Genomic DNA, 114,616 nt, shown 5'->3' with positions numbered 1-114,616 from the left:
ACCGCGCATCGGTGCCGACGGCGACAAGTTCCCGGTCGGCGCGAAGAACGTGCTGACGGGTAGCGTCGAGTACGAGCGCTATTTCAACGACGCCTGGGGCGCGGCGGTGTTCGTCGACAGTGGCAGCGCGTTCAATGATTCGCCCGACTTCCGCACCGGCGTCGGCATTGGCCTGCGCTGGCGCTCGCCGGTGGGGCCGCTGCGCATCGACATCGCGCGCGGGTTGGATGACCCGGACTCGGGCTTCCATCTGTACCTCAACATCGGCCCGGAGCTGTGAGCATGCGCCTGCGTCGATCGCCCCGCGAGCAGCAGGACCTGACACCGGAAGCCCGCGAGGCGCGCATCGCCGAACTGCGTGCGCGTCGCCGCGCGCGCCTGCGCTGGTTGGCGGTCCGCAGCAGCCTGGTGGCGGGCGCGCTGGCGCTGGCGATGGCCACGCTGGTGTACTGGCTGCTCACCACCATTGGCGGACGCGATGCGTTGCTTCGGCAGATCGTGGCGCGCCTGCCCGCCGGCGCATCGCTGGCGTGGCGTTCGGCCGAAGGTCCGGCGGCGGGACCGCTGACCTTGCGCGGGGTGCGCTTCGTCTACACGCCCGCGTGCCCGCCGGAGGATGCCGACTGCACGCCCGGCGGACCGGTGGTGTTCAGCGCCGACACGGTGGTGCTCGACCCCGCCATCCGCCCGCTATTGGGCCGCCGCTTGCGGCTCGATGCCTTGCAGGTCACTGGCGCCACGCTCGACCTGCCCGAGAATGACGAGCCCTTCGAATTGCCGCGCTGGCCCGACGTGCTGCCGGACATCCGGCCGCCCTTGGCGCTGCAGGCCGACGATGTGCGCATCGACGGGCTGCGCGTGACCCGGGCCGGTGCGGCGCTGGTCAACATCACGCGTCTTCGCGGTGGCATCGATGCACAACCGGGCACGCTGCACGTTGAACGCCTCGCCGTGGACAGCGACCGCGGTCGATTTACCCTGCATGGCGACTACATTCCGCGCGACGATTTCCACGCCGACCTCAGGGCGACCGCCGTATTCCCCGCGTCCGCGGGCCGGACCGCGCCTCGGCTGGGGCTGGTTGCGCGGGGCGACCTGTCGCGGATGGACGTGGCGGTGGCCGGGCGCGCACCCGGCGCAGTGCGTGCGAGCGTGACCCTGCGCGGTCGCGAGCGGCCGCGTTGGCAATTGCGCAGCGCGGCCGAGGCCTTCGACTCCTCCCTGGTTGCGGGCGGCGACCCCAGCGCGCCGATGGCGTGGACGTTGACCGCTGACGGCGTCGAAGGCGCCGCCGACCTGCACGGCCAGGTGACCTGGGACGGGCAGACCGTCAGGGTGCTGCCATCCAAGGTGCGCCTGGACGAGCAGGTGCTGGACGTTCAGCCGCTCGCACTGGCGCTGCTGGACGGCACCGTGACCCTGCGCGGGCGTGCCGACCTGCGCGATCCCGAGCGCGGCGTGCTGCGCTTTGCGGTCAATGCGCGCCAATTGCACTGGGGCGGCGAGGCGGGTGCGCCGGCGATCATCGCCAACGGCGACTTCGGGCTGGCCGGCGCGTTGCAGGCGTGGGCGGCGATCGGCACCGCGCGGCTGGAGCGCGATGGGCAGGCCGCCGACGTGCGCTTCGACGCGCGCGGCAACACCGAGCGCGCGACATTGAAGACATTGCAGGCCCGCATGCCCACCGGCACGCTCGATGCGCGGGGCGAGGTGGTGTGGGCGCCGTCGTTGCAGTGGGCGCTCAATGCCGATCTTGCCGGCTTCGACCCCGGCTATTTCGCGCCGGCGTGGAAGGGCGCCGTGAACGGGGTGCTCGCCAGCCGCGGGCACACCCGCCCGGACCGCGGACTGGAAGCCACGCTCGACGTGCAACGCCTGGGCGGTCAGTTGCGTGGCCGTGCATTGGCCGGACAGGGCCGCTTCGCGCTGTATGGCGCGGCGCCCACCGGTGGCGACGACCGCTACGAAGGCGATCTCGCGCTGCGCCTCGGCGCCAGTCGCGTGCAGGCCAAGGGCACGGTCGGCCGCACGCTGGATGTCGATGCGCGCTTCGCGCCGCTGCACCTGGCCGACCTGCTGCCCAGCGGCCAGGGCACGCTGCAGGGCGAACTGCAGCTGCGCGGCCCGCGCACGGCACCCGACGTGGACGTCGACCTCGCCGGCCGCAGCCTGCAGTACGGCGACTACCGCGCTGACACCCTGCAGGCCCGCGGCCGCCTGCCCTGGCGCGGCCGCGACGGCGCGCTGGACGTGCGTGCCACCGGCCTGCAGGCCGGCGTACCGTTCCACACGCTTGATCTCACCGCACGCGGCGCGGTCGAGGCGCTGCAGCTGGAAGTGCGCGCGCGGGGCGATGTGGGCGCCGTGCAGCTGGCCGGCAACGCCGAGAAGCGCGGCAGCACCTGGCAAGGCACGCTGGCGACCCTCGCCTTCGACCCGGCCAAGGGTGTGCCGTGGCGTCTGCAGCAACCCGCGCGCTTCCGCTGGGACGGGCGCAATGGCGCCCTGAGCCAGGCCTGCCTGTCCGCCAGTGGCGGCGGCATCCTGTGTGCGAATGCCGACTGGCCGCGACGTGGCCTGGACATCGACGGCCGCGGCCTGCCACTGGCCCTGCTGCAACCGTACCTGCCCGAGCGCAGCGACCGCCGCCCGTGGCTGCTGCGCGGTGACATCGCGATCGACGCGCAGGTGCGTCCGGTCGGCAACGCCTGGCGCGGCACCGCCACCGTCACCTCGGCCGGCGGCGGCCTGAAGTTCAGCGAACGCGCGCGGCTGGAGCCGGTGCGTTACGGCAACCTGACCCTGCGCACCACCTTTGACCCGCAGCGCCTGACCGCCGAACTTGATGCCACGCTCAACGACGACGGCCAGATCGACGCGCGCATCGCCACCGGCTGGGACGACTACGCGCCGCTGATCGGCGAGATCGCGGTCAACACCGACGAACTGACGTGGATGGAGCTGTTCTCGCCGGACATCGTCGAGCCCACCGGCCGCCTCGCCGGCCGCATCCAGCTATCGGGCACGCGTGCGCAGCCGCTGCTCGGCGGCAACGCGCAGCTGAGCAACTTCGCCACCGAGCTGCCCGCGCTCGCCATCCAACTGCGCGACGGCGACGTGCGGATGGATGCGCAACCCGACGGCAGTGCGCGCATCACCGGCCGCGTGCGCTCCGGCGACGGCACGCTCACCCTGGATGGCACCCTCGGTTGGCAGGGCAACGACACCCCGCTGGTGCTCAACGTGCGCGGTGACAACGTGCTGGTGTCCGATACCCGCGACCTGCGCGCCGTCGCCAGCCCCGACGTGGTGGTGCGCTACACCGCCGGACAGCCGTTGCAGGTGACCGGCACCGTGACCGTGCCCTCGGCGCGCATCGACCTGGAGCGGCTGGACGAAGGCGTCTCCGCCTCCGATGACGTGGTCGTGCTCGATCCGGTCGATCCGGAGGACACCGGCACGCTGCCGCTGGACCTCGACCTGACCCTGGCGCTGGGCGACGACGTGCAACTCAATGGCTTCGGCCTGGACGGCACGCTCGGCGGCCGGCTGCGGGTGCGCGCCCGCCCCGGGCGCGAGATGACGGCCAACGGCCAGCTCGACGTCGACGGCCGCTACACCGCCTACGGGCAAAAGCTGACCATCACCCGTGGCCAGCTGGTGTGGTCCGGCGGACCGGTCGGCAATCCGATCCTCAACATTCGCGCCGAACGCGAAGTCGGCGAAGTCACCGCGGGTGTCGACATCCGCGGTCGCGCCAGCGCGCCGGAGGCCACGGTGTGGTCCAACCCCGCCAGTTCACAGTCGGAAGCGCTGGCCTATCTGGCGCTGGGCCGCCCGCTGTCGAGCGCCAGCCGCGACGAGAGCCGCCAGCTCAACGCCGCCAGTGCCGCGCTCACCGCCGGCGGCAGCCTGCTGGCTTCGCAGCTGGGGGCGCGCATCGGCCTGGACGACGCCGGCGTGATGGAAAGCCGCGCCTTGGGTGGCAGCGTGTTCGGCGTGGGCAAGTACCTTTCGCCCAAGCTGTACGTCAGCTACGGGGTCTCACTGCTCGGCACCGGCCAGGTGCTGACGCTGAAGTACCTGCTGCGCAAGGGCTTCGACATCGAGATCGAATCGAGCACGGTGGAGAACCGGGCCTCGGTCAACTGGCGCAAGGAAAAGTAGGGGCACTCGGCCTGGCTCGCCGCCTGCCGGCAACACGCGCAGCAACGCCGCGGTGGCGTCGAGCCGCGGGCCATCCGGTCAGCCGATCAGCAGTCCGCGCTCCTGCGCTATACGGGCTAGGTCGGCGGCATTGCGCGCGCCCAGCTTCTCCATCAGGTTGGCACGGTGGCGGTACAGCGTTTTCACACTGATGCCCAGGTCGATGGCCAACGCTTTCGGCGGTTGTTGCGACAGCAGGCCGCGCAGCGTCTCGCGCTCGCGCTGGCTCAAGCGGGTGGCGTCGGCGTGCGGGCGCATCGGGGCGATGTCGCTGCTGAGCACGCGCTCGCCGGCATGCACGCGGCGCAGCGCCGACAGCAGCTCCTGTGCCGCCGCCCCCTTGGTGATGTAGCCGTGCGCGCCGTTGTCCATGGCGCGCACCACGAGTGCCGGGTCCTCGTGCATGCTGACGACAACGGGCTTGAGCGTGGGCGCGATCGCCAGCAGCGCGGGCAGCAACTGCAGGCCACTCTGCTGGCCCAATGAGATGTCGACCAGCGCCACGTCCAACGAATGCAGGCGCACTGCGGCCATGGCTTCTTCCGCCGTGCCCGCCTCGGCGATGACCTGCAGGTCGGGCGCAGCCTCGCACAGGCGCTTGAAGCCCTCGCGCACGATGGCGTGGTCGTCGACCAGCAGGATCCGGATCATCGCGCCAGTGTGCCAGCGGCCTCGCCCGGCCCCGGCGAGAATGTTTCCCAATGACAACGCGCGCCATCCATGGCTGGACGGTCAGCCGCGTGCGGCAAAGCGTGCACCCTTGAGCCGGGGGCGACCGTCGACCACGTCGGTCCACACCACGTAGGCCCCGCCGTCGGCCAGCACCAGCTGCGGAAAGCCGGTGGCGCGACCGCGGCCCTGCAGGCGGGCCACCTCCAGCCGCTGCAGTTCTTGCGACAAGTCGGAGGCGTAGCGGGCCAGGTGCAGCGACTGGCCCTGGGCCGATTCACGCACCCACAGCACCCACACTGCGTCCCCGTCGAGCGCGACGTCAACCCGGCCCTGCACGGCTTCGCCGCGGTCGACCACTACTGGCGCGGCGAAGGCATTGGCGGCGTCGGCGCTGCGGGCCAGTTTCAGCGTCGGCACGTCACCGGCGGCGGTGTACCACCCGACGACGACCGCGTCCCCGCGCGCGGCCAGCGAGGGACCGTTGACCGGGCAGGCCGGCATCGTCCATGCATCCGCATGCACGCGCGTGGGCACCAACCAGCGCTGGCCGTCATGGCGGGCGATGAAAATGTCCCGCACCTCGGCCTCGGTACGGTCGCGATAGGCCAGCAGGGTGCGCCCGGCGGTGACCACCGCGTCGGTCTGGCAGCAGTCGCAGGTGGACAGGTCCAGGGGCTGTTCGTCGTGGCGGTGCAGCGCGCCGTCGAAGTGCGCGGTGCGCAGGGTCATCATCGGCACGGCCGGGGCCGGCAGCGGCGAGGGCGCCGCGTTCGTGCTGTCGGCGGCCGGCGCGGCCGCGCCCGCAGCGGGCGTGCCGGACGCGGCCACCGACGCGTGCCCGTCCGGCCCGCCATGGCCGTCATGCCCGCCGCCCGGTACCACTTGCTCCGCGTCGGCCGCGGTGTGGCGACCGTCCAGCCACGCCACGCCGATGCGGTCCGGCCCGGCGGCCCACAACGAAACGAAGCCATGCTCGGTGGCCGTGCCGTCGGTATTGACCAGCACCGGCTTCGACCAGTTTTGGCCGCCATCCCCCGAGCGCACCAGCGCCACGTCGTAGGCATAGGTGGCGGCCGCGGACTTCTGCAGCCAGTGGGTCCACAACGCGCCATCGGCCGTCATCGCCACGTGCGGGGTGTCCGCCCAGTTGACGAACCAGTCGCGGCCGCGGGCCACGGTCCGCGGCGCGCTCCAGGCCGTCGTGCCGGGTGCGCGGGTCGCCAGCCGCAGCGTGTGGGCCTGGTCGTTCTTCTCGATCCAGCTCAGCACCAGGGTGCCGTCCGGCCCGGCGAGCAGGTCAGGCTGCGCGGCGCGGTCCGTGGCGGGCAGCGGCCAGTCGCTTTGCACCACTGGCGCGGGATCGCGTGGCGGGGCTATCGCGCTGCCGGCACTGGCACGGGCGCCATCGGCGGCGGGAGTGGCGGTTGGCTGGCAGGCCGACAACGCCACAGTGAGGGCAACGAGGAGTGGAACGAAAGGGGTGCGCATGTCCCGAGCGTAACGGCCGGCGACGGCCGCGTCATGCTGCAAGGCGATGCCGTGCCACGGGATCGCTCAAGCCGACCGATGTCTCACGCGGCCCGATCGCTCACGCCGAGTGAGCGCTTACACCGACCGAGCGCTCACGCCGGCTGACCGCTAAGGGCGCTATCGCTTACGCCACCCGGCTGCGCTTCTGCCGCGTCAGATGCACCAGCAGCAGCGAGATCGCCGCCGGGGTCATCCCGGGGATGCGTTGCGCCTGTCCGATGGTCTGCGGCTGCACACGCTGCAGTTTCTGCTGCACCTCGGCCGACAGTCCGCGGACGGCGGCGTAGTCGAAGTCCGCCGGAATCGCGGTGTCCTCGTGGCGGCGCTGGCGCTCGATCTCCTCGCGCTGGCGATCCAGGTAACCGGCGTACTTGATGCCGATCTCCACCTGTTCGGCCACCGCGACGTCTTCCACCGCCGGACCGAGCGACGGCACCGCCATCAGCTTCGCGTAATCGAGTTCCGGGCGCTTGATCAGGTCGCGCGCGCTGGTCTCGCGCGAGACCTCGATGCCCAGCGTCGCGTGGATCTCGCGACCCAGCGCGTTGTTGGGCGCGGCCCAGATTGCGCCCAGCCGGGTGTTCTCGCGCTCGATCGCTTCGCGCTTGGCCTCGAACGCGGCAAAGCGCGCATCTTCGATCAGGCCCAGATCGCGTCCGACCGGCGTCAGGCGCAGGTCGGCGTTGTCCTCGCGCAGCTGCAACCGGTACTCGGCGCGGCTGGTGAACATGCGGTACGGCTCGCTGGTGCCGTGGGTGATCAGGTCGTCGACCAGAACGCCGAGGTAGGCCTCGTCGCGGCGCGGGCTCCAACCCTCCGCGCCGCGCACGAAGCGCGCCGCATTCACGCCGGCGAGCAGGCCCTGCGCGGCTGCTTCCTCGTAGCCGGTGGTGCCGTTGATCTGCCCCGCGAAAAACAGGCCCTGGACCGCCTTGGTTTCCAGCGTGGCCTTCAATCCGCGGGGATCGAAGAAGTCGTATTCGATGGCGTAGCCAGCGCGGGTGATGTGCGCCTGCTCGAAGCCGCGGATGCTGCGCACCAGCGCCAGCTGCACGTCGAACGGCAGCGAGGTGGAAATGCCGTTGGGGTAAATCTCGGCCACGTCCAGCCCCTCGGGCTCGACGAAGATCTGGTGGCTGTCCTTCTCGGCGAAGCGGACCACCTTGTCCTCGATCGAGGGGCAGTAGCGCGGGCCGATGCCTTCGATCTGGCCGGTGTACAGCGGGCTGCGGTCCAGCGCGCCGCGGATGATCTCGTGGGTGCGTTCGCTGGTGTGGGTGATCCAGCACGACACCTGGCGCGGGTGGTCGGCGGTGGAGCCCATGAACGACATCACCGGGCGCGGATCGTCGCCCGGCTGCTCCTCCATCACCGAGTAGTCGAGCGTGCGCCCGTCGATGCGCGGCGGCGTGCCGGTCTTGAGCCGGTCAACCACGAACGGCCCTTCGCGCAGCTTGGCCGCCAGTGCCACCGAGGGCGGATCGCCGGCGCGGCCGGCGGCATAGGTGGTCGGGCCGATGTGCACCTTGCCGGCCAGGAACGTGCCCGCGGTCAGCACCACCGCCGGTGCGTGGAAGGCCAGGCCGGTCTGGGTGACCACGCCGCGCACGTGGCCGCGGCCGGCATCGGCGCGGGCATCGCCACCCGAGGTGGCCCCGGCGAACAGGATGTCGTCCACCGCTGCCTGGAAGACGGTCAGGTTGGCCTGGGCTTCCACGGCGCGGCGGATGAAACCGCGGTACAGCGCGCGGTCGGCCTGGCAGCGGGTGGCGCGCACCGCAGGGCCCTTGCTTGCGTTGAGCCGGCGCCACTGGATGCCGGCGGCGTCGGCGGCGCGCGCCATGATCCCGCCGAGGGCGTCGATTTCCTTGACCAGATGGCCCTTGCCGATGCCGCCGATGGCCGGGTTGCAACTCATCGCGCCCACGGTCTCGACGTTGTGGGTCAGCAGCAGGGTGCGCGCGCCGGCCCGCGCCGACGCCAGCGCGGCCTCGGTCCCGGCATGGCCGCCCCCGACCACGATCACGTCGTACTGGAAAAAGTCGCTCATGGATGAAAGTCTACGCCGATCAATCGGTTGCGTCGCGTGGACGGGCGCCACCGACGCTCGACGGGAAAAGTTGGCACGTTTCCTGCGTATACCTTTTTGCACCCGGTAGGACAGGCGCTTCGCGCTGGCAGGCATTGGAACAGGGGCCCGCCACGTACTTGCAGGGGAAGCCCAGGGGGCCGCATGTCGGGGGACATCGGCCCCCATTCTTTTGCCCGGACGCATTTGGCCCGACGCCGTGGCCCTTGGCCGCCGTAAGGACGGGCCCGCTTGGCGGCCATCCGGTACACGCATCGCCCCGCAGCGCAGGTCGGTCGCTTCGGCCCGAAGGCCGGCGCCGGAACGGGCGCCGACGCCCGTCGAGGGCGGAACAGGGGGGATCCGTGGTTCCTCGGCGGGCGCCGACCTAGGCTCGTGCAGGCCGATTACGTCGCATTGCGACGCAATCTGTCAATAGCCTGCCCGAAGCGTCGCCCGACCTCAGGGCTCGTCGGTGCGGCGCCGCTCGCCTTCGCGCTGCTGCGCCTGCCGGATCACCTGCTCCATCCGCGAGCCGCGATTGCGCGGGGCGGGCGAGGGCTGCATCGGCCGCGGCGCGGCGGTGGCGGGACCAAACCCGTCCCCGGCCGGCGGGACGCCCTGCCCCTCGCGGCGACGGCGGATTTCGTCGTAATTGCGCCACGGCGCCGGCCGCTCGGTGTCCGGCCGGCCCTGATGCGGGGGCCTCGGGTACGTCGGATGGCCCGGGCGGTAGTAGTACGGATAGCGGTAGTACCCGCCGTATGGATACCCGTAATAGGGATAGCCATGGGCGCCATACGGGTACCGCCCGTAATACCCGTAGGGATACGGGCCGTACGGGTAGTAGCCGTCGCGGTAGCGGTACTCGGTGGAGGGCTGGCCGTAGTAGTAGTCGCCACGGCCACCGCGGTAGTCGTAGTCGGTCGTGACGCAGCCGGCGACCAGGGTGGCGGCGACGGCGGGCAGGAGCAATTTGCGCAACATGGTCGGATCCCCCGGGTACTTGCCGGCAATCTGCGGCCAAGCCATTGAACTATCGCTTAATCCAGCCCGGTCCGCGGGTTCGGCACGCGCGCCGTTGCCTGGCCTTCATGCGAGGCCGTACGCGAGGCGTTGGGCATCTGGAGTAGGCTTCCACGGATGACCGCCCCCACCCCCGCCCTACCCGGCTTCGAGGACGTCCTCCAGGCCGCCGCACGCATTGCCCCGCACGCCCACGCCACGCCCGTCCTGCGCTCGCACGGTCTGGATGCGATGGCCGGGTGCGAGCTGCACTTCAAGGCCGAACCGCTGCAACGGGCCGGCGCATTCAAGTTCCGCGGTGCCTGCAACGCCGTGTGGGCCATGGACGACGACGCCGCGTCGGCGGGCGTGGTCACCCATTCGTCCGGCAACCACGGTGCCGCCTTGGCGCTCGCCGCCCGGACCCGCGGCATCGCCTGCCACGTGGTGGTGCCCGAGGGCGCAGTGGCGACCAAGCTCGCCGCCATCCGCGGTTACGGCGCCACGCTGCACCCCTGTCCCGCCACCATCACCGCCCGGGAGGCCCGGTGCGCCGAGGTGCAGGCCGAGACCGGTGCGACCCTCGTGCACCCCTATGCCGACCCGCGGGTGATCGCCGGTCAGGGCACCGCGGCGCTGGAACTGCTCTCGACCGTGCCGGACCTGGACGTGCTGGTCGCCCCCGTCGGCGGCGGCGGGCTGATCGGCGGCACCGCCATCACCGCCTCGGCACGCGCACCGGGCTGCCGCGTCATCGGCGCCGAACCTGCGGGCGCGGCCGAAACCTTCGCGTCGCTGCAACGCGGCGAGCGCGTCACCGAATTCACGCCCGACACCGTCTGCGACGGCCTGCGCGGCACCTTGGGCGCGCCCAATTTCGCGTTGTTGCAGCAACACGGCGTGCAGGTGCTCACCGCCACCGACGCGCAGGTCGTCGCGGCGATGCGGCTGCTGTGGCAGCGCCTCAAGCTGCTGGTGGAACCCTCGTCGGCGGTGGCACTCGCCATCGTGCTGGCGCACCCCGATGTTTTCGCGGGACAGCGGGTGGGTATCATCCTGTCGGGTGGCAATGTCGACCTGGACGCGCTGCCCGCCCTGTTCGCCCGCGCCGAGGATGCCGCATGAAGATCGACGGGACCCGCAGCAACGACCGCGCCACCGAGGTGGTGCTGGACTACTACGCGGCATTCAACCGTGGCGACTGGGAAGGCATGCTGGCGTTGCTGGACGAGGACGTCGCGCACGACCTCAACCAGGGCCCGCGCGAAACCGGCAAGGCGGCGTTTGCGCGTTTCCTCGCGCGCATGGAGGCCAGCTACCGCGAACAGCTGCGCGACGTCGTGGTGATGACCTCGCCCGACGGCACGCGCGCCGCCGCGGAGTACGTCGTCCACGGCACCTACCTCGCGAGTGATCCCGGCCTGCCGGCGGCGCACGGCCAGACTTACGTGCTGCCCGGCGGTGCGTTCTTCGAGGTGCACGACGGCCGCATCCATCGCGTCACCAACTACTACAACCTCGAGGACTGGATCGCACAGGTCCGTTGAGTCCGCCGCCGGGGTCGTCCATATTGACACCGCCCACGCACGCCACCTCGCCCCAGCGACCCTCTTCCACCCCGGCCGGTTCCGGCCGAACCCGGAGCCGACACCGATGAACGCCCTGCCCCGCATCCGCTACAGCGCCGGCCTGCGCCACCTGCATTGGCTGGTCGCGGTGTTGATCCTGGCCGTGTACCTGTTCGTCGAGCAGCGCGGACTGTTCGAGCGCGGCACGCCCGAGCGCGCCGCCATGATGCAGGCGCATTTCTGGACGGGGCTGACGATCTTCGTGCTCGCGCTGTGGCGCGTGGCGCTGCGCCTGCAGGTCACGGCGCCGCCGATCACGCCGGCCGCCCCCGCGTGGCAGGCTCTGGCGTCGAAGCTGCTGCACCTGGCGCTGTACGCTTTCATCCTGCTGATGCCCCTGCTGGGCCTGGCCACGGCATGGGCGGACGAGAAGACGCTGTATCTCCCCTTCACCCAGGTGGCGCTGCCCGCGCTGATCGCGCCCAACGAGGACCTCGCGCACCAGCTCGAAGAGCTGCACCACGAGATCGGCGAGATCTTCTACTGGGTGATCGGCCTGCACGTGCTGGCGGCGCTCTACCACCATCTGGTACGCCGCGACGACACCCTGCGCCGCATGCTCTGAGCGGCGTCGAGCGCGTCGGTCAATAACCGGTCGCGGTTCTTCGGGTACAGTCCGCGCATTCGCTTGCACGGGCCGGCCATGCCACGACTGTCGCGTACCCCTGGATTCTGGATCTGTGTGCTGGCGTTGGTGCTGGCCTTCGGCTTCCTCGGCACTCGCGGCATCTGGGACCCGGACGAAGGGCGCTACACCAACGTCGCGCTGAACATGCTCGACAGCGGCGACTGGCTCAACCCGCGTCGCCACCACGAAGTCGGGCACTGGACCAAGCCGCCACTGACCTACTGGGCGATCGCCTCCAGCGTGGCGATGTTTGGCCACACTCCGTGGGCCGCCCGCCTACCGGCCGCGCTCGCCTACCTGCTGTCGGTGTGGCTGGTGTGGCGGCTCGCGCGACGGCTGCAGCCCGGCACCGAGCACCTGTCCGCCGTGGTCTACGCGACGATGCTGCTGCCGCTGGGCGCCTCGCAACTGATCACCACTGACTACCTGCTCGCCGCCTTCGAGACGCTGGCGCTGTATGCCTTCGTCGAGGCCATGTATCGCACCGGTGATGCCGCGCGCGGCAGCGGCGCCCTGCGCTGGATCGCGCTGATGTGGGCAGCCTTCGCACTGGCGTTCCTGACCAAGGGACCGCCGGCGCTGCTGCCGCTGGTGGTGGTGTTCACCTTCAACCTGCTGCTGCCGCGCGCGCAACGCAGGCGCACGCTGCACTGGTGGGGGCTGGCCTTGTTCGTGCTGCTGGCGTTGCCCTGGTACGTGGCAGTGGTGCTCAACCATCCCGGCCTGTTCGAGTACTTCGTCGGCGACGAGGTAGTGAACCGCGTCACCACCAACGAGTTCGGCCGGCACGGCGAGTGGTACGGCTGGCTGCAGGTGTATGCCCCGACCCTGCTGCTGGGCACGCTGCCGTGGACGGCGTCGCTGTGGCGCTGGATGCGCGTGCTGCCCACGCGGGTACGGCGCTGGTACCGCAACCCCGCCGCGCGTGGCGAGGACGCGCCGGCCCTGCTGCTGGCGCTGTGGATCCTGCTGCCCCTGCTGGTGTTCTGCCTGTCCAAATCGCGGATGCCGCTGTATGTGCTGCCGCTGTTCGTGCCGATGGCCTTGGCGGCCGCGTCACAGCGCCACGCCGAGGGCCGTGGCCTGCCGCGCTGGCCGTGGCTGGCCGCCTGGGCCGGCGCGCTGCTGGCGTTGAAGCTGGGCGCGGCGCTGTGGCCCACCCACAAGAACGCGGCGGATTGGGCCGACGCGATCCGTGCCCGCACGTCCGGGCCGGTGCAGGAAGTGGCCTTCCTCGAGGACATGGCGCGCTATGGCCTGCACCTGCACCTGGGCGCGGAGATCGAGAAGGTCTCGCTGGAGCCCGCTGCGCCGGTGCGCTTCAACCCGGTCAACGACACCGACCTGGCGCGCGAGTTGGGCGAGCACGAACCGCACGTGGTGTGGGTCTGCAAGCAGGCGCGCTGGGACGAATTCCGGGGCCGCATCGCGGCATTGGGCTACCGCGCCACGCCGCTCGGCGCGCCGTATCGCGATCGCATCATCTTCCGCGTGGAACCTGCACCGCACTGATCGCGTGGGCCAAGGCGCGCATGACCGCGCAGCACGGCCAAGCCCTTATGCGCCGTGATCGCCCTGCAGCGCCTCGGTTTCGCGCCGATGGCCGGCGGCGGCCCGCGCGGCCGCCACGCTGAAGGCGACGATGCCCACGATCACCACCACCGCGCCCCACAGCGCGCGGCCCTGCGGCACGGCTTCGCCGAGCCACAGCACGCCGATCACCGTGGCGAACAGCAGCTCGGCGGCCTGCATCGCCTCGGCGGCGGCCAGGGCGGTGGGGTCGTTCCGCACCATGCCGGTGGCCTGGAAGAACAGCACCGTGGCGATGATGCCCGCGCCCAGGGCCACGCCCGCGGCCAACCACACCTGCCCCATGGAAGGCACGCCCGCCTGCTGCCACGCGAACGCGGCCACCAGCAGCCACAGCGGCTGGCTGGCCAGGGTCATGCCAAACACCCGCTGGGTCGCGTTGAGTTCGATGCCCACGCGCTCCAGGTGCAGCAGCAGCCCGCGGTTGCCCAGCGGGTAGGCGAAGGCCGAGACCGCCACGCACAGCAGCGCGATCCAGCCGGCCAGGTCGAGGCCGCCGCCGTGCCCGACCTGCATCATCAGCACCCCGACCACGATCAATGCGCCCACCGCCAGCGCGGGCAATGGCACCTTCGCCCGCGCATCGCGGTAGAGGAAGGGCGCGCACAGCATTCCGGCGATTACGGTCAATTGGAACGTACCGGCCACCAGCCACGACGGTCCACTCGCCGCGGCGTAGCTGAGCAGTACGTAGAACCCGACGAAGCCCACCCCACTCCAGCCCAGCCACGGCCAAGCGTGCGCGCGCATCGCCCGCCACACCGGCCCGATGCCGCCCTGCCACGGCATCACCAGCAGCATCAGCGGCAAGGTGATCAGGTAACGCAGGCTCGCCGTCCACGCCCAATGGCCACCGCCGGTGGCCGCGGCGCGGTTGAGTACGTAGGTGCAGGTGAAGAACAGCGCTGACAGCAGCGCAATGGCGACGGCCCACAATGCGACCTGGCTGGCCTTACCCGCGCCGGCCTTCACCGCCCGCGCCTCGCTCGACGGCACGCTGCCGCACCCTGGCGACGGTACGTCGCTGCGTCGGAGCCGCATCCCTTCATTCGCGCTTTCTCACCTTGATGCTCGAGACCGGTACCTGCACCTCGTCCACGCCGCCGACGCGAATCGGCGCGCCGGGCGGTGGGCCCCACGCGTGGGCGTAGATCACCTCCCACGTGGCCGGCAACTTGCCGTCGTCGCCGCGCAGCTGTTCGTAGGCCTGCGCCGCGCGGGCAAAGCGCGCGCGACCGGTCAACGCGCGGCGCCGGTCCTGCATGGCGTTGGTCGCGCCCAGCGTGCGCAACTCACGCATCAGCAGCGCCATGTCGTCATGGCGCGCCGTGAATTCGTCGCGGTCCAACACCGGGTCCTTGAAGCCAGCGGCGATCAACGCATCGCCAAACTGCGCGATCGACGGGAACAGGCTGACGTGCGGCGCGGCATCGGCCTCGGAAAACGCACCGCGCAGCTCGAACAGCGTGTCGGGGCCGAAAGTGGACACCAGCAGCATGCCGCCCGGCTTGAGCACGCGACGAAAACCGGCGAACACCGCCGGCAGGTCGTCCAGCCACTGCAGGCAGAGGTTGGAGTACAGGATGTCGACGCTGGCATCGCGCAGCGGCAGCCGCGCGACATCGGCGCACACGGGCTCGGGGCGGCGGGTGAAATCCAGGAACGCCGGCAGGCGGCCGGCGGTGTTGGCGCGGGTCTGCCGCAGCATGCCCATCGCCAGGTCCAGCGCGATCACCTGCGCCTTGGGCCAGCGCTTCTGCATCGCGGCGGCAGCATGGCCCGGCCCGCACCCCAGGTCGACGATGACCTGCGGCGACGGCGCGTTGCGCGAAGCGTCTTCATAGTAGTCCAGCGATTCGGACAGGCGTGCACCGACTTCACGCTGCAACGCGGCGGCGGAGTCGTAGTGCTGTGCGGCACGCGAAAAACTCCGGCGCACCTGGCGATGGTCGAACAGTTCGGTCATGGCGTTCCTGCGGCGCGATCCTTCGCGCGGGCGGACGGTGCGGACGCACCGCGCGCCTTGGTCCGGGGAGGGGAGGCCGGCGCCTAGCCGGCGATCGGGCTATTGTCGCCCGGAAGCGCAGGCAGCGCCTGCATGAATTGGTCGATCTCGTCCGCCACCTGGGCGGTGGCGCTGAGGAACGGTGCGTGCCCGGCTTGGGCGATCACCACGCTGCGCGCGGCGTGCGCGAGCTTGGCGGCCGCGGGCATGGCCCCGGCCGGCACCAGCCGGTCGCGGCGGCCCGAGATCCACAGGCTGGGCACCTTCAGCCGGGTCAGATCCTCGCGCAGGTCAGCCTGGTCGAGCAGCCGCAGCCCCTCCTGCAACACGCGCGGGTCGGGTTCGCCGCGCTCGAAGGCGTGGCCTTTGAGGTTGCGCAGGTCTTCCTGCGCGGTGGCCGAGCCGAGCGATTCCAATGCAAGGAAGCCTTCCAGCGTGCCGCGGAAATCACGGCGCAGCGCAGCGCCGAAATCGCGGAACAGGTCGGGGCCGACCCCATGCGGCCAGTCTTCGCCGCTGACGAAACGCGGCGACGAGGCCACCATCACCACGCCGCGCACGGCCTCCGGATGATCCAGGGCGGCGCGCAGCGCGAACTGGCCGCCCAGCGACCAGCCCAGCCACACCGCATCGGGCACGCGCGCCACCAGTTCGTCCGACAATGCTTCGGGCAAGAGCGGCGCATCGCAGTCGCGCGAGAGGCCATGGCCGGGGAGGTCGACCAGGTGCAGGGTGTAACGATCGGCGAGGTGCGCGACCAGCGGCATGAACAGCCCGCCGTGCATGGCCCAGCCATGCACCAGGGCCAGCGAGGGCCCGTGGCCATGCGATTCGATATGCAGGTTCATCCAGGGATCTGACTACAGGAAACGCGGGGAAACCAGCGCCGGACGGCGCCAGGGAAGAATGGGGAAGGGACAGGCTAACCCGCGCGACGCGACGGGTGACGTACAGGCCCGGACGCCGATGTGTCGGGCCTCAAGCCACCGCCTCGTACCCACGTTCGACCGCCTCACGGGCCCACGCGAGCGCTTCCACCAGTGCATCGACGTCGGCCGGCGTATGCAGGGCCGACAGGGTGATGCGCAACCGGGCGCTGCCTTCGGGCACCGTCGGCGGGCGAATCGCCGCGACCCAGAAGCCCTGGGCCTCGAGCGCATGCGCCATGGCCAGCGCCACGCGTTCGTCGCCGCACACCAGGGGCTGGATCGGCGTCTCCGAGGGCAGCAGCTTGAAGCCGTGGGCATGGCTGCGCTCGCGCAGCCGCGTGGCCAATTCGCGCAGGCGCTCGCGCCGCCAATGCTCGGTGCGCGCCAGTTTCACCGCGGCCAAGGTCGCCGCGGCCTGCGCGGGCGGCAATGCGGTGGTGTAGATGTAGGGACGCGCGCTTTCGGCGAGGTGGTTGACCAGGTCCGCGTCGCCCACCACCGCCGCACCGTAGCCCCCCAGCGCCTTGCCCAGTGTCGCCAGTTGCAGCGGCACCTGCTCCACGCCCAGGCGCGCCGCCGCGACCGTGCCACGCCCGTCGGGGCCCAGCACGCCCACGCCGTGGGCATCGTCGACGTACATCAGGGCCTTCTGCATGCGCGCCGCCAAGGACAGTTCGCGCAGGGGCGCGGTGTCGCCGTCCATGCTGAAGACGCCATCGGTGACCAGCATCGCCATGCCATCGGGCACGCTGCGCAACTGGCGGATGGCGCCTTCGGCGTCGGCGTGCGGGTAACGGCGCAGGCGGCATCCGGCGAGGCGCGCGGCGTCGATCAGGCTGGCGTGGTTCAGGCGGTCCTGCACGCACACGTCGTCGTCGCCGAGCAGCGCCTGGACCACGGCGAGGTTGGCCAGGTAGCCGCTGCCGAACAGCAGCGCACGCGGCGCGCCGAGCCAGTCGGCCAGCTCGCGCTCCAGCGCCTCGTGCGCGGCATGGTGGCCGCACACCAGGTGCGAGGCGACGCCACCGGCGCCTTCGCGCGCCGAGACATCGCCCAGCGCGGTGGTGACCTTGAAGTGCTGCGAGAGGCCGAGGTAATCGTTGCCGCAGAAGTTGGTGAGCCAGCGGCCGTCCACCTCGCAGCGGGCGCCGTCGCGGTGGGTCACCGTGCGGCGTTCGCGCACCCGGTGCTGGGCCACCCGCTGGGCGCGGGCGGCGTGGATGCGGTCACGCCAGTTCGCGCGGGCCATGGCTCAGGCCGCGCAGGAACAGTGGCCACCGCAGCCGCCGGCACCCGCGCCGTACTGGTTCGATCCTTCGATGATGTCGGCGTGCATGGTGCCGGCCTTCGCCTCCACCGCAACCTGCATCGGGCGCAGGCCAAGGCGGGCGAACAGGGCCAGGTCCCGTTCGGTATCCGGGTTGCCGGTGGTCAAGAGCTTTTCCCCATAGAAGATCGAGTTGGCGCCGGCGAGGAAACAGAGCGCCTGCAACTCGTCGCTCATGGCCTCGCGTCCGGCCGACAACCGCACCATAGACTGCGGCATCAGCAGCCGCGCAACTGCGATGGTGCGCACGAATTCGAAGGGGTCCAGCTCGGTGGTGCCGGCCAGCGGCGTGCCTTCCACCTGCACCAGGCGGTTGATCGGCACCGAGTCCGGGTGCGCCGGCAGGTTGGCCAGGGTCTGCAGCAGGCCGGCGCGCTGCTCGCGGCTCTCGCCCATGCCCACGACGCCGCCGCAGCAGGTCTTCATGCCCGCGTCCCGCACGTGCGCCAGCGTGTCCAGGCGGTCCTGGAACTCGCGGGTGTGGATGATCTGGTTGTAGAACTCCGGCGCGGTGTCGAGGTTGTGGTTGTAGTAGTCCAGCCCCGCCTCGCGCAGCGCCTGCGCCTGCGAGCCGCTGAGCATGCCCAGCGTGGCGCAGGTCTCCAGCCCCAGCGCCTTGACCTCGCTGATCATGGCGGCGACCTTGGGGATATCGCGGTCGGCGGGCGAACGCCACGCCGCGCCCATGCAGAAACGGCTGGCGCCGGCGGCCTTGGCGGCCTTGGCCTTCTCCACCACGGCCTCGGTCGTCATCAGCTTGCTGGCGTCGACGCCGGTGTCGTAGCGCTGCGCCTGCGGGCAGTAGGCGCAGTCCTCGGGGCAGCCGCCGGTCTTGACCGACAGCAGGGTGCTGACCTGGACCTCAGTCGGGTCGAAGTGCTGGCGGTGCACGCCGGCGGCGCGGTGCAGCAGCTCCGGGATCGGCAGGTCGAAGAGGGCGCGGACCTCGGCGCGGGACCAGTCATGGCGGCGCGGCGCCAGGGGCGCGTCGGGGGTTTCACTGACAGCATGCATGGGCGGCGTCCGACAGACAGCTCGTGGGGAGGCGGGCAGTCTGGAAAGCATGACCCACCCTGTCAACCAAAATGCTCCGTTTGAAGTTGACAGCATCCTGCCGACAGGGGCCGGGCCCTGCCGAAACGCCGCGCGCGCACGCCCAGCCCCCGACGACGTCCTGCCGGCTCGACACGGGCTCATGGCGCTCGGCCGGTCGCTGGCCGCCTCGTTCGCGCCCCTGGCCCGAACCCTGTGGCCCGCGCGCTGCCTGCTGTGCGGCGATCCCGGCCAGGACGAACGCGACCTGTGCGGCCGCTGTGATCGACAGCTGCCGTGGAGCGGCCCGGCCTGCGACCTCTGTGCCCTGCCCCTGCCCGTCCCGGCCGGGAATGGCCCGACCCAGTGCACCCTGTGCGAGCACGAGCCCCCGCCGATGGCCGCCACCCGCGCCGTGTTCACCTACGCCGCACCGCTGGACCGGTTGCTGCCGCGCCTGAAATTCCACGGGGACCTGGCCGTCGGTCGACTGGTCGCGCGCCTGATGGCCGAGGCCCATGCCGACCTGCCGCCGCCGGACGCGTTGGTGCCGGTGCCGTTGCACCCCAAGCGCCTGCGCGAGCGCGGCTACAACCAGGCGCACGAAATCGCCGCGCCCTTGGCGCGGATGCTGGGCGTGCCCCTGCGTCCCGAACTGCTGAGGCGCGTGCGGCACACGCGACCGCAATCCACGCTCGATGCCGATGCCCGCCAGTCCAACCTGGACGACGCCTTCGCCGTCACCGCCCGCGACCCGCTGCCGGCGCATGTGGTGCTGGTGGACGATGTGATGACCACTGGCGCCACGCTGCAGGCCGCCGCATGGGCCCTGCGTGAGGCCGGGGTACGCCGGGTGGAGGCGTGGGTCTGTGCACGCGCACTGTGAATCCGCGTGCGATGTCGCCGCTGGACCCGCGGGGCGCGGCAAGGCGGATCACCCGCCTGCAACGCGTCAGTGCAACGCGCGATCCACCGCCAGGCCGGCGAAAATCGCGGCACCGACCCAGTGGTTGTGCAGGAACGCCTTGAAGCACGCCTCCCGGGCACGGCTGCGCGCGATGGCGAACTCATAAACCACCAGCCCCGCGGCGACGGCCAAGCCCAGCCACCAGTACAGCCCCAGCCCCGCACGCTGGCCCACCAGTGCGAACGCGGCGAAGGCGAGCGCATACAGCACGCCCTGCGCCACGAGGTCGAGGTCGCCGAACAGGATCGCGGTGGACTTGCTGCCGACCTTGAGGTCGTCGTCGCGATCGACCATCGCGTACCAGGTGTCGTACGCGGTGGTCCAGAAGATATTGGCCACGTACAGCAGCCACGCCACCGGCGGCACCGTGCCCTGCACCGCCGCAAATCCCATCGGGATGCTCCAGCCAAACGCGAGGCCGAGGTACACCTGCGGCAGGTAGGTGTAGCGTTTCAGGTAGGGATAGCTGGCGGCCAGGAACACGCCCACGACACTCAGCCACACGGTGAGGCGGTTCATGGTCAGGACCAGGGCGAAGGCGACCAGCATCAGCACCGCGAACACCGCCAGTGCTTCGCGACCGCGCACCGCGCCGGTGGCGAGCGGGCGCCCGCGCGTGCGTTCCACGTGCGGATCGAGCCATCGGTCCGCGTAGTCGTTGATCACGCAGCCGGCCGATCGCGTCAGCCACACGCCCGCGCTGAACACGAACAGTATCCACAGCGGCGGCACGCCATCGGCCGCCAGCCACAGCGCCCACCACGTCGGCCACAACAGCAGCAACCAACCGATCGGGCGGTCACCGCGCACCAGTTGCCAGTACAGCGCCAGCTTGTGGCGCCACGCCGGCGTGCTGGGCGGCGTGGGGAATTCAAAGCGTTCGTAGGCCATGCGGGCGAGGCACCGGCAGCATGTGGGAGGCGCACATTGTCGCGCAATCATCCCCGACAGGAGTCGTGCACTCGAACGAAGCCGGGAACGCGGCTGCGGGCCGTCCGAATTAGCGGGAATTCTTCGCGGTGGCCGCAGTCCCCACTTGCCGCTATCCTCGGGCGGGGACCATGGGGGCGGACCGCGTGGATATCGGCGATAAGGAAGTCAGGATCAGCGTGCGCGGATTGACCCGCGGCATGTTCGTCTCCCGACTGGACCGACCCTGGCTGGAAACCAGCTTTCCGCTGCAGGGGATGCGCCTGGACACTGACGACCAAGTGCTGGCACTGATGCGCATTTGCGCCCACGTGTGGGTCGATACCCACGCCGGCACCGTGCCCGAACTGCGACATATCGCGCCTCTGCCCGCCGTGCCCCGCAACCGCGAAGTGCGCGAATCGCCCGAGTTGAAGCGGCTGTATCGCCACGACTGGCAGCTCGAAGCGCCGGTTGAAGACGAGTTGCCGCGCGCCGAAACGGCGCATGTCGCGCTCAAGGCGCTTGTCACGGAAGTGGTGGGCGACCTGCGCAAGGGTCGCCGCCTGGACCTGGACCGATTGCGCGCCGGCGTGCAGGCCATGATCGATTCGGTGCTGCGCAACCCCGCGGCGCTGGCGTGGCTCAAGGAGCTCAAGCGGCGCGACGATTACACCTACCACCGCGCGATGGGCAGCTCGATCTGGGCGGCGAGCTTTGGCCGCCACCTGGGGCTGACCCGCGAGGAGTTGGAGGATCTCGCGCTGGGCGGGCTGTTGTGCGATGTGGGCAAGACCTGCCTGCCGCCCGAATTGCTGGCCAAGCAGACCCCACTCAACGCGGACGAAGCCATTCTGGTGCGCCGCCACGTTGAGCTCAGCCTGGACATCGTGTCGGGCACGCCGGGCGCATCGGCACGCGTGATCGAAATCGTCGCCACCCACCACGAGCGCCACGATGGCAGCGGGTACCCGCAGGGCCTTCGCGGCAACCAGATTCCAATCTTCGGGCGGATCATGGGCGTGGTGGACACCTACGATGCCATGACGTCGGTACGACCCTACGCGCGCGTGCTCTCGCCCCACCAGGCGGTCGCAGAGCTGTACGAGCAACGCGACCGGCAGTTCCAGGCCGAGATCGTCGAGCAGTTCATCCAGGCATGCGGCATCTATCCGACCGGCTCGCTGGTGGAGTTGACCAGTGGCGAAGTGGGCGTGGTGATCGAGGTGCACAGCCTGAAGCGCCTGCGCCCGCGCGTGATGCTGCTGCTGGACCGCGACAAGCAGCCGCTGCCGGAGTTCCGCATCGTCGACCTCGGGACACTCGACACCGGCGCACGCGAGACTGCACTGTCGGTCAAATGCGGCCTGCCGCTCGGCGCCTACGGCATCGACGGCAACGAACTGTTCCTGGGCTGAGGCCGGGATTGCCGCGAATGCGAGCGCGCGTCACTGGCGCCGGTGCGTCGCTGAGAATTTCCCCCACCCCGGCGCGGTGGTTTGCCGCCCCGATTCGAGCTAGGCTCGACCGGGTGCATGGGCAGGGGATGGCCAAAGGCTTGGACGTCAACACGCGCGAAGTGCGAATCAGCGTACGAGGGCTGACCTGCGGCATGTTCGTCAGCCGCCTGGATCGGCCGTGGCTGGAAACCTCGTTTCCGATGCAAGGCGTGCGCGTCGACAGCGAGGAGATGCTGGCCAACTTCAAGCGCATCTGCACCTACGTGTGGGTCGACAGCAGCGCCGGGTTCGCGCCCGATCCACGCTTCATCGTGCACGAAACCGTGCCGCCTCGGGTACAAGAAGCCCGCGACGCGCTGGAGATCAAGCGGCTGCGCAAGCAGGACTGGGAGGTGTCCACGGAGTTCCGCGCGGAACTGCCGATGGCCGAGGCGGCCCATGACTCACTGCGTGCGCGCATTGCCGAGGTGATGGATGACCTGCGCAACGGCCAGCGACTGGACCTGGACAAGCTCAAGCCCGGCGTCGATGCCATGGTCGATTCGGTGCTGCGCAATCCGGCCGCCTTCGGCTGGCTGAAGGAGCTCAAGCGTCGCGACGATTACTCCTACCAGCACGCGCTGGGGAACGCGATCTGGGCGGCAAGTTTCGGTCGCCACCTGGGGATGGCGCGCGAGGAACTTGAGCAGCTGGCTCTCGGCGGAATGCTGTGCGACATCGGCAAGACGCAATTGCCACCGGAGCTGCTGGCCAAGCACAGTCCGCTGAGCGAGAGCGACGCGGCGCTCGTCCGCCGCCACGTGCACCACAGCCTCGAGATCGTCGAGCGCACGCCGGGCATCCCCCCGCGAGTGATCGAGATTGTCGCCACCCACCATGAGCGCCACGATGGCAGTGGCTATCCTTACGGGCTGGTGGGCACCGCCATTCCCATCTTCGGGCGGATCATGGGCGTGGTCGACAGCTACGACGCGATGACCTGCGTGCGCCCTTACGCCCGCAGCCGCTCGCCGCATCAGGCAGTGGCGGAGCTTTACGAACAGCGCGGGCGGCAGTTCCAGGCCGAGCTGGTGGAACAGTTCATCCAGACCTGCGGCATCTACCCGACCGGTTCGCTGGTGGAACTGTCCACCGGCGAAGTCGGCGTCGTGGTGGAGGTCCACAGCCTCAAGCGCCTGCGCCCACGGGTAATGCTGCTGTTGGACCGCGACAAGCTGCCCTTGCCCGAGTTCCGTGAGCTGGACCTGGGCGTGGTCGCCACCGACGGCGAAGGCCAGCCGCTGACAGTCAAGTCGGGGCTGCCGGTGGGCGCATTTGGCATCAACAGCCATGAGCTGTTCCTGGACTGACCGGCGCCGCGAACGATGATCGAGGACGAACTCACCGGCCTGCACAACCGCCGCAGCTTCCTCGCGCTGCTCAAGCGCCATGTGCTGATGGCGGTCGAGCGGGAGGCGCTGCTGGCCGTGGTGGTCATCGACATCGACGACTTCGCGCGCATCAACACCACCCACGGCTACGAGTTCGGTGACGCCGCGCTGCGCCACGTGGCCGGCGAACTGCGCCAACTGATCCGGCCGCAGGACTACGCCGCGCGGCTGGGCAACGACCGCTTCGCGTTGATCCTGACCCGGCTGATGAACAAGGGGCACGCCGAATTGGCCGTGCAGAAGCTGTTCCGGCAGCTGGAACCGACCTTCACCTTTGCGGGCAACACCGTGCGCCTGCGTGCCACTGCCGGCGCCGCGGTGTGCCCGAGCCACGCCAGCCACGCCGACTTCCTGCTGCGTCAGGCCGAGAAGGCGCTTGCCATCGCCCGCGAGACCGGCCAGCCCTGGCTGTTCCCCGCAGGCGACGGGGCACCGGCCAGCGGGCTGTCGGAGTGGTGGGATCTGGAAATCGAGATGCAGGGGGCGATCGAACGCGGCGAGATGTTCCTGCGCTACCAGCCCAAGTTGGCGACTGACACGTTGCGCCCGGTGGGCGCCGAAGCGCTGATGCGCTGGCAGCACCGATCGCGCGGGCTGGTGCCCCCCGACCGGTTCATCCCTATCGCCGAGCAAACCGGTCAGATCCGTCCGATCACCGTCTGGGCCTTGAACAGCGCGTTGCGCCAGGCGGCCGACTGGCCCATCGAGACGACGCCGCTGTCGGTGGCGGTCAACGTCCCGGCGGAGATGGTCGCGCGCGAGGACCTGCCCGAACTGGTCGAGAACGCCCTACGGCTGTGGGGACGACCCAACACGCGGCTGACCCTGGAGATTACCGAGCGCTCGCTGATCGCCGACCCGGCGCGCAGTTTCCGGATCCTGTCGCAGGTGCGCGAACAGGGGGTCAAGGTGTCGATAGACGACTTTGGCACCGGCTATTCGTGCCTGGCGTACTTCAAGGACATCCCGGCCGACGAGTTGAAGATCGACAAGTCCTTCGTCGCGGGACTGTTGGACGACCCCGCTTGCGCCGACATCGCCGCACTGATCATCGACCTGGCGCACCGGTTCGGGCTGACCGTGGTCGCCGAGGGCGTGGAAGACGAAGCCACGTTGGCCGCGTTGCGCGCGCGCGGCTGCGACACGGTGCAGGGTCACCTGTTCGCCGAGGCGTTGCCGCAGGACACCTTCCGGGCCTGGCTGCGCGACCGCGCGCCGGCTGCCTGACGCCGCTGCCGCGCAAGCGCCGGGGATTCCGGCTAGAATGCCCCTCCCGCACGGCGTGATGCCGGCGGAGCGGCAACACCACGCGCCTGTAGCTCAGCCGGATAGAGTAGTGGCTTCCGAAGCCATTGGTCGGGGGTTCGAATCCCTCCAGGCGCGCCATCCTTTATTTGGCACTTTGCGGTGTCCCAGCCCCGCGCCGCGGCCTCAAGCGTTGGAAGTCACGCCCGGCGCCCCGGCCAGCAATCGCTCCACTAGCCCCCCTGCGCGCCGGATCGGCCGCGCCAGTGCGGCGGCCAGGCATTCCGGCGCGCCCCATACCTCCAGCTGCTGCTTCGCGCGCGACACGCCCGTGTACAACAGCTGCCGGGACAGGATGCGATGGCCGGCGTCAGGCGGCAGCACCACCGCCGCATGCGCGTATTCCGACCCCTGGCTTTTGTGGATGGTGACGGCGAAGGCGCTGTCGTGGGCGGGCAGCGCGTTGGGCGACAGGCCCCGCACCGAGGGCTGGCCATCGGCCCCCACGGTTTCGAACCACACGCGCAGGTGGCCGTCGGCATCGGCCAGGCACAGCCCGACGTCGCCGTTGAACAGGCGTTGGTCGTAGTCGTTGCGCGTGACCAGCACGGCCCGGCCGGGATACCACGTCGCGCCGTCGGCGACGTCCCATCGATGGCGGAGCCCACGTTCGATCGCGGCGTTGAGTGCTGCGGCGCCAAACGCATCCTCGCGCAGGGCGCACAGCAACTGGCGCTGCGACAAGGCGCGCAATGCACGGAGCACGGTCTCGGTGGCCTCGGCGCCCACCCCGGCCGTCATTCCACCGAGGTCCAGCGTGGGGCGCAGCCACGTGTCTTCGGCCAGGAGGTCGACCCAGCGACGCACTTCGACGGCCAACGCCCGTTCGTCACGCACCGCGCGATGCCGGGCCAGCGGCGCAGCATCGCGCAGGGCCGTGTCGAAGGCGTTGGCATCGCCCGCACGCACGGCCTGATTGATGGGCACGAGGTGCCGTTCGGCGCGGAAACTGTGCTCCAGGCGCACGACATCGTCCGCGCCGTCGCGCTCCATGACGGCCACCAGGTCCATCAGCACGGAACCGGCGCCCACCGAGGTGAGCTGATCCGCATCGCCGACCAGAATGAGCGTGGCGTCGGGGCGCACAGCGGCCATCAACGCGTGCAGCATGCCCAGGTCCACCATCGAGGCCTCGTCCACCACCACCACGTCGGCCGGCAGCGGGTCGCGCGGGCCACGGCGGAACACGCCGCGGTGCGGGTCGTAGCCGAGCAGACGATGCAGCGTCAGCGCCTCGGTGTCGGGCACCGCATCGCACAGCGGTTGCCAGTCCGGTGGCAACGCGCCGTCCGTCACCAGGCGCTCCTTGCCTTGGCGCAGCGATTGCACCAGCCGCTGGGCGGCCTTGCCGGTGGGCGCGGCCGCCGCGATCGACAAAGCGGCACCCCGTTGACGCTGCAGCATCAGCAGCATGCGCAGCACGGTGGTGGTCTTGCCGGTGCCGGGGCCACCGGTGAGCACGAACAGGCGGCGGCCGGGCACCTGCGCGACCGCGCGACGCTGGGCCTGCACCGCATCGCTGGCGTCGCCCTGGAACAGCCGATCGACGTCGGCCCCTGCCTCGGGCTTGGGCGCCGTCCCATGCGCATTCCGGCGCGCACGCACCTGCGCCGACACTTCGCATTCCTGGCGGAAGTTGCGCCACAGGTAGAAGCGCCCGGCGTCGTCGATCACGAACGGCGCGGCCGGTGCACCGTCGCCGGCGGCCAAGCGCGCCACGGCGGCATCGGCAGCTTGCACCAAGGGTTCCTGGCGCAGCGCCGCCACGGCCGGCTCGCTGGGCACTGGCATGCCATGGCGCCCCGCGGCCTCGCCCAACAAGGGCATGGCGGTGTCACCGTGCCCGTCCGCCAGACTGGTCCAGGCGGCCGCGTCGGCCAATGCGGCCGAGCCTCCATGGGCACGCACCCAGCGCCACAGCGCGCGATCCAGCGGTCGCCAGGCAACCTCGGCCAGTTCGCGCGGATCACGTTGGAAATGGAAACCGGAGCGGACGGCAGCCAGGCTCACGCAACCTCCAGGGCATCGCCGGCGAGCGCGGCGTCCACCGCCTCCACCAGCGCATCGTCAAAACGGTGAGACCAGACGCCGACACCAGGCGCCAAGCCGGCTGCGCGCACGAACAGATAGATCGCCTCGCCCAGGTGCAGCGTCGGACGGTAGTCCGGCAAGCGCTGCCGCAGGTAACGGTGCACCGCCACGGTGTAGAGCAGCGCCTGGAAGCGGTAGTGGTGCGCGTCCATCGCCGCGGGCAGCGCCGCGGGCGCGTAATCGGACAGGCGATCGCCCAACCAGTTGCCCTTGTAGTCCAGGACGTGGAAACGGCCCGCGTGCTCAAACACCAGGTCGATCTTGCCGGTCATCAGGCCGCGTAGCGTGGCCGGGGCCGTGCGTGGCACCAGTGCGGATTCGCCCAGACGGGCGCACGTCGCGCGCAGGCGTTGCAGGTCCACCTCGCCCAGGACGAAGTGGAATTCCATTTCCGCACGCATCGCACGGGCGGTGAGTGCGGCCAAGGACAACGCGGGATCGCGCTGCGGCAGCAACGACGCCTGCAGGCTGGCGTCCAGGCGCGCCGCGAGGTCGTCGACCCACGTGTCCTCATCGACATCACGCGTGCGCACGCCGGCGTCGCGCAGGCACTGGAGGATGAACGCCCGTTGCGCATGCATCGGCACGGCCAGTTGGCGGTGTTCGAACATCGCGTGCAGGGCATTGCCGAATTCGGTGCCGCGCACCGGACCCAACCGCAGCAACTCCGGGTGCGCTGGCTCCTCGATGCTGGGCACTTCGTCCAGGTCCACCGGACCATCCACGGCGCCGACTTCGGCCCCCGCCTCATCGGCGGCGGCCGGCTCTTCCAGCAGGCCATGACGTGACGACTTCACCAGCGTGGAAAAGCTGTGCTTGATCTCGGGCGGCAATACCGGCGGCTCGTTGCGCACGAGGCGCGACGATGCCTCTGCCGCAGCCGGGTCGCGGTACTCGGCGCGGGGCCAGGGCCAGCCCTCCGACCAAGCGATGTGCGCGCTGACATCCTGCAGGGTGCGAGCACCCAGTTGCGATTGCGCGCGTGCCAGCAGAGCATCCAGCGGGGAGCGTACCGGGTCGCTGGGTGGGTTCTTGCTGCGCGCGCTCGCGGGGCGATCGGTGGGCAGCGTGTACACGTGGCAGGCGTGCCGCGCGCGGGTCAGCGCCACGTACAGCACGCGGAACCGTTCGTCCTGCCCCTCGGCATCGAACAGCGCACGGGCCGCATCACCGAAGCCGGCCACGCGCTGTCCGCACAGCGGCTCGTTCAACACCGGATGACGGTCCTGCGAGCTGCGCTCGTGTCGCCACATCAACGGCAGCAGCACCACGTTGAACTCCAGGCCCTTGCTCGCGTGCAGAGTCATCAACTGCACCCGGTTGGCTTCCGATTCCAGGCGCAGCTGTTGTCCGCCGGCGGCATCGACCGCCTCGTCTCCGTCGCCCGCACGCTGGTCGCGCAACCACCCCAGCAGTGCTTCGGCGCCGGGCTGCTGCTCGCTGCGGGCCTGCAGCAATTCGCCCAGGTGGCGCAGGTCGGTAAGCGCGCGTTCGCGATCGGGGCGGGCGAAAAGGCGTGGGGTCGCATCGGCGATCACCGCCTGGATCACCGCCAACACGCCACGCCGTCGCCAACACTGGTGCCACGCGTCGAATCGCTCCAGCACCTGTTGCCAGGCCACCGGCTGGTCGCGCAAAGCGCGCAATGCGTCGAAGTCGTGGCCACCGAGCGTGGTAGCGAGCGCGGCCCGTACTGCAGCTTCGTCGCGCGGGTGCGCCACCGCGTGCAGCACCACCTGCAACTCGCGCGCCCAGTCCGAGCCGAACACGCTCGACTTGCCGCCGCCCACGCAGGGCACGCCGCGTGTCAGCAGCCGCGCGCGCAGGTCGACCACGTCGCCGTTGGTCGGCAGCAGCACGGCGATGTCACCCGCGCGCAATGGCGTGTCGCCCAGGGCATGCCGGCCCGAGAGCAGCTCCACGATGTGGTTGGCGCAGGCCTCCAGCGCGGCGCGGCGGCGCGCACCGGCATCCGGCGCGACATCGGAATGGGCGTGCAGTACCAGCGGACGCGTGCAGGGCACGCCATCCACCGTGTACGACGCGGCGTCACGCCCGCCGCTGGCGTGCACGGGTTCATAGCGGATGGGGGTGTCCGGCGCCACGCCCAGACCAGCGCCCGTGTGCAGGTAAAACTCGTTAAAGGCCTGCACCAGCGCCGTGGAGGACCGGAAGTTGGTGTCCAGGTGCAGGTGGCTGTCGGAATCACGGGCTGCGCGCAGATAGGCATGGATATCGCCGCCACGGAAGCGGTAGATGGCCTGCTTGGGGTCGCCGATCATCACCAGGCGACCGCGCGGGGCGCCATCGGGCGCGCGGAAGATGCGATCGAGGATCGCGTACTGCTGCGCGTCGGTGTCCTGGAACTCGTCCACCAACGCCACCGGCCACGTCGCGTGCAGGCGCTCGGCCAACGTACTGTCGCCGGCATGAAGGGCGCGGTGCACGCGCTCGATCAGATCGTCAAAACTCAACCGGCCCTGCTCGGCGAGCCGTGCCTCGCGCCACGCGCGCACGCGCGCCACCCATGCCTGCCACGCGTGAATCCGGGGCGCGGCATCACGATATTCGAGCAGACGCACGGCGTCGGCGATCTGAGCGAGCAGCGGATCCTCGCGCAGCGCGCACACGTGTTCGGGGGCGATCTGGTTTTGCAGATCCGGTTTGAGCAGGTGATCGATGGTGGTCTTGGTCAGCGGCGCGTCGCCGCCCTCGAGGCGGTCCGCCAGCGCTCGCCACGCCTTGGGCAGCGCCGACCTGCCCTTGGCGACCAAACCGGGACGCTCGGCCAACGCCCGCAGGTCGGCCGCCAGCGTGGGCGACAGGCGCGTGCGTTCCGCATCGGGCTCCGGCGTCCACAGCCCCACACCCGGCGCGAGGTAGGCCTTGAGCTGGTTTTGCAGCTTGGCCCGGGAGTCGACGCCCAGCGCTGCACCCAGGTCACCTTCATCGCCCTGGGCCAGCACGCGCCACGCGTCGGTGGCCAGCTCCTGCAGCAGCGCCTCGGCCGCGACCAGTTCGGCAGGTGCGAAGGTGCTGCCGCTTTCGAAGGGGAAATCCGCCAGCACGCGACGGCAGAGTCCGTGCAGCGTGGTGATGGGGGCCAGGTCCAGCTCTGCCAAGGCCAGGCGGAGGCGGGTCAGGTCGCGGCGCAGCGTGTCCGGGCTCCCACCCGCGTTCGCGCACCAGCGACTGCGCAGCCAAGCCTCATCGCTGCCGGCGACGGGGCCGCTGTCCGGTGATTGGTCGCCCTGACCGTCAATGATGACGTGCGCCAAGGCCTCGGCCTGCAATAGGCGCGCGCGCAGGCGCTCGCGCAGTTCCTGTGCTGCCGGATCGGTGAAGGTGGTGACCACGATCTGCGCCGGTGACACCGCGCGCTCCAGCAACAGGCGCAGGTACAGCACCGCGATCGTCCAGGTCTTGCCGGTGCCGGCGCTGGCTTCGATCAGGCTGCGGCCGCCGTCGTGCAGCGGCAGGTCGCGCCAGTCCGAGCAGCGATGGCCAGTCTCAGGCGCGTGCAGGGGCAGGCTCATGCAATGCCCTCCGCAACGGGCAGCGCCAGCACGTCGGCCAGCCAGTGCGCATCGTGTGCCAGATGCGTCAGGTCCACACTGCCGACAGCGAAGTCGCGGTCACCGGCCAGCAAGCGCGCGTAGCCCGGCGCGTAGTCGCGCTCGCCCACGCTCTGCGAGCCACCGGTCCACTGCTGCGATGCGGCGTCCGTGCCCGACTTCTGCACCGCGGCCCACGACGTCTTGGGGAAGTACCAGCGTGGCGCTTCGCGCGCGGCGGTCCAGTAGTCGAGCAGGCGACACACCCGGGACTGCAGGTCCGCGTGCATGCCGGCCGCCACGGTGGGCGCCTCGTCGCAGGCGCGACGCCATGCCGCGTCCCAGTCGTCCAGGTTCGCCGGCCACACGGCGACACCGGCGGCGGTCACCGCGCAGGCGCGCACCGCGTACGCCGGGTCGGGGTGCGCGAGGCGCAACAACGCCCATTCGAGGAACAGCTCAAGCCTCTCACGCAAACCCAACTCGTCCTCCTTGCCGCGGCGCGGATGCAGTCCCAACAGCCAGTGCGTGCCGTCGCGCACGTGCACGTGGCGCGCTTCGCCTTGCACCCGATAAGCACCCACGATCACGTCCAGCGGCTGCGGCGACGGCAGGGGCAAGCCGCCCATGAACAGCGGGTGGTCCGCCACCTTCTCAAGCAACTGCGCCACGGCGTCGCGCTCCGCCTGCCATGCCATCTCGCCGCTGCGCCCCAAGGGCATGAGCCCGGTCAGGCGCAGCCAGTCCGGGGGTGACTCGGGCAGGGCGGTGCCGGCGTGTGCGGCCTCGAGGAACAGGCGGCGACCGACGCCGTCCAGCACCTCGAAGCGGGGATCCATCGGTTCCTCATCGCGCAGGCGATCCTCGTCGAGCGCATCCAGCCGCAGGTTGAGGCCGGAGGCGAGCAACTGGCGTGCGGGGTTACGGAAATACGCCATCACTTCCTGCAAGGGCGCCACACGGGCGTCGGCCGTGGCGTCGAGGGACGGCACCGTTTCCGACGGATCGGCCACGAACGATGCACGGGCCGGCGCGGCGCGCGCGACCATGTCCGCAAAGCCCGCGTGATACGAGAACAGCCGCGGATCGCCGCCGTCGAAGTAGCGCGCGTCGAACGGCTGCAGCGGGTGGCGGACATGCCACGGGCGTTCTGCCGATTCATCGCCGCGCAGGCCGGCATGCTCGTCGAGCGCGGCCAGCAGTTCGGCCAGGGGCGCGGCCGGGTTGCGCGGCTTGCCGTCGTGCGCGCCTTCGCCAACGTAGCTGAGGTGCAGCACTTCGCGGGCGGACATGACGGTTTCCAGGAAGAGGTAGCGGTCGTCGCTGCGGACGTCACGGTCGCCGAGGCGGCGATCATGCGCCATCGGGTCGAGACCACTGCCACCGGGCGCACGCGGGAACTCGCCGTCGTTGAGGCCCAGCACTGCCACCACGCGGAACGGGATCGCGCGCTGCGGCACCATGCCGCAGAACGTCACGCCGCCCAGCAGGAAGCGTTGCCGTTCCGAGGCGGCGGACAGGCGCTCACGCAATACGTCGCGCACCACGGCGTAGTCGAGCTCCGGGTCCAATCCGCTTTCCGCCGGCTCGCTGGCCACCGCACGGACCATGCCCAGCAGCAGCGCGCGCGCGTCACGGCCGCGCACGTCATCGGATGCCAGTCGGAAGCACGCGTCGAGCTGGCGCTCCAGCCGCGCGGCCCACTCGCTGGCGCGCCGTGGCGTGCGTGCGGCCTCGCAGAAGGCGGCCACTTCCACCAGCAATGCATCCAGCGCCCCGAGCATGGCCGCCTGTGGGCCACCCAGCCCGGCCATCGGTGCAAGTTCACTGCCATCCGGCAAGCGCACGCCGACGTCGTCCGCGCCTTCGACGCCCGCGCCATACACGTAGCTGGCGAGCATCCGGTCCACGCCCCACGCGAACGTGTGTGCGTCCAGCGCCGGCAGCCCGCGCCGCGCACGCGCTTCCGCATCCAGCGCCCATGCCACGCGGCTGCGGCCCAGCCAGGCGATGAGCTGTTCGACGTCCGCCGGCTCCAGGCCGAAACGTCGGGCAATGTCGGGCACGCGCAACAGGTCCACCACCTCCGGTGCGGTCAACCGCGCGGTGGGAAGATCGAGGAACTGGTCGAAGGCCTGCAGCAGCGGGTGGGAACGCGCGACCGCGACATCGGCCAGGTGGTACGGCAATGGGCCTTGCATCACGCCCGGCTCACCGAAGACCGCCGGCAGCAGCGGCACGTAGGCCTGGATGTCCGGCGCCATCACCACGATGTCGCCCGGCTTGAGGTCAGGGCGCGCCTCGCGCTCGCGCAGCAGCGCGTCGCGCAGCACTTCCAGTTCGCGCAGGCGCGTGTGGCAGGCATGCACGCGCAACGAGCGGTCCTCGCGCTGTGCGGCCTGATTGGCCGTGGGCGCCATGGCGGTGGGATCGCCGTGGCGGATGCTTTCCTGCAGGTTGCGCAGCAGGCTGCCCGGCGGCGCCTCGTGCGGCGCGTCAGCTGCCGCCTCTTCGTCGCGCCAGTGGCGCACGTCCACCTGCAGGTCGCTGTCTTCCAGCGCCAGCACGAAGTGCTGGCCCATGCGCCCCCAGGCCGCCAGCAGGGGATGACCCTGCTCGAGGAACAGCGCTTCGGTGTCGTGCCCCGCGGCATCCGCACGGACGCGTTCGCGCAGCATGGCGCGGTCGCTGCGCAGGCCAGCCCAGTAGGCGCGGCAGGGGTCGGGGACATACAGCACCACGGGCCGATGCCGGGCCACCGCCCGAAGCACGGCCAACTCCGCCGGCGCCACGTGGCTGACGCCGAACAGGTGCAGGGGCTCGGTCTCCGCGGGAACCTCCGGCGCCAGGAGCGCGGCTTCCAGCCGGGCCAGCCATTCGCCGCGATGCGGCATGCCGACCTCGGTCCGCAGCAGGCGCCAGAGCGGGCCGATGAACCCGGCCGCGGGCCGCGTGTCCTGGCCCGCGGCCCACGCGCTCAGCCAATCGGGGCGATAGACCACGTACTGGCTGTACAACCGGGCCAGGCGGTCGGCGAGCTGGAAGCGGCGGCGGGCACCGTCCGCGCCCTGCAGGTAGTGCTGCACCTGCGGGGCGTCCAGCTCGGGCAGCCGCGCGTGGATGCGCCAGCGCAGGTGCGCCCGCTGGTACGGCTCCAGCGCCACGGCAGACGCCCCCAGTTGCCGGCGCGCGAGGGCGTCGAGCCATGCACTGGGCAGGACGATGTCGAGGTTGGCGGCAATGCCGCGCGGGCCGCGTCGCCGCGCCAACGCCGCGGTCAGCCAATGGCGCATGCCCGGGTGCGCCGCGATCACGGTCTGAGGCGCCAGCACGTGCGCGGGCGGATGCGCTTCCAGCAGGTGCAGAAACGGGTCCAACAACGCCTCCAGGCGGCTGGCGCGGTAGACGATGAGGCCTGCGCTGATGTCGTCCAAACCCGTCCTGTCTGCGAAGAATGCCGGGGCGGCATGTGGCGCACAGCGTAACCGGACCCGGTCTCAGCGGCTGATACCGAAGGGGACCTACGTGCGCGTTAGGCAGCAGCGGGCCTCCATCGCAGCCGCTTCCCCGAACGCGGCGACCTTGCAGGCGATCAGCACCGCGGCGCCTAGCAACCAAAGGCGATAACGGTGCACGCGGCACAACAGCCGGCCCGCCCTATTCGCTGCGTGCCGACACGACGCGCGGGGCGTGCACGTGGTACGAGACCAGCCCTGCACGGCGCGTGCGTCGACGGCGCGTTGCCAGCGCATCAGGCGGGACGCTACGCGTGCGCGCGCCTCGTCGAACAGCAGCAACCAAGCGGCCCGCGACACCACGACACCGCGACGAACAGCAGCGACACCAAGACAGCGATCAAGCGGCACCTTCCCTGGCGACGGCATTTGACGGTGGTGGCGGCGCATCCCAGAATGCGGCCGCATGTGACCCGGCACGGACCGGGTCGGAAAGGAGTCCACGTGGATCGGCACGATGCCAAACCACGGCGCCCCAGCCTGTTGGCGGGTGCCGATACGCAGCGCCTCGCGCCTGGCCCTTTGCCGGCGCGCATCCTAGCAGACACGGCACCGCTGCCCGCGCCACGACGGTCGCGCCGCCCGAGGCATCTTCGCGCGGCGCTTGCTGCCGTGCTGGCATTGGCGTCACTGGTCGCGTTGGCGTGGGCGACGTTGATGCCCGATGCGCCCGTGGCATCGTTCCCGGCGTCCGGACGCGCGCCCCTTGCGGCGCCCGCGCCCGTCGAACCGTCGACGGCGACATTGGTGGACGCGCCATCGCCCGGGCCCGGGACGATCCAGAACCCGTTTGATGCCCTAACCACGCACCCGGACCGGCCGGAAGGCGCGATCGCAAATGCCGGACCGGGACCCGATGCGCAATCGCTCACCACGCAGGCACGCAATCCCTTCAATGCGATCGGTACCACGGCCACACCCGTGCAGGACCGTGGCGTGGGTACCGAGCGCGCGCGGCAGACGGCGGCCTCAGTGGCGACGACAGACAAGGCGACCGCGGCAGGGGCATCCACGCCGGGACCGGCTCCGCGATCCACACCGGAGCGTGCGTCGGCATCGGCCCAGGCATTGGCGCCCGCGGCTGCCCGGCGGGCGAGCACGGCTGCGGCGGCGGGTCACGAGCCCGGTTTGCTGCAAGCCCTGTTGGACAACATCCAGCCGGCGGCGGCGCCGCGCGACACCGTGGCGCTGGACCAGCTGGCGCGCCAGTTGGATCGGGCGCCGATGCCCGCGGCGGCCGCGAAACCGGCGGCGCCTGCCACCTCGACACCGACGAACGCGGAACCGCCGTCATTGCGGGCCCAGTTGGACCAATGCCCCGCCGCGAGCCACCTGCAGGGGCTGCGCTGCCGGCGCCAGCTGTGCGAGCGCGCCGGCCTGGATCCACGCCGCTGCGCCCGCCACTGACGCCGCACCCACAAAAAAAGCCCGGCCTGCAGTGCGGCCGGGCTTTCGATCGAAGACGCCCGGGCAGCCTTCGCCGCCCGGCGCCGCGGTGTTTACCAGACGACCTCGGCCATCGAGCAGTTCAGGCCCGAGCCGATGCCCAGCAGCGCCACGCGGTCACCCTTCTTCAGGCGGCCCATTTCACGCAGCTTGCTCAGCACGATCGGCACCGAGGCCGGACCGATGTTGCCGTGCTCGTTAAAGATGGTCATGACCTTCTTCGGGTCGATGCCCATGGCCTTGGTGAAGGCGGCGGTGTGCACCTTGCTGACCTGGTGGATGACGAACTCGTCCAGTTCGGCGGCCACCCAGCCGAGCTTCTGCTTGGCGACTTCGAAGGTCTTGGTCGCCAGCTTGATGCCCTCGATCAGCAGCATGCGGGTGTCGGTGACCATGCCGTCGAGGTTGCCGCGGCACAGCTTGTTCCACTCGGTGGCCGCGCGGGTGACGCCGCCCTTGTAGCGCGGCGCGCCCGGCGCCAGTTCGCTGCGCGCCAGCACCATCGCCGCGGCGCCGGAGCCCAGCGTCAGCGTGGCCAGTTCGTTGCGGAAGTCCTCGTCGGTGACATCGGCGCGGGTCATGCGCTCGATGGTCTTCTCGTAGGCGAGGTCGGCGGTCTCGCCATCGACTACCAGCGCGTACTCGATTTCACCGCGCTCGATCATGCGGCTGGCGATGTCCATGCCGTTGATGAAGGCGAGGCAGGCGTTGGCCACGTCGAAGTTCTGGCAGGTGTCGGGCAGGCCGAGGTTGCCGCTGACGATCGAAGCGGTGGACGGCTCCAGGTAGTCGCGGCTGACCGAGGTGTTGACCAGCAGGCCCACGCGATCGGGTTCGATGCCGGCGTCGGCCAGTGCCTTCACCGCGGCCAGGGTCGCGGCATCGGACGCCTGCACGTCGCCGTCCCACAGGCGGCGGGCATGGATGCCGGCGATGTCGCCGAGCACGTCGGTCTTGATGCCGAGGCGATCCAGCGTCGGCTTGAGCCGGGCGTTGATCTCCTCCGAGCTCAGGCGGCGCGGCGCGTCGATGTGGGCCAGGCCGGCGATGGCGACGTGTTGGAACAGCATGGGCGGGCGAACCAAGTGGGCGTAGAACACGAAAGATTAACGCCTTCGCGGCCGCAGCGCACCCGCCCGATCCCGACGGAGGGCCCAAGACGACGAAAGTCGGACGTTGCCGGCACGATGGCGACCGATTCCCGGCGGAGTTCACCTAGCAGCCAGGTCCGCCGTGCGCCGTTTCCTGCAAGACCCCGTCGCAGGCGCGGGTAGGATGCCGAGCGCGCCGCGGTGACGGACCCCCGCGCCCGCGTCAGCGCCCGGCGCAGCGCCAGGCAGTGAAGCGCTGGGTGCCGTCGTGGGGCTCGGCGAGCGGCTGCACCGTGTTGGCGCCCAGGCCCGGGGCCTCGTTGCGGGCCAGGGTCTCCAGCTCCTCCCGCACGCGCAGGGTGTTGCGCTCGTATGGCCCGATGCGGTCCTTGACCGACACCTCGACCTCGCCGCGCTTTTCGCAACCCCCCGGGGCGGCGCCCGCACCGATGACGCTTACGCCACTGGCGCCCGGGGCCATGTGCACCCAGGTGCACCCGCCGGCAAGCAGGGTGGCGGCAATGGCAAGCGGCAACAGTCGGCGCATCGGATTCTCCCGGGTCGGAAAGAGACAACGCCCCGGATTGTCGCCCGGGGCGTCGAGGTTGAGAACCGCGGCCATGAATCGCGGGTGACTCGCACGCCTCCGGCCTTGGGCCGGCGGCGTGCGAGCGGACGCACGTCAGCGAATCACTTCGCCCGCTGGCCGTTGCCGGTCGCGGTGGGCGCCGCCGCAGCGGCCGCGGTCGCGGCCACCGGCTTGCCATCGGCGTCCAGCACCTGCACCGGACCCAGGTTCAGCGAGCGCACCGGGGCCTCGATCTGCTTCAGGTCACCCACCACTACCCAGGTCAGGGCGTTGGCGTCGATGGCCTTCGCTGCTTCGGCCACCTGCGCCGGCGTCAGCGCCGCGATCTCGGCGTTGCGGCGAGTGACGTAGTCGTCCGGACGGCCGTAGCGGACGATGCCGCCGATGGTGCCCATCACCGCGCTGGCGGTCTCGTACGCACCCGGCAGACTGCGGCTTTCGTTGGCCTGGATCTTGGCGATCTCGGCGGCGGTCGGCGGTGCCTTGCCGCTGACGTAGTCGGCGACCTCACGCTGCACTTCCTTCATCGACTCGACGGTCTTGTCGATCTGCACCGGCGCCACCGCCAGCCACGGGCGCGGGCCCAGGGCGTTGACCAGCTGGGTGCGGGCGCCGTAGGACCAGTGCTTGTCCTCGCGCAGGTTCATGTTCAGGCGCGCGGTGAACGAGCCACCGATGACGTCGTTGGCCACTTCCAGCTTGACCGCGCCCGGGTCCTTGGACGAGGGCATCAGCTGGCCGACGAAGAGGTTGGCCTGCACCGCGCCCGGCTGATCCACCAGGAACACGCGCGGCTGGGTCGGACGGGCCACGCCGGCCGGGCTGGCGGCCACCGGCGCCGCGCCCTCACCCTTCCAGTCACCCAGGTGCTTTTCCAGCAGCGGCACGACGTCCTTGAGCGTGGTGTCGCCCACCACGATCAGGGTCGAGCCTTCCGGACGCACCCAGGCCTTGTGGAACGCCACGAGGTCGTCGCGGGTCAGGCTGGCAATGGAGGCTTCGGTGCCGCTGCCGCTGAACGGAATGGCGTAGGCGTGGTCGTTGCCGTACAGCAGCGGCGGCAGCACGCGTAGCGCGGCCGAGGTCGGGCGCGCCTTCTCCTGCTTGATGCCGGCGATCCAGCTGGCCTTGATGCGGTCGACTTCCGCCTGGTCGAAGCGCGGGGCGCGCAGCATGTCGGCGAACAGGTCCAGCGACGGGTCCAGGTTCTCCTTCAGCGCCGAGAGGTAGACGCTGCTGCCGTCCAGCGAGGCGCTGGCGCCGAGGTTGGCACCCAGTGCTTCGGCGCGGTTGGCGAAGGCCAGCGTGCCCAGCTCGCCGGCACCCTCGTCCAGCATGCCCATGGCAAAGCTCGACGTGCCCAGCTTGGCGCCGTGGTCGGCGGTGTAGCCCCCGTTGAACTGGTAGCTCATCTGCACCACCGGGATGTCGTGGCGCTCGGCCAGGATCACCTGCGTGCCGTTGGACAGGGTCGCGCGCTGCAGCGCCGGGAAGGTCAGCTGCGGGAACTGGGTCGGCATCGGCACGCCGGCCTTGCGGTCAACGGTGCTGGCGGTGGTCTTGTACTTCTTGTCCACGGCCGGCAACTGGAAGGGCGCCGGGGTGCCGGCCGGGTCTTCCGGCAACGGGGTGCGCTCGCCCTTGGCCACCACGAGGGTGTGGTCGCCCTTGCCGAGCCATTGCGCGCCCACGGCCTTCAGGTCGGCGGCGGTGGCCGACTCGATGGTCTTCAGCGAGTCGCGGAAGCAGCCCGGGTTGCCGGTGTAGATCGCGCATTCGGCCAGGGCGTCGGCCTTGCCGCCGAAGCCGCCGATGCGCTCAATGCCGCGGATGAAGCTGGCGCGGGTGGCCGTCTTGGCCTGCGCCAGTTCGGCGGCCGTCGGGCCTTCGGCGATCAGCTTGCGCAGTTCCTCCTCGATGATGGCTTCGACCTTGGCCGGGTCGACGCCGTCCTTGAGCGTGGCCGAGATCATGAAGTTGGAGCCCAGCTGCGAGGCGTAGGCGCCGGCTTCGATGTTGTCGACCAGCTTGTCACCGTGCAGCAGGCGAGTATCCAGGCGCGAGCTCTTGCTGCCGCCCAGCACGAAGCCGAGCAGCTGCAGCTTGTCGATGTCGGCGGTGCCGACCTGGGCCACGTTCCAGGCGCGGTAGATGCGCACTGCCGGCACCTTGTCCTGCATCACCTCGCGGGTGGACTGGGCGCGCACGGCCACGTCGACCTTCGGTTGGGCCATGGTCGGCGACGCCGGGATGTGGCCGAAGTACTGGGTCACCTTCTCCCGGGCGGTCTTGACGTCGATGTCGCCGGCCAGCACCAGCACCGCGTTGTTCGGGCCGTACCAGGTGCGGAACCACTGCTTCACGTCATCCAGCGACGCGGCGTTGAGGTCGTTCATCGAGCCGATGACGGTGTGGCCGTACGGGTGGCTCTTCGGGTACAGCGCTTCGCCCAGCTTGGTCCAGACCTGGCCGTAGGGCTGGTTCTCGCCCTGCCGCTTTTCGTTCTGCACCACGCCGCGCTGCTCGTCCAGGGTCTTCTGGTCGATCGCGCCGAGCAGGTGGCCCATGCGGTCGGACTCCATCCACAGCGCGGTGTCGAGCGCGGTAGTCGGCACGTTCTGGAAGTAGTTGGTGCGGTCCTGGTTGGTGGTGCCGTTCATGTCGGTGGCGCCGATCATCTCGAACGGTTCGAAGTATTCGCCCGGGTGGTTTTCCGAGCCGTTGAACATCAGGTGCTCGAACAGGTGGGCGAAGCCGCTGCGACCCGCCGGCTCATCCTTGCTGCCCACGTGGTACCAGAGGTTGACCGCGACGATCGGCGCCTTGCGGTCGGTGTGCACGATCACCCGCAGGCCGTTGGGCAGGGTGAACTGGTCATAGGCGATGTCGACCTTGGCCGGGGCCTTGGCCAGCGCGGACGCCGGGGTAAAGGTCAGCCCGCCCATCGCGGTGGCGAGGGCAAGGGCGAGGGCGGCGGCACGCGGCCGGGCAAACACGGTCATTTCGACGCTCCATGTGAGGCAGGCACCCGGATCGGGCAACGGTCGATGGTAGCGGTGGGGTCCGACCGGGGCACTAGGCCACAAGTCCCGGTAGGGGGTTGCGGCACGCATTGCGTGGCCCGCCTGCCGTGCAGCGCCGGGCACGGCGGCGAGGGCGTGTACACACACGGAGGCGTCACCCACACGGTCGCGCCACCCCGGCCGGTTTCGGCGAAAATGCACCCCACGCCCCGGAGCCGCCGCCATGCCCACCCGCCCCTCCCTGCATTGCCTGGTCACCGGCGCCAACCGTGGCATCGGTCTGGAGTTCACCCGCCAGCTGCTCGAACGCGGCGACCGAGTGACCGCCACCTGCCGCCACCCGGGGCGCGCGACCGCGCTCAATGCGCTGGCTGCCGAGCACCCTGGCCACCTGCACGTGCTGCCCCTGGACGTGGCCGCGGCAAAGTCGCACGCCGAATTGGTACGGGAACTGCCGCTCGTGGGCGGTGCCGTCGACCTGCTGGTCAACAACGCAGGCGTGCTGCATTCGGGCGAGCGCTTCGGCCACCTGACCGCCGACAGTTTCGAGGACAGCTTCCGCACCAACGCGGTGGGTCCGCTGCTGCTGACCCAGGCGCTGGCGCCGCACTTGGCCGCGGGGGCGAAGGTGGTGAACCTGTCGTCGGTGCTGGGCTCGGTGGCGTCGGTGGACGGCTTCCACACCCCGTCCTACGCGGTGTCGAAGGCGGCCCTGAACATGGTCACCGCCCTGCTGGCGCAGGCCTTGGCCGAACGCGGCGTGACCGTGCTGGCCTTCCACCCGGGCTGGGTGATGACCGACATGGGCGGCAGTGGTGCCACCGTGGCCGCGCCCGAATCGGTGGCGTCGATGCTGCAGGTGGTCGAGGCCGCGACCCTGGCCGACAGCGGGCATTTCCTTGCCCGTGACGGCAAGCCGATGCCCTGGTGAACGCCGCCGCGATGTTTGACGTCATCCTGTTCCAGCCCGAGATCCCGCCCAACACCGGCAACGTGATCCGCCTGTGCGCCAACACCGGTGCGCGCCTGCACCTGGTCGCGCCACTGGGCTTCACGCTGGAAGACAAGCAACTCAAGCGCGCGGGGCTGGACTACCACGAGTACGCCACGCTGCAGGTGCACGACAGCCTGGCCGCGGCGCTCGCCGCCATCGCCGCGGACAACGGCACGCCGCCGCGGCTGTTCGCGCTGAGCACGCGCGGCAGCGTGCGCCATGACACGGTGGCCTACCGGCCGGGCGATGCCTTCCTGTTCGGTCCGGAGACACGGGGGTTGCCGGAGGACGTGCTGGCGCAGGTGCCAGCCGGGCAACGCATCCGGCTGCCGATGCGCCCGGACAACCGCAGCCTCAACTTGTCCAATGCGGTGGCGGTGGTGGTGTTCGAGGCGTGGCGTCAACAAGGGTTCGTGGGCGGCGCCTGAGCGGCGCGGCCCAGGACCGGCATCGGCCGGGGCCAGTCCGGCGCCAGTGGCCGGTCCGAGAACGGGCTGCCGCCCAGCCGGCTGACCAGCGGGCGCAACAGGCGCGTGGCGGTGAGCGCGGCGGTGCCGATCCGCGTGGTGGCCAGCACGCCGGCCACGACGGTTTCGGTGTGCGGCAACATCTGCGCGAGCCAGGATTTTTCCTGGGCATTGCTGTCGAACTTGGCGACCCCGGGCCAGGTGACTGATAGCGCTTCCAGCGCCGCCAGCTTGGTCAGGCAGCCGGGGCTGTGTTTGGCATAGTGCGGGTGCCAGCCGATCTTGAACGCACTGAACGTGCCGCCCACCAGGAAGTTGCAGGTGGAGCCGATCACCTGGTCGCCCAGCAGGACCTCCACGAACACGGCGGCGCCGACCTGACTGAACTGGGCGACCATCTCGAGGAAGAAGCCGGTGCCCGCCGGGGTGCACCACAGCGCGCTGCCTTTCGCCCCCTTCCAGCCACTGCGCTCCAACAGCAGGAAACGCTCGGCGACCGCCGGCGCCACCGCGTCGCCCTGGAGCACGCGGGTGCGCACGGGGCCGAGTTCCTCCAGGCGCCGGCGATGCCGCCGCAGGTTCTTCAACACCTTGCGCGGCACGGCCTGCGCCGCGTCCACCCCGTCGGGCACGTGCAGGACCGGCCGGGCGAAGCGACGCACTTCGTGCCAACTGCCGCCGTCGGCCAGGGCGACCCGCCGCAGCGCGGACAGGCCATCGTCATGTTCAAGCACGTTGCCAAACAGGATCGCGTGGCCGCGCGGGGCGCCCTCACCCCCCCGGATCGCGCCCAGCAACACTTCGGCCACCGCGTCGCCGTCGTCCGGCGAGACCAGCAACCCAGTCCGGAACGAGTGCCGGGTGCGGTAGCCGCGCCAGTGGGGGACGGGCAGGTACAGCCCCGGTGGGTCGGCGGTGAAACAGCCAACACCGACCAGCTCCCGCGGTCCGCGCCCGAGGCGTTCGAACAGGGCGATGCGCGGCGGGCGCCCCGGCGTCAGCCAGCGCGCCGCAGGGGCAATGAACTGCGGCAACAGGAACGGACTGGGGTGCCGCGCGCGCTGCCCCAGCTCGCTCCACGCCGCACGGGTGTGCGCGTCGAGGTTCCCCGGGCTGCACCAGCGGATGGCGATCGACATGGCAGCAGTCCCTCGGTGCGCGCACGGATTGTCGCGACACGGCATTCCCATCCGGAGCAACGTGTCACCCATTCGGGTACGGCCACGCCGGGCGGCGGCGGCGGGGCGCGGCCACTGCGGGCCGTGGGATCGGCGTCGATGCATCTCGGGGGCGCGTCCGTCCGCCGGACACGTCCGGGGACGCTGCGGACACCCCGGACACCGCCACTGATTCTTTTTGCATCAATCACTTAGTCATTGGCACGCGGATTGCAATCCTTCCTGTGAACACGGGCCATCCCGTCGGCCCAGACACAGGACTCCATGACCATCCGGGACACCTCCGCGCAGGACCACGCGATTGGCGCCGCCGCCACCGCGGCGTTGGCCAAACGCTCACGTCGTCGCACCCTGCTCATCGCCGGTGGCGGCGTCGCGTTGCTGTCGGCCGCGGTCTGGCTCGCCCAGGGCTGGAGTGCCGGATCGCGTTCGGTCGACGCGGGCCGACTGCGCATCGCCGAGGTCCGGCGCGGCGACCTGGTCCGCGACATCGCCGTCGACGGCCGCGTGATCGCGGCCAACAATCCGACCCTGTATGCCATCGCCGGCGGTACGGTCACGCTGCACGTGGTGGCCGGCGATGCGGTGAAGCGGGGCCAGGCGCTGGCCGAGATCGACAGCCCCGAACTGCGCAGCCTGCTGGCGCAGGAGCAGGCCACGCTCGCCAGTCTGGAAGCCGAAGCCAGCCGCGCGGCGCTGGACGCCGCGCTGGCCCGTTCCAACGCACGCAAGCTGTTCGACCAGGCCATGGTCGACCGCCAGGCGGCCGAACGCGCCCTGGAGCGCAACCAGCGCGGCTTCGACGGCGGCGCGGTGCCGCAGGTCGACGTGTTGCGTGCGCGCGATGAGTTGAAGAAGGCCGAGATCGGCCTGTCGCACGCCCGCCAGGACCTGCAGCTGCAGGGCCAGGGCGCGGGCCTGGACACGCGCAACAAACACCTGCTGGCCAACCGCCAGCGCGCGGTGGTGGCTGAAGTCCAGCGCCAGGTCGACGCGCTGACCCTGCGCGCCCCGTTTGACGGGCAAGTCGGCCAAGTGCTGGCCGCGCAACGCAGCAACGTGGCGCTCAACGCGCCGGTGTTGAGCGTGGTCGACCTGTCGGTGTTCGAAGTCGAGATCAAGGTGCCGGAAAGCTTCGCCCGTGACCTGGCCATCGGCATGCCGGCGCAGCTCAGCGGCCCGGGTGGCAACTACGCCGCCGCGGTCTCGGCGGTGTCGCCGGAAGTGGTCAATGGCGAAGTCACCGGTCGCCTGCGCTTCACCGGCAAGAGCCCGCCGGGGCTGCGCCAGAACCAGCGGCTGGGCGCACGCATCGTGCTCGACACCCGACGCAACGTGCTGATGGTCGACCGCGGTCCGTTCGTGGAACAGGGTGGCGGCCACAGCGCCTTCGTCATGAACGGCAGCACCGCGGTCAAGCGCGCCGTGCGCACCGGTGCCAGCAGCCTCAACGCCGTCGAGATCGTCGATGGCGCCCGTGCCGGCGACCGCATCGTCGTGGCCGGTACCGACCTGTTCGGCGATGCCGAACGCATCCGCGTCTCAGGAGAGTGACATGAACGCTTCGTCCCATTTCCCGGCAACGCTGCATTGGTCATCACACGAACTGGCCGCGGCCGTGCCGCTGCGCCTGTTCGAAATGCTCGATTTTGACGCACCCGACCACGGCGCCCATGCCGCCAACACCGTCGCCGCCCCACGCCGCACGCCGCGCGAAGGCTATGCGCGCAACGCCGCGCTGCCCGCCCACTTCCACGTCTATCGCTGAACCTGCCCCCAGGAGCCCGTCCATGTTGCACATGCAAGGTGTCACCAAGGTTTTCCGCACTGAACTGGTGGAGACGCACGCGCTCCGTTCGCTTGACCTGCACGTGCGCGAGGGCGAGTTCGTCGCGGTCACCGGGCCGTCGGGCTCCGGCAAGACCACCTTCCTCAACATCGCCGGCCTGCTCGAGGACTTCACCGGCGGCCGCTACCAACTCGACGGCGAGGACGTGAGCGGCTTGTCGGACGATGCGCGCTCGCGCCTGCGCAACCGCAAGATCGGCTTCATCTTCCAGGGCTTCAACCTGATCCCCGATCTCAACCTGTTCGACAACGTCGACGTGCCATTGCGCTACCGCGGCCTGCCCGCTGCCGACCGCCGCCAGCGCATCGAGCATGCGCTCGCGCAGGTGGGGCTCGCCTCGCGCATGAAGCACTACCCGGCCGAACTGTCGGGCGGCCAGCAGCAGCGCGCGGCGATCGCCCGCGCCCTCGCCGGCCAGCCGCGCCTGCTGCTGGCCGACGAACCCACTGGCAACCTCGACTCGCAGATGGCCCGTGGGGTGATGGAGTTGCTGGAGGAGATCAACGCCGCCGGCACCACCATCGTGATGGTGACCCATGACCCGGAGCTGGCCGCACGCGCGCAGCGCAACGTGCACATCGTCGATGGCATGGCCACCGACGTGGCGGTGGAGCCGAGCCTGGTGCGCGCGCGCCAGCTGGCCGCCGAGGCCGAGGCCCGCGCCGCGAACCCGATCGGTTGAGGAGGCGCCATGTTCGGCTATTACCTTGAGCTCGCCCTGCGCAGCTTCCGCCGCAACCGGGTGTTGACCGCGCTGATGGTGCTCGCGATCGCGCTCGGCATCGGCGCCAGCATGACCACGTTGACCGTATTCCACGTGTTGTCCGGCGACCCGATCCCGGCCAAGAGCGACACCCTGTTCTACCCGCGGCTGGATCCGCGCTCACGCAACGGCTTCACGCCGGGCGAGGACCCGGAGACGCAGATGACCCGCTTCGACGCCGAGGCGCTGCTGCGCGACAAGCGCGGCGACCGCCAGGCGTTGATGACCGGCGGCACGCTGGCCATCGAAGCGACGGACGGACGGATCGAGCCATTCCGTGTCGACTCGCGCTACACCACCGCCGATTTCTTCGCCATGTTCGACGTGCCGTTCCGCCACGGCAACGGCTGGAGCGGCACCGACGACGAGGCCCGGGCGCCGGTGGCGGTGATCTCCAGCGCGCTCAATGAAAAACTGTTCGGCGGCGCCAACAGCGTGGGCCAGACCCTGCTGGCCGGCGGGCAACGCCTGCGCATCATCGGCGTTATGGACGACTGGCGGCCGACGCCGCGGTTCTACGACGTCACCAACGACCTCTTCAGCGAAGTGGAGCAGGTGTTCGTGCCGTTCTGGACCTCGCGTGCGCTGAAGTTCCCGACGCAAGGCAACATGAATTGCTGGGGCGACACCGGCAGTGATCCCGAGGGCGCACAGGGCGCCAATGCACCGTGCGCCTGGTTGCAGTACTGGGTCGAACTGGGCACGCCCGCGAAGGTCGCCGCCTATCGCCAGTACCTGACCAACTATGCCGACCAGCAGCGGGCGGCCGGCCGCTTCGAGCGTCCGACCAACGTGCGCCTGCACAGCGTGATGGAGTGGCTGGACGATCGCGACGCGGTGCCCGGCGACGTGCGCCTGCAGCTGTGGCTCGCCTTGGGCTTCCTGGCCGTGTGCCTGCTCAACACCGTCGGACTGCTGCTGGCCAAGTTCCTCGGCCGCGCCTCGCAGATCGGCGTGCGGCGCGCGTTGGGCGCCACCCGCCGCGCGATCTTCGCCCAATGCCTGGTCGAGGCCGGCACCGTGGGCATGGCCGGCGGTCTGCTCGGCCTGGGGCTGGCGTGGCTGGGCCTGTGGGCCGTGCGCCAGCAGCCGGCCGACTATGCCGCCTTGGCGCACATGGACGGCACGATGCTGCTGGTCACCTTCGCGCTGGCCCTCGTCGCCAGCCTGCTCGCCGGGTTGTTGCCGGCCTGGCGCGCCTGCCAGGTCACACCCGCCATCCAGCTCAAGAGCCAGTAATTCCTGCGAGGACTGCCATGGACATCCGCCCCATCCTCTCCACCCTGCGCCGGCACAAGACCGCGGCCGCGCTGATCGTGCTGGAAGTCGCGCTCTCGTGCGCGATCATCTGCAACGCGGTCTTCCTGATCAGCACCCGCCTGCAGCGCATGGACCGCCCCACGGGGCTGGCCGACAGCGAGCTGGTGCGCATCAACCTCGCCGGCATTGGCGACGATGAAAAGGCCGCCGAGCTCAGCCAACGCGACGTCGCCGCGTTGCGCGCCCTGCCCGGGGTGAAGGCCGCGACCAGTCTCAACCACGTGCCGTTCGACAACTCCTCGTGGAACAGCTCGGTCAGCCTCAAGCCCGAGCAGGCCATGCCCAACCTCAACACCGCGGTGTACATGGGCGAGCACCTGATCGACACCCTGGGCCTGAAGCTGGTGGAAGGCCGCGACTTCACACCGGACGAATACGCCGACTGGGAAGCGCTCAGTGCACCGGACTCCAAGCTCACCCTGCCGACGGTGATCCTGACCCGCGCCGTCGCGCAGAAGCTGTTCCCCGGCGAAAGCGCGGTCGGCAAGCTGATCTACAGCTGGAACCGCGACGAGATCCCGCACCGCGTGGTCGGCGTCGTGGAGACCCTGATCCGACCCAACGACAACGGGGGCGCGGCCGAGAGCGGCTATTCGATTATTCTGCCGGTGCGCAACGTCACCTTTGGTCGTTTCGCTCTGCGCACCGATCCGGCACGCCGCGCCGAAGTGCAGGCCGCCGCGGTGGCGGCGCTGGAGCGCAACAGCGCGCGTCGCATCATCCTGCGCCAGGACCCGTTCACCGACGTGATTGCCAAGTATTACCGCCAGGACCGTTCGATGGCGTGGCTGCTGGTGGCGGTGTGCGTGTTGCTGCTGGTGGTGACCGCACTGGGCATCGTGGGTCTGGCGAGCTTCTGGGTGCAGCAGCGCACCAAGCAGATTGGCGTGCGCCGGGCCTTGGGTGCGACGCGTGCGCAGGTCCTGCGCTATTTCCAGACCGAGAACTTCCTGTTGGCCACGATCGGCATTGCACTGGGCATGCTGGGTGCCTACGGACTCAACCAGTTGCTGATGCAGCACTACGAGCTGCCCCGGTTGCCGCTGTTCTACTTGCCCGCTGGCGCAGCGGTGCTGTGGGGCCTGGGTCAGGCGGCCGTGCTTGGGCCGGCGCTGCGTGCCGCCGCGGTGCCGCCGGCAGTGGCGACGCGGACGGCGTGATGGCCATCCGGCAATCAGTTGTTGCACCCGGCCGCCGCGATGGAGCGCGCGCGGCCGCCGCAGCCCCTGCAGCTTAGGCAGCGGAGCAGGTATAACAACGCATGCCCACGATCCTGGTCATCGACGACAACCCCGCGGTCGCCACGGCGCTGGCGACGCTGTTCTCGCTGCACGACATCGACACGCGGGTGGCGGCATCGCCGGGCGCCGGCCTCGCGTTGCTGGCGCGCGAACCGGTCGACCTGGTGGTGCAGGACATGAACTTCCAGGCCGACACCACGTCGGGCGAGGAAGGCGTGGCGCTGTTCGAGCAGATCCGTGCGCGCCATCCGGACCTGCCGGTCATCCTGCTCACGGCGTGGACGCATCTGGAAAGCGCCGTTGACCTGGTCAAGGCCGGCGCGGCCGACTACCTGGCCAAGCCCTGGGACGATCGCAAGTTGCTGGCCACGGTCAGCAACCTGCTGGAGCTCTCGCAGGCGCGACGCGAACTCGCCCGCCACCGCGATGGCGAGCGCCGCCGCCGCAACGCCCTGGCGCGCGACCACGACCTGCGTGGTTATGTCTTCGCCGATGCCGCGACCGAGCGCGTGCTGGCGTTGGCCTGCCAGGTGGCGCGCTCGGAATTGCCTGTGCTGGTCACCGGCCCCAACGGCGCGGGCAAGGAAAAGATCGCCGAGATCGTGCATGCCAATTCGGCGGTGAAGGCCGGACCGTTCGTCGCGCTCAACTGCGGCGCCCTGCCTGCCGAATTGATCGAAGCCGAACTGTTCGGCGCCGAGGCCGGTGCCTACACCGGGGCACAGCGGGCGCGCGAAGGAAAGTTCGAGGCGGCCGATGGCGGCACCTTGTTCCTCGATGAGGTTGGCACCCTGCCGCCGGCCGGCCAGGTGAAACTGCTGCGGGTGCTGGAGACCGGCCGCTTCGAACGGCTGGGCAGCAACCGCGAGCGCCAGGTCAAAGTGCGCGTGGTCAGTGCCACCAACGCCGATCTGCCGGCCCTGATCCGCGGCGGGCAATTCCGCGAGGACCTGTACTACCGGCTCAACGCCATCGAGCTGGCGTTGCCGGCGCTCGCCGAACGCCCGGACGACATCCTGCCCCTGGCCCGGCATTTCCTGCCCGAGGGCAAACGCCTGGACACGGCGGCGGAGCGCGCGCTGTTGGCGCACCGGTGGCCGGGCAACGTGCGCGAACTGCGCAACACCATCCAGCGAGCGGCGCTGCTCGCGTCCGGCGTGGTGCTGGGCGTGGGCGATCTGGGCTTGCCCCTTGCAGCCCCCGTCGCGCCCATCGCCGCAGGCAACGGCCACGGCAGCGCCGACGAACCCGACCGCGCCGCGATCGAAGCTGCGCTGCAGCGCCACGGCGGCGTGCTGGCCCAGGCGGCCCACGAACTGGGCCTGTCGCGCCAGGCGCTGTACCGGCGACTGGAGCGGCTGGGCCTGCGTCGCGACGAGTCCACGCGACCGTGAGCAGCCCGTGATGCGCCTGCGCCAACGCCTGCCCCTGAGCCTGGTCTTCAGCGCCATCGCGTTGGGCTACATGGTGGCCGCCGTGGCGCTGGCGTGCTGGCTGGCGCGCTGGCTGGCCTCGCCCCTGTTGGCGGCCGGCGCGGCCGTGCTCCTGCTGGCCCCGCTGCTGGTCTACCACGTGCGTCGCGCCTTCGCGCCGATGCGGTCGTTGTTCCGCGCCCTCACGGGCACGGTGGGCAGCTATCGCGACGGCGACTACGGCTTCAGCCTGTCGTGGGCCGGCGGCGGCGAACTGGGCGAGCTGGTGGCCAGCCACAACGCCTTGGGCGACGCCCTGCGCGAACAGCGGCTGGCCCTGGTGCAGCGCGAACTGCTGCTGGACACCATCGTGCAGAACACGCCGGTGGCCTTGCTGCTGTTGGACCCGTCGCGGCGCATCGTGCTCGCCAATCTGGCCGCGCGCAAACTGCTGGGCGAAGGCCGTCGCATGGAGGGCCTCGACTTCCAGGCGTTGCTCGCCACCGCCCCGACGCCGATGCGCGAGGCCTTCGAGCGCGGCGGCGACGGCATGTTCAGCATCGGCGACGAGGATGACGAGGACATCTACCACCTCTCCCGCCGGCGCCTGCGCCTCAACGGCCGCGAACACGAGCTCGTGCTGCTGCGCCAGCTCACGGCCGAGCTACGTCGTCAGGAAGTGCACACCTGGAAGAAGGTGATCCGGGTGATCAGCCATGAGTTGAACAACTCGCTCGCGCCGATTGCCTCGCTGGCCCATTCCGGTGCGGAACTGCTGCGCCGCGGCCAACCCGAGCGCGTGCCCGCGGCGCTGGCCACGATCGAGGAGCGCGCCCGTCATCTCGAAGGCTTCATCCGCGGCTATGCGCGCTTCGCCAAGCTGCCGGCGCCGCGCACTGAGCCGGTCGACTGGCCGCGCTTCATCGCGCAGTTGCGTGACCAGGTGATGTTCTCGCTGGACGGCGCGGTGCCGGCCGGCAGCGTGCGCGTGGACGCCGCGCAGTTCGAGCAGGCACTGCTCAACCTGATCAAGAACGCACACGAATCCGGATCTCCCGCCGGCGACGTGCAGGTGGCGATCCGCCGGCTGCCGGAGGACTGGCGCATCGACGTGCTCGATCGCGGCCACGGCATGAACGATTCGGTGCTGGCCAACGCACTGCTGCCGTTCTACTCGACCAAGCGCAACGGCACGGGCCTCGGGCTGGCCTTGGCGCGCGAAATCGCAGAAGCCCACGGCGGCCGCATCGCGTTGCTCAATCGCGACGGCGGCGGACTGTGCGTGAGCCTGACCGTGCCGGCGTGACCGTCGCCTCGCGGGATAGTTCCTGCACCCTTCGGTTTTTTATTAAGGGAACGTTACAACGGGCTGCGGATACTGGCCCTCACCCGGTCCGCCCGACTCCCCCGACGGGCGTCCCCCGACCGGACCCAAACAAGAATGAGGCTTAGACCGTTATGAAGCGTTCCCTGTTCGCCCTGACCCTGCTGGCCGCCCTGCCGTTCGCCGCTTCGGCCGCCGATGGCGTGTCCTACAACTACGTCGAGGGTGGCTACACCGCGACCAACACCGATGCCGGCGACGCCGATGGTTGGGCGATCAAGGGCTCGGGCGCCGTTGCCCCGAACTTCCACATCTTCGGTGAGTTCGACAAGCAGGAAATCGAGAACACCAATTTCGACGTCGACCACTACCGCGTCGGCGTGGGTTACAACCGCGACATCACCGCCAACACCGACCTGCTGACCCGCGTTGCGTACGAGAAGTACGACGCCGGCCAGGGCATTGATTTCGACGGCTACAGCGTTGAAGCCGGTGTGCGCTCGGCGCTGGCCCCGAACTTCGAAGGCTACGCGCTGGCCGGTTACGAAGATGGCGATTCCTACGACGGCGAGTTCTACGGCCGCGTCGGTGGCCAGGTGAAGTTCAACCAGCAATGGGGCGTGTCGGGCGACGTGAAGTTCATCGACGGCGACACCCAGTACTTCGTCGGTCCGCGCGTCAGCTGGTAAGCCGCGCGCCGCAATACGCAGTACCTATCGCGACATCTCTCTCTCCCCCGAAACGTCGCGATATGAAGCCCGGCTCCGGCCGGGCTTCTTTTTTGCCCGCGAAAAACTCGCATTGTGATGTGGGTCACGCATCACTACGGTGGCGGCGCCGCGTCGCGGCGTGGAACGCGTCCGCGCATTCCGTGAATCCCTGGGGAAAGGACCCACACCATGTACAAGCGCCTCATTCTGGCCGCCGCGTTGGCGGCTGCACCGTTCGCCGCCTCCGCCGATGGCCTGAGCTACACCTACGTTGAAGGCGGCTACACCAAGCTGCACATCGACGAGGACGGACTCGACAGCCCCGAAGGCGACGGCGGCTACCTGCGCGGCTCCGTGGCGATCAGCCCCAGCTTTTACCTCTTTGGCAGCTACGCACGCGTCTCCACTGATTTCGACACCGGCGTGCCCGGCGTGGACGTGGACGTCTCGATCAACCAGTCGGAACTGGGCATCGGCTACCACCAGGCGATGAGCGACAGCGTCGACTTCATCACCGAACTGGCGTTCGTCCGCGAGGACGCCTCGGTCGACATGACCGGCGAAGGCGAAATCCTCGACGGCCAGGCCACCGGCGGCCGCATCAACGTCGGCGTGCGCGGCGCGATGGCCCCCCAGCTGGAAGGCTGGCTGAAGGCCGGCTACGCGGACGGCGGCGATTTCGATGGCACCTTCGCCGGCAACGCTGGCCTGCTGTACAAGTTCAACCCCACCTGGGGCATGGTCGGCGAAGTGGAAATCGTCGAAGAAACCACGCGCTACGTGGTCGGCGTGCGGGCCAGCTTCTAAGCCCGCCGCACGCGATGGCATGGGGGCGGCGTCTACGGGCGCCGCGCCACGCCCGCCATACAGAAAACCCGGCCTCGGCCGGGTTTTCTTCTTTTGGACAGGACCCAGGGCGGTTGCACGTGGCGGCCGCGTAGCCGCCACAGGAGCCGCTTCCCACTGCCAACCGGCCGACTAGTCGAACAGGTTGTCGGGGTATTCCGGCTTCTGCTCGCGCGCCAGCAGTCGCTGCAGGCCTTCCTTGGGCGTGGTCACGCCGTGCAGTACGTCGCGCACGCCACTGGAGATCGGCAGTTCGATGCCGTGCTTGTCGGCCTGGCGCATCACCTCGTCGGCGGTCTGCACCGACTCGACCACCTGACCGATTTCGCGCACCGCATCCTCGATGCTCTGGCCGCGACCCAGGGCCAGGCCCAGGCGCCGGTTGCGCGACAGGTCGCCGGTGCAGGTCAGCACCAGATCGCCGAGGCCGGCCAGACCCATCAGGGTTTCGGCCTTGCCGCCGATGGCGTGGTTGAGCCGCAACATCTCGTTGAGGCCGCGGGTGATCAGGCCGGCACGGGCGTTGAGGCCCAGTTGCATGCCGTCGGCCACGCCGGTGGCGACGGCCAGCACGTTCTTCATCGCCCCGCCCAGCTCGGCGCCGAGCATGTCGTCGCCGGTGTAGGCGCGGAACGCCGGGCCGTGCAGCACTTCGGCCACCTGTTGGGCGAAGTCGGCGTCGTCCGAATGCACGGTCAGCGCGGTCGGCAGGCCCTGCGCCACTTCCTTGGCGAACGACGGGCCGGTGACCACCGCCAACGGCACGCCCTCGCCCAGCACTTCGCCGGCAACCTCGTGCAGGAAGCGGCCGCTGCCGGGCTCGAAGCCCTTGGTGGCCCACGCCACGCCGGCATGCGCCGGGCGGTGCGGCGCGAGCGCGCGCAAGGTTTCGGCGAAGGCGTGCGACGGCACCACCACCAGCACCAGGTCCGCCGCTTGCAGCGCGGAGGGCAGGTCGGTGGTGGCGCGCAGCGTGTCCGGCAGGGCGATGCCCGGCAGGTAGCGCGGGTTCTCGTGGCGGCCGTCGATCGCGTCGATCGTGGCCGTATCACGGCCCCACAGCACGGTCGGATGACCGTGCCGGGCAATCAGGGCCGCGAGCGCCGTGCCCCATGAGCCGGCGCCCAGTACCGCAACGCGGGGAGCTTTCGCTTCCATCGCGGCGCGGGATCAGGCGTTGCCGGCGGTCTCGGCGTCAGCCAGGCCGGCCTGGCCCTGCTGCGCGGCGCGCTGGCGCAGGCCTTCGGCGTACAGCGCCTCGAAGTTGATCGGCTGCAGGAAGAACGGCGGGAAGCCGCCGGCCTGGATCAGGCTGCTGATCGTCTCGCGGGCATACGGGTACAGCACGTTCGGGCAATGCACGCCGAGCATGGCGTCCATGGTCTGGGCATCGAAGCCCGACAGGCCAAACACGCCGGCCTGCTTCACTTCGGCCAGGTACATCGGCTTGTCGCCGGCGTTGCAGGTCAGGGTCACGCCCAGCACCACTTCGAAGGCGTTGTCGTTCAGGCGCTGGACGCTCTGCTGCAGGTTCATCTGCAGCTGCGGCTGGGTCTGCTCGTTGAACACGGCCGGTGCGCCCGGCACTTCGAAGGAAACATCCTTCACGTAGATCTTTTCGACCGTGAACGCCGGACCGGTGGCGGATTCGTCAGCGGCGACGGCGCCGTTCAGGGTTTCTTCGGACATCGGAGCAACTCCAGCTTGTAAGCGTAAGGGTTCGATTATGGCACGCGCTCCCCGCGCGGCCTCGGGATCAGTCTGGGGGCGAATGGTGGCGGCGCAAGGGCCGCCACGTGACATTCCTGATACGGAACGCCGTCCCCGCGATGACGCACGCGCTCAGGCGGGCGCGCGCGTACCGCCGCCGTGTCGGCTCAGGCGCGGCCCTTCACCAACGGCAGGTCGGCCTGGCGCCAGGCGGCGACGCCGCCATCGAGCAGGTACACGTGCTCGAAGCCGGCCTTCTTCAAGCGCTTGGCCGCGCCCACGGCGGTGACGCCGGAGCGGCACACCACCACCACAGGCCGCGACTTGGCGGGGGCCAGCAGCTTGCTCTCCGGGTCGAACTGGCTCATCTGCACCGACTTGCTACCGGCGATGTGGCCCTTCTCGAAGTCACCGATGGGCGAGAGGTCGATGACCAGCGCCTCGTCGCGGTTGATCAGCCCCGTCAACTCGGCCGGACGCAGCACCTTGTAGCCGCGGAACAGGCCCGAGATCTCGGTGAAGATGATCGCGACGGTCAGGCCGACAAGGCCCATCGACAGGTAGGGGTGGCGGCCGGCAAAGGCCAGCAGTTCTTCGATGGTCACGGCATCAACACGGTAAGGCAGGGCCGGCGATTGTCGCCTACCCCCGCCGCGGGCGCAAAAATCGTCACACCGCCCTCCCCGCGCAGGAACGGACTGAGGCGTCGTGCCGTGCGGGTGGTGCGGAAAGCGGGCCATGGATGGCCCGCGGCGGCAACGCGGGGCAGGACTGCCTCGCCTTGCCGAGGAGCTCCGCCCCTACGGCGCGGCGCCCCGTCAGCAAACCCTTTACTGCCCCGCCCACAGATCCGGCAGGCCACTGGTCAGCCACCACACCTTTCCCTCCGCATCCCAGCGCCAGGTTTCGCGGTAGCGCACGGTGCGCTCGGCCATGGTGTGGCGGTTCATCACCCCGATGTCGATCTCGCGGACCGCGACACCCTTCTCGAGGTTGCGGTCCGAGCCGATGTCCCGGTACGACGTCACCTGGATGTGCTTCCAGCGTTCCAGTTCCAGATCGGTGACCGGGCGCTCGTCGCGGACCTTGGGGTCGATGAGGTTGGTCGCGCCTTCCACTTCGCCCCAGCGGATGGCACCGGACCACGCGTACTGCTGCTGGTCCAGCTTGTCGCCCTGCTGGCTGGTCGAGGCGCAACCTACCAGGGCCAGCAACAGGCCGCACACCATCAACATTCGGAACAGGCGCATCGTCACTCCTTGTGCGCGGGCGGGAGCCGCCCGTGTCGCCCCGATGGTAGCGGTTCGCCACCGATCAGGGACGGACGATGGCCACGTATCGCGCGGTGAAGTCGGTGGCGACCACGCCTTCGGGCGTCAGCACGCGGGCGACCAGCTGGGTGCGCGCGCGGCCGCGTTCGCGCAGCGTGGACAGGAAGGTGTCCAGGTCGGCGTCGGGACCGAGTTCGGCAGTGACGTCCAGGTCGGCATAGAGCGGCGCGAGGTAGCGCAGCTGGCTGTCGGCCACGTACACATCGGCGTCGATGCCGGCTTCGTGCAGCTTGAGCGACACCAGGCCCCACGATGCCAGGGTCATCATCGACGCGAGGCTGCCGCCGAATGCGCAGCCTTTGTCGTTGACGTGGTCGGCCAAGGCGGCGTGCAGGCGCAGGCGGGTGCCGTCGTAGCCGCCGATGGTGAGGTTCATTGCCGCGACCGGCGGCATGGATTGGTAGTGGTGCTCGAGTTGTTGCAGCAGTTCAGCGTGGGACATGGGACAACCGGGGGAGAGGGGGAGTGCGGCGGAGGTCGCGCCGAGGGGCGGCCGCGTGGATGGAAGCGGTGCCGGCCTGCCCGCCGCGGCGAGGCTGTGCGAAGCTGGTCGGATGCACGCACGCTCACTCCGCCCGCCGCCGCGATGGTACGTGATCTCGCTGCGGCCCCGCGGCCAGCACGACCAAATGCGTATGGCCGCGCGGCGGTTCGGCGCGGGCTGCATTGCCGCATCGCCGTGGGCGCTGCGGCCGCGCGACGATGTGGCCTCACGGGCGCGCCTGCACGACGCGTTGGGCCTGTCGCGGGTGATCGTCACCAGCCCCGCCGCGGCGCAGGCCGCCGCGGCGCTGCAGCCGCTGCGCCGGCGTCCGGGCCAGCAGTGGTTCGCGGTGGGGGCCGGGACGGCGGCCGCGCTGTCGCGCGTGGGCGTGGATCGGATCGAAGTGCCCGCACGGATGGATACCGAAGGCCTGCTCGACCTGCCCGGCCTGGCCTCGGTGGCCGGCGAACACATCGCCCTCGTCACCGCCCCGGGCGGGCGCGGTGAATTGGCGCCCGCGCTGGAGGCTCGCGGCGCGACGATCCTGCGCGCCGATGTGTACGAGCGCGTGCCGCTGCCCCCGGACCCGCGGGTCGTGCAGGCGGTGCGCGCCCTGACCGTGCCGGCGGTGGTCGCGCTGAGCAGCGGCGAAGCGCTCGCGCACCTGCGGGCCGCGTGGCCGGAGGATGTCGTGGCCCGGCTCCAGGGCTGTCCCGTCGTGGCCGCGAGCGACCGGTTGGCCGCCATCGCCCGCGACCACGGGTTTACCCGGGTCACGCGTGCGGCCGGCCCGCGGCCCGCCCAGCTGGTGGCCGCCGCCGGGCAGGCGGTGGGCCTTCCGGTAGCATGATCGGCACTCCCCCGTGCGACCCTGCCCACGTGTCCACGCCTTCGACTACTGCCACCCCTGCCACCCGCCGTTCCCACATGTGGGTATGGCTGCTGTTGGCGGCCCTGCTGGGCCTGTTGGGGTGGCGCGGCTGGGTCTGGTGGCGTGCGCAGGCGGCACATGAGGATGCGGCCGCCGCGGGCACCGCGGAGCGGTTGGATGCCCTGACCGGGCGCGTCGACGCGCTGCGCCGCGACCAGCGCGCGCAGTTGCAGCGCCTGCAGCAGGCCGATGCCACCAACCGGGTGTTGCGCGACGAACTGCTGGGTGTTGGCCAACGGGCGGGGCTGCTGGAAGAGAGCATCGCGCGCCTTGCCGATCCCGATCGCCATGGCGCGCAGGCCCTGCGCCTGGACGAGACCGAACTGCTGCTGGTGCTGGGCGAGCAACGCCTGCTGATTGCCGGCGACCTGGACGGCGCCCGTCGCGCCTATGCGCTCGCCAGTGGGGTGCTGGAAGGCGTGGACGACCCGGCCTACCTCAGCCTGCGCCAGGTGCTGGTGCAGGAGCGTGCCGCGCTGGATGCGCTGGGCAGCGAGCCGCGCGCGACCGCCCTCGCCCGCCTCGATGCGTTCGCCCAGCAACTGCGGACCCAGCCGCCGCCGAGCCCCGGCGAGCGCGCGGCGGCGAATGCGCCGTGGTGGCGGCGCGCGTTTGGCAGCCTGGTGCAGGTGCAGCCCAGCGACCGCGCCATCGCCCTGCACGGCAGTGACCGCCGACAGGCCGAACTGGGCCTGCAGGTGGAACTGTCGCTCGCCCGCGCCGCCGTCGAGCGCCGCGATGTGGACGGCTTCCGCCAAGCCATCGGCCGCGCCGACCTGTGGCTGACCCGGCTGTGGCCCGATTCACCGGCATTGCGCCAGCAACGCGACCGCCTGCAGGCACTGGCCGCACTGCCGCTTTCACTTTCGCTTCCAACCCTGGGCAGCACACTGCAGCAACTGCGCCAGTTGCGCGCCGCGCCCTGACCCGGAGGACCGATGGCCCTGTTCCGCAATCTGCTGTTCTGGCTCGTGCTGGCGCTGGCCGGCGCACTGGTGGCCCAGGTGCTGGTACAGGACCCCGGCTACGTGCTGGTGCGCTACCGCGGGATGGACTACAGCACCACGCTCGCGGTGGCGCTGCTGATCGGCGCGGCCACGCTGTCGGCGCTGTGGCTGCTGTGGAAGCTAGCCAGCCTGCCGTTTGCCGCCGTGCATCGCCGCCGCGAACGCTTGCTGCGCCAGCGCCTGGCCGAAGGCGTGGACGGGGTGCTGCAGGGCCATTGGAGCCAAGCGGAAAAGGCGCTGGCCCACGCCGCGCAGGATCCCGACCAGGCCGTGCTGGCGCATGCCGCCGCGGCACGCTCGGCGCATGCGCGCGCCGATGCGCCCGCGATGGCCACGTACCTGGCCGCCCTGGGTGCCGGTCACCCGGCCAGTGCCGCGGTGCTGACCGCTGAACTGGCGTTGGCCGATGGCCGCCCGGCGGAGGCGCTGGCCGCGTTGGACGCGCCCGCAGCCCAGCCGCTGCCGCCGCGCGGACTGGCCTTGCGCGCCCAAGCCCTGGCCGCGCTGGGCCGCGCCGGCGAGGCCTATGGCCTGCTCGGCGCGCTGCGCCAGCAGCAGGCGTTGCCCGCCGCGGAGCTGGCGCGGTGTGAGGCGCAGTGGGCGACCCACGGCCTGCGCGAAGCCGCCGACGCCAATGCCCTCGCCGACCGCTGGGATGCGCTGCCGGTGGCACTGCGCAGCGAGCCGGCGCCGGTCACCGCCTACGCCGAACGCGCGGCGGCGCTGCGCTGGGACGACGCGTCCGCCAGGGCCATCGAGCAGGCCTTGGACGCGCGCTGGGACGAGTCACTGGCCGCGCTGTACGGTCGCCTGCCGATCGGCCGCGTGGAGCATCGCCTGGCCAATGCCGAACACTGGTTGCAGGCGCATCCCGCCAGCCCCGGGCTGCTGCTGACGCTGGCGCGATTCCAGCGCGCGATGGGCCAATGGGCGCGTGCCGAAGACACCCTGCACCGCGCCATCGCCCAGGGCGCCGGCGCGGAAGCCTGGGAAGAACTCGGCCACGGCTTCACCCAGGCCCGCGACGATGCGCGGGCGCGCATGGCCTATGCGAATGCGCTAGCGGTGTCCCGTGGCGAGGTGCCGACCGAATTGCATGGCCGCGATCTGCAGCAGCGCATCGTCGATGCGGCGGCCATCGAGGAACGTGACGCGCACGGTCTGCCGCGTCTTCGCGGCGCGTGAGGGGGCGCGGGCGACAGGGCACAGGGGCGCCGCAAGTCGCGGCCCGTTATCCGCTTGGTTGCGTCGCCCCTGTGCCCTGTCCAGACAGGTCGTCGTAGTTTGGGGGACGTGCAGCCGCGGGAAGCAGCCACAGGTTGCACGGCTACGCCCGTGGATCGTTCCGCGAAAAACGATCCGCCGTGGGTACGGCTTTTGGCGTCTGACGCCCAACACCCTACGTCGAGTGATGGGTGCTTGGCAGTGGCTTCAAAATCTCCGGCCCACGTCTGGAGCGGGAGCGTGATGCCCCCGCAACCAAGCGGATAACGGGCCGCGACTTGCGGGGGCATCACGCTCCCGCCCCAACACCCATCACCGTTCGAGGATCGCCACCACGCCCATGCCGCCGGCGGTGCAGATGGAGATCAAGCAACGGCCACCGCCACGCTGCTTCAGCTCCTTCGCCGCCGCGGCGACGATGCGCGCCCCGGTCGCGGCGAACGGGTGGCCAGCGGCCAGTGACGAACCGTTCGGGTTGATCTTCGCGGGGTCGATGCGGCCCATCGCGGCGGACAGGCCGAGGCGGGTCTTGCAGTACTCCTCGCTCTCCCAGGCGCGCAGCGTGCACAGCACCTGCGCGGCAAACGCCTCGTGGATCTCGTAGAAGTCGAAGTCCTGCAGGGTGAGGTTGTTGCGCGCCAGCATCTCGGCCACGGCCACGGTCGGGGCCATCAGCAGGCCTTCACCGTGCACGAAGTCGACCGCGGCGACGTGCGCGTCGCGCAGGTGGCACAGCACTTCATGGCCGTGCGCGGCGGCCCACTCGTCCGTCGCCAGCAGGCACGCGGCGGCACCGTCGGTCAGCGGCGTGGAATTGGCGGCGGTCAGCGTGCCGCGGCCGGAGGTCTTGTCGAACGCCGGCTTCAGCGAGGCCAGCTTCTCCAGCGTGGAATCGGCACGCAGGATGTTGTCGCGCGACACGCCGCGGAAGCTCACCACCAGGTCGTCGAAGAAGCCGCGCTCGTAGGCCGCGGCCAGCTTCTGGTGCGAGGACAGCGCCCACTCGTCCTGCGAGTCGCGGGCGATGTTCCATTCCTTCGCCATGTCCTCGCAGTGCTCGCCCATCGACTTGCCGGTGCGCGGCTCGGCCACACCAGGGAAATCCGGCTTGAGCTCGGCCAGCTTGAAGCCCTTGAACGCGGCCAGCTTGTCCTTCGGCGTCTTGGCTGCAGCGGCGGCGAGCAGGCGGCGGCGCAGCTTCTGCCCGTACACGATCGGCACGTCGGAGGTGGTGTCCGAGCCGCCGCCGATGCCGGCCTCGATCTGGCCGACGGCGATCTTGTTGGCGATGTGGACGATCGTGTCGAGCGAGGTACCGCACGCGCGCTGCAGGGTGATGCCCGGGGTCAGCGGGGAGAGGCCCGACGACAGCGCGGCCTCGCGGCCTAGGTTCCAGTCGGAGGAATGCTTGATCACTGCGCCCATCGCCACTTCGCCCAGTTGCTGGCCGTGCAGGCCGAACTTCTCGACCAGGGCGCCGAGCGTGCGCACCGACATGCCGAGGTTGCCGACGTCCGCGTAGGCGGTGTTCTGGCGGCAGAACGGAATGCGGACGCCACCCAACACGGCGACGGGACGGACTGGACGCATCGGGAAACCTCGGCTGGCAGGAGTGGGGTGGGCGCCCGGGACCGGCCCGTGCCGGGGCCATCGTCGGCGTCGCCCGCGGCCATGGCGGCAAGCGGATGACGGGCGAGCGGGGCCGTCGGGGTGGGCGCGGCCGGCGTGAACGCAACGGGGCGGTCAGGCCGGACGGGCATAATGGCCGCAGTGTAGCGCCGCCCCGGCGGCTTTCCAAACGCCCCCGTATTGTTACCCAGGAAGCCCATGTCCGTTGCCTCCCAGCCCGCTCCGACCCCGACCCCGGCCCTGCACGTGCTGGGGGCGCTCGCGCTGGAACTGCGCGGTGACGCGCCCGTTGCCCGCGACCGCCTGGCCCCGACCGAGGTGGGCGCGCTGGCCGCGCTGTTGGCGCGCGACCTGGCCAAGTTTGCGCCCGAGGCGGCGACGCTGGAGCTGGTGACCGTGGGCGCGCACTTCGACCCGATCGAGCTGCTGCGGCCGGGCTGGCCGCTGCACCGTGAGCTGGACGAACTGGCCGCGCGCGCGCCGCGCGACCCCGCCGCACCGCTGGACGCCGGCCGGGTCATCGCCTTTGGCGCGCACGAGGAGCAGCTGCCGGGTGCGCTGTCACCGTCGGCGGATTTCGTCGGTGGGCCGCTGCGGCTGGTGCCGTTCGTGCTGTCCGGCAAGGCCGACGTGGTGGCGCGCGTGGGCGACACCTTCGAGCGCGAACTGCTGGAACGCGGCATGGCCGGCGCCGACACCGCGCTGGCGGCGCAGGACGCGTTCGGCCTGGCGGTGGAGCATGCGCGCTACCTGACCGTGCACGACCTGGCGGCGATGATGGCGATGCAATACGAGCACGCCGGGCTGGCGCCGCTGTGGCCGCTGCTGGAAACCGCGCTGCTGGAACCCGAGGGCGAGGCGTGGCTGGATGCGGGGCCGGAGCCGCTGGTGCGCTACGCGCAGGGCGAAGCGCGCATCGCGATGTTCACGCCGGCGGCGTGGCATGCGCGCTATGCGGCGGACATGCCCAACGACACCGAGGAAGGGCGGGAGCGGCAGTACCGGCAGCATCGGCATTTCGAGGCGAGGCAGCGGCAAATCGCGGCGGTGCTGGCGGCGCATGGCGTGGCCGTCAATTTCGTGCACTGCGATGATGCGGTGGGGGGGCGGGAAGCGCTGCTCTGAGGCGTTGTGGGGGCGAGAGGTGCATGCCCTCGCAAGTCGCGGCCCGTTATCCGCTTTGTTGCGAGGGCATGCACCTCTCGCTGGATAGGCTGAGGGTGTTTGCGCTTCGCGCGGGTGAGGGGAGAGTTGGCGGGCTTCGGTGGGCGTAACACGGTTTGACCGTTGCGCCTTCTTGCCGCTGACGGCGGCCTGTTGCGCTTTGCCACGGCGCCGAGGTGGCGCGATGGGCCGTGGCGCTTCCGATCAGAACTCCGCTTCGAGCAGGTTGTAGCCGGCGTCCTTCATGCCGAGTGATTCGTAGGTGCGGTGGGCGGTGGCGTTGTCACGCTCGACGTACAGGCGCAGGCCGACCACGCCGTCGGTGTCGCGGGCGAGTTGTTCGACGTGGCGGTAGAGCGCGGCGAAGACGCCTTGGCGGCGATGCGCCTCGGGCACGTACACGCTCTGGATCCACCACCAGTCGCCGTTGCGCCAGTCGCTCCATTCGCGCGTCAGCATCAACGTGCCGACGGGTTCGGCGATGGTCTCGTGACCAGCCACCTCGGCCTCGTGCATGGCGATGAAGTAGCGGGCCTTGGCCGGGTCGGCCACGCCGGCGCTGACCCCGGCATGCACGGTGCGCGCGTCCAGCCGCTTGTGCTCGGTTTCCCACGCCATGGCCTGCGCCCACTGCGCCAGCAGCTCAACGTCGGTGGCATGCGCTTCGCGAACCCGCAGTTTCATCGTCGAACGTTCCTTCTTCGTATCCAATGATTTTGCACCACTGGTGAATCACCGCCGCTGGCTGCCACGCAATCCGACAACCCAGCTCACGCCCCGGGGTTTCGCCCTGCACCCCGACCACGTTGCATGCGTGGGGGTGATGGCCCCGCAACCAAGCGGATAACGGGCCGCGACTTGCGGGGCCATCGCCCCCACGCCCCGCGACCTCAAAAAAATCAGGGCGAAACCTTGATGACTCCACACGCCACGCGCGCGCCGGCGTTGCCGGTCGGCTGGGTGGCGTAATCGTCGGCCGACGCGTGCACGATCACCGCACGGCCGATCACGTCATTGGCCGCGCCACCGCCCATCACCACGCCTTCGGCATGCACGTTAACCGTGGCCACGCCTTCGCCGTTGGCGACGATGTTGTCCATGTCGCCGCCGTGGTGGTCGCCATGCCCCACGCGGCCGTGCGCCTTCGCCGCGGGGTTGAAATGGCCGCCGGCGCTGGTGGCGTCGGCCGCGCTGCAATCGCCCTTCTCGTGGATGTGGATGGCGTGGGTGCTGCCCGGGGCGAGCCCTCCGATTTCACCGGTGAGGTGCACGCCGCTGCCCATCGCCATCAGGCTCAATTTGCCGCTGACCAGGCTGGCCGACGCCGGGGACAGCACGACGGACGCGCGGGCCACGGTCGAACTGGTCGCCATAACGGGGGCCGGTTGGCGCGCGGCGCCCTGCGGCGCGGTGCTGGCACAGGCGGCCAACAGGCTGGTGGCGAAGGCGGTGGCAAGGACGTGCTTCATTCGATGTCTCCTCGTGAGGGGGCGGGTCCGCGACGGCCCGGGCCGAGCTTGCGGGTCAGGGTGTTACGCCCCAGTCCAAGCCGGACCGCGGCTTCACCGCGGTGGCCGCCCGTGTGCTCCAACGCGGCAGCCAGCAGGGTGCGGTCCAGCAGCGCGGACGCGCGGGCGTGGATGGTGTCGGCGTGGGACGCGAGTTGGGTGCGGGCCCAGGCGGCCAGTGGGTCGAGCCATGCGGCGGCCTCGCCCGCGCCTTCTGTCGGGGACGCGGGCATGCCTCGCTCCGCCGCGGCGGAACGCTCCCCGGTGTGGACGCCCGCGCCCGCGTCGACAAACCCTGCGCCTCCGAACGCGGCGTCCACGTCGGCGCGGGTGATGGTTTCGCCTGGGGCCAAGGCGGACAGGCGCCAGCACACGTTTTCCAGCTCGCGCACGTTGCCCGGCCAGGCGTGCGCCATCAGCGCTGCGAGCGCCGGCTTGGCCAGGCGCTTGGCCGGTGCGTCGAACTTCGCCGCCGCCAGGGCGAGGAAGCGCTCGGCCAGCAGCGGAATGTCCTCGCGACGTTCGCGCAGGGGCGGCAGGCGCAGTCGCACCACGTCCAGACGATGCAGCAGGTCGGCGCGGAAGCGGCCGGCGGCGACCAGGGCTTCGAGGTCCTGGTGGGTGGCGGCGATCACACGCACGTCGACGCGGATCAGCTCGCGGCCGCCGACGCGGAAGAACTCGCCTTCGGCCAGCACGCGCAGCAGGCGGGTCTGCAGGGGCAGCGGCATGTCGCCGATTTCGTCGAGAAACAGCGTGCCGCGGTGCGCCTGTTCGAAGCGGCCGATGTGGCGCTTGTTCGCGCCCGTGAACGCGCCGGCCTCGTGGCCGAACAGCTCCGATTCCAGCAGCTCGGCGGGAATCGCGGCGGTGTTGAGCGCGACGTACGGGCCGTCGGCGCGCGGCGATTCGCGGTGCAGTGCACGCGCGACCAGTTCCTTGCCGGTGCCGGTTTCGCCGGTGATCAGCACCGACAACGGGGCCTGCGCGAGGCGGCCGATGGCGCGGAACAACGCGCGCATCGCCGGCGTGTGGCCGATCAGGGTGGTGGCCGCGTCGGGCGTGACTTCGGGTTCGACCGGCAGATCGGCGTCGGCGAGCTCGGCGCTTTCGTCGCGACGGACGATGGCCTGCGCGGCCAGCGCCACCGCTTCATCCAGGTCGAACGGCTTGGACAGGAATTCGTGTGCGCCGCCGCGGAACGCGCCGGCGGTGCTGGCGACGTCGGTGTAGGCGCTCATCACGACCACCGGCAGCTGCGGCAGGCGCGCCTTCAGCTTTTCCAGCAGCACCAGGCCGTCGTCGCCGGGCATGCGCACGTCGGTGAACAACAGGTCGGGGGCGTGGCGCGTGTCGAGCGCAGCCAAGGCATCACCGGCGGACTCGAAGGCCTCGACGTGGTAACCCGCATCGCGCAGCGCCGTGGCGAGCACGAGGCGCACGCCACGGTCGTCGTCGACCACCCAGATGCGGCCATGCGTGGCGGGGGTCATGGCTTGCGTCCTCCGCGCGGCGGCCGACTGGCGGGGGCGTCCGCGTCAGGGCCCGAGGACTCGGCGGGTGCGGCCATCGGGTTCTCGTCGCTGGAGCCGGAGGGCTCGGTCGCCTCCTCCAACGGCGTCGGCAGCTTCATCGGCAGGTGCAGGGTGAACACCGTGTGCCCGGGGCGCGAGCGATACACCAGGGTGCCACGGTGTTCGCGCGCGACCTGCTGCGCCAGGGCCAACCCCAGTCCGGTGCCTTCGGCGCGGCCAGTGACCAGCGGCAGGAACAGGCGTTCGGCCAGTTCTTCGGGCACGCCCCGGCCGTCGTCGCTGATTTCCAGGCGCAGGGCGACGGGGTGCACGTCGTCGCCGATGCGCAGGCCGTGTTCTGCGCGGGTGCGCAGGGTGACGTGGGTCGCGCCGGCCTCGATGGCATTGCGCACCAGGTTCCACACGGCCTGCTGCAGCCGATCGGCGTCGCCTTCGAACTCCGGCAGGCTGGGGTCGTAGTCGCGCACCAGCTGCACGGCCCAGCCGGCCTCGGCCTCGGCCAAGCGTAGGACCCGCTCGAGCACGGCGTGGATGTTGAGCGGGGCGTGCGCGCGCGGCGGCGCGGGGTTGAGCAGGCGGTCGAGCAATCCGGTCAAGCGCGCGACTTCGCCGTCGATCAGCGCAAGCAACTCGCGCTCGTCGTCGTCCGCGCGCGCGCCGGCGCGGCGGGCCAGCAGCTGCGCGGCCCCCTTCACCCCGGCGAGCGGGTTGCGGAGCTCGTGCGCCAGCCCTTTCAGGGCAGCCGACAATGCCGACGGCAGCAGCTGCGCGGGATCCTCGCCGGGGAACTCGTCCACCGGGTGCGCCTCAACCAAGGTGCCGCCATCGTCGCGGCGGCTCAGCCACAGGTCGGCGAAGCGCGGCGCGCCATCCGGAAAGCCCAGGCCCAGCCGGCGCACCCGCAGCGGCGCGCCCTCCTCGCCGGCCACGCGTGCCAGCGCGGACGCCAGGCGGTCGTCGCCGCCGTCCAGGCCCACCAGCGGCCATCCCACCAGCCGCCGCGCGCTGACGCCCAGCCAGCGCGCGAATGCCTGGTTGCAGCCGGCGATGACTCCCGCGGCGTCCAGCCACGCCAGCGGCGTGGTCAGGCTGTCCAGCTCGGGGAGGGGGGCGGTCATTGCACCAATATAGTGCAGGCCGTCCTGCCTCACACCAAGCTGGAAGTCCGGCGAGAGCCGGACCTCCCGAACAGGGGTAATGCAGTGAGAACGTTATTCCAGACCTTCGCCACCGGTCGGGCCACCAACCGACGCTTCGAGGTTGGCGCCCAAGTAGCCGGCCACCAAGTCGGTGACACGGCTGAGCATGTCATTGTCCGTGGCCCCCGCAGAGTACGCGCCGCCCCACGCGTTGGCGCGCTGGTAGAACTGCGGCTCGGCCACGACCGCACCGGTCGCCTTGTCGAGAAGCCGCACACGCATCAGCACCTGCGAGCTGCCTGCGAATGCGCCGGCCCAAATACGCGCGCCGGTGCCGATGAACTTGATCTTCTCGATCACCGGCTCGACCACCATCACCCTAGGCGTCGCGCCCTTCTGCGCCCGCGTGTTCATCGCCAGCACCCAGGCCGACAGCCGGTTGCCCATGTGCGTCTGGATCTTGTCGCGCGCCGCGATGTTGGCCTTGTGCTTGTCGAACGGTGCGGCAATCGTTACCGGGGACACCTCGACGCGGTCGAAGTTGGCCAGCGACTCGCTCGGGGCCGGATTGGGCATGACCGACGGCAGGTACTTTTCAGTGGCGGCCGCGGACGGCGATGCCAACACGGTGGCGAATGCCAGACAGGTGGCCACGGCGACGGAACTCAAGCGCATGCAGTATCTCCAAAAGGACGAGGCGCGGGGGTGCCGCAAGTGTAGAGATCGACCCCGTGCCGGTCATCGCCGCAAGAAGTTTTCCCACTGATCAAACCACGGTGAAGTCGATCACCACCGCCCCCGGCTCGCGTTGGCGGTACGCGATGCTCAGCCGCTCACCGAATTTCTCCTGCAACTGTCCCAGCAACGGCAGCGGGTCGTGGTCGTTGACGAAGCGCATCGTCTCGCCGGGATACAGCGCGCCCAGCGCGCCAAAGATGGCCGAGTGGCGGAAGCGGCGGGCCACGCCGCGGGCATCGAACAGGTGGGGCGTGTCTGGGCTGGCGGTGGCGCTGCTGCAGTTGGACATGGCGGATCCAGGGTTGGGAGGACGAGGTGTGACGCTACGTGCGCGGCGGTGTCCGCGCGCTGATCCAGGTCACGCGGGCGTCGTGGCCGCCGCATCCGCACGGCCGGCGATCCTTGGGGCCGTCGCTCGTCCGCCTCCACTAGGGCCGGCGGCAGGCGGATAGTCCCCCTCACCTTTGGGACGTGTGCGGCGCGCCGGCGTGGCGTGTATTGGTGTCCCCTCCTACGCCCCCTGCCCCATGTTCCGCTCGGCCCAGCCCGCTTCCCTGATCCTGCTCGCCACCGCCATGGCCACGGCGACGCCGCTGCGCGCGGCCCCCGCCGCTGGCACGCCCACCGCCGCGCATCCGGCCACGACGCCCGACCTGACAACGACCCACGCGGAAGTCATGGCCGCCGAACGGGCGTTCGCCAAAACCATGGCCGACCGCGACCATGCCGCCTTCGCCGGTTTCCTCGCGGAGGAGACGGTGTTCTTCTCCGGCGAGCAGGCCACGCGTGGGCGCAGCGCAGTGGCCGCCTCGTGGGCCCGCCTGTACGAAGGCCCGGACGCCCCGTTCTCGTGGGAACCCGATCAGGTGCAGGTGCTGGAGTCCGGCACCCTGGCACTTAGCACCGGCCCGGTGCGCGATCCGTCCGGCAAGGTCATCGCACGCTTCAACTCGATCTGGCGGCGCGAGGCGCCGGGCGTGTGGAAGGTGGTGTTCGACAAGGGCAGCCCGGTGTGCGCGCCCAAGGCGCCCTGAGGCACCCGCTTTCACGACGCGGTTGGCCGCGCCGTGAAGCCCTACGGGGCGGCGCGCGCGGAACTGCCCCCGGCCGCGGTATGGTGGCGCACCCCGACCGATCCGCCCCGGAGTGCGCGCCCGCCTGATGTCCAGCCCCGACCTGTCCGCGCCCGGTGCGCCCGCGTCTCCCTCGACGTCGACCGACACGCCGCTGCAGCACGCGCTCAAACCGCGGCAGCTGATCATGATGGGACTGGGCACGGCGATCGGCGCCGGCCTGTTCCTCGGCTCGGGCGTGGGCATCCAGGCAGCGGGGCCGGCGGTGCTGGTGTCGTACCTGATTGCCGGCGCGCTGGTGATCATCGTCATGCACGCGCTGGGCGAGATGGCCGCCGCGCATCCGGCCAGCGGCGCGTTCTCGGTGTATGCCGCCGACGCCTTCGGTCCGGTGGCCGGCGCCACGGTCGGCTGGTTGTGGTGGCTGCAGGTGGTGATCGTGGTCGCCGCCGAGTCGGTGGGCGCGGCGGGGTTGTTGGCGACGCTGTGGCCCGCGTTGCCGGTGCCGTGGCTGTCGCTGGGCTTCATGGTGGTCTTCACCGCCATCAACCTGCTGGGCGTGCGCAACTTCGGCGAGTTCGAATTCTGGTTCGCCATCGTCAAGGTGGTGGCGATCCTGGCCTTCATCGCCATCGGCATCGCCCTGCTGATGGGCTGGCTGCCGCAGGTGACGCCACCGGGTTGGACCCACTTCACCGCGCACGGCGGTTTCGCGCCGAAGGGCCTGGCCGGCATCGGCGCGGCGCTGTTGGTGGTGGTGTTCGCCTTTGGCGGCACCGAGATCGTGGCCATCGCCGCGGCCGAGTCCGAGCATCCCGGCCGCAGCTTGGCGCGTGCGATCCGCACCGTGGCGTGGCGCATCCTGGTGTTCTACCTCGGCTCGCTGGCAGTGATCATCGCGGTGGTGCCGTGGACCAGCGCGGCGCTGAAGTCGCCGTTCGCCGCGGTGCTGGAGGTCGCGCGCATTCCCGGCGCGGCCGCCGCGATCACGCTGGTGGCGGTGGTGGCACTGCTCTCGGCGCTCAACGCGAACCTGTACGGTGCCTCGCGGATGATCTACTCGCTGGCGCAGCGTGGCGATGCACCGCACGCACTGGCGCGGTTGAACACGCACCGCGTGCCGGTGCTGGCAGTGCTGGCCAGCGTCGCCTTCGGCTTTGCCGCCACGGCGCTGGAGCTGCGCTGGCCGGACAAGGTGTTGCCGGCGCTGCTCAACCTGGTCGGTTCCACCTGCCTGATGGTGTGGACGATCACGCTGGCCTCGCAGTGGGTGCTGCGCCGCCGCGCCGACCGCACGGGCGCGGCCCTGCCGTTCCGAATGGCCGGGTTTCCGCACCTGACCCTGGCCGGATTGGGCATCCTCGCATTGATCTTCGCGCTGACCCTGCTGTCGCCGGCCTCACGCACGCAACTGTTGTCGACGGTGGTTCTGACGCTGGCGATCGCCGGGCCGTGCCGGTGGGCACGGCGGTAACGGCCGGTTGTCGCGGCAACCGGTGCAGTGGACACTGGCTGCCATCCATCGTCTCGACACGGAGGTTGTGCATGCACCGCGCTTTGGTCTTTCTCGCCCTGTGCGCTTCGGTTGCCGCCGGTGGCGTCGCCCGCGCAGGCACGCCACTGCCCGACGGCCCCCATGTGGTGGTGTCGGGCGAAGGCAAAGTAACCGCGGTGCCGGACGTGGCGCGCATCACCCTGAGTGCGGTCCATCGCGACAGTGACCCGGCCGTGGCCAAGCGCCGCGTCGACCAGAGCGTGGAGGCCCTGCTGGCATTGCTGCCGGAATTTGGGGTGGGGCCGGAAGCCATCACCGCCGCCAGCCTGGACCTGTCCGACGACTCCGATTACGACGAGCCGTCGCGCAAGCCCATCCAGTACCGTGCCAGCCGGCGCATCGAACTCCGGTTCGACCAGCTTGCCCGGCTGGGGGCCTTCCTCGACGCCGCGATCAGCGCGGGGGTGCAGGAAGTCCAGGGGATCACCTTTGAATCCAGCCGAAAGGAGGCCTTGTTGCTGGAGGCCAGGACCAAGGCGGTTGCCGACGCCCGTGACGAAGCCGCCGGACTCGCGGGCGCCTTCGGAACCAGGCTGGGTCAGGTCTACAGCATCAACAGCGTCAATTCCGGCTTTGCCTCAGGGTATGGCGCGACGCTGGACCGGATCGAATTGACCGGCAGCCGCGTCGGCGGTCGCCACGCGAGCCGCTACCTGCAGCCCGAGGTGCACTACACCGAGCGCGTCGCCGTGGTGTTTGAACTGGCGCGCTGACCCCGGCCGGTCCGGCTCGACGTTGGTAGACACATCGCCCCATGTAACCGACTGGCCAGGAACCACCCCATGACCCGCCTCCTCGGCATCTCCGGCAGCCTGCGCAGCAAGTCCTACAACACCGCGCTGCTGCGCGCGGCGCAGCGGTTGGCCGGCGACGGCGTCACGCTGGAGATCGCCACGCTGCACGGCATCCCGTTGTACGACGGCGACGTCGAGGCGCGGGATGGCATCCCGCAGGCGGTGCAGGCGTTGAAGGCGCGCGTGCAGGCCTGTGACGGCCTGATGCTGGTAACGCCCGAGTACAACAACGGCATTCCCGGGGTGTTCAAGAACGCCATCGACTGGCTGTCGCGCCCGGCCAACGAGATACCGGCGCTGTTCGGCGGGCGGCCGGTGGCGGTGTTGGGAGCTTCGCCGGGCGGGTTCGGGACCATCCTCTCGCAGAACGCCTGGTTGCCGGTGTTGCGCACACTCGGTGCGCAGCATTGGACCGGCGGCCGCCTGATGGTGTCGCGCGCACACGAAGCCTTCGACGCCGAAGGCGCGCTGGTCAACGACCTGGTGCAGCGTCAATTGGCGGCATTCGTCAGCGGATTCGCCGCGTTCGTGGCGGACGGACAACGCGGCGACTGAACGACGCGCCGCCCTCGGCTCATGGCCTGCGGTAGAGCAGTGTCCGGCCGTGGGGGCGCGACGACGCCAGCAGCTCCTCGCGCCAGCCGGCGGTGTCCGGGAAGGCGGCCACCATGGCCGCATCCAACGCGGCGAACCCCGGCTGGGCCGCACGCACCGGCAGGCACTGACCGTGGGCCGCGAATTCCAGGACCACGCCTTCGTTCGGTCCGGCCTGCACGCGGCTGGCGTGGATCGTCGTTACCGCCTGCCACGGCACGAAGGTGGGCCCGATGCAGAACCCGAACGCGGTGACCGAAAGCGTGTCGGCGACTGGGCCGGTCTTCCGGGGGCGTCGTTGGTTCAGGTCGATGAGGGTACCCATGCAGGTCGGACCAGGCTCGGCCGCACGGAATGGCGACACTGGGGCAGCTTAACGCCCAAATCGCCGCGGACCGGCCAACGGCGACCTGTCCGCCCGGATCGCGAGGTCAACCCAAAGGTTGCGTGCAGCGGAAGTACAACGCGGTCGGCGCCATTGCGCCTTGGGGCCCGCGCGCGTAGCCGGGGATGGCGCCGGCGCGAACCCAGCCGCGCGCCTGGTACAGCTGCTCGGCCTCGGACCCTGCCTCGGTGTCGAGCACGAGCAGCGTGCGTGCCTCCGCTTCCGCACACGCATCGACCAGATCCAGCAGCCGCGAGCCGATGCCCTGGCGACGGTATCCCCCTAGCACCAGCAGCTTCTGCACTTCGGCACGGTGCCGCCCATTCTCGCGCTCGCACAGCGCCAGCTGCACGCTGCCGACGGCACGCGTGCCGTGCTGGGCCACCCACATGCGCTGGGCAGGTCCGAGGGTGCGCATCACGCCATGCCAGTACTCGGCGGCCGAGTGCAGGCGTACGGGATGCAGGAACCCCACCGAGGCACCGCGCGCGACGCTGTCCTGCAGCAGCAGGCACAAGTCCGCGATCAAGGCCGTGTCGTGGGGCAGTACTTCGCGGAAACTGATCACGGCGGCACTCCTTGGGCTACGCCCTCAACGCGTGCGACGACGCATGCCCACGCGCCACGCACGGATGGTGGAAAAAAACGGGGCCCGGGAAGCCCGGGCCCAAAGGCGAAAACGGGGGGAGGGTGAGCCCGTCTTCGTTGATCGATGCAGCCCTGGGTGGATCAGTTCTGATACGCGGATTCGCCGTGCGAGGTGATGTCCAGGCCTTCGCGTTCGGCCTCTTCCGGAACCCTCAGGCCCACCAGCACCTTGACGATGCCGAAGGCGAGCAACGACACCACGCCCGACCACACCACGGTGAGGCCGACGCCCAGCGCCTGCACGCCGACCTGGTGCGCGATGGAGAAGTCGGCTGCGCCGGTGCCACCCAGCGACGGCGCGGTGAACACGCCGGTCAGCAGCGCCCCCACGATCCCGCCCACGCCGTGCACACCGAATACGTCCAGCGAGTCGTCCGCGCTCAGCAGCCGCTTCAGTCCGGTCACGCCCCACACCCCGGCGATGCCGGCCACCGCGCCGATGGCAATCGCGCCCAGCGGCCCCACGGTGCCGCACGCCGGGGTGATGCCGACCAGGCCCGCGACCAAGCCCGAGGCCCCGCCGAGCATCGACGGCTTGCCCTTGTGCACCGCTTCCACCAGCGTCCACGCGATCGCCGCGGCGGCGGTGGCCACCAGCGTGTTGATGAAGGCCAGCGCCGCGCCCGAGGTCGCCTCAAGGTTGGAACCGGCGTTGAAGCCAAACCAGCCCACCCACAGCAGCGACGCGCCGATCATGGTGAAGGTCACGTTGTGCGGTTTGATCGCGTCACGCCCGTAGCCGGTGCGCTTGCCCACGAAGTACGCGCCGACCAGGCCGGCGATGCCAGCGTTGATGTGCACAACCGTGCCACCGGCGAAATCAATCGCGCCCTTGGCGAACAGGAACCCATCCGGCGCGTACCACACCATGTGCGCGATCGGCAGGTAGGCGAAGGTGAACCACAGCACCGAGAACAGCAGCACCGCGCGAAACTTGATGCGCTCGGCGAACGCGCCGACGATCAGCGCCCCGGTGATGCCGGCGAACGTCGCCTGGAACGCCACGAACACATACTCGGGGATCGACACGCCCGCGGTGAACGTCGCCGCCAGCGAATCCTTGGTGATGCCCAGCAGGAACACACGGTCCAGCGTGCCGATGAACGCGTTGCCGCCGGCGAACGCCAGCGAGTAGCCGTATGCCACCCACAGCAGCACGATCAACGAGAACACGGTCAGCACCTGCATCAGCACCGACAGCACGTTCTTGCTGCGGACCAGGCCGCCGTAGAACAGTGCCAAGCCCGGCACCACCATCATCAATACCAGCAGCGTGGAGGTCAGCATCCACGCCACGTCGCCCTTCTCCACCACCGGCGCGGCCGTGGAGGTGGCGGCCTGCGCCACCTCCACGGCGTCCTGCGCATGCGCCGGCAGCGATGCCGCCAGCGCACCCAGCACCGCCGCTCCCCAGACAGCGTGTGCCAGACGGTTGGTTGTTACGTGGCCGGCGGGCGTGGTTCGCACCACGGCCGGAGTCATTCTTTCGGTACTCGTCATCGTGCAATCCCCCGGTTCACAGCGCGTCTTCGTCGATCTCGCCCGTGCGGATGCGGATCGTGCGTTCGATGGAGGTGACAAAGATCTTGCCGTCACCGACCTTGCCGCTCTTCGCGGCGTTCTGTACCGCTTCCAGCGCCGCGTCGAGCATCGCGTCGGCGACCGCGCACTCCAGTTTCAGCTTGGGCAGGAAGTCGACGACGTACTCGGCGCCGCGGTACAGCTCGGTGTGGCCCTTCTGCCGGCCGAAGCCTTTGACTTCGGTGACGGTGATGCCGGACACGCCCACTTCGGCGAGTGCTTCGCGCACCTCGTCGAGCTTGAACGGCCGGATGATGGCGGTGATGAGCTTCATCGCTTGCCCCCTTGGAAGGTGTGGTCGAGTGCGTGGTACGTGGCCCTGTGCGCCCTGTCGACGGTTGCGTATGCCGGTGCCTGCGCCTCACGCAACCATGCGTGTGCGGTTGCGCATTGCTCGACTGGCCAGAGAAAGTGATCGCGAGTGCGCATGCGTCAGAACCCCTTGCTGACCGACAACGCCACCGTGCTGCCGGCGATGTCGTTGCCATAGGCGTTGGTGTAGAGCGCCTCGTTGGCATCGGTGTCGGTGTAGGCCAGGCCCAGCGCAAAACCGTTGTCGAAGGCCTTGCTCACGCCCAGCTTCCAGTCGGTGTACTCGTAGGCCTCGTTGCCTTCGATCCACTGCTTGCCGCCGTGCGCGGCCAGCGACCAGCCACCGCCCAGTGCGTAGGTTGCGTTGACGTCGAGGTAGCCGCTGCCGTCGGAGTCGACGTAGCCGAACAGGTCGGTGACCGCATGCGAATACTTGGCGCCCAGCGACAGCGCGTCGGTCGCGGCCACGGTCAGGCCGGCGTAGACCTCGCCGGTGTCGGGGCTGTTGAAGCCGGCCGGATAGTCGCCCGGATACCAGTAATACAGCGCGCCGACGTCATAGCTGACGCGTTCGCCCAGCTTGCCGCGGTAGCCGGCGTAGGCGTCCAGCTCCAGGCTGTTGGAGACGGAGACGCCGGCGGCGCTGTAGTCCGACAGCCAGCTGACGTTGCTGCCCCAGGTGCCGGCGTAGACGCCGCTGTCGGCGGCGTATTCCACGCCCGCCTGCACGGCCGGATCGCCGTTGGTCTGCGACACGCCGCGGAAGACGTAATCGCTGGTCAGCGCGGCCGAGCCGGACACACCGGCGTGCACGGGTGCCATCCCCATGGCAGCGAACACGATGGCGGCAACGCGAGTGGCACGGGCGTTCTTGCTGCCGAAGGCAGCGAGACGCGAACGGATGGAACGGGACGTCGTGTTGCGAGACTTCATGAACCAGGCTCCTCGGAAGGCCCTCCCTGGTTATGCACTCGGTGTGGCGTATTACGTTTTTCCGGCACGAGTCTCCCCGCGCCGCGCCCGTGCGCGCCTGCTCAGGCAGGTCGCGCCGGGGTGCAGCTTGTTGTGTGGTGCTGGGTGAAGCGGTGCCGCTGTCGCTACGGCGTGCGGCGTCCTGCCGCGCCGCGCCCCACGGGGAGGCGCGGCGTCAGTCGCGTCAGATCGTGTAGTACAGCTGGTATTCCAGCGGGTGCACCGCGGCGCGGAACTGCTGCACTTCCTTCATCTTCAGGCCGATGTAGGCATCGATGAAGTCGTTGGTGAACACGCCGCCGGCGGTGAGGAACTCGCGGTCCTTGTCCAGCGCGTCCAGCGCCTGGTCCAGCGAGTGGCACACGGTCGGGATGTTCTTCTCTTCTTCCGGCGGCAGGTCGTACAGGTCCTTGTCGCTCGGCGCACCCGGGTCGATCTGGTTACGGATGCCGTCCAGGCCGGCCATCATCAGCGCGGCAAAGGTCAGGTAGCCGGAGTTCACCGGATCCGGGAAGCGGAACTCGATGCGGCGTGCCTTCGGGTTGGCCACGTACGGGATGCGGCACGAGGCGGAGCGGTTGGAGGCCGAGTAGGCCAGCATCACCGGCGCTTCGTAGCCTGGCACCAGGCGCTTGTACGAGTTGGTGGCCGAGTTGGCGAACGCGTTGATCGCACGCGCATGCTTGAACACGCCGCCGATGTACCACAGCGCCATCTGCGACAGGCCGCCGTAGCCGTCACCGTTGAACAGGTTGACGCCGCCCTTGGCCAGCGACTGGTGCACGTGCATGCCGCTGCCGTTGTCGCCGACCAGCGGCTTGGGCATGAAGGTCGCGGTCTTGCCGTTGCGGTAGGCGACGTTCTTGACGATGTACTTGAGCATCTGCAGCTCGTCGGCCTTGCGGGTCAGCGAGCTGAACTTGGTGCCGATTTCGCACTGGCCGGCGTTGGCCACTTCGTGGTGGTGCACCTCGACCTCGATGCCGACAGCTTCGAGCGTCTTGCACATCTCGGCGCGGATGTCGTGCAGCGTGTCCAGCGGGGCCACCGGGAAGTAGCCGCCCTTCACGCCCGGACGGTAGCCGGTGTTGCCGCCTTCGTACTCACGGCCCGAGTTCCACGCCGCCTCTTCCGAGTCCACGTGGAAGAAGGTGTGGCCCATGTCGTTGGCGTAGCGCACGCTGTCGAAGATGAAGAACTCCGGCTCCGGGCCGAAGAACGCCTGCTCGGCGATGCCGCTGGACTTGAGGAACGACTCGGCGCGCTTGGCGATGCCGCGCGGGTCACGCTCGTAGGCCTGCATGGTGGTCGGGTCGAGCACGTCACAGGTCAGCACCAGCGTTGGGTCGGCGGTGAACGGGTCCAGGAACGCGGTGCCGGCGTCGGGCAGCAGCACCATGTCCGACTGGTGGATGCCGCGCCAGCCGCCGATCGAGCTGCCGTCGAACATCTTGCCGTCCTCGAACAGGCTCGGCTCCACCACCGACTTCGGGAAGGTCACGTGGTGCCACACACCGCGCATGTCGGTGAAACGCAGGTCGATGAATTCGACCTTGTGGTCCTTGATCAGCTTTTCGACGTTTTCGAACGACATGGGGTGGCCTCGGCTGGGGATCGGATGTCAGGGCCGCATTAGGCGGCTCACGTGGAATAGAGCAAGGGGCGTGCCAAACACTCCAAAAACGCAAGTCTTTGATTTTGCGTTATCGCTCGACTGCGCTGCAGGCAACGATGCACCACGGTGGCGCGACAAATGCCACTTGCACCAAGTTGGTGGCGCCGAACCGAGGCGCCCCGAGAGTGTAGGAGACGCGCAGGACCCCGATTCGGCCGTGCGTCGGACAAGCCGCTGGCAGACGCCCGAGGTCGCGACGAAGCCGTCTCAGCCACCCCAGGCGACTGCGGCCTGCACCAGCAGCCGCCCGCCCAGCAGCAGCACCGCGAACAGCACTGCCGCCAGCAGCAGCGGCCGGGGGCCGGCCTGGCGCACTGCGCCCAGGTGGGTGCGCAGGCCCAGGGCGGCCATCGCCATCGCCAGCAGGGCGGTGTCCAGCTCGACCAGGGCCGCCACCAGCGCGGGAGGCAGCCATTGCAGCGAGTTCAGCGCCGCCACCGCGATGAAGGCCACCGCGAACCACGGCGGCGCGAACCGCAGGCGCCCGCCTCCGCTCACGCCCGACTGCAGGCGCAGCGACAACAGCATCAGGAACGGCGCCAGCAGCATCACCCGCAGCATCTTTTCGATGACTGCCACGGCGGCGGCCTGCTCGCCGACCGCGCGCCCGGCGACCACGACCTGCGCCACCTCATGCACGGTCGCGCCGACATACAGCCCGTAATGGTGCGCATCCAGCCCCAGCCGCGGGTACAGCCACGGGTAGGCGAACATCGCGAGGGTGCCAAACACCACCACCGTGGCCACCGCCACGGAGACCTTGTGCGCCTGCGCGCGCACCACCGGTTCGGTGGCCAGCACTGCGGCCGCGCCGCAGATGGCACTGCCGGCGCCGATCAGCATGGAGGTCTCGCGGTCCAGGCGGAACACGCGCGTGCCCAGCCACGTGCCCAGCGTGAACACCGTGGCCACCACCACCACCGCCATCGCGATGCCCGGCCAGCCCACCGAGGCGATGTCCTGGAAGGTGACTCGGAAGCCGTACAGCACGATGCCCAGCCGCAACAGCGTGCTGCGGGCAAAGTCCACGCCGCTGGCGGTGTGCGGCGCCACTTTCGGAAATGCGGTATTGCCCAACGCGATGCCCAGCACGATCGCCAGCGTGAGCGCGCTCAGGCCCGCCCCCTGCAGCGCCGGCACGCGCGCCAGCCCCATCGCGAGCGCGGCGACCGCAGCGGCCAGCAGCAGGCCGGGCGCAAACCCCGGACGGCGCCAGAGCGGACCGGCATCGCCGCCATGCGCTGGCGTAGCGGCGGTCGGGGCCGATGTGGGTGTGGATCCGGCAGACGGGGCAACAGGCGGGAGGGTGGAGGACATGACCGGGGCGGGCGTCGGGACCGCCGCGCAGGCTAGGCCAGTCCGCCTTATGAATCCAATGCATATACTTCCAACGAATATGAATTTGACTCATGCATGGCGACGCACCTGAACCTGCACCTGCTGCGCCTGTTCGCGGGCGTGGTCGAACACCGCGGTTTCTCACGCGCGGCGGACGCGCTGTTCGTCACCCAGTCGGCGGTGTCCAAAGGCGTGCGCGAGCTGGAGCGCCAGCTGGACCTCGCCCTGCTCGACCGCAGCGGCACGGACGGCGGTCGCCGCGGCGTACGCCTGACCGATGCCGGCGAGGCGCTGTACCGGCACGCACGCGCGCTGTTCGCAATGGAGAAGGCGGCGCTGGAGGACGTGCGTGACCGCGTCGGCCTGCAGCGCGGCCGGCTGCGCATCGGGGCCAGCACCACGGTGGCGGGCTACTGGCTGCCGCCGGCCGTGGTGCGCTTTGCCGACGCGCACCCCGCGATCGCCCTGACCCTGCAGGTGGGCAACACCGCCGGCGTGGCGGAGGCGGTCGCCACGGGCACGCTGGACGTGGGGTTCGTGGAAGGGGTGGTGGACGACACCCGCTTGCGCACCGAGCGCTGGCGCGAGGAACCACTGCAGCTGGTCACGGCCGCCGACGACCCGTTGGCCGAGCTCAAGCGTCCAGGCTCCGCCACGCTGTCGGCGCGCACCTGGCTGCTGCGCGAGCCGGGTTCCGGCACGCGCCAGGTGGCGCAGGCCTGGTTGCAGGCTGAGGGCGTCACGCCGCGGCGCACGCTGGAGGTGGGCAGCAACGAGGCCATCGCCCGCGCGGTGGCCGAAGGCGCCGGGCTGGCCATCCTGCCCGCGGCGGTCGTCGCCGATCCGCTGGCCGCCGGGCGCCTGCGGGCGCTGGCCGCGCCGGGCAAGCGCACGTTGGTGCGGCCCCTGTTCCGGCTGGAGTTGGCGCAACGGCCGCGACCGCCGGCGTTGGAGGCATTCCTCACGCTGCTGTAGCGATTGCGCCTTGCAGCGGCGGAGCGCGGAACCTTGGGCACCGGCGTCTTGCGGCGCATCGGCTATGCTGGCCCACCCGTGTTTTCCCCCACCCGCATGACCGACCTGCTCGCCGCGCTGCTGCTCGGCATCATCGAAGGCATCACCGAGTTCCTGCCGATCTCCAGCACCGGCCACCTGCTCATCGCCCAACATTGGCTGGGCGCGCGCAGCGACCTGTTCAACATCGCGATCCAGGCCGGCGCGATCCTCGCGGTGGTGCTGATCTACTGGAAGCGGCTGTGGGGCATGGCGGTCGCCTTCGTGGGCTACGACGCGCCGGCGCCGTACGACCCGCTCGGCGTCACCTCCTCGCCGGCGCAATCGCGCGACTACGCCTTCAAGCTGCTCGCCGCCTTCGCGGTAACCGCGGTGGGCGGCCTGCTGGTGAAGAAGCTGGGTTGGCACCTACCCGACACCGTGCAACCCATCGCCTGGGCCCTGATCATCGGCGCGGTGTGGATGGTGCTGGCCGAACAGCTCGCCGCCAGGCGCGCCGAACGCGACGGCGAGCGCACATCCATCGCTTGGACCACCGCGATCCTGGTCGGCGTGGCCCAAGTGGTGGCCGGGGTGTTTCCGGGCACATCACGCTCGGCGGCCACCATCTTCGTCGCGCTGCTGGCGGGCACGACCAGCCGCGCGGCGGCCACCGAATTCGCGTTCGTGGTCGGCATTCCCACCATGTTCGCCGCCACGGGCTACGAGGTGCTGGCGATGATGCGCGATGGCGGCTTCGGCCAGGAGAACTGGACCGAACTCGGCGTGGCGTTCGTGGCGTCGGCGGTGACGGCGTTCGTGGCGGTGAAGTGGCTGCTGCACTACATCCAGTCGCACCGCTTCACCGCGTTCGCGGTGTACCGGGTGCTGCTGGGCGTGGCGCTGCTGGCCTTCCTCCCGGCCGGCGACTGAGGTAGCCCATCGCGCGCCGGCGTCGCGATCACAACGATGCTGCTGCGGAACGCGTTCTCCGGCGGCACGCGCCGCCGCGCGGCGGAATGACTGTCAGTCCTTGACCGCCGGGTTGAGCGAGTAGGTGCCGTAGATCGCGGCCTCCGCCAGCACGTGGCCGTGCATCGCCGCTTGCACGTCGTTGGCCGTGAAGCGGTCGGGCAACGGCAGCGTGGCCACGTCCAGCGCGAAGACGCGGAAGAAGTAGCGGTGCAGGCGCAGGTCGTTGGGCGGCGGGAACGGGCCGTCGTAGCCGCACCAGTCGCCGGCCATGTCGGCATCGCCGGCAAACCAGCCGGTGTAGTCGTTCAAACCCTGCCGGCTGCCGGCGGGGCCGGCCGGGCCGGCCTTGCCGTGCGGCACCACGCCGTCGCTGCAGGCACCGGCGGCAATCTCGCGCACTTCGGCGGGGATGTCCGCCATCACCCAGTGGACGAAGTCGCAGCGCGGCTGCTCGCTCGGGATCTGCACGTCCGCACGGCCGACCATCTCTGGCACCGTGGGCACGTCCGGATCGATGCACAGCAGCACGAACGAGCGCGTGCCGTCCGGCACTTCGTCCCACGCCAAGTGCGGATTGCGGTTGGGCGCGAAACCGAAGCCGTCGGCGGTGGGCTGCCCGGCGGCGAACTCGGCCGGCAGGCGCTGCCGGTGCTGGAAGCTGCTGCTGTGGATGCGCATCGTGGTCTCCAGGCGGAACGAGGATCGGAATCCGGCACGGGGGGCGTGGCCTCCGGGGAAGCCACGCCGCGCGGTGTTGCTCAGTCGGCGTAGCCCAGGCGCTTGGCCACCGGCGTCAGCAGTGCGAACGCCTCGGCCAGCGGCTCGGCATAGGTGCGCCAGTGGCCTGCGGCGAAATGCGCCGGCTGCAGCGCCGACACGGGCGGGACTCGGATCTGATTGTTCAGCGCGTCCGCCATCGCCTGGGCGAGGCCTTCGGCGTCCTCGGCAATCGCGTCGAGCTTGACCAGGCGGTGCGGGAACAGGTCCTGCTCGTGCAGGTAGGCCACCTGGCCCAGCACCTGCGCCAGCCAGCGGGCGCCCGCGACCGGCGAGTCGAGCCGGTACGGCACCGGCGCGCCGAACGCGAGCCAGTCCAGCAGCATGTCGCGCGGATCGCGCAGCGCCACCATCAGCAGGGCCTCGGGCATGTGCGGACGCAGTGCGGTCAACAGCGCGTTGTCCCACCACAGCAGCCAGTCGAAGGCGTTGCCGTCCTGCGCGCCACGGGCCGGAAGCAATTCACGCCATTGCGCGACCAGCGCCTCGGCCTGCGCATCGTCCTCACCCACCGCCAACTGCTCGATGGTCGGGTAACGCTGCAGGAAGTCGTTAGGCGGGTTCGCGCCCAGCCGGTCGCTCAGCAGCGGCGCGCCACTGAACTGGAAGGTCGCGGCCACGCGCTCCACGAGGCTGCCCGGGGCACCCCACAACAGCAGGACGGCCTTGGCATCCTCCGGAAGCGGTGCCAACTCCGGCCAATCGCTGCGCGACGGGCTCACCGGCGGGTACGGCAGGCGCTGCTCGTTCACCTCGGCATGCAGCTCCTCCCACGTCGCCACGGCGGCGGCGTGCTGACCGGCCGCGTCGTAGGCGCGACCCAGCAACTGGCGCAGGCCGCGCTTCACGTTCGGGTCGGGCGCGCGGACGATGAGGTTGTCCACGTGCGTGATCGCCGCCTCCGGGTCGGTGCGCAGCAGCGATTCGACCACGCGCAACTCGGCGCCGGTGTGGCCCGGGTCCAGTTCGGTGATGCGACGCGCGATGGCGTCGGCCTGCTCGGTGGCGCCCACCGCATCCTCAATGGCCCACTGCGCCATCAGCGGCGGCAGCGTGTCGGGCATGGCCTCCAGCCAGCGGGCGACCACCGCGCGCGCCTCGTCGCCGGCAAACGGTTCGAACACCAGGCGCGCGTGCCACAGCGCCGGCTCGGCCGGATGCGCCTGCAGCGCCGCGTCGAGCACGCTGCGTGCTTCCTCGGCCTGGTCCTCGCGGCGCCACACTTCCACCAGCGGCCCGATGTTGCCGCGGTCGGTGGGCGCCAAGTCGAAGGCACGGCGCAGCAGTTCGCGTGCGCGCTCGGCACGGCCGCCGTCGTATTCCAGCATGCCGACCGTGCGCAGCAGTGCGGCGGTGGGCTCGCCTTCCAGCAACGGGGCGAGCAGGTCGGCGGCATCGGCCGCACGGCCCTGGCGACGCGCCAGGTTGGCCACCAGCATGCGCGTGGCGCGCGATTCCGGACGCGCGTCGAGCAGCGAGCGGAACGCCTGTTCGGCGAATGCGAAGTGGCCCTTGGCCATGTAGGCAAAGCCCAGCGCATGGCGCACCTGCTGGTCCTCCGGCGCACGCTCGGCGGCACGGGCCAGCGTCGCCAGCGCACCGTCGGCATCGCCGCGACGCAGCGCCACGGTGCCCAGGATCGTCGCCACGTGCGGGTGCTCCGGCGCGATGCGCGCGGCCACGCGGGCCACGCGTTCGGCTTCGTCGAGGTCGCCGCGCGCGATGGCCAGCTGGCCCTGCACGATGTAGGCGGGGAACTGGTTGGGGTCCAGGCCGATGGTGCGCGCAAGCGCGGCCTGCGCCTCGTCGACCTGGCGCTCGTCCAGCAGCAGGCCGGCGTGCACCAGGTGCAGCTCGGCGTCGTCCGGGGCCAGCTCGATCGCGCGTTCGATCGCGGCGACGGCGGCGTCACGCTCACCGGCGCTGCGCAGCGCGGTCGCCAGCAGGCGCTGCGCGATGGCGTCCTGCGGATTGGCGGCTACGGCCTCGTGGGCGGCGGTCACGGCTGCCGCGGCGTCACCGCTGCGCAGGGCCTGGAGAATGGTTTCGTACATGGACGGCCTGGATACGGGGCAAACCCGCATTGTAGCCGCAGGCGCGGGGGCTGCCGTTCAGTCGCCCGACACCCCGGCCAGCAGCTGCGCGGCGATCCAGCGTTCGGCAAACCCTTCCAGCCGCCCGTCCTCGACGAACCCGCAATGCCCGCCCCACGGCGAGATCTCGATCCGCGCGCTGGCCGGCAATTGCAGCCGGTGGAAGTCGGCGACGGGGATCACCGGGTCGTCGGCGGCCATCAGGATCCGCGCCGGCACCGGCAGGCCGGCCAGGCGGTCGCCGGCGATGCAGTAGCCGTCAAAGTAGCGGTCCAGGTCGCCGAACTCGGTCTGGCGCTGCACCAGCCAGCCGGTCAGCGCGCGCATGTCCATGTGCAGCACGTCGTCACTGAAATCGTGCAACTGCGGGAACAGTTCGCGCTTGCGCGCCAGCGACGCCGTCCACTTGCGCTGAAAGTACCAGCGGTAGACCGGCAGGCCCTGCTCCATCCTGTCCATGGTGCGGGCCGGGTCCAGCACCGGGCACACCACCGCCACCCGCTGCAGCGGCACCCCGGCCGCATGCGCGCGCTGGGCCAGCCGCAGGGTGAAGTTGCCGCCCAGCGAATAGCCCGCCGCCACCATCGGCCGCGCCGGGAAGTGCCGCGCCAGCTCCGCCGCCGCGCGCACCACCTCGTCGATGCGGTTGGAGTGGAAGATGCCTTCGTTGAGGTGGTGGGTGCCGCCGTGGTCGCGGAAGTTGAGGCGAAATACCTCGAAGCCCGCCTCCAGCAGGTGGGCCGCCGTGTGGCGCATGTAGCTGGACTCGGCGCTGCCCTCCCAGCCGTGCAACAGCAGAGCCAGGCCGCGGGAGGCGCGCCCCGGCACCACGCTGTGCAGGCCCAGCAGGCGCACGCCGTCGCCGGCGTCGATCAGGTGTTCGCGGGTCTGCGCGCCGGTGGCCAGCAAGCGCTGCTCACCCAGCACCTGGCGCCAGCGGTTGGAGCCCAGCAGCGACTGTACGTGCCCGCTGCGGGCCCACCACACTGGACGGTAGTCCGCGGCCGACAGCATCGCTCAGCCCGCCATGGCCTCGACGATGCGCTGGCGCGCGGTCTCGGCGATGCGGCGGCGGCCTTCGGCTTCACCCGCGACGATCGGCTCGAGGAAGTGCACTTCGGCCACCCGCGCGGGTTCGCCCAGCAGGCGCAGGAAGTTGCCCATGAAGTGCTCGCGCGGCGCAAAGGCCACGGTGCGCTGCGCACTGCCGCCTTCGCCGTAGATCAGCGCCACCGGTTGCACCGGCGCGCCGGCCTCGACCGCGGCCAGGAAGATGCGCGCATGGAACGGGCCGATTTCGCCGCCGCCGCGGGTGCCGCCTTCGGGGAACACGCCCACTGCATGGCCGTCGCGCAGCCGCGCCAGCATCTCGTGCAGCACCCCGCCCAGCGACTCGGCGTTGCCGCGGTGGTGGAAGATGGTCTGCCCGCGCGCGGCCAGCCAGCCGACCACCGGCCAGCGCTCGATCTCGCGCTTGGCGACGAACCCCATCATGCGCTGGCTGTGCATGGTGATGATGTCGATCCAGCTGACGTGGTTGGCCACGAACATCACCCCCCCTCGCAGCGGCTCGCCCACTCGGCGCAGGCGAAAACCGAACACCCGCAGCAACCCGGCTGACCACCACCGCACGGCCAGATGGTCGATGCGTTGGCCGCGCAGCTCGACCGCACCAATGCCGGGCAGCATGGCCAGCAACGTGAGCGGCAGGTCAACGAACAGGTGCCACAGTAACAACGGCACGCGGTAGGCATAACGGACCGCGCGCGCCAGCGGCGCAGTGGGCGCCGGCGCGCCGATGGGGGAAGTCGGCGCATTCATCAGGGAAACGATACCGAAGCGCCGACGGCGTCACCAGCGGCGCCACGACACCGCACCGGCGCGTATGTCGCGGCGCGCGTGCTCAGGCGCGCGGCACCACGGCCAGCGTGAGGCGCGAGATGCAGACCGGGCGGCCCTGCTCGTCTTCGATGCGGATTTCCCACACCTGGGTGCTGCGGCCCACGTGCAACGGCCGCGCGGTGCCGGTCACGACGCCGTCGCGGGCGGCGCGCAGGTGGTTGGCGTTGATTTCGATGCCGACGCAGATGCGGTCGTCGGGCACGCACAGGTTGCCGGCACTGCTGCCCAGCGTCTCGGCCAGAAGCACGGAGGACCCGCCGTGCAACAGCCCATAGGGCTGGCGGGTGCGGGCGTCCACCGGCATGGTGGCGGTGATGTGGTCGGGGCCTGCGTCGGTGAAGACGATCCCCAGGGTTTCGATGGCCGTGCCGCGGGACAGCGCGTTGAGCGCGTCGAGGTCGGGCGGGCGGCGGAACGGCGAGGGCGGGAGGTGGTGGGGGCGATCCATGCCCCCACGATAACGGACCCCTTTCCCCTCAGGCGAGCCCGTGGTCAGGCAACGCGGAAGTGCGGCTGGTTCCAGGCCGGGGTGTAACGGCCCTGGGAGGCGTAGCCGCTGCTGTTGCCGTAGCCGACGCCGAAGTCGCGGGCGCGGTGCAGGTGGCGGATCGGGGTGACGTTGCTGGCGGCGACGTCGGCGGCCTCGCGGCGGTCGGCGGTGCGGCGCTCGGCTGACATGCGGCGTTCGACGAGGCGGCGTTCGGCGTTGCGGCGGTCTTCGGCGCGGCGGGCGGCGGCGGAGAGAGTGGCGTTCATGGCGGGGTCCTTTGGGCTGGGGTGTGCTCTGGTGTGTTGGTAAAGTACAACACCAGACCAATTCCGCCATGGGCCGGAAGTCACCCCACCGAAGACCTACTCGAAGGCGGGGGCGCACACTGCGGAATCAAGGACTTGGATCGCCCCAAGGGACGATTGGTTGCCATGACTGATGACAGGGGTAGGCCTCGGCGCGGGCCGGGGAGCCGCCTCGCCCACGACCGGTGAGGCCGGGCCCGGCCCGGCCCGGCCTGCGCCGACGCCGACGCCGACGCCGACGCCAGCCGCGAGTGCGGCCGCAAAGGGCCTTAAAGGATGGGCGCCAGCCCCGCGCCGAAGGCGGTGAAGATGCGGGTGGTCAGGCTCTTCAGGCCGGCATCCACCTCGGGGAAGTCGCCCACCGGGCGGTGGCATGCGCGGAACCCCGGCGCATCCGGCGGTAGCGGTTGCGGGCATGCTGGCCCGGGCACGAACTCGTAACTGGTGGCGTAGCGCACCGGCCAGAAGTCGAACACAGGCAGCTTCTCGAAGGCCTTGCCCAGTGAATAGTTGAGCCCGGACAGCACCGGCGGCCGGTCGCGCCGCGCGATCACCCACGCATTGGCCGGCGCGATGTCGCGGCGGATGCTGGCGGCCAGTGCCTGTGCGAATGCCGGGTCTTCGATCACCACGGCACTCTCGGTGTTGTAGTCGTCACCGCGCGGGTCGAAGTTGTGCGTGCCGATCACGCCGACCCGCCCATCGATCACCAGCGACTTCGCGTGCAGGCCGATGCGCACACCCGCGCGCTTCAGCGGCACCGGCTCGTTGGCGCCACGCGAACCGAAGCGCAAAGCCCCATGCTCGCGCGAAAGCGGCTCACGGTACCCCACCGGTGGTCGGCGCACGCTGCCGAAGTCACGCCGCGGGCGCACCCGCGGTGCCGGTGCCGGTGCCGGTGCCGGTGCCTGATCGGTCGCGCTGGCCGCGCCGCTGCTACCTGCGGCATCGGCACCGGTAGCATCCGTTCCTGCCCCGGGGGCGGGCGCCTGCAACGGCGGAACCACGGCGCCGGTGCTGGCGACATCGATCGGCGCATCGGCGGGGAACGGCTTGAACTCGTAGATGTTGAAGCCGAATTCGCGCAGGTAACGACGCTTGTACTTGTACGACAACGCGTAGGCGATGAACGCGTCGGTGGCCGCGAGGCTGTTGGTGGACACGATCACGCGCGGCGGATCGGTGCGCGCGCGCAGCTCGCGGAACATCTGCTGTGCGGGCTTGGACAACACCAGGTACGGCGTCTGCAGCATCACCTCCTCGCGCGCCGATTCGATCAACGCGCGCATCGATTGCGAGGCGCGGGCATACCCCGAGGCATCGCCCGCGTGCTTGGCCGGTGAGTCGGAGATATAGCCCACCGCCCCGACCGGTAGCGCAGGCGCCACCAGCCGCTGCTGGACCAGCGCGCTGTCACCGGCATCGGCGCGCATGCGCGCGGCGCGCTCGGGGCGGGCGAAGCGCGCCGGCGGCAGCTTCGGCACGCCTTGCGTCAACAACGCCTGGCCCACATCGATGAGGCGCTCGGCCGGCACGCTGCGCGCGTCATCCCAGAAGCGCACGAAATTGGCGTCCATCTCGCGTGCCACCGGCCCGGCCACCAGCACGTCGCGGTCCCGGAAGTTGTAGGTCGCATCCCAGTCGTAATAGTCGTCCTGGTAGTTGCGACCGCCGCTGATGCCCACCGCCCCGTCGACCAGTAGCAACTTGGTGTGCATGCGTTGGTTCAGCCGCTTCCAGCAGCAGGCCGCGGCCAATGCGTATTGCGGGTAGCTGATCCGCGCCCGCCCCAGCACCGGGTTGTACACGCGCACCTGCAGGTTGGTGTGGGCACCAGCCAGCGCCGCCAGCGTCTCCACCTTTTCCAGCGCCGCCAACTGGTCGAGCAGCAGGCGCACGCGCACGCCGCGGCGGGCGGCGGTCAGCAACTCGTCGATCACCAGCCGGCCGGCATCGTCCTCGTCGAAGATGTACGTCTGAAGGTCGATGGCCGTGGTGGCGCTGCGGATCAGGTTGACCCGCGCCAGCAGCGCATCCGGCCCGTGGTCCAGGATCAGCGCGTAATGACGGGGCGCGTCGGGCGTGGAGGCAGCGAAGGCCTCGCCCGCCAGGTGGCGCAGCGGCGACGGCTGCGCGCACGCGCTGGCCCGTGCGCAGTCCAGCGCGGTGCTGCGCGCCTGCGCTGCCACCGCGGCGGCCCGGTCGCGTTGTGCCGGCGACAGCGTCGCGCACGCCGACAGCCACAGGCCCAGCAAGGCGACCGCGATGGCACGCAAACCCGTCATTCGTCCTCGTTCTTCAGCCTGACCCGCATGGTGAACCGCACCCGGTCGGACAGCGCGAGCCGGAAACCGTTCAGGCCGTAGTCGGTGCGGTTGATGACACCGGTGGCGACCACGTCGCAATCCCATCCCGGCCGCGCGCACTCCGCAGGCTGCAGTATGAAGGACTCGGTGCGGCTCACGCCATGCAGCGTGAGCTTGCCGCGCAGGCGACCGCCGTCGTGCACCCGTTCCACGCGGTGCGGCTCGGACAGGAAATCAATGTACGGATAGCGCGCGGCGTCGAAGAACTGCGGGCCACGCGCGATCGCGGTGTAGTACTCCGAATCCCCCACTTCGATGGCCGCTGCCGACAACGACATTTGCACCTGCTGGCGACCGTCGGACAGCACGCTGACCTGGCCCTGGTGGCGCGTGAATTCGCCCTGCACCCGCTGGCCCCAGCGCGTGCGCAGCTCGAACTCCATGCGCGAGCGCGCCGCGTCGATCTCCTGCGCCCCGGCGGTGGCGCCCGTGCAGCAGGCGACGACCGCCAGCCACCGGCGCCACCCTGGGCTCACGGCCACCAGAACGCGGACAACTGGGCGATGCCCGGCTCCAGTGCAGTCTCCACGGGGACGTTGAGCACGGCGATGCCCGCCGGCGGCATGCCGCGGTAGTCGCCCGACTGGCCGCTGTGCAGCAGCGCCGCCAGCCGCTCCAGGCCGGGGTTGTGGCCCACCAGCATCAGCCGGCCGACCTCGACGTTGGCGTCGGCCAGGGCAATCAGCGTGCCCGGCGTGGCCTCGTAGATCGCCGGCTCGATGCGCTGGTCGATGTAACCGATCACGTCCAGCACCGCTTCCAGCGTCTCGCGCGTGCGCCGCGAGGGCGAGCACAACACGCAGTCGGGGATGAGGCGATGCTTGGCCAGCCAGCGGCCGGCGGCTTCGGCTTCGGCCAGGCCTTCGGCCGACAAGGGGCGGTCGAGGTCAGCCTGGCCCATGGCCGCCGTTTCGGCGTGGGCGTGGCGCAGCAGAATGAGTTCACGCATGCAGTCGGGGTTCCGGCAGGGTCAGGACTTGCGCAGCCACTTCAACAGCGGCTGCCAGTCGGACTGGTGGTCGCGCACCTGCGCGGAGTGGTAGTCGAACAGGCTCTTGCCCAGCCCGGTCATCACCACGTAGGCCTGGCTGTCGCGCAACTGCGCCACCACCGGGTAGGGCCACGCGCGCAGCAACTCGACGGCCTGCTGCGAGGCGTTGGTCCACGGCTTGAGCTTGTTGCCCACCAGCCCCACGCGCAGCGTGCCCTTGCGCACCCGCGGGTGCTGGGCAAGCGAATCGAGGAAGGGCACGGTGGCCTCGATGTCCAGCGTGGAGGGCTGCACCGGCACGATCAGCGCATCGACATGTTCGAGGAATGGCTCGAGGTCGTCGGCCATGGCGCCGGCGGGCGCATCGACCACCACCTGCTGGGTGTCGTCGGGCATCTGCTTGCGCCAAGCCTTGCGGCGCGTGCCATCCAGCGGCAGCACTGCGGTATCCAGGCCGGCGCGCTTTTCCGCCCAACGGGTGGAGGAGCGTTGCGGGTCGGCATCGACCAGCGCGGTGCGCAGGCCCTCGAGTGCCGCCTGCGCGGCAAGGTGGGTGGCGATCGTGGTCTTGCCCACGCCCCCCTTGGAGCTGGCCACCAGCACGGTTCTCATCAAGCCACCTTTGGCGCTTCCATCGGACCGGAACCGCAGCGTACACCGGGAGTGGCGGGGGCGGCCACCGCGACGGCACAGGGGTGGTGCGACTCACCCACGCCCGGACAGCAACTGGCGATAGCGAGCCTGCGCGGGCAGCCACCCGCTGGGGGGCAGCAGCGGCACGCCATGACGGCGCAGCATGGCGCGCATCATCTCCCATTCGCCAAGTTCGAGTTGGCGGCGCAGGTCTTCCACCTTCATCGCGGACTGCAGCGCGAAAAAGCGCTCCTGCACCCACGCGAACTCGCGCAGACGCTCGCGCCAGTGTGCACCCCCCGCAGTGCCCGCGGTCAGCGCTATCAGCCGGATCAGGCCCACGCTGCGCGCCAGCGTGGTGTCAGACGCGGCCATGCGTGCCAGCAGCGCCAGGCACGGCGCGCGACGCGCGGGCACTTGTTGCACGCTGTCCACGTGGCAGGTCTGCACCAGCGTCTGCAACGGTGGGATTCCCATCGCCATGCTGACACCCAGCGCCTGCACCAGGCGTGCGCCGTCTTCGTCCAGCGCGCCGCGCAAGCCCATCGCCAGAGCCAACTGCGCACGCACCGCGGCCGACGGGGTCGGCAACCGCCGCAGCGCCCGGTCCAGTTCGGCAGTCAGTTCGGCGTGGTACGTGTCGTACAGCGGGACCGCCGCCGCGTCGCGCAGGGCCCGGTCCAGTGCGGCGGGGTCGCCGGTCGTCGCGGCGGCGTGCAGCAGCCCCAGGTGGGCAAACAGGTTGTCCGGGTCGATCGCGGCCAACCGGCGGTAGGCCGCAGCGCAATCGCCGGTCCACATGCAGTTCTCGGCCTGCAAGAACGCGATCAGCGGGTGGGCCGGGGCCACGCGGGCCGCGGCAGCCAGCAGGCGCGCGCGCTCGGCCTGCTCCGCGCCGCAGTCATCGTGTCCGTCACAGACCAGCGGCAGCAGCAGCGCGGCATCCAACAGGCTCTCCACATCGCCACGCGCCGCCAGGTCGCGGACCAGGCGCCGGATGGCTTCACGCTGCGCGCGACTCCAGCCTTCCAGCAACTCAGACGAGGTGGCCACCGACGGCGCGTGCACCGCATCCGCGTCGGTCGCCTGACGGGACTTGTGCGCCTGCGTGCGCTTCGGCCCGAGAGCGTCAGCGATCGCCGCGCGGCGCGGGCCGTCCGATGCCGAGCGCCCGGCGCCGCTGTCGCGCACCGCACACGTCACCAGCGCCGCCATCAGCGCGAGCCCGGCGATCACGGCCGCCCATCCCTTCGCCCTCCGCGTCATGCGCCTCACCCGTCCCTGCGATGGGTTCCGATACTAGCCCAGCGGCACGTGCACCCACGCCGGCAGGGTCAGCAGCGACAGCAGCAGCCCGTAACCGACCATGGCTGCGGCCAGTCGCGGCGCGAGGTTGTGCGCGATCGCCAGCGCACCGGCGGTGACCATCGAGGGCATCGCCGCCTCCAGCACGGTGGTGCGGGCCATGTCGCCATGCAAACCGAGCAGGGGCACCAACGCCAACGCCAACGCGGGCATCACCAGCAGCTTCAGCGCCAGGCCGGCCGCCAGTGGCTTCACCTCGTCGCGCGGCAGCGCTAGGCGCACCGACAGGCCGATGGTCAGCATCGCCAGCGGCAGCAGCGCGTCAGACAGGCGCTGCAACCCGCCGGCGATCCACGTCGGCGGATCGGCCGGCATCACGGTAAAGCCGACCAGCAGCGCCCACAGCGGCGGGAAGCGCACGATGCGTCGGGCGATATCGGCGGTGGACGGCGTGTGCTCGCCGCCGTAGCGCGCCAGCACCCACAACCCAAACGTCGACATGATCAGGAACGCGCCGAACTGGTCGTAGATCACCGCGTACGGCAGGGCGTGTTCGCCGATCAATGCGCGCGTCAGCGGATACCCGAGGAAGCTGGTGTTGCCCAACGCCACCGTCAGCAGGAGCACGGCACGTTCGTCGTCGGCGAACTTCAGCCAGCGCGCAAACGCGCCCACCAGCACCACGGTCGCCCCCAGCAGCAGCCACGGCACCGCCACCACGCCCAGCAGCGCCGGCTCGAGCTGCAGGCGCGGCGCGTAGCGCAGCACCGCGGCCGGCAGGCACACGTACAGCACGACCAGATTGAGCGTTTGCGCCGCGTTGGGCGGCAGCACGCGCGTGCGCTGGAACAGGTACCCCAGCGCCAGCATCGCCAGCACCAGGGCGAAGGCGTCAAACGCCATCAGTACCCCGCCGCCTGCCCGTCCTTGCGCGACTCGCTGGCGCCGATGTAGCCACCGTGCGGGTTGACCATGATCGCCTGGTAGCCGCCGTACGGGCCGTCGGCGAAGCGCACGCTGTGGCCCTTGCGCATCAGCGCGCGCACGGTCTCGTACGGGAAGCCGCTTTCGAGATCCAGTTCACCGCCGTCGGCCATCGCCGTGGCCTGCCCGGCCGGTTCGGTGCTGCCGTCGTGCTGGATGCGCGGCGCATCACCGGCCTCCTGCAGGTTCATGCCGAAGTCGATCAGGTTGAGCAGGATCTGCACGTGGCCCTGCGGCTGCATCGCGCCGCCCATCACGCCGTAGCTGAGCCACGGCTTGCCGCCCTTGGTGACGAAGGCGGGGATGATGGTGTGGAACGGGCGCTTGCCCGGCGCGAAGCTGTTGGGATGGCCTTCCTTCAGCACGAACTGCTCGCCGCGGTCCTGGAAGATGAAGCCCAGCCCCGGGGGCGCCATGCCACTGCCCATGCCGCGGTAGTTGGACTGGATCAGCGAGACCATCATGCCGTCGGCGTCGGCGACGGTCATGTAGATCGTGTCGCCTTCGTTGAGCTCCGGGATCACGCCGGGCTCGGCGGCCTTCATGGCGCGGTCCATCGAGATCAGCTTGCCGCGCTCACGCGCATAGGGCTTGGAGATCAGCGTCGATACCGGCGACTTGTAGTAATCGGGGTCGGCGTACGACGCGGCGCGGTCGGCGAAGGCCAGTTTCTTGGCCTCGGTGAACAGGTGCACGTGCTCGGGGCTGCCAAAGCCGTAGCGCTTGAGGTCGTAGGGCTCGAGCAGGTTGAGGATCTGCAACGCGGCGATGCCCTGGCCGTTGGGCGGCAACTCCCAGACGTCGTAGCCGCGGTAATTGGTGCTCACCGGCTCGACCCATTCGCCGTGGTGCGCGGCAAGGTCGTCGTAGGCGAGGAAGCCGCCGTTGGCCTTGAAGTAGGCGTCGATGGTGCGCGCGATCTCGCCCTTGTAGAACGCATCGCGGCCGCCGCGCGCGATCTGCTCCAGGGTCGCGGCGAGATGCGGGTTCTTCCAGGTCTCGCCGGTGCGCGGACCACGACGACCCGCCACGCAGCCGGCGTCCTGCGCCGCGCACGGCACGGTGAACTGCTCACTGAAACCGGGCCACTTCGACAACGTCGGCACCGAGCGGCCCCAGTAGTACGCGATCACCTCGTGCACCGGATGGCCGTTGCGCGCATAGCCGATGGCGGGCGCGAGGTTGTTGGCCATCGCACGGCGGCCGAAGCGCTGGTGCAACGCAAACCACGCGTCGACGGTGCCGGGCACGGTCACCGGCAACGGGCCGTGCGCGGGAATGTCCTTCAGCCCGCGGCGCTGGAACTCGGCGAGCGTCAGCGCCTTGGGCGAGCGTCCGGACCCGTTGTAGCCGTGCAGCTTGCGGGTCTTCGGGTCCCAGACGATGGCGAACAGGTCACCGCCCATGCCGTTGCCCGTGGGCTCCATCAGGCCCAGCGCGGCGTTGGCGGCGATCGCCGCATCGACGGCGCTGCCGCCGGCCTTCATCACGTCCAGCGCGATCTGCGTGGCCAGCGGGTGAGAGGTCGCGGCGATGGCGTGCGGCGCGTAGACCTCGCTGCGCGTGGCGAAGGGCTTGCCGGTGATGCGATCGGCGGCCGGGCTGGCCAGCGGCAAGGTGAGCAGAAGTGCGGCGAGCAACGGGCGCATGCCGGTCTCCGGGGCATTGGCGAATGGGGACATGCTAGCGCGGTGCCCGACCGGTGGCGCTGCGACCTTTGGCAAGCGCCCCGCTCAGCCGGGGTAACGCTCGCGCACGAACAGGCGCAACCGCTGCACGGCGGTTTCGACATCGGCCGCCAGCACCCGGGCTTCGGCCCAGGCATCGCCGCGCCCGGCGTCTTCCAGTGCCGCCGCCGCGGCCGCCAGGTCCTCTGCCCCGACCAGTCGGGCCGCGCCCTTGAGCTTGTGGGCCTCGCGGGTGACCCCGACCAGGTCGCCGGCATCGCGCAGCGTGCGTAACGCGCCCAGGTCATGGTCCACGCTGGCCAGGTAGTCGAACAGCACGCTGCGGGCTTCGGCGTCGTCACCACCGGTGAGGTCGGCCAGCACCGCCGGGTCGAGGGCCGGCGGATGCTCCAGCTGCGTCAAGGGACGTGCATGTAAGGCGTCCGCGTCCGACGGGGCGGGGCCGGCGTCTTCCGCCCCCGGCTGGGCGTCGCCACGCAGGCTAGGCGCGGCCCCCTCTGAGCCCGGCGCCGTGTGCGGCAACCAGCGGTGCATGCACGCGGCCAGCACCGGCACGGTCACCGGCTTGGCCAGGTAATCGTCCATGCCCGCCGCGAGGCAGCGCTCGGCCTCGCCCTTCATTGCCGAGGCGGTCAGCGCGACGACCGGGACCCGTGGGCGGCCGTCGCGGGCTTCCTCGGCGCGGATCGCGCGGGCCAGCGCGTAGCCATCCATCTCCGGCATGTGCACGTCCGACAGCACCAGGCCGATGCCGCCCTCGCGCCAGCGCGCCAACCCCTGCCGCCCGTCTTCGGCGGCCTCGCTGGCGTAACCGGCCAAGGCCAGTTGCCGGGCGATGACCATGCGGTTGATCGGATGGTCGTCCACCAGCAGGACCAGCGAGCCCTCGCGCCGCGCCTCGTCCACCGTCGGCAACGGCCGCGGCCGGAAACCTTCGTGCGCGGCGGGCACGGCGTCCGCCGGCGGCAGGTCCTCGCTGCGCGCGCGCGGCAATGTCACCTGCAGCCGCATCGTGGTGCCCGCTCCCGGCACGCTCTGCATCGACACCGAACCGCCCATCAGCTCCGCCAAGCGCCGGCAGATGGCCAGCCCCAGGCCCGTGCCGCCAAAGCGGCGCGTGGTATCGCCCTCGGCCTGGCTGAAGGGTTCGAACAACCCCTGTTGCTGCTCGGCGCCCACGCCGATGCCGGTGTCGGTGACGCGCAGGCACAGCAGGTCGCGGCCCAAGCCGCCCCCCGAGGCGGGCAGGTCCGTGCCGACCCACTCCAGCGCCACATCCACCCGCCCGGTCTCGGTGAACTTGATCGCGTTGGAGAGGAAGTTGGCGAGGATTTGCCGCAGGCGCAGCGGGTCCGCGACGTACGCGGGGGCCACGCGCGGGTCGATCTGGCATTCCAGCGCCAGGCCCTTGCTCGACGCGGAGCCCAGGTAGTTGGCCACCGTGCTGCGCACCAGCGCCTGCAGGCTGGTCGGCTCCGGCGTCAGGGCCAGCCGCCCGGCCTCGATCTTGGAGAAATCCAGGATGTCGCCGATGATCCGCAGCAGCGACTGCGAGGACTCCTGGATCACGTTGAGCGCGCGCCGCTGGTCGGCGTCGAGCCGCGAGTGGGCCAGGATCTCGATCATGCCGGTCACGCCGATCATGGGCGTGCGAATCTCGTGGCTCATCGCGGCGAGGAACGACGATTTGGCCTCGTTGGCCTGCTCCGCGCGCGCCTGGCTGTCACGCAACTGCTGTTCCAGCCGTTTGAACGCGGTCAGGTCACTGGCGACCGCGATCACGCCCGCGGCGTGGCCGTGTTCGTCTTCCACCGGCGACAGCGCGATCAGCACCGGCACGGCATGGCCGTCGCGGTGGCGCAGCAGGCCTTCGCCCGGCGGCCGGCGCAGCGAGGCGAGCGCTTCGAGGGCCCGCCAGTCCGACGGCACGGTCCTGCCCAGGATCTTGCCCAGCCGCGCCACGGTGTCCTCGATCGCGCGCGGCGGCACCAGCAGCGGCGCATCGTCGGGCCGCGGCTCGCCGCCGTAGCGGACCACCTTGCCCAGGATCTCGTCGGCGCGCCAACCCAGCAGGCGCTCGGCGAAGGGGTTGAACACGATCCAGCGCCCGTCGCGGTCGATGGCCAGGATGGCGGTCTGCGCGGCTTCCAGCACGGAACTGAGGAAGCGCTCGCGGCGTGCCAGTTCGGCCTTGGTGCGCTCGGCCTGCAGCAGGTTGTCGGTGAGTTGGCGTTCGAACGCGACCACGTTCTGGCGCATCTCCATGAACGCATCCATCACCGTGGCCAGCTCGCCACTGGGCTGGTAGCGTGGCTGGGCCTCGAAATCATGCGAGCGCATGCGCCGGGCCATCCACGTCAGGCTCTCGACGCCGCGGTAGGCGTTGCGCAGCACGCGGCGCCCGATCAGCGCCACCGCGAGCAACGCCAGCAGCGAGACGCCGATGCGCAGCGCGCTGACGGTCTGGTTGCGGCGCAGATCGGCGGCGACCAGCGCTTCGGCGCGTTCCTGGGCCAGGTCCGACAGCGCCTTGATGCGGCGGGTCACCGGGTCGACCGCGGGGTACAGCTCGCTGTCGGCAAACCGGCCCAGCGCGAGGATGTCCTGGCGCGCCAGCAGTGCGCGCAGTTGCACCGCGGCCCGGTCCGCACGCACCCGTGCGGCCGCCACCTCGTCGAGCAGCGCACGCTCGCGCTCGGCGTGCGGCAACGCGCTCAAGGTCGCCCACTCGGCGTCGATGCGCCGGCGCGCGGAGTCCACCGTGGCCACGCCTTCGCTCCACGGGATCAGGTGGTTGCGCACGCGGAACGTCGTGTCGACGATGTCCAGGCCGTAGGCGTCGGAGACGCGCTTGAGCACGGCCATGCGCCGCAGCTGGTCGTCCTTCAAGACCAGCAGTGACTGCCGGGCGCGGTACTGCGCCACTTCATCGATGATCAGCACGGCCACGCCGGCCAGCAGGAACAGGCTGAACAACGCCCAGAGCTGGTGGCGGAAACTGAGGCGGGCGAAGAACCGAGCCACCGCGGGGATCAGGGCCCCGGCCGCCGCCAATGCGCGACCACGTCCGGCAGCGTCGCGGCCGGCACCGCGAGCGACACCAGCGACCCCTGCGCGATGCCACAGCCCAGGTCGGCGAGCATCTGCCAGTCATCCAGCGATTCGACGCCTTCGGCCACCACCTTGAGGTCCAGCTTGCGCGCCAGGTCGAGGCTGGCCTCCACCACGGCGCGCTTGCGCGGCTGCTTGTGCGCGCCCGTGACAAAGGTTTGGTCGATCTTCAACTCGGTGAAGGGCACCTGCGACAGCTGCGCCAACGACGACCAGCCGGTGCCGAAGTCGTCAATCGACAAGCCGAATCCCTTGAGCCGCAACCGCGCCATCACGCCCAGGCCGCGCGCCGCATCCGCCATCACCGAGCTTTCGGTGATCTCGAGGATCACGTCCGCCGGATCCACGTGCTCGGCCTCGACCAGGCGCTGGTAGCGATCGGCCGCGCTGTTGAGCGTCAGCGAGGTCGGCGACACGTTCACCGACAGGGTCAGGCGCAACCCCTGCTGGTCCCAGCGACGCTTGTCGCGACACGCCTGGGTCAGCATGTGGTCGGTAAGGGCCTCCAGCAGGCCCTCACGCTCAAGCACGGGAACGAAGTGGGACGGTGCGATCACGCGACCGTCGGCCTGCACCCAGCGCGCCAGGGCTTCCACCCCCACCACGTGGCCGTTGGCGAACTCCACCTGGGGCTGGTACCAGGGGCCGATGCGGCCGGCAGCGAGCGCTTCGCGAAGGCCGCTGGCGGTGATCTCGATGGGCTCATCGTCGGTGTCGTCGAGCAGGCCTTGGCCGTATCCCCCAAGCGCCTCGGCCAACTTGTCCAGGGTCAGAGGCTTTTCGACACTACCCAGCACGCGCAGCCCGTAGGCGCGGGCCATGGTCTGCACGGTATTCAACAGCGCCGGATCGAGCGCACTGACCACGATCACCGCCCGCGCCAGCCGACGCTGGGCGAGGTGGCCGATGAACTCGATGCCGTCCATCCCCGGCATGTCCAGGTCGACCAGCACCACGTCGGGGATGCTGGCCATGTCAACGAGCTGGCCCAGGGCGCCCACGCCGTCGGCGGCCTGGTGCACGTCGGCAATACCCAGTTCTGCCAGCAGGCGCAGCGCCATCCGGCGCTGGAAACCGTGGTCCTCGACCACCATGACGCTCAAGGCCGACAGGGACATCCGTTCCTCAGATGCTGGGTGAGCCAGCTCGACTGTAGCGTGCCGCCAGACGTTGCGCGAGATGCGACGCGGCCGGTCAGGGCACGCGACGCACCCCGGGGATCACGGCCAGGTCGGCGGGTTGGCGGCCCAGGCCGCCTGCACCTCGGCCAGGGTGGCGCGCTCAGACTCCTTCCACTCCGGCAGCAGCACCGCATGGCGTGCGCTGGTCCGCCATTGCTCGGGTTCGGTGCGCACCGCCGCCGCGTACCACTGCACCGCCTCGTCCTTGCGGCCCAGCGACCACAGTGCCATCGCCAGGGTCGGCGGGATCCAGCTGGCGGTGGAGTTGCGGGCGGACAGCAGGACCTGCCACTGCTTCAGCGCGCCCTCTGCGTCACCGGCGCGGTAGAGGTCCCAGCCGTAGTTCCACAGCACCGGCCGGTACAGGCTATCGCTGACGGTAATCCGCGCGAGCGTGTCGGCGTACAGCTCTTGCCCTAGTTCCACGCGACCGGCCTCCATCGCAATGTGGGCCAGTTGGGCGCGCTCGGCCACCGCGCGCGGGTTGCGCTGGATGGCCCGCAGCAGCTTCTGCGTCCCGGCTTCGCCGGTTTCGCGCACCGCCACGATCGGCTTCACGGCCAGAGCATCGGCTTCGAAATAGAACTCGACCGGCTTGGGCAGCGCCTGCGCCTGCACGCCAGCGGTTGCCAGCAGGCTGGCTGCCAGCAGTAAACCTCGGATTGACATAGCAAATTTCCCCCTGTGTTGCCCGACCCATCCTACCCGGTACGGCGCCGGGGGGGCCAATTCCGCCCGGATGCGACTTTCGTCGCTGGTACAATTGGCCAGTTATGCCCAGCCGGTCCGTTGCCGTCGCAGCGCCCCCGCCACCGCATTCCGCCGCCCCCGCAGCCACCCCGCCGGCCCCCCCGCCGCGCCCGGAGCCCCGCATGACCAGCACCGCCGAACTCAGCTCGCCGTCCTCGGCGAACACCGCCCTGACCAACAGTGTGGTCGACACCGACTACACGCTAGAGCACAAGTACAGCCGCGAAAAGGGCCGCATCTACCTGAGCGGCGTGCAGGCCCTGGTGCGCCTGCCGCTGATGCAGCGCCTGCGCGACGAGGCCAACGGCCTCAATACCGGCGGCTTCATCTCCGGCTACCGCGGCAGCCCGCTGGGCGGCTTCGATCTGGAGCTGTGGCGCGCCAAGAAGTACCTGGAGAAGGCCGGCGTGAAGTTCACCCCGGGCCTGAACGAGGATCTGGGCGCCACCATGGTCTGGGGCACCCAGCAGACCAACCTGTTCCCCGGCGCCAAGGTCGATGGCGTGTACGGCATGTGGTACGGCAAGGGCCCCGGCGTGGACCGCTGCGGCGACGTGTTCAAGCACGCCAACGCCGCCGGCACCGGCCGCTACGGCGGCGTGCTGGCGCTGGCCGCCGACGACCACGCCTGCCGCAGCTCCACCCTGCCGCACGGCAGCGAGGACGAATTCGTCAGCGCGATGATGCCGATCCTCAACCCGGCCGGCGTGCAGGACATCCTCGAGATGGGCCTGATCGGCTGGGAAATGAGCCGCTTCACCGGCCGCTGGGTGGGCTTCAAGACGATTGCCGAGACCGTCGAGTCCTCGGCCTCGGTCGAAGCCGACCCGATGGCGCTGCAGATCATCACCCCGGACGACTTCGAGATGCCGGAAGGCGGGCTCAACATCCGCTGGCCGGACCCGCCGATGAACCAGGAGATGCGCCTGCACAAGTACGCGGTCAAGGCCGCGCAGGCCTTCGCCCGCGCCAACAAGCTCGACCGCGTGGTGATCGACTCGTCGCGCGCGCGCCTGGGCATCGTCACCACCGGCAAGTCGTACCTGGACGTGCTGCAGGCGCTGGAATACCTCGGCCTGGACGAGCAGGCCTGCGCCGACCTCGGCATCCGCGTGTACAAGGTCGGCATGACCTGGCCGCTGGAGCCGGTGGGCCTGCGCGCCTTCGCCGAAGGCCTGCAGGACATCGTCGTGGTGGAGGAGAAGCGCGCCTTCATCGAGCGGCAGATGAAGGAGTACATGTTCAACTGGCCGGGCCAGCGCCCGAGCATCGTCGGCAAGTACGACGAGGCCGGCGAGTGGATCCTGCCGAGCACCGGCGAACTGACCCCGGCCACCATCGCCGGCGTCATCGGCCGCCGCATGCAGAAGCTGGGCCTGGTGGAAGGCAGCAACGCCGAGCGCATCGCGCAGGTGCTGCGCTGGATGGACGAGAAGGAGTCCGAGCTGGCCCTGCCGCGCGCGCAGTTCCCGCGCGTGCCGCACTACTGCTCCGGCTGCCCGCACAACACCAGCACCAAGGTGCCGGAGGGTTCGCGCGCGCTGGGCGGCATCGGCTGCCACTACATGGTCACGTGGATGGACCGCAACACCGACACCTTCACCCACATGGGCGGCGAAGGCGTGACGTGGGCGGGCCAGGCGGCGTTCACCGACACCCCGCACGTGTTCCAGAACCTGGGCGACGGTACCTACTTCCACAGTGGTTCGCTGGCCATCCGCCAGTCGATCGCGGCCGGCGTCAACATCACCTACAAGATCCTCTACAACGACGCGGTCGCGATGACCGGCGGCCAGCCGGTGGACGGCACCCTGACCGTGCCGCAGATCGCGCACCAGGTGCGCAGCGAAGGCGTGCACACCATCATCCTGGTGTCGGACGACATCAAGAAGTGGAGCAAGCGCGAGCTGTTCCCCTCCGACGTGGAGTTCCATGACCGCAGCGAACTGGACACCATCCAGAAGCGTCTGCGCGAAGTGAAGGGCACCTCGGTGCTGATCTACGACCAGACCTGCGCCACCGAGAAGCGCCGCCGCCGCAAGCGCGGCAAGATGGTCGACCCGCAGAAGCGCGTGGTGGTCAACTCGCTGGTGTGCGAAGGCTGCGGCGACTGCGGCAAGAAGTCGTTCTGCGTGTCGGTGCTGCCGAAGGAAACCGAGTTCGGCCGCAAGCGCGAGATCGACCAGTCCAACTGCAACAAGGACTACAGCTGCACCACCGGCTTCTGCCCCAGCTTCGTCACCGTCGAAGGCGGTGGCCTGCGCAAGAAGAAGGGCTCGGGTTCCAAGGACCGCCTCGCCAACCTGCCGTTGCCGCAGGTGGCCAGCGACCTGTCGCAGCCGTGGAACATCCTGCTGACCGGCGTCGGCGGCACCGGCGTGGTCACCATCGGCGCACTGCTGGGCATGGCCGGCCACCTGGAAGGCCGTGGCGCCACCGTGCTGGACCAGACCGGCCTGGCGCAGAAGGGCGGCGCGGTCACCACCCACATCCGCATCGCGAAGACCCCGGACGACATCCACGCCGTGCGCATCGCCGCCGGCGAGGCCGACCTGGTGCTGGGCTGCGACATGGTCGTGGTGAATGACTACTGGGTGCTGTCGAAGATCCGCAGCGGCCGCGCGCAGGTGGTGCTCAACACCTACGAAGCGATGCCGGGCACCTTCACCACCCGTCCGGACATGCAGTTCCCGGCCACCGACATCATGGCCGCGATCAGCAGCGCGCTCGGCGGCGAAGGCCTGCACGCGGTGGACGCCACCCAGCTGGCCACCGCGCTGATGGGCGATGCGATTGCCACCAACCTGTTCATCCTCGGCTACGCCTGGCAGAAGGGCCTGGTGCCGCTGTCGATGGACTCGCTGATGCGCGCCATCGAGCTCAACGGCGCCGCGGTCGAGATGAACAAGACCGCGTTCGCGTGGGGCCGCCTGGCGGTGATCGACCCGGCCGCGGTGATGGAAGCCGCCGGCCTGATCCGCAACGCGCAGACCGCCGCCGAAGCCACCCCGCACGCGCTGCCGATGCTCGGGGCCGCCGAGTGGGAAGGCCACGAGTGGGGCGCCAACGCCGCGCCGTTGAAGGCGGTGCGCAACGAGGACGACCTGCGCCACCTGCCCAGCAACGCCGGCGGCGACAACGTCGCGTTCCTGCCGCTGGACGACGAGCGCCTGTCGCGTTCGCTGGACGAGCTGATCGCGCGTCGCGTCAGCTTCCTCACCGAGTACCAGGACGCCGAGTACGCCAAGGGCTACGCCGCGTTCGTCACCCGCGTGCGCGACGCCGAGCAGTCCAAGGCGCCTGGCAGCACCGACCTGACCGAGGCGGTGGCGCGTTATGCGTTCAAGCTGATGGCGTACAAGGACGAGTACGAAGTGGCCCGCCTGTACACCAGCGGCGAGTTCCTGCACCGCGTGCAGCAGCAGTTCGATGGCGACTTCAAGCTGAAGTTCCACCTGGCGCCGCCGCTGCTGGCCAAGCGCAATGCCGATGGCCAGTTGATGAAGGCCGAGTACGGGCCGTGGGTGCTGACCGCGTTCAAGTGGCTGGCGAAGCTGCGCAAGCTGCGTGGCACCAAGCTCGACGTGTTTGGCTACACCGAGGAGCGCAAGATGGAGCGGCAGTTGATTGCCGACTACGTCCGCACCATCGAAGGGCTGCTGCCGAAGCTGGACCGCGGCAATGTGGATCTGGCGGCAGAGATTGCGTCGATTCCGGAGCACATCCGGGGCTACGGGCACGTCAAGGAAGAGCACCTGCACAAGGCGAAGCTGCGTGAGGCGGAGCTGTTGAAGGAGTGGGACAACCCGCTGCGGATCGTGAAGGTGGCGTAAGGGTTGTTTCACGGTGGGAGTCAGCACGATGGGGGTGTCGTTTCGACCCTCCGTCGCGGCAATCCTGCCGCGAGTCGGGCCGCGGGCCAGTCCGGCCCGGCGCAGCGCGCCGGGCGTTCGATCGGACCACGCGGCAGTGCCGCGTAAGCGGCCCGCTCTCACCCATGGCCCGCTCTACACGACACCCCCATCGCACTGCCTCCCACCTGATGACGGGTGGTGGAGTTGAAAAGCAGAAGCCCCGTCTTTGACGGGGCTTCTTTGTTTAGTTCGTCGGTTCGCACGAGTTCCGCTCGCGGCCAGAAGCTGCCCCTCCGAAGGCAGCGCCCCAGAGATTTAAATTGGAGTTGGCCAGTCCTAGTCGACTTTGGCGGCCTGCTGGTCCCGGCCACCCTGGTGCAGGACCAGTGCCTTGGGCTTGCCCGACGCATCCACGACGAACGTGATCTGCGCATCCACCGCTTCCAGGAAGAACCTGGTATCCGTTTCGGCGAATAGCGCGAACTGGGGCTGATCGCCCAACCGGAGCAGGAGCTGGTCATCGACGAGCGTGATGTCGAACTGCATGCCGGGCGCCAAGTCGTACTTGCCGACGTAACGGGCGAGGACCGCCGGAGCGACATCGACTTTCACCCGCTTGGTGGCGACGCGATCGAGCTGCGCGAACAGTCGCTCGATCCGGCCAGGCGACACCTGCCGACGGTCAGGCAGCGGCCAGTCGTACTCGCTCGCCACACTGGCGATGATCAACGATGCCAAGGCCTGGCCGGCCTCCGAATTCGTCATGATGACGATGCCTTGGCCGGTGTCGGCCAGCATCTCGAAATGCGCGAAGTAACCTGGGTTGCCTCCCGAGTGTGCGAAATAGCCGTGCGCGTCGTCTCCACGCACCACAAAACCCAGTCCCATCTCGTCCCGCTGCGGGGACAGCATCCGCCGTGCCGAGTCGCGGGAAAGCAGGCGGCCGCTGCCGTCACGCTTCGATTTCGCCACGTCGATGACCAGCTTCGCGAGGTCGGTGGGTGTGGTCCATAGGCCGGCCGCCGCCAACTCGGGATTCACCCGCCAGCCGTCCTCCAGCGCAGACCCGACACCAAGGTGGCCACGTGCAGCGCGGGCCACATCCGCTTCGGAAAGCACCTGCTCGAATGAGCTGTCGTCGAGCTCGAGAGGACGCAGCACAGTGTCCTGCAGGATCGATTCGAAGGATTGATCCAGGCGGTCCTCCAGCGCCAGCTGGAGCAGTGAATATCCGAGCCCGCTATAGGCGACCTCCGACCCGGGCTTGGCCACGACCCCTGCCGCGCTGTTGGTGGCAGGCGCCACTCCGTCCAGGACCTGCACGATCCGGGGCAGCGGTGCGTTGCGCGCGTATCCCGGGAATCCTCCGGGCGTAATGCCTCCCGTGTGGGCCAGCAGGTGGCGGATGGTGACAGTTTCTCCCTGCTGGAGTTCGCTGCCCGGCAGCTTCCACGACTGCAGGTACTCGTTGATATCGGTGTCCAGGTCGATGGTGCCGCGCTCGACCTGTTGCATTACGGCCAGCGCGGTCACGGGCTTGGCGATGGACGCGGCCTGGAAGATCGTGTCCGGCGTGACCGGTGATCCGTGCGACCCCGACGTGGTGGCACCGTACGCCTTGGCCCAGGCGAGGTGGTAGTCATCGATGACGGCAATGCTGACGCCGGGCACTGCCAAGGCATCCATCCATTGCGTCAGCGAGAGTTTCAGCGTCCTGTCGCCCTGCGTAACGGCAGGCAGTCCGGACTCGACGCGTGCGGCGCGCACGTCGGATTCCGGCTCGACGGCGCCGGTATCGGCCATCGATGACAGCGGCCATGCCAGGCAGGCGAGCAACGCGAAGTACGAAAGTCGCATTGGGATTCTCATGGGGGCCCCTAAAGGCCACCATCGCGAGGGAGCGGAGGGGCGACAGTAGGCCCGAAGGTTGCACGAGGAGATGCACGGGTCAATAAGACCGTCCGCCCGTGACGACTGGACGGTCGGCTTCCATGCCTTCTCGCTGCGGTGTCTCTTGTCGCTGATCTGGCTGTGCAACTGGCCATCGGGCGCAAGGAAGTTACCAGCGCGCGAGAAATTACCTCACACCCGGCACTGAAGTTTCATCGAATGCCGCCGTTAGGATTCAGGTAAGGGGTACTCCCCACCCTCCTGATCCTCCGATTCGACCATGCCGTCCGCCCACGCCGTACCGCTGCCGCCGATTGCCGACCTGGGCATCTCCCGCACGAGTGAACTGCTTGAGGTGCGCAGCGTGGGCGAGGGCATCGCCGTGGCGCAGCGGCTGGCCCGCGCCACGCCGGGCGTCGCGGACGCGCGCGTGCTGTTGCCGCCGTCGGGCAACGGCATCGCCGGCCTCCGCGACGACGACGTGACCGAATGCGTCGCGCGGCAGGCCTGGCACGAGCGGCGTCCCGCGCGCTCACCCGACGGGGAGTGGCTGGGCCTGCCGCTTCCCCACAGCGGTACCGTGCTGCTGCTTCGGCTGGAAGACCCCGACCGCTACCAGGCCGTGATTGCCGCACTGGGCGCGCTGCCCGGCGCCATCGACCACTGCCTGCGGGGCCTGCTCCGGGTCACGGAGTTGGAGAACTCGGTGGTCCGCCTGGAGCACTCCGAGCAGTTGCAGCGCGCGCTGTTCGCGATCTCCGACCTGGCCGGATCGGGTCACGAGATGCCCGAGCTGCTGCGCGGCATCCATGCCATCGTCGGCACGCTGATGTACGCCGAAAACCTGTTCATCGTCTTGTACGACGAAGGCAGCGACACGGCCCAATTGCTGTACTTCGTCGACCTCAAGGACATAGCGCCGGTCGAGCGGTTTGCGCTGGACGAACTGGAGCATTCGCTGACCTGGTACGTGATCCGCAAGGGCATGGCGCTGCGTGGCGACTCCGACCAGCTCGATCGCCTGATTGACGGCCCCGTGCGGCGGGTCGGCAGCGAGTCGGTGGACTGGCTGGGCGTGCCGCTGCTTGGCGATGGGCAGGTGCGCGGCGCGCTGGTCGTGCAGAGCTACGAGCCCGGCGTGTCCTACACCGCTGAGGACCAGGCCTTGCTGGAGTTCGTGGGCAGCCACGTGCTGACCGCGCTGGACCGGCGCCGCAGCACCGAGGCGCTGGAACACAACGTGCGCCTGCGCACCGCGGAGTTGGCCGAGGCCAACCGAGGCCTGCAACAGGAAATCGTCGAGCGCCAGCGCGCCGAGCGGCTGCAGGCCGCGCTGTTCCAGATCGCCGACCTGGCCAACGCCGACCTGGACGAACGCTCGTTCTACTACCGCATCCACGAGGTGGTGTGGCAGCTGATCGAAGCGCGCAACTTTTACATCGCGCTGCTGGACGACGAGCGGCGCACGCTGCAATTTGCCTATTTCGCTGACGAGCTGGACGTGGTCCCGGAACCGCGGATTCCGGGCCAGGGCCTGGCCGAGTACGTGATGCGCCAAGGCCGGCCGCAACTGCTGGCCACCAGCGACCTGTTCGACCTGCACCGAACCAAGCAACTCGATCTCAGCTTGATTGGCCCGGTGCCGGTGTCGTGGCTGGGCGTGCCGTTGCGGTTTGGCGACGAAATCGGCGGCGTGGTCGCGGTGCGCAGCTACGAAGGCACCGCTGGTTATGGGACCGCGGACCAGGAGTTGCTGGAATTCGTCGCCTCGCAGATCGCCAGCGTATTGAACCGCCGCCGCGCCACACGCATCCGCGAGCAGGCCTACGCGCAACTGGAAGACCGCGTGCTGGAACGCACCCGCGAGTTGCGCCGCGAGATCGGCGAACGCGAGCGCATCCAGCGCCAGTTGGAGCACGAGGTGCAGCACGACGCCCTCACGGGTCTGCCCAACCGCGGGGTATTGCAGCACCGGCTGGAGCTGGCGCTGGAGGACATGCAGGAGCGTGAGGGCCCGCGCTGCGCGCTGCTGTACCTGGACGTGGACCGCTTCAAGGTCATCAACGACAGCCTCGGTCACAGCGTCGGCGACGAATTCCTTCGTGAAGTGTCGCGTCGCATGGTGCGCTGCGTGCGCGAGCCGGACGTGGTTGCGCGCTTGGCCGGCGACGAGTTCGCCATCCTGCTGGTGGACATTGCGACTGTCGACGTGGCGGTGCGCGTGGCCAAGCGCCTGCTCGACCTGCTGTCGGAGCCGCTGCAGGTGGGCGGGAAGACCCTGTCGCCCTCGGCCAGCATCGGCATCGCGGTGGCCGGCGACGACTACCGCAGCGCCAGTGAGCTGTTGCGCGACGCGGACCTGGCGCTGTACCGCGCCAAGGCGCTGGGTCGCAAGCAGTACGCGCTGTTCGACGACTCGTTCAAGCAACGCACCACCGACGTGCTCACCGTCGAGGCGGAACTGCACGAGGCATTGCACAACGACCACTTCGAACCGTTCTTCCAGCCCATCGTGCGCCTGTCCACCGGCGAGGTCGTCGGCAACGAGGCGCTGCTGCGCTGGCGCCACCCCACGCGCGGCGTGCTGACGCCAGACACCTTCCTGTCAGTGGCCGAAGACAGCGGTGCGATCGATGCCATCGACTGGCGCATGTTCGAACTCAGCTGCCGGTTGGCCGCGCAGCAGCCCGGCAACACCTACCTCACCATCAACGTCTCGCCGCGGCACTTCCGCGACGCGGATTTCGACCGCCGCCTGCTCGACATCGTGGCGCGCACGGGGTTGCCGCCGGCGCGACTGCTCGCTGAAGTGACGGAAGGCTCGCTGCTGGACAACAGCGACCACGTGCGCGACATCCTGGCGCGACTGCAGGCCGCCGGGGTGCGCACCGCACTGGACGATTTCGGCACCGGCTATTCCGCGCTCAGCTACCTGCACACCTTCCCGCTGCGCGTGCTGAAGATCGACCGCAGCTTCGTCGCCGACCTGGGCCAGCCCGGCAAGGAAAACATCGCCTCGGTGATCGCGGCGGTGCTGGCGTTGGCCGGCGCGCTCGGCATGGATGTCATCGCCGAAGGCATCGAGACCGAAGCCCAGCGCCAAGCGCTGCTGGCGTTGGGCTGCGAGTTTGGCCAAGGCTACCTGTTGGGGCGTCCGGCAGCAGTCACGGTGGTGCAGGCCAGCGCGTCGTCGCCGGCCCCGGTGCTCAGCGCGACGACATGATCGCGCGTGCCACGGCCTCGGCCACGCGGATGCCATCCACGCCCGCCGACAGAATGCCGCCGGCATAGCCCGCGCCCTCGCCAGCGGGATACAAGCCGCGCGTGTTGAGGCTTTGCAGGTCGTCGCCACGGGTCATCCGCACCGGTGACGAGGTGCGGGTCTCCACGCCGGTCAGCACCGCATCGGCGCGGTCGAATCCCTTGATCTGCTTGCCGAACGCGGGCAGCGCTTCGCGGATCGCATCGATTGCATAGCGCGGCAATGCGGTGTCCAAATTGGTCAGGTGCACGCCCGGCTTGTACGACGGCTGCACGTCACCGAATTCCGTCGAGGCGCGGTTGGCGATGAAATCGCCCACCAGCTGGCCCGGCGCGTCGTACGTGCGCCCACCCAACTCGTAGGCCAGCGATTCGAAATGCCGCTGCAGCGCGACGCCCGCCAGCGGCGAGCCGCTGTTGTCGTACTCGGCGAAATCCGCCGGCTCGATGCCGACCACGATGCCGGCGTTGGCGTTGCGCTCGTTGCGCGAGTACTGGCTCATGCCGTTGGTGACCACGCGGCCAGGCTCGCTGGTCGCGGCCACCACCGTGCCGCCGGGGCACATGCAGAAGCTGTACACGGCGCGGCCGTTCTTGGCGTGGTGCACCAGCTTGTAGTCGGCCGCGCCGAGGATCGGGTGCCCGGCCTGCGGGCCGAAGCGCGCGCGGTCGATCAGCGACTGCGGGTGTTCGATGCGGAAGCCGACCGAGAACGGCTTGGCCTCCATGTGTACGCCGCGTGCGTGCAGCATCTCGAAGGTGTCGCGCGCGCTGTGGCCCAGCGCCATCACCACGTGGCCGCTGCGCAGCTCACTGCCGTCAGACAACTTCACGCCACGCACGTGGCGCACGCCCTCGGCATCGCTCTCCACCAGCAGGTCGTCCACGCGCGCGGAGAATCGGATCTCGCCGCCCAGGCGGAGGATCTCTTCGCGCATCGACTGGATCATCGACACCAGGCGGAAGGTGCCGATGTGCGGCTTGCTGACGTATTCGATCTCTTCCGGCGCGCCGGCCAGCACGAACTCGCGCAGCACCTTGCGGCCGCGGTGTTCCTTGTCGCTGATCTGGCTGTACAGCTTGCCGTCGGAGAAGGTGCCGGCGCCGCCTTCACCAAACTGCACGTTGGACTCGGGCGTCAGTTCGCGCTGGCGCCACAGGCCCCAAGTGTCCTTGGTCCGCTCGCGCACGGCCTTGCCGCGCTCCAGCACGATGGGGCGGAAGCCCATCTGCGCCAGCAGCAGCGCGGCGAACAGGCCGCAGGGGCCGAAGCCGACCACGAGCGGGCGCTCGGTCAGGCCTTCGGGGGCGCGGGCGACGAGCTTGTAGGTGGTATCGGGCGTGGGGCTGGGCTTGGGCTGGCCCTTGGCCGGCGCGCGGCCGGCGGCGGCGTCGGCCGCGGCCTGCTCACGTGCCAGCAGCTCGGCGGCGCGCGGGGTGTCCACGTCGAGGGTGTAGATCAGCTGGATGTCGCCGCGCTTGCGCGCGTCGTAGCCGCGGCGGAACACATGCACCACCATCGGCTCGTCGGCGCGCAGGCCCAGCCGTGCGCGCACTGCCGCGTCCAGCGCCTCGGGCGGGTGGTCGAGGGGCAGCTTGAGGTCGGTGATGCGGAGCATGTGGGGGGCGGCCGGGGGTGCGGTCCGCCATTTTACGGGTGAGGGCGGGTGCGGGGTGCCAAGGCTGCGTTGCGGGTGGGCACCGGGCGCAGGGGCATCGCGCGTCGCGGCCCGATACCCGGCTTTGGCGCGATGCCCCTGCGCCCCATGCCCCGACAGGGTGAGGTGGGCCCTGCGCCCCGATAGGGTGTGGAGCGGTCCGCGCCCCCATTGGGGGCGCGGAGTTCGGGCTTACTTGGCGCTGCGCTTGAAGGCGATCTGCTGGCCGTTCTGGTGCAGGGTGGCGGTGTCGGCCGTGCCGCTGGCGGGGCTGAACTCCAGCGTGGCGTCGACCACGGTGGGGTAGAAGCGGTCGGCGGATTCGGCCTGCAGCGGCAGCACCGGCTGGCTGCCGAGCTGGGCGTGCAACGCGCCATCGGCCACGCTGATCACCAGCGGCATGCCGTTGAACTCGTAGCGGCCCACCAGGCGCTGCAGTGCCGGTTCCGGCAACTGCACCGACGCGCGATCGGCCGGCAGTGGTTCGTTGCTCAGCGCCACCTCCGTGCCCGGGCCTTCGCCTTCGGGGAAGAAGCGCATCGCCGTGATCTTGCCGGTGGCATCGCGCAGCAGGTCGAAGCGGTTGAAGCCGTCTTCGTACAGGAAGGAATCCTTGCCAATCGGGATCAGCTGCGCGCGCTGGCCACCGGTGCGCTGGCCGGTGAGCTTGTCATCGACCACGCGCAAGGTGCGGGTGGTCTTGTCGTCGATTCGGTACACGCCTTCGTACTGCTTGAGCGTGGCCGGGTCGATGGCGACCGGCGTGGGCGTCGGGTACGGGTCGCCCAGGGCGAATGCGGCCAAGCGGCGGGCGAGCTGGTCGGGGCCTTCGTTGTCGCCGCGCGAGCCCTGGCCGTTCTGCAGCACCACCACGCCGATGTCGTCACCCGGCAGGTAGTTGAGCGTCGTGGAGAAACCGAAGATGCCGCCGCCGTGCGACAGCATCGGGCGACCGCGCAGCGTGCCGGTGGCGATGCCGTAGCCGTACTTGCTGTCGACCGCCTTGCCTTCGGGCGTGATCATCGCGGTGTAGGTGGCGTCCTTGAACAACCGCCCTTCGTGCAGCGCGCGGTTCCACTTGTGCAGGTCATCCACCGACGACACAAGCGCGCCGGCCGCGTGCGGCTGGGTCATGCTGATCTGCGGCGGATCGACCACCTTGTCGCCCTCCCACGCATAGCCATGCACTTGGCGCGCAACGACGGCGGGGTCGTGGCCGTAGCCGGTGTGGTCCATGCCCAGCGGCGCGAAGAACTGCTCATGCAGGAAGCGGTGCCACGGCATGCCGCTGGCCGCTTCGATCACCGCGCCCACCAGCACGTAGCCGGAGTTGTTGTATTTCCAGCCCTTGCCCGGGGCGAACTCGGGCTTCTCGTTCTTGAACACGTCGATCAGCTGCGCGGTGGTCACGTCCTTGCGGATCGGGCCGTCCATCATCCCGGGCATGTCGGTGTAGCTGCGGATGCCGGAGGTGTGGTTGAGCAACTGGCGCACGGTGACGGCGCCGCCGTTGGGGTAGCCGGGCACGTACTTGGTCAGCGGGTCGTCGAGGGCCGCCTTGCCCTGCTCCACCAGCCGCAGCACGCCGGCGGCGGCGAACTGCTTGCTGACCGAGGCGATGCGGAACATCGCGTCGGGCGTCAGCGGCGTGGCAGCGGTGACGTCGGCGCGGCCGATGGCACCGCGGTACAACACCTGGTCGCCGCGGGTCACCAGCACCGCCGCGCCGGGGCCGGCGGGGTCGTAGGTCTTGGCAAGCAGTTGCGAGGCGAAGTGCGCCACGGCGGCCGGGGTCGGTACACCGGGCTGGGCGGCAGACGCGGCGGGGGCGGCGTCGGGCTTCGTGGCCACGGCCGCGGGCGAAGCAGCAAGGGCCGTGCCGGCCACGGCGGCGGCCAGCGCGACGGTGAGCAGCGAGGTGGCAGGAGACAACAGGCGCATCGACGATCCTCCATGAGTGGATGGCCTCGCGCGATGCGCCGGAGTGGCACCCGCGGATGGCGTCGATGACAGCCTACGGAAATTCCAGACTGGAAACGGCCTGCCGGACGTCACGGGGCCGCATGGCACGGTGACCATGCGGCCCAGCGATTACCTGCAGGCATCCCGGGGCGCGAGGTGCGTGTGCGCTTACGCCCGGGTCGCCTGCGGCTTAGTCGTGCTTCTGCCCGCCGTGATGGCGACGGCCGTGGCCGCCCATCATTGGCGCCTTGGCCATTTCCTCGCGGCTGATCGCTCCGTCCTTGTTGGCGTCCATGCGCGCGAAACGCGCGTCGGCGTGCTGCTTGCGGCGGGCCTCCATTTCGGCGCGGCGCGCTTCGTGCGCGGCCTCGAGTTCGGCGCGGGTCAGCTTGCCGTCGCGGTTGGCGTCGGCCTTGGCGAACCAGGCCTCGCGACGTGCGGCGTGACGCGCCTGGCGGTCCTTCTGGTCAATGAATCCGTCCTTGTCGGCATCCATTTCGGTGAAGCGCTGCGCCAGGCCCGGCCGCGCCTCGGCTTCCTTGCGGCTGATGCGGCCGTCCTTGTCGGTGTCGAGCTGCTGCAGGCGTTCGCCGTGCATGCGGTGCCCGCCGGCGTCGCCGGTGTGGTTGTGGGCGATGGCCAGGCCGGACAACGTCGCGGCCGTCAGGGCCAGGGCAAGCAGGGTGGTGCGCTTCATGGGGCGGTCCTCGGTGAGGCCGGCGACATGCCGGACATGTACCGGTTAACGCCGCGCCACCACCGCGGTTGACGTCGCGCCGGCGCCGTTCAGCGCGCGGTCGGCATCAGCGCGCCTTGCGCCACACGCGACAGCGGTTGTTGGCGGGCATGGCGAGGTCTTCCTCCAGCACCAGGCCGACCGCAGCCGCCAGCGCATCGACGGCCTCCGCGTCGCGGATCGCCGAACGCGGATCCCGCGCTTGCAGCCAGGCATCGAAGGCGCGGTTGCTGTCGCTGGTGTAGGTACCGCCGTAGTTGAACGGGCCGTACACCACCAACACGCCACCCGGCGCGAGCACGCGCGCCACGCCTTCGAAAAAAACCTGCACGTCGGACCATCCCATGATGTGCAGCGTGTTGGCGCTGAACACCGCATCGAATACCTGCGCGGGCCACGGGCCGCAGGCGACGTCCAAGGCCAGCGGCGCGGGCGTGTTGCGCAGCGCGGCGTCATCCAGCCACATCGCAATGCCCGGCAGGTTCTCGGCGCGGTCGCTGCACTGCCACTGCAGCCACGGCATCGCCGCGGCGAAATGCACGGCGTGTTGTCCAGTGCCGCTGCCAATCTCCAGCACGTCACGACAGTCCGCGAGGCGAGGCTGCAATACGGCCAGGATCGGATCGCGGTTGCGCTCGCAGGCGGGGGCGTGGGGTTTGTCCATCGCAGGGGCGTTCCAGTACGTGAGGGTCGTGGGTCGGTCGCAACCGGTGCGACGGCGAGACCTTTACATGGCACTCACTGCCGTCCCCGCATTGTCACCCCAAGCCCCGTCGGAGTTCCCGCCATGGCATCACCCCGTACCGCTGACACCCGCCTGCCGTTGATCCCCTTGGCGGTCCTGCTCGCCTCGATGGTCGCCTGCAGCACCATGCCCGCCGAGCCGCCGATGGACGGCACGCCGGTCGGCGTGTGCAACGCGCAGGCCGCGAGCTGGGCGATCGGCCGCGCGCCCACCCAGGACGTGGTCGACCGTGCCACCCGCGACAGCGGCGCGAAGGTCTCGCGCGTGCTGCGCCCGGGTCAGGTGGTGACGATGGAATACCGCGCCGACCGCCTCAACATCGACGTCAACGAACGCGAGGCGATCACAGGGTTGCGGTGCGGGTGACCATGTTGGTGCCGGGCCGTCCGCCGCGCACGAGGGCGGCGGCCCCGTTACACCCCAGGAAGCGGGAGCCCTTCAACCACCGGTCGTTCTTCGCGTAGGCGAAGACCAGCTGGCCCTGCTTGAGCGTGTCGATCATCGGCTTGGCCACTTCCGGGCGCACCGCCGGGCAGCCGAAGCTACGGCCCAGACGGCCCTGCGCACGCGCCTGCAGCGGGTTCACGTACGGCGCACCGTGCATGACGATCAGGCGGTTGCGCGCGTTGTCGTTCCAGCCCGGCTCATGGCCGTCCATGCGCAACGAGTAGCCGTTGCCGCCGAAGTAGGTCTCGGCGGTGGTGAACAGGCCTAGGCTGGTCTGGTGGCTGCCGTCGGTGTTGGAGAATGAGGTCGCCATGTTCTCGCCACTGCCGCGGCCGTGTGCGACGTACTCGTCGTACAACAGGTTCGCATTGCGCAGATCGAACACCCACAGTCGGCGCTCGGTCGACGGCTTGGAGTAATCGATCACGGCCAGCCGGGTCGCATCGGCACCTGTGCCCTCGCGACCGGCGCAGGTGCGGGCCTCCAGCGCCAGCGCCAGTACTTCGGGATTGGCGTGCGGCGCGGCCTTGGCCAGGCGCTGCAGCAGCGTCGGCTCGTTCGGGAGGTTCGGCGTCGTGTCATGACGCGCGGGGGTTGCGGCGTCGGCATGGGCGACGGCCGCAGGGGCGGTGGACAAAGGCGGTGCGACGAGCGGATTGGCCGCGGCGTTGGACGTCCTTGCCGAAGGCGCGACACATCCCGCTGCCAGCACTGCCGTGAGCAGGGCCAGAGGGATTTTTGTCATGCAGTGAGGTTACATGAAGATCGCGTCAAGGGCGTTCAGCTTGCTGACCGTTCGGGTCAGGTTGAATCGGGGCGTCTTCCTCGTCGCTGTCATCGTCCTGGCCACGGATCACGGTCAGGCCGGCATTGGCTTCGCGCGGTTGCAGCGGCTCGTCGGTGACCACCATCGTCGCCCCCGGTGACAGCGACTCGTACACCAGCTGGCTGAACACGGGCGGCACCAGCAGCCGCTCACCGCGGACCGCCGCCTGCAGGTCCTGGTGCAAGTCGGGCGTGCCCCCCGGCACTTCCACCTGCAGCCAGCGCAGGGGCGGGCGTCCCGGGACCAGCGTATTGGGCCCGTTGCCCTGGCCGTCGAGCAGCACGTAGGCATGGGTGCCGCTCATCGGGTCACCGGTGAGGGTGACGGCCGCGCGGCCGATCTCGGTGCCTTCGCGCATCACCACCACCTCCTGGTCGTGGGTGCTGAACACGATGGTGATCGGGCCATCGGTGGCACGCTCGGGCGTCCAGCTGAACTGACCCTTGGGCAATGCTTTCGCCGGCGTCCGCGCGCGCCCGGTGGACGCGTCCACCGGCGCGAACAGGCCCGGGGAAACGACGTCCGGATCGTGCGACGCGGCGTTGGCCACCACCACGGTCATTCCGTGCGAGGTGACGTCGAACAGCTTCTTCGAGAATTCCAGCGGCAGCCGCACGCAGCCGTGCGACGCCGGGTAGCCGGGCACCCGGCCGGCATGCAGCGCGACGCCATCCCACGTCAGCCGCTGCATGTACGGCATCGGCGCATCGTCGTAGAGATTGGAGTAGTGCTCCTTGCGCTTCTGCAGGATGGTGAACACGCCGGTCGGCGTCTCGTAGCCCTTCTTGCCGCTGCTGACCGTGGACACGCCGATGCGCACACCGTTGCGGTACACGTAGGCCTGCTGCTCCGGCAGGCTGATCACGATCACCACCGGGCCTTGCGGCGCCAACTCCGGCGTCCACAGGTATTCCCCGGGTTTCAGCGCCAGCGGCGGCGGGGACAGCGCGGCCAACGGCGCAGCGGCGGTAAGCGGCGTGGGCACGGGCGCGGCCGTGCTGTCCGCCGGAGGCGCGAGGGTGGTCGCGGCCTGCGGTGTGGCGGTGGCGGGCGTCGACAGGCCGATCGCCACGGCGACCGCCAGCAGGCAGTGCAGGCGGCGTGCGGGCGCTCGGCGCGGGCGGGATGCGTTCATGGTGGGCATGGCCTTCCTAATTGCGCTAACGGTAACCGCACCGCGAGGGGGCAGCTTGATTGCGCTCAATGCCGCACCCGCTCCGTTGCCGTGGGTTTAGACTGCAGCCACACCGTTGCAGGGAGCA

The 114,616-nt window shown here is 70.2% G+C and carries 93 protein-coding genes, 1 tRNA gene and 1 pseudogene (1 of these 95 only partly in view); 36 read left to right on the top strand and 59 right to left on the bottom strand.

The genetic code is table 11. The annotated features are described in order from the left end of the window. Positions 1-280, top strand: partial view of an autotransporter assembly complex protein TamA gene (locus tag ACYVBS_RS04665; RefSeq protein ID WP_460822101.1) — the 3' portion only. 1,511 nt of this gene lie to the left of the window's left edge; the window shows 280 of its 1,791 coding nt (coding positions 1,512-1,791); its start codon lies beyond the left edge, outside the window; the stop codon is at positions 278-280. Positions 281-282: 2 nt separating this feature from the next. After that, positions 283-4,167, top strand: a complete 3,885-nt coding sequence (locus ACYVBS_RS04660; RefSeq protein WP_460822100.1) for a translocation/assembly module TamB domain-containing protein — start codon at positions 283-285, stop codon at positions 4,165-4,167. 78 nt (positions 4,168-4,245) lie between these two features. Here the strand turns inward: ACYVBS_RS04660 and ACYVBS_RS04655 are convergent, their stop codons facing one another. From ACYVBS_RS04655 to ACYVBS_RS04640, 4 genes are all read right to left on the bottom strand, one after another. Continuing rightward, complete coding sequence (locus ACYVBS_RS04655; RefSeq protein ID WP_460822098.1) at positions 4,246-4,857, bottom strand: response regulator; 612 nt, start codon at positions 4,855-4,857, stop codon at positions 4,246-4,248. An 81-nt stretch (positions 4,858-4,938) separates the two neighbouring features. Then, the gene (locus tag ACYVBS_RS04650; protein ID WP_460822097.1) at positions 4,939-6,366 is read right to left on the bottom strand and encodes a sialidase family protein; all 1,428 of its coding nucleotides are present in this window, start codon (positions 6,364-6,366) and stop codon (positions 4,939-4,941) included. Positions 6,367-6,532: 166 nt separating this feature from the next. Next, complete coding sequence (gene mnmG, locus ACYVBS_RS04645; protein WP_460822096.1) at positions 6,533-8,458, bottom strand: tRNA uridine-5-carboxymethylaminomethyl(34) synthesis enzyme MnmG; 1,926 nt, start codon at positions 8,456-8,458, stop codon at positions 6,533-6,535. Between the two features lie 480 nt (positions 8,459-8,938). Continuing rightward, positions 8,939-9,508 (bottom strand): hypothetical protein, encoded by a 570-nt coding sequence (locus ACYVBS_RS04640; RefSeq protein WP_460822095.1) that lies wholly within the window; start codon positions 9,506-9,508, stop codon positions 8,939-8,941. 111 nt (positions 9,509-9,619) lie between these two features. Here ACYVBS_RS04640 and ACYVBS_RS04635 point away from each other — a divergent pair, with 111 nt between their 5' ends. The 4 genes from ACYVBS_RS04635 to ACYVBS_RS04620 all read left to right on the top strand — a co-directional run bounded on the left by ACYVBS_RS04635 (position 9,620) and on the right by ACYVBS_RS04620 (position 13,249). Next, a complete protein-coding gene (locus ACYVBS_RS04635) occupies positions 9,620-10,606 on the top strand; it encodes a pyridoxal-phosphate dependent enzyme (protein WP_460822093.1) in 987 nt (328 codons plus the stop codon). After that, positions 10,603-11,028 carry a ketosteroid isomerase-related protein gene (locus tag ACYVBS_RS04630; RefSeq protein ID WP_460822092.1) on the top strand — a complete coding sequence of 142 codons (426 nt, stop codon included), beginning with the start codon at positions 10,603-10,605 and terminating at the stop codon, positions 11,026-11,028. Before ACYVBS_RS04635 ends, ACYVBS_RS04630 begins: the two co-directional genes overlap by 4 nt. Before the next feature lie 106 nt (positions 11,029-11,134). After that, positions 11,135-11,674: a cytochrome b gene (locus ACYVBS_RS04625; RefSeq protein ID WP_460822091.1), complete on the top strand. Its 540-nt coding sequence runs from the start codon at positions 11,135-11,137 to the stop codon at positions 11,672-11,674. A gap of 78 nt (positions 11,675-11,752) precedes the next feature. Then, a complete protein-coding gene (locus ACYVBS_RS04620; protein WP_460822090.1) occupies positions 11,753-13,249 on the top strand; it encodes an ArnT family glycosyltransferase in 1,497 nt (498 codons plus the stop codon). 45 nt (positions 13,250-13,294) lie between these two features. Here the strand turns inward: ACYVBS_RS04620 and ACYVBS_RS04615 are convergent, their stop codons facing one another. The 5 genes from ACYVBS_RS04615 to bioB form a co-directional block, all read right to left on the bottom strand. Beyond that, entirely contained in the window at positions 13,295-14,368 is a 1,074-nt protein-coding gene (locus ACYVBS_RS04615) for a multidrug resistance efflux transporter family protein (protein WP_460822089.1), read from the bottom strand. 4 nt (positions 14,369-14,372) lie between these two features. Further along, a complete protein-coding gene (bioC, locus tag ACYVBS_RS04610; protein ID WP_460822088.1) occupies positions 14,373-15,293 on the bottom strand; it encodes a malonyl-ACP O-methyltransferase BioC in 921 nt (306 codons plus the stop codon). Between the two features lie 83 nt (positions 15,294-15,376). After that, on the bottom strand, positions 15,377-16,174 hold the full coding sequence (gene bioH / locus ACYVBS_RS04605; RefSeq protein ID WP_460822182.1) for a pimeloyl-ACP methyl ester esterase BioH: 798 nt from the start codon (positions 16,172-16,174) through the stop codon (positions 15,377-15,379). Positions 16,175-16,310: 136 nt separating this feature from the next. After that, positions 16,311-17,510 (bottom strand): 8-amino-7-oxononanoate synthase, encoded by a 1,200-nt coding sequence (bioF, locus tag ACYVBS_RS04600; RefSeq protein WP_460822087.1) that lies wholly within the window; start codon positions 17,508-17,510, stop codon positions 16,311-16,313. A 3-nt stretch (positions 17,511-17,513) separates the two neighbouring features. Beyond that, entirely contained in the window at positions 17,514-18,602 is a 1,089-nt protein-coding gene (bioB, locus tag ACYVBS_RS04595) for a biotin synthase BioB (protein WP_460822086.1), read from the bottom strand. A 181-nt stretch (positions 18,603-18,783) separates the two neighbouring features. On the opposite strand from bioB, the gene ACYVBS_RS04590 reads away from it, so the two are divergent. Next, positions 18,784-19,506 carry a ComF family protein gene (locus ACYVBS_RS04590; protein ID WP_460822084.1) on the top strand — a complete coding sequence of 241 codons (723 nt, stop codon included), beginning with the start codon at positions 18,784-18,786 and terminating at the stop codon, positions 19,504-19,506. 66 nt (positions 19,507-19,572) lie between these two features. On the opposite strand, the gene ubiA is transcribed toward ACYVBS_RS04590, so the two are convergent. Further along, positions 19,573-20,478, bottom strand: coding sequence for a 4-hydroxybenzoate octaprenyltransferase (gene ubiA / locus ACYVBS_RS04585; RefSeq protein WP_460822082.1), 906 nt, complete (start codon positions 20,476-20,478; stop codon positions 19,573-19,575). A 185-nt stretch (positions 20,479-20,663) separates the two neighbouring features. Here ubiA and ACYVBS_RS04580 point away from each other — a divergent pair, with 185 nt between their 5' ends. The 4 genes from ACYVBS_RS04580 to ACYVBS_RS04565 all read left to right on the top strand — a co-directional run bounded on the left by ACYVBS_RS04580 (position 20,664) and on the right by ACYVBS_RS04565 (position 24,772). After that, complete coding sequence (locus tag ACYVBS_RS04580; RefSeq protein ID WP_460822081.1) at positions 20,664-21,914, top strand: HD-GYP domain-containing protein; 1,251 nt, start codon at positions 20,664-20,666, stop codon at positions 21,912-21,914. Between the two features lie 128 nt (positions 21,915-22,042). Continuing rightward, positions 22,043-23,305 (top strand): HD-GYP domain-containing protein, encoded by a 1,263-nt coding sequence (locus ACYVBS_RS04575; protein ID WP_460822080.1) that lies wholly within the window; start codon positions 22,043-22,045, stop codon positions 23,303-23,305. Between the two features lie 15 nt (positions 23,306-23,320). Then, positions 23,321-24,613, top strand: coding sequence for a putative bifunctional diguanylate cyclase/phosphodiesterase (locus tag ACYVBS_RS04570; RefSeq protein ID WP_460822079.1), 1,293 nt, complete (start codon positions 23,321-23,323; stop codon positions 24,611-24,613). An 82-nt stretch (positions 24,614-24,695) separates the two neighbouring features. Then, positions 24,696-24,772, top strand: a tRNA-Arg gene (locus tag ACYVBS_RS04565). 45 nt (positions 24,773-24,817) lie between these two features. Here the strand turns inward: ACYVBS_RS04565 and recD are convergent. From recD to recC, 3 genes are read right to left on the bottom strand one after another with little or no spacing between them, the layout of a single operon-like run. After that, positions 24,818-26,701, bottom strand: coding sequence for an exodeoxyribonuclease V subunit alpha (recD, locus tag ACYVBS_RS04560; RefSeq protein WP_460822078.1), 1,884 nt, complete (start codon positions 26,699-26,701; stop codon positions 24,818-24,820). Further along, a complete protein-coding gene (locus ACYVBS_RS04555) occupies positions 26,698-30,318 on the bottom strand; it encodes a UvrD-helicase domain-containing protein (protein WP_460822077.1) in 3,621 nt (1,206 codons plus the stop codon). The genes recD and ACYVBS_RS04555 overlap by 4 nt, the downstream gene beginning before the upstream one ends. Continuing rightward, positions 30,315-33,770 carry an exodeoxyribonuclease V subunit gamma gene (gene recC, locus ACYVBS_RS04550; RefSeq protein ID WP_460822075.1) on the bottom strand — a complete coding sequence of 1,152 codons (3,456 nt, stop codon included), beginning with the start codon at positions 33,768-33,770 and terminating at the stop codon, positions 30,315-30,317. Before recC ends, ACYVBS_RS04555 begins: the two co-directional genes overlap by 4 nt. 693 nt (positions 33,771-34,463) lie before the next feature. On the opposite strand from recC, the gene ACYVBS_RS04545 reads away from it, so the two are divergent. Further along, a complete protein-coding gene (locus ACYVBS_RS04545) occupies positions 34,464-35,258 on the top strand; it encodes a hypothetical protein (protein ID WP_460822073.1) in 795 nt (264 codons plus the stop codon). Positions 35,259-35,350: 92 nt separating this feature from the next. Here ACYVBS_RS04545 and ACYVBS_RS04540 read toward each other — a convergent pair whose 3' ends face one another. The 3 genes from ACYVBS_RS04540 to ACYVBS_RS04530 all read right to left on the bottom strand — a co-directional run bounded on the left by ACYVBS_RS04540 (position 35,351) and on the right by ACYVBS_RS04530 (position 39,979). Continuing rightward, positions 35,351-36,367: a 3-oxoacyl-ACP synthase III gene (locus tag ACYVBS_RS04540; protein ID WP_460822072.1), complete on the bottom strand. Its 1,017-nt coding sequence runs from the start codon at positions 36,365-36,367 to the stop codon at positions 35,351-35,353. Between the two features lie 244 nt (positions 36,368-36,611). Further along, positions 36,612-36,935: a DUF4156 domain-containing protein gene (locus ACYVBS_RS04535; protein WP_460822071.1), complete on the bottom strand. Its 324-nt coding sequence runs from the start codon at positions 36,933-36,935 to the stop codon at positions 36,612-36,614. Between the two features lie 143 nt (positions 36,936-37,078). Beyond that, a complete protein-coding gene (locus ACYVBS_RS04530) occupies positions 37,079-39,979 on the bottom strand; it encodes a M16 family metallopeptidase (protein ID WP_460822070.1) in 2,901 nt (966 codons plus the stop codon). Positions 39,980-40,223: 244 nt separating this feature from the next. Between ACYVBS_RS04530 and ACYVBS_RS04525 the strand changes: the two genes are divergently transcribed. Beyond that, positions 40,224-40,931 carry an SDR family oxidoreductase gene (locus tag ACYVBS_RS04525; protein ID WP_460822069.1) on the top strand — a complete coding sequence of 236 codons (708 nt, stop codon included), beginning with the start codon at positions 40,224-40,226 and terminating at the stop codon, positions 40,929-40,931. Further along, positions 40,928-41,422, top strand: coding sequence for a tRNA (cytidine(34)-2'-O)-methyltransferase (locus ACYVBS_RS04520; protein WP_460822068.1), 495 nt, complete (start codon positions 40,928-40,930; stop codon positions 41,420-41,422). Before ACYVBS_RS04525 ends, ACYVBS_RS04520 begins: the two co-directional genes overlap by 4 nt. Here the strand turns inward: ACYVBS_RS04520 and ACYVBS_RS04515 are convergent. After that, positions 41,395-42,600 (bottom strand): GNAT family N-acetyltransferase, encoded by a 1,206-nt coding sequence (locus ACYVBS_RS04515; RefSeq protein ID WP_460822067.1) that lies wholly within the window; start codon positions 42,598-42,600, stop codon positions 41,395-41,397. The genes ACYVBS_RS04520 and ACYVBS_RS04515 overlap by 28 nt on opposite strands. Positions 42,601-42,903: 303 nt before the next feature. Between ACYVBS_RS04515 and ACYVBS_RS04510 the strand changes: the two genes are divergently transcribed. The 9 genes from ACYVBS_RS04510 to ACYVBS_RS04470 all read left to right on the top strand — a co-directional run bounded on the left by ACYVBS_RS04510 (position 42,904) and on the right by ACYVBS_RS04470 (position 52,065). Beyond that, positions 42,904-44,193 carry an efflux RND transporter periplasmic adaptor subunit gene (locus ACYVBS_RS04510; protein ID WP_460822066.1) on the top strand — a complete coding sequence of 430 codons (1,290 nt, stop codon included), beginning with the start codon at positions 42,904-42,906 and terminating at the stop codon, positions 44,191-44,193. 1 nt (position 44,194) lies between these two features. Beyond that, positions 44,195-44,407, top strand: a complete 213-nt coding sequence (locus ACYVBS_RS04505) for a hypothetical protein (RefSeq protein WP_460822065.1) — start codon at positions 44,195-44,197, stop codon at positions 44,405-44,407. Between the two features lie 22 nt (positions 44,408-44,429). Further along, entirely contained in the window at positions 44,430-45,170 is a 741-nt protein-coding gene (locus ACYVBS_RS04500; protein WP_460822064.1) for an ABC transporter ATP-binding protein, read from the top strand. A gap of 9 nt (positions 45,171-45,179) precedes the next feature. Then, a complete protein-coding gene (locus tag ACYVBS_RS04495) occupies positions 45,180-46,490 on the top strand; it encodes an ABC transporter permease (RefSeq protein ID WP_460822063.1) in 1,311 nt (436 codons plus the stop codon). 17 nt (positions 46,491-46,507) lie between these two features. Next, positions 46,508-47,731 carry an ABC transporter permease gene (locus ACYVBS_RS04490; protein WP_460822062.1) on the top strand — a complete coding sequence of 408 codons (1,224 nt, stop codon included), beginning with the start codon at positions 46,508-46,510 and terminating at the stop codon, positions 47,729-47,731. Positions 47,732-47,832: 101 nt separating this feature from the next. Further along, entirely contained in the window at positions 47,833-49,206 is a 1,374-nt protein-coding gene (locus ACYVBS_RS04485; RefSeq protein WP_460822061.1) for a sigma-54-dependent transcriptional regulator, read from the top strand. 10 nt (positions 49,207-49,216) lie between these two features. After that, on the top strand, positions 49,217-50,530 hold the full coding sequence (locus tag ACYVBS_RS04480) for a sensor histidine kinase (protein ID WP_460822059.1): 1,314 nt from the start codon (positions 49,217-49,219) through the stop codon (positions 50,528-50,530). A 152-nt stretch (positions 50,531-50,682) separates the two neighbouring features. Next, positions 50,683-51,237: an OmpO family porin gene (locus ACYVBS_RS04475; RefSeq protein ID WP_460822057.1), complete on the top strand. Its 555-nt coding sequence runs from the start codon at positions 50,683-50,685 to the stop codon at positions 51,235-51,237. Positions 51,238-51,447: 210 nt separating this feature from the next. After that, complete coding sequence (locus tag ACYVBS_RS04470) at positions 51,448-52,065, top strand: outer membrane beta-barrel protein (protein ID WP_460822056.1); 618 nt, start codon at positions 51,448-51,450, stop codon at positions 52,063-52,065. Between the two features lie 171 nt (positions 52,066-52,236). On the opposite strand, the gene ACYVBS_RS04465 is transcribed toward ACYVBS_RS04470, so the two are convergent. From ACYVBS_RS04465 to ACYVBS_RS04445, 5 genes are all read right to left on the bottom strand, one after another. After that, positions 52,237-53,262: an NAD(P)H-dependent glycerol-3-phosphate dehydrogenase gene (locus ACYVBS_RS04465; RefSeq protein WP_460822054.1), complete on the bottom strand. Its 1,026-nt coding sequence runs from the start codon at positions 53,260-53,262 to the stop codon at positions 52,237-52,239. Between the two features lie 12 nt (positions 53,263-53,274). Then, positions 53,275-53,793, bottom strand: coding sequence for a protein-export chaperone SecB (secB, locus tag ACYVBS_RS04460; protein WP_460822052.1), 519 nt, complete (start codon positions 53,791-53,793; stop codon positions 53,275-53,277). 188 nt (positions 53,794-53,981) lie between these two features. Further along, positions 53,982-54,419 (bottom strand): rhodanese-like domain-containing protein, encoded by a 438-nt coding sequence (locus ACYVBS_RS04455; RefSeq protein ID WP_460822051.1) that lies wholly within the window; start codon positions 54,417-54,419, stop codon positions 53,982-53,984. Between the two features lie 225 nt (positions 54,420-54,644). Beyond that, on the bottom strand, positions 54,645-55,064 hold the full coding sequence (locus ACYVBS_RS04450) for a hypothetical protein (protein WP_460822049.1): 420 nt from the start codon (positions 55,062-55,064) through the stop codon (positions 54,645-54,647). Between the two features lie 64 nt (positions 55,065-55,128). Next, entirely contained in the window at positions 55,129-55,587 is a 459-nt protein-coding gene (locus ACYVBS_RS04445) for a YiiD C-terminal domain-containing protein (protein ID WP_460822048.1), read from the bottom strand. Positions 55,588-55,774: 187 nt separating this feature from the next. Between ACYVBS_RS04445 and ACYVBS_RS04440 the strand changes: the two genes are divergently transcribed. The 3 genes from ACYVBS_RS04440 to ACYVBS_RS04430 all read left to right on the top strand — a co-directional run bounded on the left by ACYVBS_RS04440 (position 55,775) and on the right by ACYVBS_RS04430 (position 58,752). Continuing rightward, entirely contained in the window at positions 55,775-56,479 is a 705-nt protein-coding gene (locus ACYVBS_RS04440) for a uroporphyrinogen-III synthase (protein WP_460822046.1), read from the top strand. 77 nt (positions 56,480-56,556) lie between these two features. Continuing rightward, the gene (locus ACYVBS_RS04435) at positions 56,557-57,486 is read left to right on the top strand and encodes a uroporphyrinogen-III C-methyltransferase (RefSeq protein WP_460822044.1); all 930 of its coding nucleotides are present in this window, start codon (positions 56,557-56,559) and stop codon (positions 57,484-57,486) included. Between the two features lie 12 nt (positions 57,487-57,498). Further along, the gene (locus ACYVBS_RS04430) at positions 57,499-58,752 is read left to right on the top strand and encodes a heme biosynthesis HemY N-terminal domain-containing protein (RefSeq protein ID WP_460822043.1); all 1,254 of its coding nucleotides are present in this window, start codon (positions 57,499-57,501) and stop codon (positions 58,750-58,752) included. A gap of 351 nt (positions 58,753-59,103) precedes the next feature. On the opposite strand, the gene ACYVBS_RS04425 is transcribed toward ACYVBS_RS04430, so the two are convergent. Next, positions 59,104-60,381, bottom strand: a complete 1,278-nt coding sequence (locus tag ACYVBS_RS04425; RefSeq protein ID WP_460822042.1) for an acetyl-CoA C-acetyltransferase — start codon at positions 60,379-60,381, stop codon at positions 59,104-59,106. 237 nt (positions 60,382-60,618) lie between these two features. Here ACYVBS_RS04425 and ACYVBS_RS04420 point away from each other — a divergent pair, with 237 nt between their 5' ends. Beyond that, positions 60,619-61,545, top strand: coding sequence for a hypothetical protein (locus tag ACYVBS_RS04420; protein ID WP_460822041.1), 927 nt, complete (start codon positions 60,619-60,621; stop codon positions 61,543-61,545). A 243-nt stretch (positions 61,546-61,788) separates the two neighbouring features. Here ACYVBS_RS04420 and ACYVBS_RS04415 read toward each other — a convergent pair whose 3' ends face one another. The 6 genes and pseudogenes from ACYVBS_RS04415 to ACYVBS_RS04390 form a co-directional block, all read right to left on the bottom strand. Further along, positions 61,789-62,268, bottom strand: coding sequence for a GNAT family N-acetyltransferase (locus ACYVBS_RS04415; protein WP_460822040.1), 480 nt, complete (start codon positions 62,266-62,268; stop codon positions 61,789-61,791). Positions 62,269-62,483: 215 nt separating this feature from the next. After that, positions 62,484-63,053 carry a superoxide dismutase family protein gene (locus ACYVBS_RS04410; protein ID WP_460822038.1) on the bottom strand — a complete coding sequence of 190 codons (570 nt, stop codon included), beginning with the start codon at positions 63,051-63,053 and terminating at the stop codon, positions 62,484-62,486. Next, on the bottom strand, positions 63,050-64,585 hold the full coding sequence (gene ntrC / locus ACYVBS_RS04405) for a nitrogen regulation protein NR(I) (protein WP_460822037.1): 1,536 nt from the start codon (positions 64,583-64,585) through the stop codon (positions 63,050-63,052). The genes ACYVBS_RS04410 and ntrC overlap by 4 nt, the downstream gene beginning before the upstream one ends. Positions 64,586-64,695: 110 nt before the next feature. Continuing rightward, positions 64,696-65,745: pseudogene (locus tag ACYVBS_RS04400) on the bottom strand (two-component system sensor histidine kinase NtrB); the annotation flags it as partial. A gap of 93 nt (positions 65,746-65,838) precedes the next feature. Then, positions 65,839-66,441, bottom strand: coding sequence for a hypothetical protein (locus ACYVBS_RS04395; RefSeq protein ID WP_460822035.1), 603 nt, complete (start codon positions 66,439-66,441; stop codon positions 65,839-65,841). 91 nt (positions 66,442-66,532) lie between these two features. After that, on the bottom strand, positions 66,533-66,793 hold the full coding sequence (locus ACYVBS_RS04390) for a DUF2249 domain-containing protein (protein WP_460822033.1): 261 nt from the start codon (positions 66,791-66,793) through the stop codon (positions 66,533-66,535). Between the two features lie 238 nt (positions 66,794-67,031). Here ACYVBS_RS04390 and ACYVBS_RS04385 point away from each other — a divergent pair, with 238 nt between their 5' ends. The 4 genes from ACYVBS_RS04385 (at position 67,032) to ACYVBS_RS04370 (ending at position 70,481) form a co-directional block, all read left to right on the top strand. Next, a complete protein-coding gene (locus tag ACYVBS_RS04385; protein WP_460822031.1) occupies positions 67,032-67,538 on the top strand; it encodes a YybH family protein in 507 nt (168 codons plus the stop codon). 127 nt (positions 67,539-67,665) lie between these two features. Beyond that, positions 67,666-69,051 carry an amino acid permease gene (locus tag ACYVBS_RS04380; protein ID WP_460822030.1) on the top strand — a complete coding sequence of 462 codons (1,386 nt, stop codon included), beginning with the start codon at positions 67,666-67,668 and terminating at the stop codon, positions 69,049-69,051. A 71-nt stretch (positions 69,052-69,122) separates the two neighbouring features. Continuing rightward, positions 69,123-69,845, top strand: coding sequence for an SIMPL domain-containing protein (locus ACYVBS_RS04375; protein WP_460822029.1), 723 nt, complete (start codon positions 69,123-69,125; stop codon positions 69,843-69,845). Between the two features lie 69 nt (positions 69,846-69,914). Then, positions 69,915-70,481: an NADPH-dependent FMN reductase gene (locus ACYVBS_RS04370; protein ID WP_460822028.1), complete on the top strand. Its 567-nt coding sequence runs from the start codon at positions 69,915-69,917 to the stop codon at positions 70,479-70,481. A 19-nt stretch (positions 70,482-70,500) separates the two neighbouring features. On the opposite strand, the gene ACYVBS_RS04365 is transcribed toward ACYVBS_RS04370, so the two are convergent. From ACYVBS_RS04365 to ACYVBS_RS04335, 7 genes are all read right to left on the bottom strand, one after another. Further along, positions 70,501-70,845: a hypothetical protein gene (locus tag ACYVBS_RS04365; protein WP_460822027.1), complete on the bottom strand. Its 345-nt coding sequence runs from the start codon at positions 70,843-70,845 to the stop codon at positions 70,501-70,503. Positions 70,846-70,951: 106 nt separating this feature from the next. Further along, the gene (locus ACYVBS_RS04360; protein ID WP_460822026.1) at positions 70,952-71,473 is read right to left on the bottom strand and encodes a GNAT family N-acetyltransferase; all 522 of its coding nucleotides are present in this window, start codon (positions 71,471-71,473) and stop codon (positions 70,952-70,954) included. A gap of 161 nt (positions 71,474-71,634) precedes the next feature. Then, positions 71,635-73,035 (bottom strand): ammonium transporter, encoded by a 1,401-nt coding sequence (locus ACYVBS_RS04355; protein WP_460822181.1) that lies wholly within the window; start codon positions 73,033-73,035, stop codon positions 71,635-71,637. A 34-nt stretch (positions 73,036-73,069) separates the two neighbouring features. Continuing rightward, on the bottom strand, positions 73,070-73,408 hold the full coding sequence (locus ACYVBS_RS04350; protein ID WP_036137985.1) for a P-II family nitrogen regulator: 339 nt from the start codon (positions 73,406-73,408) through the stop codon (positions 73,070-73,072). Positions 73,409-73,566: 158 nt separating this feature from the next. Next, positions 73,567-74,379 (bottom strand): TorF family putative porin, encoded by an 813-nt coding sequence (locus ACYVBS_RS04345; protein WP_460822025.1) that lies wholly within the window; start codon positions 74,377-74,379, stop codon positions 73,567-73,569. A 223-nt stretch (positions 74,380-74,602) separates the two neighbouring features. Beyond that, complete coding sequence (gene glnA, locus ACYVBS_RS04340) at positions 74,603-76,012, bottom strand: type I glutamate--ammonia ligase (RefSeq protein WP_460822024.1); 1,410 nt, start codon at positions 76,010-76,012, stop codon at positions 74,603-74,605. Between the two features lie 288 nt (positions 76,013-76,300). After that, positions 76,301-77,410 (bottom strand): YeiH family protein, encoded by a 1,110-nt coding sequence (locus ACYVBS_RS04335; RefSeq protein ID WP_460822023.1) that lies wholly within the window; start codon positions 77,408-77,410, stop codon positions 76,301-76,303. A 96-nt stretch (positions 77,411-77,506) separates the two neighbouring features. Between ACYVBS_RS04335 and ACYVBS_RS04330 the strand changes: the two genes are divergently transcribed. Both ACYVBS_RS04330 and ACYVBS_RS04325 read left to right on the top strand, forming a co-directional pair. Further along, the gene (locus ACYVBS_RS04330; RefSeq protein ID WP_460822021.1) at positions 77,507-78,406 is read left to right on the top strand and encodes a LysR substrate-binding domain-containing protein; all 900 of its coding nucleotides are present in this window, start codon (positions 77,507-77,509) and stop codon (positions 78,404-78,406) included. A 96-nt stretch (positions 78,407-78,502) separates the two neighbouring features. Continuing rightward, the gene (locus ACYVBS_RS04325) at positions 78,503-79,357 is read left to right on the top strand and encodes an undecaprenyl-diphosphate phosphatase (RefSeq protein WP_460822179.1); all 855 of its coding nucleotides are present in this window, start codon (positions 78,503-78,505) and stop codon (positions 79,355-79,357) included. 93 nt (positions 79,358-79,450) lie between these two features. Here the strand turns inward: ACYVBS_RS04325 and ACYVBS_RS04320 are convergent, their stop codons facing one another. The 16 genes from ACYVBS_RS04320 to ACYVBS_RS04245 all read right to left on the bottom strand — a co-directional run bounded on the left by ACYVBS_RS04320 (position 79,451) and on the right by ACYVBS_RS04245 (position 97,894). Next, complete coding sequence (locus ACYVBS_RS04320) at positions 79,451-80,077, bottom strand: YbhB/YbcL family Raf kinase inhibitor-like protein (RefSeq protein WP_460822019.1); 627 nt, start codon at positions 80,075-80,077, stop codon at positions 79,451-79,453. 80 nt (positions 80,078-80,157) lie between these two features. Beyond that, positions 80,158-82,230, bottom strand: a complete 2,073-nt coding sequence (locus ACYVBS_RS04315) for a tetratricopeptide repeat protein (RefSeq protein WP_460822018.1) — start codon at positions 82,228-82,230, stop codon at positions 80,158-80,160. Between the two features lie 57 nt (positions 82,231-82,287). Beyond that, positions 82,288-83,283 (bottom strand): YheT family hydrolase, encoded by a 996-nt coding sequence (locus ACYVBS_RS04310; protein WP_460822017.1) that lies wholly within the window; start codon positions 83,281-83,283, stop codon positions 82,288-82,290. A 3-nt stretch (positions 83,284-83,286) separates the two neighbouring features. After that, positions 83,287-84,090: a lysophospholipid acyltransferase family protein gene (locus tag ACYVBS_RS04305; RefSeq protein WP_460822016.1), complete on the bottom strand. Its 804-nt coding sequence runs from the start codon at positions 84,088-84,090 to the stop codon at positions 83,287-83,289. Between the two features lie 82 nt (positions 84,091-84,172). Continuing rightward, positions 84,173-84,619: a hotdog fold thioesterase gene (locus ACYVBS_RS04300; protein WP_460822014.1), complete on the bottom strand. Its 447-nt coding sequence runs from the start codon at positions 84,617-84,619 to the stop codon at positions 84,173-84,175. Between the two features lie 44 nt (positions 84,620-84,663). Next, positions 84,664-84,927: a hypothetical protein gene (locus ACYVBS_RS04295; RefSeq protein WP_460822013.1), complete on the bottom strand. Its 264-nt coding sequence runs from the start codon at positions 84,925-84,927 to the stop codon at positions 84,664-84,666. 308 nt (positions 84,928-85,235) lie between these two features. Then, the gene (locus ACYVBS_RS04290; RefSeq protein ID WP_460822011.1) at positions 85,236-87,251 is read right to left on the bottom strand and encodes a phospholipase D family protein; all 2,016 of its coding nucleotides are present in this window, start codon (positions 87,249-87,251) and stop codon (positions 85,236-85,238) included. Then, the gene (locus tag ACYVBS_RS04285) at positions 87,248-87,808 is read right to left on the bottom strand and encodes a YceI family protein (protein WP_460822010.1); all 561 of its coding nucleotides are present in this window, start codon (positions 87,806-87,808) and stop codon (positions 87,248-87,250) included. The genes ACYVBS_RS04290 and ACYVBS_RS04285 overlap by 4 nt, the downstream gene beginning before the upstream one ends. Then, positions 87,805-88,281: a SixA phosphatase family protein gene (locus ACYVBS_RS04280; protein ID WP_460822009.1), complete on the bottom strand. Its 477-nt coding sequence runs from the start codon at positions 88,279-88,281 to the stop codon at positions 87,805-87,807. Before ACYVBS_RS04280 ends, ACYVBS_RS04285 begins: the two co-directional genes overlap by 4 nt. Positions 88,282-88,302: 21 nt before the next feature. After that, complete coding sequence (locus tag ACYVBS_RS04275) at positions 88,303-88,935, bottom strand: nucleotide-binding protein (protein WP_460822008.1); 633 nt, start codon at positions 88,933-88,935, stop codon at positions 88,303-88,305. Between the two features lie 93 nt (positions 88,936-89,028). After that, a complete protein-coding gene (locus ACYVBS_RS04270) occupies positions 89,029-90,192 on the bottom strand; it encodes a hypothetical protein (protein WP_460822007.1) in 1,164 nt (387 codons plus the stop codon). Positions 90,193-90,255: 63 nt separating this feature from the next. Continuing rightward, positions 90,256-91,164, bottom strand: coding sequence for an AEC family transporter (locus ACYVBS_RS04265; RefSeq protein WP_460822006.1), 909 nt, complete (start codon positions 91,162-91,164; stop codon positions 90,256-90,258). Then, on the bottom strand, positions 91,164-92,927 hold the full coding sequence (gene ggt / locus ACYVBS_RS04260) for a gamma-glutamyltransferase (protein WP_460822005.1): 1,764 nt from the start codon (positions 92,925-92,927) through the stop codon (positions 91,164-91,166). Before ggt ends, ACYVBS_RS04265 begins: the two co-directional genes overlap by 1 nt. Before the next feature lie 51 nt (positions 92,928-92,978). Further along, on the bottom strand, positions 92,979-95,957 hold the full coding sequence (locus ACYVBS_RS04255; RefSeq protein ID WP_460822004.1) for an ATP-binding protein: 2,979 nt from the start codon (positions 95,955-95,957) through the stop codon (positions 92,979-92,981). An 8-nt stretch (positions 95,958-95,965) separates the two neighbouring features. Next, positions 95,966-97,162 carry an EAL domain-containing response regulator gene (locus ACYVBS_RS04250; protein ID WP_460822003.1) on the bottom strand — a complete coding sequence of 399 codons (1,197 nt, stop codon included), beginning with the start codon at positions 97,160-97,162 and terminating at the stop codon, positions 95,966-95,968. Positions 97,163-97,264: 102 nt separating this feature from the next. Then, on the bottom strand, positions 97,265-97,894 hold the full coding sequence (locus tag ACYVBS_RS04245; protein WP_460822002.1) for a tetratricopeptide repeat protein: 630 nt from the start codon (positions 97,892-97,894) through the stop codon (positions 97,265-97,267). A gap of 203 nt (positions 97,895-98,097) precedes the next feature. On the opposite strand from ACYVBS_RS04245, the gene ACYVBS_RS04240 reads away from it, so the two are divergent. Then, positions 98,098-101,808, top strand: a complete 3,711-nt coding sequence (locus ACYVBS_RS04240) for an indolepyruvate ferredoxin oxidoreductase family protein (RefSeq protein ID WP_460822000.1) — start codon at positions 98,098-98,100, stop codon at positions 101,806-101,808. Between the two features lie 357 nt (positions 101,809-102,165). Here ACYVBS_RS04240 and ACYVBS_RS04235 read toward each other — a convergent pair whose 3' ends face one another. Next, entirely contained in the window at positions 102,166-103,698 is a 1,533-nt protein-coding gene (locus ACYVBS_RS04235; RefSeq protein WP_460821999.1) for a serine hydrolase, read from the bottom strand. Between the two features lie 301 nt (positions 103,699-103,999). Here ACYVBS_RS04235 and ACYVBS_RS04230 point away from each other — a divergent pair, with 301 nt between their 5' ends. Beyond that, positions 104,000-106,942, top strand: coding sequence for a bifunctional diguanylate cyclase/phosphodiesterase (locus tag ACYVBS_RS04230; protein WP_460821998.1), 2,943 nt, complete (start codon positions 104,000-104,002; stop codon positions 106,940-106,942). Here the strand turns inward: ACYVBS_RS04230 and ACYVBS_RS04225 are convergent. From ACYVBS_RS04225 to ACYVBS_RS04210, 4 genes are all read right to left on the bottom strand, one after another. Further along, positions 106,926-108,599 carry an NAD(P)/FAD-dependent oxidoreductase gene (locus ACYVBS_RS04225; protein WP_460821996.1) on the bottom strand — a complete coding sequence of 558 codons (1,674 nt, stop codon included), beginning with the start codon at positions 108,597-108,599 and terminating at the stop codon, positions 106,926-106,928. The two genes, ACYVBS_RS04230 and ACYVBS_RS04225, sit on opposite strands and share 17 nt — an antisense overlap. A 231-nt stretch (positions 108,600-108,830) precedes the next feature. After that, positions 108,831-110,579, bottom strand: coding sequence for a serine hydrolase (locus ACYVBS_RS04220; protein ID WP_460821995.1), 1,749 nt, complete (start codon positions 110,577-110,579; stop codon positions 108,831-108,833). 211 nt (positions 110,580-110,790) lie between these two features. Beyond that, the gene (locus ACYVBS_RS04215; protein WP_460821994.1) at positions 110,791-111,297 is read right to left on the bottom strand and encodes an EF-hand domain-containing protein; all 507 of its coding nucleotides are present in this window, start codon (positions 111,295-111,297) and stop codon (positions 110,791-110,793) included. Between the two features lie 106 nt (positions 111,298-111,403). Continuing rightward, positions 111,404-112,000 carry a DUF938 domain-containing protein gene (locus ACYVBS_RS04210; protein ID WP_460821993.1) on the bottom strand — a complete coding sequence of 199 codons (597 nt, stop codon included), beginning with the start codon at positions 111,998-112,000 and terminating at the stop codon, positions 111,404-111,406. Between the two features lie 123 nt (positions 112,001-112,123). Between ACYVBS_RS04210 and ACYVBS_RS04205 the strand changes: the two genes are divergently transcribed. Continuing rightward, on the top strand, positions 112,124-112,447 hold the full coding sequence (locus tag ACYVBS_RS04205) for an I78 family peptidase inhibitor (RefSeq protein ID WP_460821992.1): 324 nt from the start codon (positions 112,124-112,126) through the stop codon (positions 112,445-112,447). On the opposite strand, the gene ACYVBS_RS04200 is transcribed toward ACYVBS_RS04205, so the two are convergent. Together ACYVBS_RS04200 and ACYVBS_RS04195 are read right to left on the bottom strand one after the other, a co-directional pair. Beyond that, a complete protein-coding gene (locus tag ACYVBS_RS04200; protein WP_460821991.1) occupies positions 112,425-113,273 on the bottom strand; it encodes a murein L,D-transpeptidase catalytic domain family protein in 849 nt (282 codons plus the stop codon). The genes ACYVBS_RS04205 and ACYVBS_RS04200 overlap by 23 nt on opposite strands. A 25-nt stretch (positions 113,274-113,298) precedes the next feature. Then, on the bottom strand, positions 113,299-114,489 hold the full coding sequence (locus ACYVBS_RS04195; RefSeq protein ID WP_460821990.1) for a L,D-transpeptidase: 1,191 nt from the start codon (positions 114,487-114,489) through the stop codon (positions 113,299-113,301). Positions 114,490-114,616: the final 127 nt, after the last annotated feature.

Source organism: Lysobacter olei (assembly GCF_054777355.1).
The sequence above is the reverse complement of the archived record's forward strand: the minus strand, read 5'-3'. Positions and strand labels throughout refer to the sequence as shown.

What these genes read in the sequence shown, in the direction of transcription:
- ACYVBS_RS04660 (WP_460822100.1), top strand. Translation starts at nt 283, where the DNA reads ATGCGCCTGCGTCGATCGCCCCGCGAGCAGCAGGACCTGACACCGGAA.
- ACYVBS_RS04655 (WP_460822098.1), bottom strand. Translation starts at nt 4,857, where the DNA reads ATGATCCGGATCCTGCTGGTCGACGACCACGCCATCGTGCGCGAGGGC.
- ACYVBS_RS04650 (WP_460822097.1), bottom strand. Translation starts at nt 6,366, where the DNA reads ATGCGCACCCCTTTCGTTCCACTCCTCGTTGCCCTCACTGTGGCGTTG.
- mnmG (WP_460822096.1), bottom strand. Translation starts at nt 8,458, where the DNA reads ATGAGCGACTTTTTCCAGTACGACGTGATCGTGGTCGGGGGCGGCCAT.
- ACYVBS_RS04640 (WP_460822095.1), bottom strand. Translation starts at nt 9,508, where the DNA reads ATGGCTTGGCCGCAGATTGCCGGCAAGTACCCGGGGGATCCGACCATG.
- ACYVBS_RS04635 (WP_460822093.1), top strand. Translation starts at nt 9,620, where the DNA reads ATGACCGCCCCCACCCCCGCCCTACCCGGCTTCGAGGACGTCCTCCAG.
- ACYVBS_RS04630 (WP_460822092.1), top strand. Translation starts at nt 10,603, where the DNA reads ATGAAGATCGACGGGACCCGCAGCAACGACCGCGCCACCGAGGTGGTG.
- ACYVBS_RS04625 (WP_460822091.1), top strand. Translation starts at nt 11,135, where the DNA reads ATGAACGCCCTGCCCCGCATCCGCTACAGCGCCGGCCTGCGCCACCTG.
- ACYVBS_RS04620 (WP_460822090.1), top strand. Translation starts at nt 11,753, where the DNA reads ATGCCACGACTGTCGCGTACCCCTGGATTCTGGATCTGTGTGCTGGCG.
- ACYVBS_RS04615 (WP_460822089.1), bottom strand. Translation starts at nt 14,368, where the DNA reads ATGCGGCTCCGACGCAGCGACGTACCGTCGCCAGGGTGCGGCAGCGTG.
- bioC (WP_460822088.1), bottom strand. Translation starts at nt 15,293, where the DNA reads ATGACCGAACTGTTCGACCATCGCCAGGTGCGCCGGAGTTTTTCGCGT.
- bioF (WP_460822087.1), bottom strand. Translation starts at nt 17,510, where the DNA reads ATGGCCCGCGCGAACTGGCGTGACCGCATCCACGCCGCCCGCGCCCAG.
- bioB (WP_460822086.1), bottom strand. Translation starts at nt 18,602, where the DNA reads ATGCATGCTGTCAGTGAAACCCCCGACGCGCCCCTGGCGCCGCGCCGC.
- ACYVBS_RS04590 (WP_460822084.1), top strand. Translation starts at nt 18,784, where the DNA reads ATGGCGCTCGGCCGGTCGCTGGCCGCCTCGTTCGCGCCCCTGGCCCGA.
- ubiA (WP_460822082.1), bottom strand. Translation starts at nt 20,478, where the DNA reads ATGGCCTACGAACGCTTTGAATTCCCCACGCCGCCCAGCACGCCGGCG.
- ACYVBS_RS04575 (WP_460822080.1), top strand. Translation starts at nt 22,043, where the DNA reads ATGGCCAAAGGCTTGGACGTCAACACGCGCGAAGTGCGAATCAGCGTA.
- ACYVBS_RS04570 (WP_460822079.1), top strand. Translation starts at nt 23,321, where the DNA reads ATGATCGAGGACGAACTCACCGGCCTGCACAACCGCCGCAGCTTCCTC.
- ACYVBS_RS04555 (WP_460822077.1), bottom strand. Translation starts at nt 30,318, where the DNA reads ATGAGCCTGCCCCTGCACGCGCCTGAGACTGGCCATCGCTGCTCGGAC.
- ACYVBS_RS04540 (WP_460822072.1), bottom strand. Translation starts at nt 36,367, where the DNA reads ATGCTGTTCCAACACGTCGCCATCGCCGGCCTGGCCCACATCGACGCG.
- ACYVBS_RS04535 (WP_460822071.1), bottom strand. Translation starts at nt 36,935, where the DNA reads ATGCGCCGACTGTTGCCGCTTGCCATTGCCGCCACCCTGCTTGCCGGC.
- ACYVBS_RS04530 (WP_460822070.1), bottom strand. Translation starts at nt 39,979, where the DNA reads ATGACCGTGTTTGCCCGGCCGCGTGCCGCCGCCCTCGCCCTTGCCCTC.
- ACYVBS_RS04525 (WP_460822069.1), top strand. Translation starts at nt 40,224, where the DNA reads ATGCCCACCCGCCCCTCCCTGCATTGCCTGGTCACCGGCGCCAACCGT.
- ACYVBS_RS04515 (WP_460822067.1), bottom strand. Translation starts at nt 42,600, where the DNA reads ATGTCGATCGCCATCCGCTGGTGCAGCCCGGGGAACCTCGACGCGCAC.
- ACYVBS_RS04510 (WP_460822066.1), top strand. Translation starts at nt 42,904, where the DNA reads ATGACCATCCGGGACACCTCCGCGCAGGACCACGCGATTGGCGCCGCC.
- ACYVBS_RS04505 (WP_460822065.1), top strand. Translation starts at nt 44,195, where the DNA reads ATGAACGCTTCGTCCCATTTCCCGGCAACGCTGCATTGGTCATCACAC.
- ACYVBS_RS04500 (WP_460822064.1), top strand. Translation starts at nt 44,430, where the DNA reads ATGTTGCACATGCAAGGTGTCACCAAGGTTTTCCGCACTGAACTGGTG.
- ACYVBS_RS04495 (WP_460822063.1), top strand. Translation starts at nt 45,180, where the DNA reads ATGTTCGGCTATTACCTTGAGCTCGCCCTGCGCAGCTTCCGCCGCAAC.
- ACYVBS_RS04490 (WP_460822062.1), top strand. Translation starts at nt 46,508, where the DNA reads ATGGACATCCGCCCCATCCTCTCCACCCTGCGCCGGCACAAGACCGCG.
- ACYVBS_RS04485 (WP_460822061.1), top strand. Translation starts at nt 47,833, where the DNA reads ATGCCCACGATCCTGGTCATCGACGACAACCCCGCGGTCGCCACGGCG.
- ACYVBS_RS04480 (WP_460822059.1), top strand. Translation starts at nt 49,217, where the DNA reads ATGCGCCTGCGCCAACGCCTGCCCCTGAGCCTGGTCTTCAGCGCCATC.
- ACYVBS_RS04475 (WP_460822057.1), top strand. Translation starts at nt 50,683, where the DNA reads ATGAAGCGTTCCCTGTTCGCCCTGACCCTGCTGGCCGCCCTGCCGTTC.
- ACYVBS_RS04470 (WP_460822056.1), top strand. Translation starts at nt 51,448, where the DNA reads ATGTACAAGCGCCTCATTCTGGCCGCCGCGTTGGCGGCTGCACCGTTC.
- ACYVBS_RS04465 (WP_460822054.1), bottom strand. Translation starts at nt 53,262, where the DNA reads ATGGAAGCGAAAGCTCCCCGCGTTGCGGTACTGGGCGCCGGCTCATGG.
- secB (WP_460822052.1), bottom strand. Translation starts at nt 53,793, where the DNA reads ATGTCCGAAGAAACCCTGAACGGCGCCGTCGCCGCTGACGAATCCGCC.
- ACYVBS_RS04450 (WP_460822049.1), bottom strand. Translation starts at nt 55,064, where the DNA reads ATGCGCCTGTTCCGAATGTTGATGGTGTGCGGCCTGTTGCTGGCCCTG.
- ACYVBS_RS04445 (WP_460822048.1), bottom strand. Translation starts at nt 55,587, where the DNA reads ATGTCCCACGCTGAACTGCTGCAACAACTCGAGCACCACTACCAATCC.
- ACYVBS_RS04440 (WP_460822046.1), top strand. Translation starts at nt 55,775, where the DNA reads ATGCGTATGGCCGCGCGGCGGTTCGGCGCGGGCTGCATTGCCGCATCG.
- ACYVBS_RS04435 (WP_460822044.1), top strand. Translation starts at nt 56,557, where the DNA reads ATGTGGGTATGGCTGCTGTTGGCGGCCCTGCTGGGCCTGTTGGGGTGG.
- ACYVBS_RS04430 (WP_460822043.1), top strand. Translation starts at nt 57,499, where the DNA reads ATGGCCCTGTTCCGCAATCTGCTGTTCTGGCTCGTGCTGGCGCTGGCC.
- ACYVBS_RS04425 (WP_460822042.1), bottom strand. Translation starts at nt 60,381, where the DNA reads ATGCGTCCAGTCCGTCCCGTCGCCGTGTTGGGTGGCGTCCGCATTCCG.
- ACYVBS_RS04420 (WP_460822041.1), top strand. Translation starts at nt 60,619, where the DNA reads ATGTCCGTTGCCTCCCAGCCCGCTCCGACCCCGACCCCGGCCCTGCAC.
- ACYVBS_RS04415 (WP_460822040.1), bottom strand. Translation starts at nt 62,268, where the DNA reads ATGAAACTGCGGGTTCGCGAAGCGCATGCCACCGACGTTGAGCTGCTG.
- ACYVBS_RS04410 (WP_460822038.1), bottom strand. Translation starts at nt 63,053, where the DNA reads ATGAAGCACGTCCTTGCCACCGCCTTCGCCACCAGCCTGTTGGCCGCC.
- ntrC (WP_460822037.1), bottom strand. Translation starts at nt 64,585, where the DNA reads ATGACCCCCGCCACGCATGGCCGCATCTGGGTGGTCGACGACGACCGT.
- ACYVBS_RS04395 (WP_460822035.1), bottom strand. Translation starts at nt 66,441, where the DNA reads ATGCGCTTGAGTTCCGTCGCCGTGGCCACCTGTCTGGCATTCGCCACC.
- ACYVBS_RS04390 (WP_460822033.1), bottom strand. Translation starts at nt 66,793, where the DNA reads ATGTCCAACTGCAGCAGCGCCACCGCCAGCCCAGACACGCCCCACCTG.
- ACYVBS_RS04385 (WP_460822031.1), top strand. Translation starts at nt 67,032, where the DNA reads ATGTTCCGCTCGGCCCAGCCCGCTTCCCTGATCCTGCTCGCCACCGCC.
- ACYVBS_RS04380 (WP_460822030.1), top strand. Translation starts at nt 67,666, where the DNA reads ATGTCCAGCCCCGACCTGTCCGCGCCCGGTGCGCCCGCGTCTCCCTCG.
- ACYVBS_RS04375 (WP_460822029.1), top strand. Translation starts at nt 69,123, where the DNA reads ATGCACCGCGCTTTGGTCTTTCTCGCCCTGTGCGCTTCGGTTGCCGCC.
- ACYVBS_RS04370 (WP_460822028.1), top strand. Translation starts at nt 69,915, where the DNA reads ATGACCCGCCTCCTCGGCATCTCCGGCAGCCTGCGCAGCAAGTCCTAC.
- ACYVBS_RS04365 (WP_460822027.1), bottom strand. Translation starts at nt 70,845, where the DNA reads ATGGGTACCCTCATCGACCTGAACCAACGACGCCCCCGGAAGACCGGC.
- ACYVBS_RS04355 (WP_460822181.1), bottom strand. Translation starts at nt 73,035, where the DNA reads ATGACTCCGGCCGTGGTGCGAACCACGCCCGCCGGCCACGTAACAACC.
- ACYVBS_RS04350 (WP_036137985.1), bottom strand. Translation starts at nt 73,408, where the DNA reads ATGAAGCTCATCACCGCCATCATCCGGCCGTTCAAGCTCGACGAGGTG.
- ACYVBS_RS04345 (WP_460822025.1), bottom strand. Translation starts at nt 74,379, where the DNA reads ATGAAGTCTCGCAACACGACGTCCCGTTCCATCCGTTCGCGTCTCGCT.
- glnA (WP_460822024.1), bottom strand. Translation starts at nt 76,012, where the DNA reads ATGTCGTTCGAAAACGTCGAAAAGCTGATCAAGGACCACAAGGTCGAA.
- ACYVBS_RS04335 (WP_460822023.1), bottom strand. Translation starts at nt 77,410, where the DNA reads ATGTCCTCCACCCTCCCGCCTGTTGCCCCGTCTGCCGGATCCACACCC.
- ACYVBS_RS04330 (WP_460822021.1), top strand. Translation starts at nt 77,507, where the DNA reads ATGGCGACGCACCTGAACCTGCACCTGCTGCGCCTGTTCGCGGGCGTG.
- ACYVBS_RS04325 (WP_460822179.1), top strand. Translation starts at nt 78,503, where the DNA reads ATGACCGACCTGCTCGCCGCGCTGCTGCTCGGCATCATCGAAGGCATC.
- ACYVBS_RS04320 (WP_460822019.1), bottom strand. Translation starts at nt 80,077, where the DNA reads ATGCGCATCCACAGCAGCAGCTTCCAGCACCGGCAGCGCCTGCCGGCC.
- ACYVBS_RS04315 (WP_460822018.1), bottom strand. Translation starts at nt 82,230, where the DNA reads ATGTACGAAACCATTCTCCAGGCCCTGCGCAGCGGTGACGCCGCGGCA.
- ACYVBS_RS04310 (WP_460822017.1), bottom strand. Translation starts at nt 83,283, where the DNA reads ATGCTGTCGGCCGCGGACTACCGTCCAGTGTGGTGGGCCCGCAGCGGG.
- ACYVBS_RS04305 (WP_460822016.1), bottom strand. Translation starts at nt 84,090, where the DNA reads ATGAATGCGCCGACTTCCCCCATCGGCGCGCCGGCGCCCACTGCGCCG.
- ACYVBS_RS04300 (WP_460822014.1), bottom strand. Translation starts at nt 84,619, where the DNA reads ATGGATCGCCCCCACCACCTCCCGCCCTCGCCGTTCCGCCGCCCGCCC.
- ACYVBS_RS04295 (WP_460822013.1), bottom strand. Translation starts at nt 84,927, where the DNA reads ATGAACGCCACTCTCTCCGCCGCCGCCCGCCGCGCCGAAGACCGCCGC.
- ACYVBS_RS04290 (WP_460822011.1), bottom strand. Translation starts at nt 87,251, where the DNA reads ATGACGGGTTTGCGTGCCATCGCGGTCGCCTTGCTGGGCCTGTGGCTG.
- ACYVBS_RS04280 (WP_460822009.1), bottom strand. Translation starts at nt 88,281, where the DNA reads ATGCGTGAACTCATTCTGCTGCGCCACGCCCACGCCGAAACGGCGGCC.
- ACYVBS_RS04275 (WP_460822008.1), bottom strand. Translation starts at nt 88,935, where the DNA reads ATGAGAACCGTGCTGGTGGCCAGCTCCAAGGGGGGCGTGGGCAAGACC.
- ACYVBS_RS04265 (WP_460822006.1), bottom strand. Translation starts at nt 91,164, where the DNA reads ATGGCGTTTGACGCCTTCGCCCTGGTGCTGGCGATGCTGGCGCTGGGG.
- ggt (WP_460822005.1), bottom strand. Translation starts at nt 92,927, where the DNA reads ATGTCCCCATTCGCCAATGCCCCGGAGACCGGCATGCGCCCGTTGCTC.
- ACYVBS_RS04250 (WP_460822003.1), bottom strand. Translation starts at nt 97,162, where the DNA reads ATGTCCCTGTCGGCCTTGAGCGTCATGGTGGTCGAGGACCACGGTTTC.
- ACYVBS_RS04245 (WP_460822002.1), bottom strand. Translation starts at nt 97,894, where the DNA reads ATGTCAATCCGAGGTTTACTGCTGGCAGCCAGCCTGCTGGCAACCGCT.
- ACYVBS_RS04240 (WP_460822000.1), top strand. Translation starts at nt 98,098, where the DNA reads ATGACCAGCACCGCCGAACTCAGCTCGCCGTCCTCGGCGAACACCGCC.
- ACYVBS_RS04235 (WP_460821999.1), bottom strand. Translation starts at nt 103,698, where the DNA reads ATGAGAATCCCAATGCGACTTTCGTACTTCGCGTTGCTCGCCTGCCTG.
- ACYVBS_RS04230 (WP_460821998.1), top strand. Translation starts at nt 104,000, where the DNA reads ATGCCGTCCGCCCACGCCGTACCGCTGCCGCCGATTGCCGACCTGGGC.
- ACYVBS_RS04225 (WP_460821996.1), bottom strand. Translation starts at nt 108,599, where the DNA reads ATGCTCCGCATCACCGACCTCAAGCTGCCCCTCGACCACCCGCCCGAG.
- ACYVBS_RS04220 (WP_460821995.1), bottom strand. Translation starts at nt 110,579, where the DNA reads ATGCGCCTGTTGTCTCCTGCCACCTCGCTGCTCACCGTCGCGCTGGCC.
- ACYVBS_RS04215 (WP_460821994.1), bottom strand. Translation starts at nt 111,297, where the DNA reads ATGAAGCGCACCACCCTGCTTGCCCTGGCCCTGACGGCCGCGACGTTG.
- ACYVBS_RS04210 (WP_460821993.1), bottom strand. Translation starts at nt 112,000, where the DNA reads ATGGACAAACCCCACGCCCCCGCCTGCGAGCGCAACCGCGATCCGATC.
- ACYVBS_RS04205 (WP_460821992.1), top strand. Translation starts at nt 112,124, where the DNA reads ATGGCATCACCCCGTACCGCTGACACCCGCCTGCCGTTGATCCCCTTG.
- ACYVBS_RS04200 (WP_460821991.1), bottom strand. Translation starts at nt 113,273, where the DNA reads ATGACAAAAATCCCTCTGGCCCTGCTCACGGCAGTGCTGGCAGCGGGA.
- ACYVBS_RS04195 (WP_460821990.1), bottom strand. Translation starts at nt 114,489, where the DNA reads ATGAACGCATCCCGCCCGCGCCGAGCGCCCGCACGCCGCCTGCACTGC.